Origin of the sequence: Paraburkholderia sp. RL17-381-BIF-C (genome assembly GCF_046026435.1) — a bacterium.
GTDB lineage: Bacteria > Pseudomonadota > Gammaproteobacteria > Burkholderiales > Burkholderiaceae > Paraburkholderia.
Genome location: NZ_JARESX010000029.1, coordinates 1 through 93,743 on the forward strand (window position 1 = coordinate 1; position 93,743 = coordinate 93,743).

Annotated in this window: 95 protein-coding genes, 1 tRNA gene and 1 riboswitch; of the genes, 63 read left to right on the plus strand and 33 right to left on the minus strand. The window is 63.3% G+C overall.

Annotation, left to right across the window (positions count from 1 at the left end):
* Positions 1–481 (minus strand): transglycosylase domain-containing protein (locus tag P0D70_RS18890; protein ID WP_408185627.1); only part of this gene is annotated, 481 nt, incomplete at its 3' end.
* A gap of 253 nt (positions 482–734) precedes the next feature.
* On the opposite strand from P0D70_RS18890, the gene pilM reads away from it, so the two are divergent.
* The 7 genes from pilM to P0D70_RS18925 all read left to right on the plus strand — a co-directional run bounded on the left by pilM (position 735) and on the right by P0D70_RS18925 (position 8,298).
* Positions 735–1,727, plus strand: coding sequence for a type IV pilus biogenesis protein PilM (gene pilM / locus P0D70_RS18895; protein ID WP_408185628.1), 993 nt, complete (start codon positions 735–737; stop codon positions 1,725–1,727).
* Positions 1,724–2,443: a fimbrial assembly protein gene (locus P0D70_RS18900; RefSeq protein WP_408185629.1), complete on the plus strand. Its 720-nt coding sequence runs from the start codon at positions 1,724–1,726 to the stop codon at positions 2,441–2,443. The genes pilM and P0D70_RS18900 overlap by 4 nt, the downstream gene beginning before the upstream one ends.
* A complete protein-coding gene (locus tag P0D70_RS18905; protein ID WP_408185630.1) occupies positions 2,440–3,396 on the plus strand; it encodes a hypothetical protein in 957 nt (318 codons plus the stop codon). The genes P0D70_RS18900 and P0D70_RS18905 overlap by 4 nt, the downstream gene beginning before the upstream one ends.
* Positions 3,396–5,177: a type IV pilus secretin PilQ gene (locus P0D70_RS18910; RefSeq protein ID WP_408185631.1), complete on the plus strand. Its 1,782-nt coding sequence runs from the start codon at positions 3,396–3,398 to the stop codon at positions 5,175–5,177. The genes P0D70_RS18905 and P0D70_RS18910 overlap by 1 nt, the downstream gene beginning before the upstream one ends.
* A gap of 207 nt (positions 5,178–5,384) precedes the next feature.
* Positions 5,385–5,936, plus strand: coding sequence for a shikimate kinase (locus P0D70_RS18915; RefSeq protein ID WP_091798410.1), 552 nt, complete (start codon positions 5,385–5,387; stop codon positions 5,934–5,936).
* Positions 5,936–7,021 (plus strand): 3-dehydroquinate synthase, encoded by a 1,086-nt coding sequence (gene aroB / locus P0D70_RS18920; RefSeq protein ID WP_408185632.1) that lies wholly within the window; start codon positions 5,936–5,938, stop codon positions 7,019–7,021. Before P0D70_RS18915 ends, aroB begins: the two co-directional genes overlap by 1 nt.
* Positions 7,022–7,092: 71 nt before the next feature.
* Positions 7,093–8,298, plus strand: coding sequence for a deoxyguanosinetriphosphate triphosphohydrolase (locus tag P0D70_RS18925; protein WP_408185633.1), 1,206 nt, complete (start codon positions 7,093–7,095; stop codon positions 8,296–8,298).
* A 403-nt stretch (positions 8,299–8,701) separates the two neighbouring features.
* Here P0D70_RS18925 and P0D70_RS18930 read toward each other — a convergent pair whose 3' ends face one another.
* Positions 8,702–9,082, minus strand: a complete 381-nt coding sequence (locus P0D70_RS18930; RefSeq protein WP_007180171.1) for an ElaB/YgaM/YqjD family protein — start codon at positions 9,080–9,082, stop codon at positions 8,702–8,704.
* A gap of 350 nt (positions 9,083–9,432) precedes the next feature.
* Positions 9,433–10,158 (minus strand): OmpW/AlkL family protein, encoded by a 726-nt coding sequence (locus P0D70_RS18935; protein WP_408185634.1) that lies wholly within the window; start codon positions 10,156–10,158, stop codon positions 9,433–9,435.
* A 187-nt stretch (positions 10,159–10,345) separates the two neighbouring features.
* On the opposite strand from P0D70_RS18935, the gene P0D70_RS18940 reads away from it, so the two are divergent.
* From P0D70_RS18940 to P0D70_RS18950, 3 genes are all read left to right on the plus strand, one after another.
* The gene (locus P0D70_RS18940; protein WP_007180173.1) at positions 10,346–11,053 is read left to right on the plus strand and encodes a transposase; all 708 of its coding nucleotides are present in this window, start codon (positions 10,346–10,348) and stop codon (positions 11,051–11,053) included.
* A gap of 306 nt (positions 11,054–11,359) precedes the next feature.
* On the plus strand, positions 11,360–16,063 hold the full coding sequence (locus tag P0D70_RS18945) for a glutamate synthase-related protein (protein WP_091798420.1): 4,704 nt from the start codon (positions 11,360–11,362) through the stop codon (positions 16,061–16,063).
* A gap of 121 nt (positions 16,064–16,184) precedes the next feature.
* Entirely contained in the window at positions 16,185–17,654 is a 1,470-nt protein-coding gene (locus P0D70_RS18950; RefSeq protein ID WP_091798423.1) for a glutamate synthase subunit beta, read from the plus strand.
* Between the two features lie 164 nt (positions 17,655–17,818).
* Here the strand turns inward: P0D70_RS18950 and P0D70_RS18955 are convergent, their stop codons facing one another.
* On the minus strand, positions 17,819–19,093 hold the full coding sequence (locus P0D70_RS18955) for a D-amino acid dehydrogenase (RefSeq protein WP_408185635.1): 1,275 nt from the start codon (positions 19,091–19,093) through the stop codon (positions 17,819–17,821).
* Between the two features lie 17 nt (positions 19,094–19,110).
* Positions 19,111–20,370, minus strand: coding sequence for an MFS transporter (locus P0D70_RS18960; RefSeq protein ID WP_408185636.1), 1,260 nt, complete (start codon positions 20,368–20,370; stop codon positions 19,111–19,113).
* Between the two features lie 229 nt (positions 20,371–20,599).
* Between P0D70_RS18960 and P0D70_RS18965 the strand changes: the two genes are divergently transcribed.
* Positions 20,600–21,547, plus strand: coding sequence for a tyrosine-protein phosphatase (locus tag P0D70_RS18965; protein WP_408185637.1), 948 nt, complete (start codon positions 20,600–20,602; stop codon positions 21,545–21,547).
* 157 nt (positions 21,548–21,704) lie between these two features.
* Here the strand turns inward: P0D70_RS18965 and P0D70_RS18970 are convergent, their stop codons facing one another.
* Together P0D70_RS18970 and P0D70_RS18975 are read right to left on the minus strand one after the other, a co-directional pair.
* The gene (locus P0D70_RS18970; RefSeq protein ID WP_408185638.1) at positions 21,705–22,976 is read right to left on the minus strand and encodes an ATP-binding protein; all 1,272 of its coding nucleotides are present in this window, start codon (positions 22,974–22,976) and stop codon (positions 21,705–21,707) included.
* A complete protein-coding gene (locus P0D70_RS18975) occupies positions 22,973–23,713 on the minus strand; it encodes a response regulator (protein WP_012434533.1) in 741 nt (246 codons plus the stop codon). Before P0D70_RS18975 ends, P0D70_RS18970 begins: the two co-directional genes overlap by 4 nt.
* Positions 23,714–24,351: 638 nt before the next feature.
* Between P0D70_RS18975 and P0D70_RS18980 the strand changes: the two genes are divergently transcribed.
* The 3 genes from P0D70_RS18980 (at position 24,352) to P0D70_RS18990 (ending at position 25,988) form a co-directional block, all read left to right on the plus strand.
* Positions 24,352–24,519 carry a DUF6726 family protein gene (locus tag P0D70_RS18980; protein ID WP_216668815.1) on the plus strand — a complete coding sequence of 56 codons (168 nt, stop codon included), beginning with the start codon at positions 24,352–24,354 and terminating at the stop codon, positions 24,517–24,519.
* A 3-nt stretch (positions 24,520–24,522) separates the two neighbouring features.
* A complete protein-coding gene (locus P0D70_RS18985; protein WP_408185639.1) occupies positions 24,523–25,239 on the plus strand; it encodes a hypothetical protein in 717 nt (238 codons plus the stop codon).
* A gap of 77 nt (positions 25,240–25,316) precedes the next feature.
* Positions 25,317–25,988, plus strand: a complete 672-nt coding sequence (locus P0D70_RS18990) for a flagellar basal body L-ring protein FlgH (protein WP_091800977.1) — start codon at positions 25,317–25,319, stop codon at positions 25,986–25,988.
* A gap of 76 nt (positions 25,989–26,064) precedes the next feature.
* On the opposite strand, the gene P0D70_RS18995 is transcribed toward P0D70_RS18990, so the two are convergent.
* Together P0D70_RS18995 and P0D70_RS19000 are read right to left on the minus strand one after the other, a co-directional pair.
* Positions 26,065–26,802, minus strand: a complete 738-nt coding sequence (locus P0D70_RS18995; RefSeq protein ID WP_408185640.1) for a response regulator — start codon at positions 26,800–26,802, stop codon at positions 26,065–26,067.
* Positions 26,803–26,903: 101 nt separating this feature from the next.
* On the minus strand, positions 26,904–27,482 hold the full coding sequence (locus tag P0D70_RS19000; protein ID WP_408185641.1) for a hypothetical protein: 579 nt from the start codon (positions 27,480–27,482) through the stop codon (positions 26,904–26,906).
* On the opposite strand from P0D70_RS19000, the gene P0D70_RS19005 reads away from it, so the two are divergent.
* Positions 27,481–27,624 carry a hypothetical protein gene (locus P0D70_RS19005; RefSeq protein WP_408185642.1) on the plus strand — a complete coding sequence of 48 codons (144 nt, stop codon included), beginning with the start codon at positions 27,481–27,483 and terminating at the stop codon, positions 27,622–27,624. The two genes, P0D70_RS19000 and P0D70_RS19005, sit on opposite strands and share 2 nt — an antisense overlap.
* Here P0D70_RS19005 and P0D70_RS19010 read toward each other — a convergent pair.
* The 3 genes from P0D70_RS19010 to P0D70_RS19020 all read right to left on the minus strand — a co-directional run bounded on the left by P0D70_RS19010 (position 27,614) and on the right by P0D70_RS19020 (position 30,835).
* Positions 27,614–28,081 (minus strand): hypothetical protein, encoded by a 468-nt coding sequence (locus tag P0D70_RS19010; RefSeq protein ID WP_408185643.1) that lies wholly within the window; start codon positions 28,079–28,081, stop codon positions 27,614–27,616. The genes P0D70_RS19005 and P0D70_RS19010 overlap by 11 nt on opposite strands.
* Before the next feature lie 196 nt (positions 28,082–28,277).
* Positions 28,278–29,087 (minus strand): SDR family NAD(P)-dependent oxidoreductase, encoded by an 810-nt coding sequence (locus P0D70_RS19015; RefSeq protein WP_408185644.1) that lies wholly within the window; start codon positions 29,085–29,087, stop codon positions 28,278–28,280.
* Entirely contained in the window at positions 29,084–30,835 is a 1,752-nt protein-coding gene (locus tag P0D70_RS19020; RefSeq protein WP_091798456.1) for an ABC transporter ATP-binding protein/permease, read from the minus strand. The genes P0D70_RS19015 and P0D70_RS19020 overlap by 4 nt, the downstream gene beginning before the upstream one ends.
* Positions 30,836–31,261: 426 nt before the next feature.
* Positions 31,262–31,386, plus strand: a riboswitch (TPP riboswitch).
* 217 nt (positions 31,387–31,603) lie between these two features.
* On the opposite strand from P0D70_RS19020, the gene P0D70_RS19025 reads away from it, so the two are divergent.
* The 30 genes from P0D70_RS19025 (at position 31,604) to P0D70_RS19170 (ending at position 54,298) form a co-directional block, all read left to right on the plus strand.
* Entirely contained in the window at positions 31,604–32,734 is a 1,131-nt protein-coding gene (locus P0D70_RS19025; RefSeq protein WP_408185645.1) for an FAD-dependent oxidoreductase, read from the plus strand.
* An 81-nt stretch (positions 32,735–32,815) separates the two neighbouring features.
* Positions 32,816–33,013 carry a sulfur carrier protein ThiS gene (thiS, locus tag P0D70_RS19030; RefSeq protein ID WP_408185681.1) on the plus strand — a complete coding sequence of 66 codons (198 nt, stop codon included), beginning with the start codon at positions 32,816–32,818 and terminating at the stop codon, positions 33,011–33,013.
* Positions 33,014–33,059: 46 nt separating this feature from the next.
* Entirely contained in the window at positions 33,060–33,875 is an 816-nt protein-coding gene (locus P0D70_RS19035; RefSeq protein ID WP_091798460.1) for a thiazole synthase, read from the plus strand.
* Positions 33,872–34,975, plus strand: coding sequence for a thiamine phosphate synthase (gene thiE, locus P0D70_RS19040; protein ID WP_408185646.1), 1,104 nt, complete (start codon positions 33,872–33,874; stop codon positions 34,973–34,975). Before P0D70_RS19035 ends, thiE begins: the two co-directional genes overlap by 4 nt.
* Before the next feature lie 94 nt (positions 34,976–35,069).
* On the plus strand, positions 35,070–35,891 hold the full coding sequence (locus P0D70_RS19045; RefSeq protein ID WP_091798466.1) for an ABC transporter ATP-binding protein: 822 nt from the start codon (positions 35,070–35,072) through the stop codon (positions 35,889–35,891).
* Positions 35,888–36,655, plus strand: coding sequence for a lipid asymmetry maintenance ABC transporter permease subunit MlaE (mlaE, locus tag P0D70_RS19050; RefSeq protein WP_408185647.1), 768 nt, complete (start codon positions 35,888–35,890; stop codon positions 36,653–36,655). The genes P0D70_RS19045 and mlaE overlap by 4 nt, the downstream gene beginning before the upstream one ends.
* A gap of 91 nt (positions 36,656–36,746) precedes the next feature.
* Complete coding sequence (mlaD, locus tag P0D70_RS19055; protein WP_408185648.1) at positions 36,747–37,286, plus strand: outer membrane lipid asymmetry maintenance protein MlaD; 540 nt, start codon at positions 36,747–36,749, stop codon at positions 37,284–37,286.
* 11 nt (positions 37,287–37,297) lie between these two features.
* Positions 37,298–38,341, plus strand: coding sequence for an MlaA family lipoprotein (locus P0D70_RS19060; protein WP_408185649.1), 1,044 nt, complete (start codon positions 37,298–37,300; stop codon positions 38,339–38,341).
* Between the two features lie 114 nt (positions 38,342–38,455).
* On the plus strand, positions 38,456–39,088 hold the full coding sequence (locus P0D70_RS19065) for an MlaC/ttg2D family ABC transporter substrate-binding protein (protein ID WP_408185650.1): 633 nt from the start codon (positions 38,456–38,458) through the stop codon (positions 39,086–39,088).
* On the plus strand, positions 39,085–39,378 hold the full coding sequence (locus P0D70_RS19070) for an STAS domain-containing protein (protein ID WP_408185651.1): 294 nt from the start codon (positions 39,085–39,087) through the stop codon (positions 39,376–39,378). Before P0D70_RS19065 ends, P0D70_RS19070 begins: the two co-directional genes overlap by 4 nt.
* Positions 39,379–39,549: 171 nt before the next feature.
* The gene (locus tag P0D70_RS19075; RefSeq protein WP_091798486.1) at positions 39,550–40,482 is read left to right on the plus strand and encodes an ABC transporter ATP-binding protein; all 933 of its coding nucleotides are present in this window, start codon (positions 39,550–39,552) and stop codon (positions 40,480–40,482) included.
* Entirely contained in the window at positions 40,479–41,234 is a 756-nt protein-coding gene (locus tag P0D70_RS19080) for an ABC transporter permease (protein WP_091798489.1), read from the plus strand. Before P0D70_RS19075 ends, P0D70_RS19080 begins: the two co-directional genes overlap by 4 nt.
* Positions 41,235–41,249: 15 nt before the next feature.
* Entirely contained in the window at positions 41,250–41,489 is a 240-nt protein-coding gene (locus tag P0D70_RS19085) for a BolA family protein (RefSeq protein WP_006052280.1), read from the plus strand.
* Between the two features lie 111 nt (positions 41,490–41,600).
* Complete coding sequence (murA, locus tag P0D70_RS19090) at positions 41,601–42,863, plus strand: UDP-N-acetylglucosamine 1-carboxyvinyltransferase (RefSeq protein WP_408185652.1); 1,263 nt, start codon at positions 41,601–41,603, stop codon at positions 42,861–42,863.
* On the plus strand, positions 42,860–43,558 hold the full coding sequence (gene hisG, locus P0D70_RS19095; protein WP_091798495.1) for an ATP phosphoribosyltransferase: 699 nt from the start codon (positions 42,860–42,862) through the stop codon (positions 43,556–43,558). Before murA ends, hisG begins: the two co-directional genes overlap by 4 nt.
* 59 nt (positions 43,559–43,617) lie before the next feature.
* Positions 43,618–44,940, plus strand: a complete 1,323-nt coding sequence (hisD, locus tag P0D70_RS19100; RefSeq protein ID WP_091798498.1) for a histidinol dehydrogenase — start codon at positions 43,618–43,620, stop codon at positions 44,938–44,940.
* A gap of 170 nt (positions 44,941–45,110) precedes the next feature.
* Positions 45,111–46,181 (plus strand): histidinol-phosphate transaminase, encoded by a 1,071-nt coding sequence (hisC, locus tag P0D70_RS19105; RefSeq protein ID WP_408185653.1) that lies wholly within the window; start codon positions 45,111–45,113, stop codon positions 46,179–46,181.
* A 113-nt stretch (positions 46,182–46,294) separates the two neighbouring features.
* Positions 46,295–46,882, plus strand: a complete 588-nt coding sequence (gene hisB / locus P0D70_RS19110; RefSeq protein WP_007180208.1) for an imidazoleglycerol-phosphate dehydratase HisB — start codon at positions 46,295–46,297, stop codon at positions 46,880–46,882.
* A gap of 67 nt (positions 46,883–46,949) precedes the next feature.
* The gene (locus tag P0D70_RS19115) at positions 46,950–47,570 is read left to right on the plus strand and encodes a YchE family NAAT transporter (RefSeq protein ID WP_007180209.1); all 621 of its coding nucleotides are present in this window, start codon (positions 46,950–46,952) and stop codon (positions 47,568–47,570) included.
* Positions 47,567–48,208: an imidazole glycerol phosphate synthase subunit HisH gene (gene hisH, locus P0D70_RS19120; protein ID WP_408185654.1), complete on the plus strand. Its 642-nt coding sequence runs from the start codon at positions 47,567–47,569 to the stop codon at positions 48,206–48,208. Before P0D70_RS19115 ends, hisH begins: the two co-directional genes overlap by 4 nt.
* A 214-nt stretch (positions 48,209–48,422) precedes the next feature.
* Positions 48,423–49,175 (plus strand): 1-(5-phosphoribosyl)-5-[(5-phosphoribosylamino)methylideneamino]imidazole-4-carboxamide isomerase, encoded by a 753-nt coding sequence (gene hisA, locus P0D70_RS19125; protein ID WP_042329166.1) that lies wholly within the window; start codon positions 48,423–48,425, stop codon positions 49,173–49,175.
* A gap of 225 nt (positions 49,176–49,400) precedes the next feature.
* On the plus strand, positions 49,401–50,174 hold the full coding sequence (gene hisF, locus P0D70_RS19130; RefSeq protein WP_408185655.1) for an imidazole glycerol phosphate synthase subunit HisF: 774 nt from the start codon (positions 49,401–49,403) through the stop codon (positions 50,172–50,174).
* A gap of 1 nt (position 50,175) precedes the next feature.
* Positions 50,176–50,586, plus strand: coding sequence for a phosphoribosyl-AMP cyclohydrolase (hisI, locus tag P0D70_RS19135; protein ID WP_408185656.1), 411 nt, complete (start codon positions 50,176–50,178; stop codon positions 50,584–50,586).
* Positions 50,583–50,978 (plus strand): phosphoribosyl-ATP diphosphatase, encoded by a 396-nt coding sequence (locus P0D70_RS19140; protein ID WP_091798513.1) that lies wholly within the window; start codon positions 50,583–50,585, stop codon positions 50,976–50,978. Before hisI ends, P0D70_RS19140 begins: the two co-directional genes overlap by 4 nt.
* 93 nt (positions 50,979–51,071) lie before the next feature.
* Positions 51,072–51,467, plus strand: coding sequence for a DUF4870 family protein (locus tag P0D70_RS19145; RefSeq protein WP_091798516.1), 396 nt, complete (start codon positions 51,072–51,074; stop codon positions 51,465–51,467).
* 81 nt (positions 51,468–51,548) lie between these two features.
* Positions 51,549–51,914 (plus strand): histidine triad nucleotide-binding protein, encoded by a 366-nt coding sequence (locus P0D70_RS19150; RefSeq protein WP_091798519.1) that lies wholly within the window; start codon positions 51,549–51,551, stop codon positions 51,912–51,914.
* 250 nt (positions 51,915–52,164) lie between these two features.
* Complete coding sequence (tatA, locus tag P0D70_RS19155; protein WP_007180217.1) at positions 52,165–52,404, plus strand: Sec-independent protein translocase subunit TatA; 240 nt, start codon at positions 52,165–52,167, stop codon at positions 52,402–52,404.
* A 39-nt stretch (positions 52,405–52,443) separates the two neighbouring features.
* Positions 52,444–52,971: a Sec-independent protein translocase protein TatB gene (gene tatB / locus P0D70_RS19160; protein WP_091798523.1), complete on the plus strand. Its 528-nt coding sequence runs from the start codon at positions 52,444–52,446 to the stop codon at positions 52,969–52,971.
* A gap of 34 nt (positions 52,972–53,005) precedes the next feature.
* Positions 53,006–53,785 carry a twin-arginine translocase subunit TatC gene (gene tatC / locus P0D70_RS19165; protein ID WP_091798526.1) on the plus strand — a complete coding sequence of 260 codons (780 nt, stop codon included), beginning with the start codon at positions 53,006–53,008 and terminating at the stop codon, positions 53,783–53,785.
* A 162-nt stretch (positions 53,786–53,947) separates the two neighbouring features.
* A complete protein-coding gene (locus tag P0D70_RS19170; protein WP_408185657.1) occupies positions 53,948–54,298 on the plus strand; it encodes a DUF1493 family protein in 351 nt (116 codons plus the stop codon).
* Positions 54,299–54,325: 27 nt separating this feature from the next.
* Here P0D70_RS19170 and P0D70_RS19175 read toward each other — a convergent pair whose 3' ends face one another.
* Positions 54,326–55,552, minus strand: a complete 1,227-nt coding sequence (locus P0D70_RS19175; RefSeq protein WP_091798532.1) for a Do family serine endopeptidase — start codon at positions 55,550–55,552, stop codon at positions 54,326–54,328.
* 19 nt (positions 55,553–55,571) lie between these two features.
* On the opposite strand from P0D70_RS19175, the gene P0D70_RS19180 reads away from it, so the two are divergent.
* The 8 genes from P0D70_RS19180 (at position 55,572) to P0D70_RS19215 (ending at position 62,534) form a co-directional block, all read left to right on the plus strand.
* Positions 55,572–56,318, plus strand: a complete 747-nt coding sequence (locus P0D70_RS19180; protein WP_091798535.1) for a Nif3-like dinuclear metal center hexameric protein — start codon at positions 55,572–55,574, stop codon at positions 56,316–56,318.
* A gap of 231 nt (positions 56,319–56,549) precedes the next feature.
* Complete coding sequence (gene petA / locus P0D70_RS19185) at positions 56,550–57,170, plus strand: ubiquinol-cytochrome c reductase iron-sulfur subunit (protein WP_091798537.1); 621 nt, start codon at positions 56,550–56,552, stop codon at positions 57,168–57,170.
* On the plus strand, positions 57,170–58,549 hold the full coding sequence (locus P0D70_RS19190; RefSeq protein ID WP_091798540.1) for a cytochrome b: 1,380 nt from the start codon (positions 57,170–57,172) through the stop codon (positions 58,547–58,549). The genes petA and P0D70_RS19190 overlap by 1 nt, the downstream gene beginning before the upstream one ends.
* Positions 58,550–58,571: 22 nt before the next feature.
* On the plus strand, positions 58,572–59,327 hold the full coding sequence (locus P0D70_RS19195; RefSeq protein WP_408185658.1) for a cytochrome c1: 756 nt from the start codon (positions 58,572–58,574) through the stop codon (positions 59,325–59,327).
* 95 nt (positions 59,328–59,422) lie between these two features.
* Positions 59,423–60,034 (plus strand): glutathione S-transferase N-terminal domain-containing protein, encoded by a 612-nt coding sequence (locus P0D70_RS19200; RefSeq protein WP_006052302.1) that lies wholly within the window; start codon positions 59,423–59,425, stop codon positions 60,032–60,034.
* Between the two features lie 70 nt (positions 60,035–60,104).
* The gene (locus P0D70_RS19205; RefSeq protein ID WP_408185659.1) at positions 60,105–60,617 is read left to right on the plus strand and encodes a ClpXP protease specificity-enhancing factor; all 513 of its coding nucleotides are present in this window, start codon (positions 60,105–60,107) and stop codon (positions 60,615–60,617) included.
* Positions 60,618–60,636: 19 nt separating this feature from the next.
* A tRNA-Thr gene (locus P0D70_RS19210) sits at positions 60,637–60,712 on the plus strand.
* Between the two features lie 697 nt (positions 60,713–61,409).
* The gene (locus P0D70_RS19215) at positions 61,410–62,534 is read left to right on the plus strand and encodes a methyltransferase (protein ID WP_408185660.1); all 1,125 of its coding nucleotides are present in this window, start codon (positions 61,410–61,412) and stop codon (positions 62,532–62,534) included.
* Between the two features lie 36 nt (positions 62,535–62,570).
* Here the strand turns inward: P0D70_RS19215 and P0D70_RS19220 are convergent, their stop codons facing one another.
* Positions 62,571–63,854 carry a TIGR03862 family flavoprotein gene (locus P0D70_RS19220; protein ID WP_408185661.1) on the minus strand — a complete coding sequence of 428 codons (1,284 nt, stop codon included), beginning with the start codon at positions 63,852–63,854 and terminating at the stop codon, positions 62,571–62,573.
* 377 nt (positions 63,855–64,231) lie between these two features.
* Here P0D70_RS19220 and P0D70_RS19225 point away from each other — a divergent pair, with 377 nt between their 5' ends.
* Positions 64,232–64,441 carry a DUF1059 domain-containing protein gene (locus P0D70_RS19225; RefSeq protein ID WP_091798627.1) on the plus strand — a complete coding sequence of 70 codons (210 nt, stop codon included), beginning with the start codon at positions 64,232–64,234 and terminating at the stop codon, positions 64,439–64,441.
* A 90-nt stretch (positions 64,442–64,531) separates the two neighbouring features.
* Here the strand turns inward: P0D70_RS19225 and P0D70_RS19230 are convergent, their stop codons facing one another.
* On the minus strand, positions 64,532–64,852 hold the full coding sequence (locus P0D70_RS19230; protein WP_091798629.1) for a type II toxin-antitoxin system HicA family toxin: 321 nt from the start codon (positions 64,850–64,852) through the stop codon (positions 64,532–64,534).
* A gap of 384 nt (positions 64,853–65,236) precedes the next feature.
* Between P0D70_RS19230 and P0D70_RS19235 the strand changes: the two genes are divergently transcribed.
* On the plus strand, positions 65,237–66,079 hold the full coding sequence (locus P0D70_RS19235) for a class I SAM-dependent methyltransferase (protein ID WP_408185662.1): 843 nt from the start codon (positions 65,237–65,239) through the stop codon (positions 66,077–66,079).
* Between the two features lie 37 nt (positions 66,080–66,116).
* On the opposite strand, the gene P0D70_RS19240 is transcribed toward P0D70_RS19235, so the two are convergent.
* Both P0D70_RS19240 and P0D70_RS19245 read right to left on the minus strand, forming a co-directional pair.
* Positions 66,117–66,671: a DUF1415 domain-containing protein gene (locus P0D70_RS19240; protein ID WP_408185663.1), complete on the minus strand. Its 555-nt coding sequence runs from the start codon at positions 66,669–66,671 to the stop codon at positions 66,117–66,119.
* A 106-nt stretch (positions 66,672–66,777) separates the two neighbouring features.
* A complete protein-coding gene (locus P0D70_RS19245; protein ID WP_408185664.1) occupies positions 66,778–67,428 on the minus strand; it encodes a TetR/AcrR family transcriptional regulator in 651 nt (216 codons plus the stop codon).
* Between the two features lie 155 nt (positions 67,429–67,583).
* Here P0D70_RS19245 and P0D70_RS19250 point away from each other — a divergent pair, with 155 nt between their 5' ends.
* Both P0D70_RS19250 and P0D70_RS19255 read left to right on the plus strand, forming a co-directional pair.
* On the plus strand, positions 67,584–68,867 hold the full coding sequence (locus P0D70_RS19250) for an MFS transporter (protein WP_408185665.1): 1,284 nt from the start codon (positions 67,584–67,586) through the stop codon (positions 68,865–68,867).
* Positions 68,868–69,055: 188 nt separating this feature from the next.
* Complete coding sequence (locus P0D70_RS19255; RefSeq protein ID WP_408185666.1) at positions 69,056–69,649, plus strand: nitroreductase family protein; 594 nt, start codon at positions 69,056–69,058, stop codon at positions 69,647–69,649.
* A 55-nt stretch (positions 69,650–69,704) separates the two neighbouring features.
* Here the strand turns inward: P0D70_RS19255 and P0D70_RS19260 are convergent, their stop codons facing one another.
* On the minus strand, positions 69,705–71,180 hold the full coding sequence (locus tag P0D70_RS19260; RefSeq protein WP_408185667.1) for an MFS transporter: 1,476 nt from the start codon (positions 71,178–71,180) through the stop codon (positions 69,705–69,707).
* A 188-nt stretch (positions 71,181–71,368) separates the two neighbouring features.
* On the opposite strand from P0D70_RS19260, the gene P0D70_RS19265 reads away from it, so the two are divergent.
* Positions 71,369–72,619, plus strand: coding sequence for an Hsp70 family protein (locus tag P0D70_RS19265; protein ID WP_408185668.1), 1,251 nt, complete (start codon positions 71,369–71,371; stop codon positions 72,617–72,619).
* A gap of 112 nt (positions 72,620–72,731) precedes the next feature.
* On the opposite strand, the gene P0D70_RS19270 is transcribed toward P0D70_RS19265, so the two are convergent.
* Entirely contained in the window at positions 72,732–72,935 is a 204-nt protein-coding gene (locus P0D70_RS19270) for a cold-shock protein (protein WP_007180251.1), read from the minus strand.
* Positions 72,936–73,416: 481 nt separating this feature from the next.
* Here P0D70_RS19270 and P0D70_RS19275 point away from each other — a divergent pair, with 481 nt between their 5' ends.
* Entirely contained in the window at positions 73,417–75,012 is a 1,596-nt protein-coding gene (locus tag P0D70_RS19275; RefSeq protein ID WP_091798648.1) for an APC family permease, read from the plus strand.
* Positions 75,013–75,141: 129 nt separating this feature from the next.
* On the opposite strand, the gene P0D70_RS19280 is transcribed toward P0D70_RS19275, so the two are convergent.
* The 7 genes from P0D70_RS19280 to P0D70_RS19310 all read right to left on the minus strand — a co-directional run bounded on the left by P0D70_RS19280 (position 75,142) and on the right by P0D70_RS19310 (position 81,298).
* On the minus strand, positions 75,142–75,927 hold the full coding sequence (locus tag P0D70_RS19280; RefSeq protein ID WP_408185669.1) for a DODA-type extradiol aromatic ring-opening family dioxygenase: 786 nt from the start codon (positions 75,925–75,927) through the stop codon (positions 75,142–75,144).
* 152 nt (positions 75,928–76,079) lie between these two features.
* A complete protein-coding gene (locus P0D70_RS19285) occupies positions 76,080–76,679 on the minus strand; it encodes a UbiX family flavin prenyltransferase (RefSeq protein WP_408185670.1) in 600 nt (199 codons plus the stop codon).
* Between the two features lie 44 nt (positions 76,680–76,723).
* Positions 76,724–77,035, minus strand: a complete 312-nt coding sequence (gene grxD / locus P0D70_RS19290; protein ID WP_007180255.1) for a Grx4 family monothiol glutaredoxin — start codon at positions 77,033–77,035, stop codon at positions 76,724–76,726.
* A 118-nt stretch (positions 77,036–77,153) separates the two neighbouring features.
* Entirely contained in the window at positions 77,154–78,023 is an 870-nt protein-coding gene (prmC, locus tag P0D70_RS19295; protein WP_408185671.1) for a peptide chain release factor N(5)-glutamine methyltransferase, read from the minus strand.
* A 7-nt stretch (positions 78,024–78,030) separates the two neighbouring features.
* Positions 78,031–79,113, minus strand: a complete 1,083-nt coding sequence (gene prfA, locus P0D70_RS19300) for a peptide chain release factor 1 (protein WP_091798661.1) — start codon at positions 79,111–79,113, stop codon at positions 78,031–78,033.
* A 124-nt stretch (positions 79,114–79,237) separates the two neighbouring features.
* Positions 79,238–80,524, minus strand: a complete 1,287-nt coding sequence (gene hemA / locus P0D70_RS19305) for a glutamyl-tRNA reductase (protein ID WP_091798664.1) — start codon at positions 80,522–80,524, stop codon at positions 79,238–79,240.
* A gap of 63 nt (positions 80,525–80,587) precedes the next feature.
* Positions 80,588–81,298, minus strand: coding sequence for a response regulator transcription factor (locus P0D70_RS19310; protein WP_408185672.1), 711 nt, complete (start codon positions 81,296–81,298; stop codon positions 80,588–80,590).
* Between the two features lie 204 nt (positions 81,299–81,502).
* On the opposite strand from P0D70_RS19310, the gene P0D70_RS19315 reads away from it, so the two are divergent.
* From P0D70_RS19315 to P0D70_RS19325, 3 genes are read left to right on the plus strand one after another with little or no spacing between them, the layout of a single operon-like run.
* Positions 81,503–81,757: a hypothetical protein gene (locus P0D70_RS19315; protein ID WP_408185673.1), complete on the plus strand. Its 255-nt coding sequence runs from the start codon at positions 81,503–81,505 to the stop codon at positions 81,755–81,757.
* A gap of 19 nt (positions 81,758–81,776) precedes the next feature.
* On the plus strand, positions 81,777–83,591 hold the full coding sequence (locus P0D70_RS19320) for an aminopeptidase P family protein (protein ID WP_091798674.1): 1,815 nt from the start codon (positions 81,777–81,779) through the stop codon (positions 83,589–83,591).
* Between the two features lie 30 nt (positions 83,592–83,621).
* Positions 83,622–84,245 carry an HAD family hydrolase gene (locus tag P0D70_RS19325; RefSeq protein WP_408185674.1) on the plus strand — a complete coding sequence of 208 codons (624 nt, stop codon included), beginning with the start codon at positions 83,622–83,624 and terminating at the stop codon, positions 84,243–84,245.
* Positions 84,246–84,342: 97 nt separating this feature from the next.
* Here the strand turns inward: P0D70_RS19325 and P0D70_RS19330 are convergent, their stop codons facing one another.
* The 7 genes from P0D70_RS19330 to ugpB all read right to left on the minus strand — a co-directional run bounded on the left by P0D70_RS19330 (position 84,343) and on the right by ugpB (position 92,340).
* On the minus strand, positions 84,343–85,464 hold the full coding sequence (locus tag P0D70_RS19330) for a DUF748 domain-containing protein (protein WP_408185675.1): 1,122 nt from the start codon (positions 85,462–85,464) through the stop codon (positions 84,343–84,345).
* A gap of 316 nt (positions 85,465–85,780) precedes the next feature.
* Complete coding sequence (gene ettA, locus P0D70_RS19335) at positions 85,781–87,445, minus strand: energy-dependent translational throttle protein EttA (protein WP_091798685.1); 1,665 nt, start codon at positions 87,443–87,445, stop codon at positions 85,781–85,783.
* Positions 87,446–87,678: 233 nt separating this feature from the next.
* Positions 87,679–87,975, minus strand: a complete 297-nt coding sequence (locus P0D70_RS19340) for a DUF3761 domain-containing protein (protein WP_408185676.1) — start codon at positions 87,973–87,975, stop codon at positions 87,679–87,681.
* A gap of 49 nt (positions 87,976–88,024) precedes the next feature.
* Positions 88,025–89,113, minus strand: coding sequence for a sn-glycerol-3-phosphate import ATP-binding protein UgpC (locus tag P0D70_RS19345; RefSeq protein WP_408185677.1), 1,089 nt, complete (start codon positions 89,111–89,113; stop codon positions 88,025–88,027).
* A gap of 85 nt (positions 89,114–89,198) precedes the next feature.
* Positions 89,199–90,044 (minus strand): sn-glycerol-3-phosphate ABC transporter permease UgpE, encoded by an 846-nt coding sequence (ugpE, locus tag P0D70_RS19350; protein ID WP_408185678.1) that lies wholly within the window; start codon positions 90,042–90,044, stop codon positions 89,199–89,201.
* The gene (gene ugpA / locus P0D70_RS19355) at positions 90,041–90,925 is read right to left on the minus strand and encodes a sn-glycerol-3-phosphate ABC transporter permease UgpA (protein ID WP_091798697.1); all 885 of its coding nucleotides are present in this window, start codon (positions 90,923–90,925) and stop codon (positions 90,041–90,043) included. The genes ugpE and ugpA overlap by 4 nt, the downstream gene beginning before the upstream one ends.
* A gap of 89 nt (positions 90,926–91,014) precedes the next feature.
* Positions 91,015–92,340: a sn-glycerol-3-phosphate ABC transporter substrate-binding protein UgpB gene (ugpB, locus tag P0D70_RS19360; RefSeq protein WP_408185679.1), complete on the minus strand. Its 1,326-nt coding sequence runs from the start codon at positions 92,338–92,340 to the stop codon at positions 91,015–91,017.
* A gap of 327 nt (positions 92,341–92,667) precedes the next feature.
* Here ugpB and P0D70_RS19365 point away from each other — a divergent pair, with 327 nt between their 5' ends.
* Complete coding sequence (locus P0D70_RS19365; RefSeq protein WP_408185680.1) at positions 92,668–93,645, plus strand: glycerophosphodiester phosphodiesterase family protein; 978 nt, start codon at positions 92,668–92,670, stop codon at positions 93,643–93,645.
* The last annotated feature ends 98 nt before the right edge of the window (positions 93,646–93,743 follow it).

The following is a 93,743-nucleotide window of genomic DNA, read 5'->3' on the forward strand; positions in this document are numbered from 1 at the left end:
TGCGCGTGTAGGTCTTCTCGCTGGAGAGGAAAAAGTTGCGCGCCACCTGCATGGTGATCGTGCTCGCGCCCTGGGTGGCGTGGCCATTGGTCAGCGCGACGATGCCCGCGCGCGCAATGCCGGTGAGGTCGACGCCGCCGTGATCGTAGAAGCGCGCGTCTTCAATGGCGAGGATTGCCTTCTTCAGACTATCGGGCACGTCCTGAATATGGACGATGTCGCGCCGTTCCTCGCCGAACTCGCCGATCAGCACGTGGTCGGCTGTGTAGATACGCAACGGCACCTTGGGACGGTAGTCGGTCAACGCATCGAGCGACGGCAGATTGGGCGTGGCGACGACGAGCGCATAGCCGAGCACCAGCAGCACGCACAGAATGCCTGCGACGATCAGACCCACAAAGCCGATGATGAGCTTCAGCCACAGCGGGCGTTTGCGCTTCTGCGGCGCGGGCGGCGGGGACGTAGGAGACGTGGATTGCATATGGGCACCAAAAAACAGTCCCGCGATTATAGCCGCCAGGCTTTTCAGCTTTCGGCATGCTTACTGACACGTCTTCACAAGTCTGCGCGCCGCGCGGGAATGACTTCACTGTAGTCCCTTTGATCGCCTGCGGGACGCGCATTCCTCAACGTTAGCCATTTGGCTGAGTGTCGCGCGGCGCCGCGTCTACGCACAATTCCTCCTCATCACTCGCGTTCGAATGGTTCGTCGCGTGAGTCAGAGGGAGGGCTTCATGGCATTAAAAAGATCCTGGCTTCAGGCAGTGCAACCCGGTGCGCATCGTTATGCCGCGGGGATCGATGTGGGTTCGCAGGCCGTGCGCCTTGTGGTGCTCAGTCATCGGGCGCGCCCGCCTGCAGCACTGCATATCGAATACGTGAGCACCGTGCCGCTTCCCGCCGGTGCCATGGCCGGCGCTGAAATCGCCGACCGGCATGCGGTGGCGCGTGCCTTGCGCGACGCGTTTGCCGGACTGCCGCACGCGTGTGCGACGCGCGCCTTGCGATGCGCGATGGCGCTGCCCGCGTCGGCTACCGTGACCGCCACGGTGCCGCTCGCGCGACTTGCCGCGCAGAGCGGTTGCGCGGAAGACGGCGGGCATCAGCTGGCTGAACTCGAGCCGGCGGTGATGAGTGAAGTCGAGCGCATTGCCGGCCTCGAACGGCATGCCCTTGCAGTCGACTGGTATGTCGACGAAACGCCTTCGCCAGTGCGCTGCGTGACTATCGCCGCGACCGCGCGGCAACATCTCGAAGCGCGAATCGAATGCGCGGCGATCGCCGGCATCTCGCTCACCGCCATCGACGGTGAGCCGCATGCCGCGTTGCGTGCCATGCGCTATGCGGCGAGTTATGAACTCGATCCGCACGAGCCCTATGTCGCGTTGTGGATCGGCACGGACGGCGTGTATGGCTGGCGGATCGTCGACGACGGCATCGCCGGCGAAATGCGCTACCCGGCACCGGAACACGCCGATCTCGCCGATGCGTTACGCGACCTGGCGCACGGTCCCGAACTCGACTGCGCGTTGTTGGGCGGTGAGGTCGATCTGCTCGACGGCGTGGGTTTCTCGACCGCGGATATCGCGGACGTGCTGGGCTGCTCGGTGCTGCCGTTCGAATGCGCGGTGCTGGGCGGCCACGAGCGGCCGTTGAGCGACCCGCTGTTGCACGAGCCGTCCGGTGCGGTCGCGTTCGGGCTTGCGTTGCGCGGGGTGCTCGAATGACGGGCGGCGTGTTGCACGCGGCAGTCTCGAACTCGGGGACTCCGTTACGTGGCGAGCGCTTCGCACGAGGGTGGCTCGGCGGTTTCAACTTGCTGCCTTACCGGCAACGCAACGCACGGCTCGCGCGCCGGCGGTGTCTGCTCGAATGGATTGCCGCCGCTTTCGCCGGTTGTGCCGCTGTCTTCGCATTGGCCGGCTGGCAGGCGGTCGAGCGAGCGCGCCTCGATGCACGGCGTGAGTCGATCGAGCAATCGCTCGCGCAATTATCAGCGCCGCTCGCGGAGCACGCGGCATTGCTCCGCACGCGTGACGAACAACGCCAGAACGTGGCACGCGCAAAGAGTTTGTCCGATCCACTCACGCATTTACGCGATCTGTTCGATGCGCTGAGTTTCGAGCCGGGTGACGGCGTGCTGTTGCAGCAGTTGCGCCACCGTGAAGATGAGACCGAGTTGCTGGCGAGCTCGCGTGGCCATATCGCTTCGGCCGAGTGGCTCAAACGCCTGAGTGCGATTCACGGCGTGAAAGGGGTGGAGGTGAGCGACCTGCATAGCTCGGCTTCGCGCGGTGGGGCAGCTGCGCAGACAAGCATGACCGGACCGGTCGAATTCGGCGCGCGTCTGCGGTGGAGCGAGATAGCGCAAAAAACGACCCGCACGGGCGGGTCTGCCGCACAGCGTTCTGTGAAGTCTGAACAATCAGGAGGTGCGAAATGAGTACGGCCTTTGTCGAATTTGGCGGCGTGGCGCGCGCGCGCTTTTCACTTTCTCATTGGATGGCGCGCGCGCGTTTGCCGCTCGATGCATGGAGCGGGCGCCGCCGCTGGGCGGTCGCTTTGCTGATTGCCGTGCTGGTGTTCGGCCTTGGTACACACGGCTGGATTGTCGCGGACCTCGGCGGTGTCGAAGCGAGCCGGGCGGCGTTGGAAGCGGGCAGCCTGCGTCTCGCGAACGCAAGGCGCGCGCTTGCGCAATTGCCAGCGCTGCGCCGCGAAGCCGCCGCGGGTCCGATTGGCGCTTCGCTTGTCTCTTCGCTCGGCACTTCGATCGCGCGGTCATTGGGGCCGTGGAGTTCCGCCGACGACGTAAGCATCGTCTCCGAACTGGCTGCGCAGAACAGCGTCGCGTTGCTCTCGGTGGAGCCTGGCGCCGCGAGCGGAGCGGGCGCTGAGCGCATGCGGCCGCTGCAACTGACTGCGCGCACAGACTTCGTCCATCTCATGGCGTTTATGCGCGGGCTGTCGGACCTGCCCGTGCTGATCGTGCCTGTCGATGTGACCGTCAAGCGCGAGGCTGCCGCACTGTCGGTCAGCGCCACGCTGCGCGTGTTCAATGCGCTGCGGCCCGCGCCATCGGCAGCCTCCGCGGATGCGTTCGTCGAAGACAGCCTCGATTCGGATGACGAAGAAAACGTCGTCTTCTTCGATCCGTTTTCGCAACCACAGATGCAGGCGGCGGGCGAACTGCCCGACGTTTCGCAACTGCGTCTGGTCGGATTGCTGCGCGATCGCGCGCGAGGGCTGGCATTGCTCGATACACCGGACGGCGTCACGGTCGTCGAATCCGGAGAGCAGATCGGCGCCGAACGTGTCACGAGGCTGGACGCGTTCGGCATTACCCTCGTGAAGGGCGGCGCGACTCGCACGCTGGCACTGACGGAGACTTCGTGATGAGACTGGCGAAGCCGTTTCCCTTTGCGTCTTCAGGCGTCGATACGTGTGCGTCGGCAGGCCGGCAAGTGTGCGTCGGTCTATGGGTCAGCGCGGCGCTGGCTGTCGGCGTTGCACGGGCGTCGACTCAACCGCTGCCGCCGTTGCCTCCCGAGATGTCGCTCGATGCGGTGGTGACGCCGCTCGATGTCTCGTACGACGTACCGCCGCTGCCAGGCGACGCTTCCGCCGCGGTGCCCAATCCGTTCCGACAGGACGCCGCCGGCGATGCTGACGCATCGCGTGCGAGCGCGGCGGCCGGCGATGCTCACGCGGATGCGCCGTCCTCCGACGCGCGCGCTGCCGACGCCACCAACGCCGACGCCACCGACGCCAGCAATGCCTCCGCCTCCGCCAGCGACACCATCGCCAGCGACGCCACCACCGCCATCAACGGCCCGGTGCCGCAGCGACGGCAATCCAATGCCGCGGCTCGCGACAATGCCACCGGCTCCGCCGCGCTCGAAGGGCCTCCGGTGCCGCTGCCGCCGCTCGCGCGTCTGAGCGGCGAGCTGCGCAGTGCCGCCGACGCAGGCCTCGCCCCCGACGACAAACCGATCTCGATGAATTTTCAGCGTGCAGAACTCGGCGCCGTGCTCAATGCGTTTGCCCGGTTCACAGGATTGAACATCGTCGCGAGCGAAAGAGTGCGCGGCGCTGTCTCGCTGCGGCTCGACAAGGTGCCGTGGCGCACCGCGTTCGATACCTTGCTCGACGTCAACGGCCTCGCGATGGAGCGCCATGGCAACGTGATCTGGGTCGCGCCGATTGCCGATCTGGCCGCGCGCGAGCGGCAGCGCTTCGAAGCGCACGCCCGGGCCGCCGATCTCGAGCCGCTCGCGAGCCGCACGTTCGAGCTGCACTATGCGCACGCCGAGGACGTCAGGCGGCTGCTGACCGGTTCCGGCGCCCAGCGGGTCCTGTCCAAACGCGGTGCCGCGACCGCCGATCCGCGCACCAATCTACTGTTCGTGACCGATCTCGAAGCGCGCCTCGCGCAGATTGCGGCACTGCTCGCCTCGATTGACCGGCCGACGCGCCAGGTGTTGATCGAAGCGCGCATTGTCGAGGGCGAACATGGTTTTTCGCGCAACCTCGGCGTGAAACTCTCGATGGCGGCCAGCAATACCGACGGCACCGCGAGAGGTTTCACCGACGCCGTCTACGATCTGTCGGCCCGGCCGATTGCAGGCTTCGACGCGGCGACCGCTGGTCTGACGTTATTCGCCGCGGGCGCGACGCGGCTGCTGAACATCGAGCTGAGCGCGCTTGAAGCGCAGGGGCGCGGCGAAATCGTCTCGAGCCCGCGCGTGGTCACGGCGGACCGGATGAAGGCAGTCGTCGAGCAGGGCACCGAATTGCCGTATCAGGCGAAAGTGGGGCAAGGCGTGTCGGGCGTGCAGTTTCGCCGCGCTACCCTCAAACTGGAGGTCGAGCCGCAAATCATGCCGGACGGCCGGGTGGTGCTGGACCTCGACGTCGCCAAAGACAGCGTTGGCGAACAGACCGACGCCGGGCCCGCGATCAACACCAAACACGTGCAAACGCGCGTCGAAGTGGAGGATGGTGGTACGGTGTCGATCGGCGGTATTTACGCGACCGATGACCGGGACGATGTGACTCGGGTGCCGGTTCTGGGCAAAATACCGGTTTTAGGTGCGCTTTTCCGCCATCGGGCTCACCGCGACCACCGCAGCGAACTGGCTGTTTTCATCACGCCGCGCGTCGTTCAGACAAATTAGGGCACGCTCCCGCCGCTACCGGGAAAATGCTGGGCCGCCCTGGGTTTTTTGCTCCGCAGGACGTCCGCTTTGGGGGTTCCCCGTTGCGGCGGCCGCCGCGAAGCGGCAGGGCGGGCAGGCTTCGCAGGCGGCGCGCAGGCTCGACAAGGCAGCCGCTTTGCCAGTAAGCTGCGGCACGAACCATACCGGATTAGCCAGAGGACACCGTTGCAAGCGCGGGACGCACACGCCAATGTATTTTTCGTAGGGCTCATGGGGGCAGGGAAAACCACCGTGGGCCGGGCCATTGCGCGCCGTCTCGATCGCCCCTTCTTCGATTCCGACCATGAAATCGAGGCACGCACGGGCGCGCGCATCCCGGTGATCTTCGAGATGGAGGGCGAAGCGGGCTTCCGCGAGCGCGAAGCGAGCGTGATTTCCGACCTCACCGCGCGCGACAATATCGTGCTCGCGACCGGCGGCGGCGCCGTGCTGCGGCCGGAAAACCGCGAGGCGCTGCGAAATCGCGGTCTGGTGATCTATCTGCGCGCCAATCCGCACGACCTGTGGCTGCGCACCCGGCGCGACAAAAATCGCCCGCTTTTGCAGACCGAAGACCCCAAAGCGCGTCTCGAAGCACTCTACGAAGTGCGCGACCCGTTATATCGGGAATGCGCGCATTTCGTGATCGAAACTGGCCGGCCTTCGGTCAACGGACTCGTCAACATGGTTCTGATGCAGCTCGAGATGGCCGGCGTCGCCAAACTTCCTGCGTCATAATGGACCGTATGATTACCGTCAATGTCGAACTGGGCGAGCGCGCCTACCCCATCCATATCGGTGCCGATCTGATCGGCCAGACCGCGTTGTTCGCGCCGCATATCGCCGGCAGTTCGGTCACCATCGTCACCAATACCACCGTCGACCCGCTTTATGGCGACACGCTGCGCGCCGCGCTGGCTCCGCTTGGCAAGCAGGTCTCCACGGTAGTTTTGCCGGACGGCGAGGCATACAAGAACCTCGAAACCCTGAACCTGATTTTCGACGCTCTGCTTGGCGCCCGGGCTGATCGCAAGACCACGCTGATCGCGTTGGGCGGCGGCGTGATCGGCGACATGACGGGTTTTGCGGCGGCCTGCTACATGCGCGGCGTGCCCTTCATCCAGGTGCCGACCACGTTGCTTTCGCAGGTGGACTCGTCGGTGGGCGGCAAAACCGGCATCAATCACCCGCTCGGCAAGAACATGATCGGCGCGTTCTATCAGCCGCAGGCCGTGATCGCCGACATCGGCGCGTTGCGTACGCTACCGGCGCGTGAACTGGCGGCGGGCGTCGCTGAAGTGATCAAGACCGGCGCCATCGCCGACGCGGGTTTCTTCAGCTGGATCGAAGCCAATATCGAAGCATTGAATCGCTGTGAACCTGCAGCGCTCGCCGAGGCGGTCAAGCGCTCGTGCGAGATCAAGGCGTCGGTGGTCGCGCAGGACGAACGCGAAGGCGGACTGCGCGCCATCCTCAATTTCGGCCATACCTTCGGCCATGCGATCGAAGCCGGTCTTGGTTACGGCGAGTGGCTGCATGGCGAGGCGGTCGGCTGCGGAATGGTGATGGCGGCAGATCTGTCCGTGCGGATGGGCTATCTCGACGAAGCGGCGCGCAAGCGTCTGGTCGACGTGATCGTCGCCGCGCATTTGCCGATCCGGGCGCCGGCGCTCGGCGACGCGCGCTATGTCGAACTCATGCGGGTCGACAAGAAGGCGGAAGCCGGCGCGATCAAATTCATTCTGTTGAAGCGTTTCGGTGAGACGCTGATCACCCAGGCGCCCGATGCCGAGGTGCATGCCACGTTGGCCGCCGCCGTCTGAATCGCGCGAGGCATCCAGCAACGCATCACGCACCAGCGTCACGAGGCGCCGCCCATGTTTCGGAGAACCCGGTGACTGACAGGCGCAGCGACGTTGTAAAGCATGACCCGGCGGCACGCGCGGCGACAAGCGGCGCGCCGACGCAGGAAGCACTCGAAGCCCATCTTGCGCCGTACGCGGCGCATTCCGCGCAATCGCGCGGCCGTCGCTATCCGGAAGCCGCGCCCAGCGCGCGCACCGAATTCCAGCGGGACCGCGATCGTATCGTCCATTCGACGGCATTTCGCCGGCTCGAGTACAAAACGCAGGTCTTCGTCAATCACGAGGGCGACCTGTTTCGCACGCGTCTGACTCATAGCCTGGAAGTGGCGCAGATCGCGCGTTCGGTTGCACGCAATCTGCGTGTGAACGAGGACCTCGTCGAAGCCATTTCGCTCGCCCATGATCTTGGCCACACACCGTTTGGCCACGCGGGTCAGGACGCGCTCAACGAATGCATGCGCGAACATGGCGGCTTTGAGCACAATTTGCAGAGCCTGGCGGTGGTCGACGATCTTGAGGAGCACTACGGCGCGTTCAACGGCCTGAACCTGTGCTTCGAAACGCGTGAGGGTATTCTCAAGCATTGCTCGCGCGAGAATGCGCGGCGGCTGGGTGCATTGGGCGAGCGCTTTCTCGAGGGGCGGCAGCCGTCCGTCGAGGCGCAGATCGCGAACGTTGCCGACGAGATCGCGTACAACAACCACGATGTCGACGACGGCCTGCGTTCGGGCCTGCTCACCGTGGAGCAGCTCGCTGAAGTGGAGTTATGGCAGGTGCACTACGAGGCGGCGCGCAACGACTTTCCTCAGATCGAGGGTCGGCGGCTCATTCACGAGACGGTTCGCCGCATCATCAATACGCTGATCGTCGATCTGATCGATACGACCAAGCTGAATCTCGAACGGCATGCGCCGGCGTCGCTGGATGCCGTGCGTTCATCGCCCGCGCTCGTCGCGCATAGCAAAGCGATTGCCGCGCAGGCGGCCGCGCTCAAGCGTTTTCTGTTCAAAAATCTGTACCGCCATTATCGCGTGATGCGCATGGCCAACAAGGCGCGCCGCGTCGTCGCGGGTCTGTTCGACGCATTCACCGACGATCCGCGGCTGTTACCGCCGAGCTATCAGTCAACGGACGCATCGCAGCAACCGCGGCTGATCGCCCATTACATCGCGGGTATGACGGACCGCTATGCGGTCAAGGAGTACCAGCGCCTGTTCGTGATTGACGATAACTGATCAGGCGTCGTTTGAGGTTTGCGTGCGGCTGGGCTGTCTTCTTTGATGTTCGCGTCCGCCGCATGTTTTTACGCGCGCTGCACGTTGCCTTCACGTCGACCGCACACACGGAGACGCTCTCCGTGCCGATGGAGCGGCTGAGCGCACGTACACGAGCTGATGACGTACACGAGCTGATGACCGCGCAGGCAAGCTGATGACCGAGGGACGCGAGCCGCTGACCGTACGCACGGGGGCCGCTGATCGCACCTACGCGAACTGCTACCCGCACGCATGCGACTTGCTGACCGCACGCCCCCAAGCTACCGACCTACGCACCCGAGGCAGCACCGCCGTCCGGCGACAGCCCGCCGCAGCAGGAATCGCCCGTTCGAGGCGACCCCGCTCGTCGTCTGCTCGCGCTTTAGCGCAACCGCGAAGCGAACAGCGCGCCGGCAATCAACGCCACGCCGCCGACGATCGCAATCGTCTGCCACGGATTTTCATGCACGTAGTCGTCGGCATCCGAGATGGCGACTTCGGCGCGTTCGCGCACGGCTTCGCGCGTGTCGTTCAAGCGGGCGCGCGCTACCTCGAGTTGCTTGCGAAGTTTGCTGCGCAGCGCCACTGCATCGGCCTGGGTGCCGTCCGCCAGCGTCGATTCGAGTTCCGACATTAGCGTGCGCAGTTCGCCTGCGATATCTTCGGCCGCATGGCGGCTATGGCGAGCGATACGCCGCGCACGGCGGCTGGTGCTGGTCCAGGATTCGCCGAGGGCGTCTCGCGTATTCGGAAGTGCAGTCATGGTCGCTCCGTCGATGAGGTGAAAGGGTCCCGCGCGCTGTCACGAAGACGTACTTTCACGTCCGAACGCGGGAAACACCCGGTGAACGCAACTTTGGTGCCAAACCCGGAGGCCCCATCCACCGTGACGCGGGCGCATATTCGTCAGCACATATTGCACTGGCTGGCGCGATTGCGGGTCAAATTTACAAACGCTTGCGCCTCGCCACGGCTTTGCCTGCAAAGCTGGCAAAGGAGACGCGTTCGGCGCGCGCCAAAAAGAAAAACGCCGCCATGGGATGCATGACGGCGTTGTCCAAGCCACGAAAATTCGACTACCCTAACTCAACGGCCCCTAATTTTTCCGAAGCGTTAGAAACGGTAACCGATATTGACGTAGGAAACGATCGGGTTCAGTTTGATCTTGGTTTGCGATTGCACATTCAGCGTGCCGACGGGCGTGTTCGCAGCGGTGTTGAGCTTCGCGGTCGTGCTGAGCGGCAGGTAGGAAATCGATACGCCCGCGAACCAGTGCTGGTTGAAGGCGTAGGTGAAGCCGGCATTAAACACCGGCTCCCACGAACTATCCGTAGTGACGCTGGTCGGACCATGCAGAACGTTTGCCTCGAATGCGCTGTTGGTGATCTTTTCGTCGGTGAACCAGATGCGGCTCACGCCAACGCCGAGATACGGCCGGAACGTGGCGGTCGGGGCATTGAAGTAGTACTTGAACAGCAGAGTCGGGCTCCACTGTTTTGCCTGACCCAGCTTGCCGAATTGTGCGAGGCTGCCCGAACCTTCCAGGTCGAACGAGGGCGGGATGCCGATCACGAACTCTGCTGCGATGTGGTCGGTGACGAAGTAGCCGGCAGTGAAACCAAGGGTGTCGGCTGAACTGAGTGTTGCACCGGTATTGGCTTCAGTGATGTTGGTCGGGCTACCACCAATGCTTGTTACTTTGAGCGGCTCGCTGCTCGATTGAGGCGCAAGATGGAACCAGCCCGTCGTGACGAAAAAGCTTCCGGCCGATTGCGCGTGAGCTGCCGTTGTCATGCAGGCTAGCGCCGCGATCCCCGTTACGGCCTGTTTTAATTTCATAAGTGCTCCTCCAAAAAAGGCCCGCTCATTATGACGAGAACGTTTGAAACAAACCATACGCGGCGGTTAGAGCTTTCTCCCTAAGCTCCGCGCGGTTTCTGGCTCTGCCGCGCCGCGTCTAACCTTGCGCGGATGCGGTTCTTCGGACCTTCGGGTATGTACCAACGCGACTATTGGATACTCCAGCATGGCACGGCTTGCACGTCTCTATGTCCCTGACCAGCCGCAGCACGTCATCCTCCGCGGGCTCGATCAGCAGCCCGCATTCGTCGACGACCAGGACTACGAGCTTTTCATCGATTGTTTGAAAGCGGCTTCACGCGACCACCATCTGTCCATCCACGCGTATGCGTTGATGCCAGGCGCGGTGCAACTGCTCGTCACGCCGACCGAGGAGTCGAGTCTGCCGAAGGCGATGCAGGCGGTCGGGCGCCGATACGTGGCGCACTTTAACAGGCGCTACGCGCGCCGGGGCACGTTGTGGGAAGGGCGCTACAGAGCGACGGTGATCGAAGGCGAGCGCTACTTTCTGCTGGCGAGCCGTGTCGTAGAGATGTGCCCGGTGCGCGCCGGGCTCGTGAGCGCGCCGGAAGATTACCGCTGGTCGAGTTACCGCCATCACATCGGCCTGACACTCGACAGCCTGATTACGGATCATCCGCTGTACTGGTCGCTCGGCAATACGCCATTCGAACGGCAGCGCGCGTACCGGGAACTGTGCGAGCAGCCGCTCGATGAACGCGAAGCCAGCCAGCTTCAGCAGGCCACCCTGAAAGGCTGGGTTCTGGGGAGCGACACCTACCGCGAGTGGGCGGCGCGGGCCGCCAACCGGCGCGTATCGCCGCTGCCGCGCGGGCGGCCGCGGAAGGTGCGCGAGACGCCGCAACAGCAATAAAACGTTTCGCATCAAAGGGCTGCATTGAAACGGCATCTCCGCATGCCGTTTTCTTTTGCACGATTTTGATATGGCACCAATAAAAAATAGCCGCAATGCACCAACTTGATAATTGGGGTTCAATCATCATGTTTTATTTGCTATTCCATTGATTCGTCGCGTATATTCCGAATTCCGGCGCTTTTTGACACGCGTAGCATCGAGCGTTGAGCGCGCCGTCGCGGTTGCGAACTCGGTTGTGAATCGCACTGCGGCAATAGAAAAACGGTTTAACGGCCTGTCCGGCCCCTTACAGACGGTGTCCCCATGAACGACCACCAGCAACCGATTCACCCGGTTCCCGCCGCGCAAGGTCTGTACGACCCGCAAAACGAGCATGACGCCTGCGGCGTCGGCTTTGTCGCTCACATCAAGGGCAAGAAAAGCCACGAGATCATCGAGCAGGGCCTGAAGATTCTCGAGAACCTCGACCACCGGGGCGCTGTCGGCGCCGATCCGCTAATGGGCGACGGCGCGGGCATCCTGATCCAGATCCCGGACGGCTTCTATCGCGAGGAAATGGCCAAGCAGGGCGTGGTGCTGCCGCCGCACGGCGAATACGGTGTCGGCATGGTCTTTCTGCCGAAAGAACACGCTTCGCGTCTCGCCTGTGAGCAGGAGCTGGAACGCACGGTGAAGGCCGAAGGCCAGGTCGTGCTGGGCTGGCGCGATGTGCCGGTCGACCACACCATGCCGATTTCGCCTACCGTCAAGGCGAGCGAGCCGTTGATCCGCCAGATCTTCATCGGCCGCGGCAAGGACATCATGGTGACCGACGCGCTCGAGCGGAAGCTGTACATCATCCGCAAGACCGCGAGCCACCGCATCCAGGCGCTCAAGCTCAAGCACGGCAAGGAGTATTTCGTGCCGTCGTGCTCGGCGCGCACGGTCGTCTACAAGGGCCTGCTGCTGGCCGGCCAGGTCGGCGTGTACTACCGCGACCTGCAGGACGAGCGCACGGTGTCGGCGCTGGCGCTCGTGCACCAGCGCTTCTCGACCAACACGTTCCCTGCGTGGGAACTGGCTCACCCGTACCGCATGATCGCCCACAACGGCGAAATCAACACGGTCAAGGGCAACGTGAACTGGCTCAACGCCCGTACCGGCGCGATCGCATCGCACGTGCTCGGCGACGACCTCCCGAAGCTCTGGCCGCTGATCTATCCGGGCCAATCGGACACCGCCTCGTTCGACAACTGTCTCGAACTGCTGGTGATGGCCGGCTACCCGCTCGTCCACGCAATGATGATGATGATCCCGGAAGCCTGGGAACAACACACGCTGATGGACGACAACCGCCGCGCGTTCTACGAATACCACGCCGCGATGATGGAGCCGTGGGACGGCCCCGCTGCAATCGCCTTCACCGACGGCCGCCAGATCGGCGCGACGCTCGACCGTAACGGTCTGCGTCCGGCGCGCTACATCATTACGGACGACGACCTCGTCATCATGGCGTCGGAAGCCGGCACGCTGCCCATTCCCGAGTCGAAGATCGTCAAGAAGTGGCGTCTGCAGCCGGGCAAGATGTTCCTGATCGACATGGAGCACGGCCGCATCATCGACGACAAGGAGCTCAAGGACAATCTCGCGAACGCCAAGCCGTACAAGAGCTGGATCGACGCCGTGCGCATCAAGCTCGACGAGATCGAGGCAAAGGCCGAAGACGTCGCGACGGAACGCCGCGAGCCCGCCGCGTTGCTGGATCGCCAGCAGGCGTTCGGCTACACGCAGGAAGACCTCAAGTTCCTGATGGCGCCAATGGCGCAAGCCGGCGAAGAAGCAGTCGGTTCGATGGGCAACGACTCGCCGCTGGCGGTCATGTCCAACAAGAACAAGACGCTGTATCACTACTTCAAGCAGCTGTTCGCGCAAGTGACAAACCCGCCGATCGACCCGATCCGTGAAAACATGGTGATGTCGCTGGTGTCGTTCGTCGGTCCGAAGCCGAACCTGCTGGACACGAACAACATCAACCCGCCGATGCGTCTCGAAGTGTCGCAGCCGGTGCTCGACTTCAAGGACATCGCGAAGATCCGCGAGATCGATCAGTACACGGGCGGCAAGTTCAGCTCGTACGAACTGAACATCTGCTATCCAGTGGCGTGGGGCAAGGAAGGCATCGAAGCACGCCTCGCCTCGCTGTGCGCGGAAGCCGTGGATGCGGTCAAGTCCGGCTACAACATGCTGATCGTGTCGGACCGCAAGACCGACCGCGACAACGTGGCGATTCCGGCGCTGCTGGCCACCGCCGCGATCCACACGCACCTCGTGCAGCAAGGTCTGCGCACGAGCACGGGTCTGGTCGTCGAAACCGGCTCGGCGCGTGAAACGCACCACTTCGCGCTGCTTGCGGGCTACGGCGCGGAAGCGGTTCACCCGTACCTCGCAATGGAAACGCTCGGCCAGCTCGCAGCCGGCCTGAAGGGCGACCTGTCGCCGGAAAAGGCGGTCTACAACTTCACCAAGGCGGTCGGCAAGGGCTTGATGAAGGTCATGTCGAAGATGGGCATTTCGACCTACATGTCGTACACCGGCGCGCAGATTTTCGAAGCGGTCGGCCTGGCTGAAGACCTGGTGGTGAAGTACTTCAAGGGCACCTCGTCGAAGGTGGGCGGCATCGGCCTGTTCGACGTGGCGGAAGAAGCGATCCGTCTGCACCGCGAAGCGTTCGGCGACAACCCGATTCTCGCCAACATGCTCGACGCAGGCGGCGAATACGCATACCGCGTGCGCGGCGAAGAACACATGTGGACGCCGGACGCGATCGCCAAGCTGCAACACTCGGCGCGCAGCAACTCGTACCAGACGTACAAGGAATACGCGCATCTGATCAACGATCAGACGAAGCGCCACATGACGTTCCGCGGCCTGTTCGAATTCAAGTTCGATCCGACCAAGGCCATCCCGCTCGACGAAGTCGAACCGGCGAAGGAAATCGTCAAGCGTTTCGCTACCGGTGCAATGTCGCTGGGCTCGATCAGCACGGAGGCTCACGCCACGCTGGCAATCGCCATGAACCGTATCGGCGGCAAGTCGAACACGGGTGAAGGCGGCGAGGACGTGAACCGTTACCGCAACGAGTTGCGCGGCATTCCGATCAAGAACGGCGACACGATGAAGTCCGTGATCGGCGACGAAGTGATCGTGGACATTCCGCTGAAGGCGGGCGATTCGCTGCGCTCGAAGATCAAGCAGGTGGCGTCGGGCCGTTTCGGCGTGACGGCGGAATACCTCGCGTCCGCTGATCAGATCCAGATCAAGATGGCGCAGGGCGCAAAGCCGGGTGAAGGCGGTCAGCTGCCGGGCCACAAGGTGTCGGAATACATCGGCAAGCTGCGTTACTCGGTGCCGGGCGTCGGCCTGATTTCGCCGCCGCCGCACCATGACATCTACTCGATCGAAGATCTGGCGCAGCTGATTCACGATCTGAAGAACGCCAACTCGGCGGCCAGCGTCTCGGTGAAGCTGGTGTCCGAATCGGGCGTCGGCACGGTTGCCGCAGGTGTGGCCAAGGCCAAGGCCGATCACGTCGTGATCGCCGGTCATGATGGCGGCACGGGAGCGTCGCCGCTGTCGTCGGTGAAGCATGCCGGCACGCCGTGGGAACTGGGTCTGGCAGAAACGCAGCAAACGCTGGTGCTGAACCAGTTGCGCGGCCGTATCCGCGTGCAGGCCGACGGTCAGATGAAGACCGGCCGCGACGTCGTGATCGGCGCGCTGCTCGGCGCGGACGAGTTCGGTTTCGCGACGGCGCCGCTCGTCGTCGAAGGCTGCATCATGATGCGCAAGTGCCATCTGAACACCTGCCCGGTCGGCGTCGCGACGCAAGATCCGGTGCTGCGTGCGAAGTTCCAGGGCCAGCCGGAACACGTCGTGAACTTCTTCTTCTTCGTTGCAGAAGAAGCGCGCGAAATCATGGCGCAACTGGGCATTCGCAAGTTCGAAGACCTGGTCGGCCACGCCGAACTGCTCGATACGAAGAAGGGCATCGAACACTGGAAGGCGAAGGGTCTCGACTTTTCGCGCGTGTTCTATCAGCCGCAAGTCTCGGCGGAAGTGGCGCGCAAGCATGTCGACGTGCAGGACCATGGTCTGGACAAGGCACTCGACCACACGCTGATCGAAAAGGCGAAGGCGGCGATCGAGAAGGGCGAGCACGTCTCGTTCATCCAGCCGGTGCGTAACGTGAACCGTACGGTCGGCGCGATGCTGTCCGGCACGATCGCGAAGAAGTACGGCCACGACGGCCTGCCCGACGACACGATTCACATCCAGTTGAAGGGCACCGCGGGTCAGAGCTTCGGCGCGTTCCTCGCGAAGGGCATCACGCTGGATCTGGTCGGCGACGGCAACGACTACGTCGGCAAGGGCCTGTCGGGCGGCCGCATCATCATCCGTCCGACCAACGATTTCCGCGGCAAGTCGGAAGAGAACATCATCTGCGGCAACACAGTGATGTACGGCGCAATCGAAGGCGAGTCGTTCTTCCGCGGCGTGGCAGGCGAGCGTTTCTGCGTGCGTAACTCGGGCGCGACGGCGGTTGTCGAAGGCACGGGCGACCACGGTTGCGAATACATGACGGGCGGCACGGTGGTCGTGCTCGGCGAAACGGGCCGTAACTTCGCGGCCGGCATGTCGGGCGGCATCGCCTACGTGTACGACCCGGACAACTCGTTCGCGGGCAAATGCAACAAGTCGATGGTTGCGCTCGATCCGGTCTTGCAAACGGCCGAACAGGAACGCACGGTCGACAAGGGCCTGTGGCACACCGGCACGACCGACGAAGCGCTGCTCAAGGGGCTCATCGAGCGTCACTTCCAGTTCACGGGCTCGCCGCGTGCAAAAGCGCTGCTCGAAAACTGGGACGCGTCGCGCCGTCAATTCGTGAAGGTATTCCCGACCGAATACAAGCGCGCGCTGGGCGAAATGGCCGCGAAGAAGGCGAACAAGGAAGTGCTGGCCGCCTGATTCGCAACGCTGTTCATCAGCAAGACGTCACCTTTAGCCGTACCCGCCGCGTGCGACCGATCCACGGTGCCGCGCGGCGGGTGTAGATCACCCCACCTGATTAGATAGAGAAGAGAACCACATGGGCAAGGCAACCGGTTTTCTCGAGTTCGAACGCCGCCACGAGGCGTACGAAGCTCCGCTCACGCGTGTGAAGCACTACAAGGAATTCGTCGCCGCACTGACCGACGACGAAGCCAAGATTCAAGGCGCACGTTGCATGGACTGCGGCATTCCGTTTTGCAACAACGGCTGCCCGGTGAACAACATCATTCCGGACTTCAACGACCTGGTGTTCCATCAGGATTGGAAGAACGCGATTGAAGTGCTGCATTCCACCAACAACTTCCCCGAGTTCACGGGCCGCATCTGCCCGGCACCGTGCGAAGCGGCGTGCACGCTCGGCATTAACAACGACCCGGTCGGCATCAAGTCGATCGAACACGCGATCATCGACAAGGCATGGACCGAAGGCTGGGTCGCGCCGTTGCCGCCGAAGCACAAGACCGGCAAGAAGGTCGCCGTGGTCGGATCCGGCCCCGCTGGGTTGGCCGTCGCGCAGCAACTCGCGCGCGCGGGGCACGATGTCACCGTGTTCGAAAAGAACGACCGCATCGGCGGGTTGCTGCGTTACGGCATTCCCGACTTCAAGCTGGAGAAGTGGCTGATCGATCGCCGCATGCGCCAGATGGAAGCCGAAGGCGTGACGTTCCGCGCCAACGTGTTCATCGGTAAAGCGGATTCGCTGCCGGCCTATATCGGCAACACGGCGAAGGAAACCATCACGCCGGATCAGTTGAAGGAAGAGTTCGACGCGGTCGTGATCGCGGGCGGTTCGGAAACGCCGCGCGATCTGCCGGTGCCGGGCCGTGAGCTGGAAGGCATCCACTACGCGATGGAATTCCTGCCGCAACAGAACAAGGTCAATGCCGGCGACAAGGTCGCGAACCAGTTGCTCGCGAAAGGCAAGCATGTGGTCGTGATTGGCGGCGGCGATACGGGTTCGGACTGCGTGGGCACGTCGAATCGTCATGGCGCGAAGAGCGTCACGCAATTCGAACTGCTGCCGCAGCCGCCGGAAGAAGAGAACAAGCCGCTCGTGTGGCCTTACTGGCCGATCAAGCTGCGCACGTCGTCGTCGCATGACGAAGGCTGCTCGCGGGATTGGGCGGTCGCGACCAAGCGTCTCGAAGGCAAGAACGGCAAGGTCGAGAAGCTGATCGCGGCGCGCGTCGAATGGAAGGACGGCAAGATGCAGGAAGTGCCGAACTCGGAATTCGAAATGAAGGCCGATCTGGTGCTGCTCGCCATGGGCTTTACGCAGCCGGTCTCGCCGGTGCTGGAAGCGTTCGGCGTCGACAAGGATGCGCGTGGCAACGTGCGTTCGTCGACCGAAGGCGACAAGGCGTATTACACGTCGGTGGACAAGGTGTTCACCGCGGGCGACATGCGTCGCGGCCAGTCGCTGGTGGTGTGGGCGATTCGCGAAGGCCGCCAGTGCGCGCGTTCCGTCGACGCGTTCCTGATGGGTCATTCGGAACTGCCGCGCTAAACGTCTCCGGCCGGTTTTCGCGCCTTGGCGCCAGAACCGGCCACTGCTTGCAGGAAGAGGTGGAGACGACACTGTGCCGCGTCAGCGGCGCATCGAGCGGTGAAAAAACAAAGCCGGGCACCTGAGAGGGTGACCCGGCTTTTCTATTTCGGCGCGCAACGACGCTACGTGCCTGACTTGCGATAGCGCGCCAACGTCAGTCCGTCCAGATCGATCTCCGGCTTGCGGTGCGTGATCAGATCCGCGACCACGCGCCCCGAACCCATCGACATCGCCCAGCCCGTCGAGCCGTGCCCGAGGTTCAACCACAGTTTCTCGATGCCGGACGGGCCGAGTAGCGGCGCGCCATCGGGTGTCATTGGACGGCGGCCCACCCAGAAATGTGCGGACGTGGGATTGGCCGCGTGCGGGAACCAGTCGCTGAGCACTTTCATCAGCGTTTGCAGGGCCTGTTCGCGCAAGGTGGTTTCACGATTGCCGAGTTCGGCGGTGCCGGCCACCCGCAGGTTGTCGCCGAAGCGAGTAATCGCCGTTTTCAGCGATTCGTCCATCAGCGCGGCGCGCGGGGCTTTCTCGTCATCGGTGACGGGCAGCGTCGCCGAATAGCCTTTCACGGGATAAAGCGGCACCTTCACGCCGAGCCGCGCGAGCAGCGTGGCACTGTCGACGCCCAGCGCCACCACTACGGCATCCGCGTGCAACATCTCGGCGCCGCGCTCGCTCTCGATACGCACCGCGCGCACCGCACCGCCTTGTACATCGAGCGACGTGACGCGCGTGTCAAAACGAAAGCGCACGTCGTTGCGCTCGCAGATTGCGCGCAGTTCACGGGTGAAGCGGGCGCAATCGCCGGCTTCGTCGTCGGGCAGATAGAGGCCCGCGAGCGGCGCCTGACGCGCCCAGCGCAAGCCCGGCTCGATCTCGACACACTGCGCCGCGCTGACTTCCCGATGCGCAATGCCGGCGTCACGCAGCACGGCGAGCGCCGGCTGCGCGAGTTCGACGTCGTACTCGCTGCGGAACAACTGCAGATAGCCCTGGCTGCGGCCATAGTCGAACGGATGGCGGCTGCGGAATTCGTGCAGAGACTCGCGGCTGTAGTAGGCAATACGCTGCATGCGCTGCTTGTTGACGCGAAACCGTTCGAGATCGCATTCACGCAGCCAGCGCGCAATCCAGCGCCACTGGGCCGGGTCGAAGGTCGGGCGGAAGATCAGCGGCGAGGCTGGCTTGAACAGGTATTTGAGAATCTTCGCCGGCATGCCGGGCGCGGCCCAAGGCGTCACATAGCCCGGCGCGATCACGCCCGCATTGCCGAAACTGGTGGAGAGCGCGACGTCCGGCTCGCGCTCGATCACGGTGACTTCGCAGCCCTGCTGGCGCAGGTAAAAAGCGGTGGCGACGCCGATCACGCCGCCGCCGAGAACAATCGTTTTCATGTGTGTGTAGGGCGGATTCAGGCGGCAGGGCGGGTAGCCCCGAGCACCTTGCCCTTGGTCTCAGGCAGACACACCGCGGCGACGATCACGAGCAGATAACCGGAGCCCGCCACGATGCCCATTGCCTTCACCAGTGTCATGGTTTGGGACAGTGTACCGACCAGAATCGGAAAGAATGAGCCGAGTCCGCGCCCGAGGTTGTAGCAGAAGCCTTGTCCCGAGCCGCGTATCGCATTCGGATAGAGCTCCGACAGATACGCGCCCACGCCCGCGAAAATCCCTTGCACCACGATGCCGAGCGGAAAGCCGAGCGCGAGCATCATGCCGTCGGTAATGGGCAGCATGGTGTAGACCATGCCGAGCACGAACGAGCCGATGGCGAACAGCACGAACGACGCGCGCCGGCCGATCTTGTCGCACAGAATGGCGCCGACGATATACCCCGTGAACGAGCCGACGATCAGCACGATCAGATAGCCACTCGTGTTGAACACCGACAGGTGGCGCACGGTCTTCAGATACGTTGGCAGCCAGGTGGTAATCGCGTAATAGCCGCCGAGCATGCCGGTGCACAGCGCGCTGCCGAGCAGGGTGGTTCTGAGGTGAGCGGCCGAGAAGATTTGCAGGAAGTGCGAGGTGTCGAAACCACTTTCGCGGGCCCGGCGCGTTTCGAGAAAGATATCCGGATCGCTCACGTTGCGGCGAATGTAGATGATCCACGCCGCGGGCAGCAGGCCGATCCAGAAGCATGCGCGCCATGCGTACTGTTCCGGCAGCAGGGCGAAGAAGGCCCAGTAAATGATCGCCGCAGCCGCCCAGCCGAACGACCAGCTGCTTTGCACGGTGCCCACGGCTTTCGCGCGATGCTGAGGCGAGCGAATGGTTTCGGCCATCATGATCGTCACGACCGACCATTCACCGCCGAAGCCGATGCCCTGCAACGTGCGCGTGGTGAGCAGTTGCCAGAACGAATGAGTGAAGCCGGACAGAAAGGTAAATAGCGCGAAAGTGGCGATGGTCCACTGCAGCACGCGGATGCGGCCATAGCGGTCGGCGAGAATGCCGGCGAGCCAGCCGCCCACCGCCGACGAGATCAGCGAACTGGTGGCGATCATGCCGGCTTCGCTCTTGGTCATGCCCCATGTCGCGATCAGCGTCGGAATGAGGAAGGAGTAAATCATGAAGTCGAAGGCATCGACTGCGTAACCGCCGAAGCCGGCGTACAGGGTGCGGCGCTCGCGCTGGGTCAGTTCGGTGAACCATTGGAGAGAAGGCATTTTTGTTGTGGTCTCCAGGACTTGTCGGCCGGCCGTGGGCACGAAGGTGGGGTGTTTGTATTCTACGGGGCGGAGGATAGTGGGGCCAGTCGTGCTCAAAAATGGCCCGCGTTCCTTACCAACTACTACCGTGTAACCCAAAATATATCGAGCGTGGTTACACTGCGTGCGCAGCGCCGATGCTGCGACTCGCCTTCTCCGCCTCTCATCTCCGCGCCAGCCACGCCTAATGCCCGCCACCGCAAAAACCTGCTCGCCGTCCCGTCTCTCCGCGAGCACGTTTGTGCGGACACCGCAGATATCGGCCCACGAGACCATGGCATCGCGCCGGTGCTTCCTGAAGCGCTCAGCCGGCGTCCTGCTGATTTCCGGCGTGAGCGGCTCGCTGCTGTCCGCGTGCGGCGGCGGCAACCTCAGCGATGATTCGCCGGCAACGCCGCGCCTCGCGTCGGTCAGCAACTTCCGCGACGTCGCCGGAGCGGCACCGTATCCGACCGTCGACGGCAGGCAGATGCGCCGCGGCGTGTTCTATCGCGCGAACGTATTGACGCTGGACGCCGCCGACCAGGCCACGATCGACCGGCTCGGCATTGCCTCGGTCTACGATCTGCGCACGCCGGCGGAAATCGCGCGAACCGCCGATATTCTGCCGGGCGGTGCGACAGCCCAGACGCTCAACGTGCTGGGCACCGCCGACTTCGTCGCGCCGGCGCTCGACACGGCGGCGGCCGCGGTCGCGTTCATGGAAGCTCAGGCGCGCGGCTACGTCACCGGCGCCGCCCAGCGCGCCGCTTACGGTGGGCTCCTAACAAGTCTGGCCGACGGTCCCGGCGCGCAACTGCTTCACTCCAGCGCGGGTAAGGATCGCGCGGGTTGGGTCGCCGCGCTCCTGCTCAGCATCGCGAACGTGCCGCTCGACGTGATCATGCGGGACTATCTGCTGAGCAACGTCTATCTGGCGCCGTGGATCAAGGCGCAAACCGACGCGTTGCGCGCGCAGGCCGGCGACGCTGTCGCTTCGGCCCGGGCGCCGTTGTTGAGTGTTCAGGAAAATTATCTGCAGGCCGGGTTCGACCAGGTGCAGGCGAGCTACGGGACGATGTCGAGCTATCTGACACGAGGCCTCGGCCTCTCGCAGAGGACGATCGATACCTTGCAGCGCCGCCTCGTGATCTGAACCACAAGAGCCTTGCGTTCACCGAAGGCAAAAAAAACCGCCCCAAACGACAGGGCGGATAGAGAAGGGCGGCATCGAGGTTGCCGGGGGCGACTATAAAGCCGCCGCGCCTGTGAAAGACCCTCCAGTAAGGGCGCGTAAGCGCGTCCGGCCGCGCTCACGGCAGCGCCTGCACCACGGGCAATTCGATCCGCACTTCCAGACCGCCCTGCGCGTGATTGCGCACATGACAGCGTCCGCCGCGATCGTGCGCGAGCCGCGCGACGATCGCGAGGCCTAGGCCGCAATGGCCTTCGCCGCCACGCGCGGCGTCGAGCCGCACGAACGGCTTCATGGCGGCCGCGATGCGGTCGTCGGGAATGCCGGGGCCGTGGTCGCGCACGCTGATCACCCAATGGCCATCGTGGCGCGCGGTGCCGATATCGACGGGCGGAGTGCCATGTTCGAGCGCGTTATCGACCAGATTCGTGACCAGCCGGTCGAGCAATGTGCGCGGCAGCGTAAACGACGAACCGGCGCGCAGATCGAGCGTGAACAGCGGCGTTTCGGTGCTGTCGCTGGCGGAGAACTGTTCCTGCAGAAAGTCGTCGACTTCGACCGGCGGCCCGGCTTCGGCGGACTGGCCTGCGAATTCGAGAAACTGCTGGACGATGTTGGTCAGCGAGTCGACATCGCGGATCAGACCGGCGCGTTCGTTTTCCGCCACCAATACGCTCGCGCGCAACTTCAGGCGCGTGAGCGGCGCTTTCAGATCGTGCGCGACGCCGGCTAGCATCACGGCCTGGTCGTCGCCGGCTTCGTTCAGGCGCCGCATCATGTCGTTGAACGAACCGATCAGGTCGCGCAATTCGCGTGGGCCTTGCACTGTTACAGGTTCCGGGCGGCCGCCCGAGCCGAACGCCCGCGCGGCGTCGGCGACGCGCGACAGCGGCCGCTGCATCTGCCACGCGACGAACACGGAAAGGATCAACGCGGCGAGCAGCATCGAAATCGATTCGATCAGAAAGCGCGGGCGCGGCGGTACGTCGACCGGCACGACGACCCAGTTCGATTTGCCTGGAAACAACACCCACAACTGCGGCGGGCGCAGGTCGTCGACGGCGATGCGCGTGCCGGGCGGCAGATTTTCGCGCAGATGCCGGCTCAGTTCGACCAGCGGGTGATGCGTCGGCTCTTGCAGATGCACGCTAGCCGGCATGTTCCAGGTGGGCACGAGGTGCACGCGCATGGCGGGCGCGAGCGCGGCGCCTTTCATCGGTTCGCCGTTGACGGCTTGCAGCACGAGCAGAATGCCGCGCGCGAAGCCGTCGATTTCATGACGCGGCGGCTGCAGCACCACCAGCACGAACCAGCCGGCCTGAATCGCGAACAACACCGCTGCCGAGAGTAACGCCATTCTGCCGAACAGCGTGTTCAGCGGGTTTTTCATGCGCTTGAGGCGGCCTCGTCGGCGAACGGCGTGCCGTCGGCGTCGGGCACGAACACATAGCCTTTGCCGCGCACCGTCTGCACGTAGCAGGGATTGGACGGATCGTCTTCGATCACGCGGCGCAGGCGCCAGATCGGCACGTCGAGGCTGCGGTCGCGAAAAGCGAGGTTGTCGCGATGCACGAGATCGTGAATCAGCACGCGCGAGAGCACCTTGTACGGATTGTTGACGAAGATCTTCAGGAGCGCGAACTCACTGTCGCGCAGCGGCAGCTTCGAATTGTCCCGGCACAGCGAACGGGTTGCGAAATCGAGTTCGAACGGGCCGAAGCGATACGGCTTGCGGGCTTCCGGCGCGCTCGTGGTGGACGGCCCACGCCGGCGCAACACGGTGTGGATGCGCGCGAGCAATTCGCGTGGATCGAACGGCTTGGTCAGGTAGTCGTCCGCGCCGAGCGAGAGCCCGACAATGCGGTCGGCCACCGTGCCGCGCGCCGTCACGAAGATCACCGGAATGTCGTCGCCGGCGGCGCGTAGCGCGGTGAGCGCGCGCAGGCCGTCGGTGTTCGGCATCATGATGTCGAGCACGACGACCGACGGCCGTTCACGCTCGAGCCGGCGCTGGAGATGGGTGCCGTCGTGCAGCACGGACGCGTCGAAGCCGTTCGATTGCAGAAACTTGCAAAGCAGATCGCGTACGACCGGATCGTCGTCGACGATGAGGACCTGTGGATTCATGGCGAAATTTTAGACTGGCGCGTGCAACGCGCGTCCGACTCTTTTCTTACCAATGCTTACGTCACGCCGCGCCGCGGCGGGTGATGCCCTTGTCAGGCCCGCCACACAAGGCTCGCGGCATATTTCAGCGCGGCCATGTTCGGCAATGCGCGCGGCCATGCTGCCACTCCCTTCGCATAGCCAACATTCCTCCGAAGAAAGAATCTGTGCCAATTTGAAAGCGGCCGCAACGGCGCGCAACGGCTCGTAAGAACCGCCGGAAAGCGCGCTTTCCTTCATGCATCGGCGCTGCACGCCCGGCGGGATGATTCGTCGTGCAGTACGTTGCGCCGCATGCTGAAAACAGCCTAACGCCTTGGGCCCACGGCAGGCGGCGTGAAATCGAAACCTAGCGCCACGCGAGGCTCACCATGACCGTTCCCAGCAATCTCTCATCCACCCGCTTTTCGTCCCTGGCGGCGACGCCGCCAGCAGGCAGGCCCGCAGCCGCCAGCAACCCAGGCTCCGCTGCGCAGCCGCGGGAGTCCGCCGGCCAGGCGCAGCCGTCGCTGCCCGCCGGGCTCGTCGGCCACCATGTCAATACGACAGCCTGACGTCCTGAGGCCCATGTGTCGACCCCGAGAATCCTTCATCGCTTCATGCGTGTCGCCGCGTGGTTGACGCTCGGCGCGGCGCTGCTACCCCTGGGTGGCTGCGCCGTCGCCGCGCTGCCGTGCCGGCTGACTTCGGCCACGCTGAAAATCATCCCGGTGGTTGGCCATGCCGCGGCCTCGCCGTTCGACATGTGTTCATCCGCCATCGACTGAATCATGACACTCAAACGGATTGCCTGCGCGCTGGCGGTACTGGGCGGCGTGTTCTCGCTGACTGCGCAAGCGCAACCGCTCGTGCGGGAGGCGAGTGCGGCGAGTGCCGCAACGAAAGAGCCTTCCGCCGACGCGCGGCGGCGCTCGCCAGACGCGCCGTTCGCGTTTCGAGGCGTGGCGCTCGGCATCACGCTCGACGAATTCCGCGCCGGCTCGACCGTGCGGGCCACGCCGCTCGGCAGCGTGCCGGTTTGCGAGACGGACGTGCAGGCAGGCGCGCTCGGCATGCGGCTCAAGTCGCACGACAGCCTGACGGTGGCGTGCCGCTGGGCGCATCGCGCGGACAACGGCTGGGAGGTGTCGCAAGCGGTGGTCGACGGCGCGCCCGCGCTGGAGCATGTGCTGCGTTTCGCGCGTGTGGACGGACAAAGCGCGCTGCGTCTGTACGAGATTTCTTTCGTGATCGACGAGATCACCGCCGACGACTTGCGCGAAGCGCTCGCGGACCGATACGGGCCGCCGCGTCTCGCGACGCGGACCGTGTCGGCGTCGTCGGGCGCGATGCCCACGTATGTCTGGGAAAACGCCGTGAGTTCGATCACGTTGTGCTTTCTGCCGGGCACACGCAACGGCACGCTCACCTATTTGCTGAAGGGCTCGGATGCGTGGGTGAAGTCTGTCGTGCGGCAGTGGCAGGCGAGCGGCGCGGAGGCTGGTTGATGAGCGGCATTGAGTGGGGCCGCAAGGCCCGTTTCGAACCCGGCCGACCCGGCCAAGGAGTAGGTATGACTGCGGGCATGACTGCGCTACGTCTCACTGTCGCGCTAGGCGCGGCGATCTGCGTTGCGGCTTGCGGGAGCACGCAGCAAAGCTCGATCGTCGATACGCCGATGGCGCCGCCGCTTGCCTCGGCGCCACTGAACGTCAACACGCAAGGCGCGATCTATCAGGCCGGCAGTCCGCTGCTCCTGTACGAGACGCCGCGTGCCCAACATATCGGCGATGTATTGACGATCCGTCTCTCGGAATCGTATAGCGGCAATAACAGCGCGACCGCGGCGGCGAGTCGCTCGAGCAGCATTACCGCCGACGCCGCCGACCATTCCACCAACGCTGCCGCGCGCCTTGCGCGACTGTTCAACATCGGCTCGGCGAGCACCGAATACAAAGGGCAGGGCAGTCTCACCGATGCGAGCGGCATGAGCGGCACGCTCGCTGTCACCGTGATCGGTACGATGTCGACCGGCAACCTCGTGGTGTCGGGCGAGAAGGTCATTGCGATGAGCGGCAACCGCGACAGGCTGCGCCTGTCGGGCATCGTCAATCCTAAGGATATCGAAGCGGGCAACTACGTGGCGTCGAGCAAGGTCGCGAACGCGCGTATCGAACAGGCCGGTGTGGGGATGGTGTCCGACGCCACGACCATGGGCTGGCTGCAAAGAATGTTCATGAGCGTGCTGACGTTCTGATCACGTTCTGAGTCGTCGACGCATTGCGAACCTGCCAGCCAGGAGGTGCGATAGCCATCGCACCTCGCGTCACATGCTAGACCGGCGGCGCACCGCGTTCGGCCGCACCGATTTCACCGTCCGGCACGAACACGTAGCCGCGTCCCCACACGGTTTGCACATAGCGTGGCTCGGACGGATCGACTTCGATCAGCCGGCGCAGACGCCAGATCGACACATCAAGGCTGCGATTGCGATGTATCTCGCTGTTGCCGTGCAGTTTCTCCAGCAACTGCGCGCGCGTGAGCACGGTCATCGCGTGGGTGACGAATATCTTGAGCATGGCGAATTCGCTCGAACGCAATGGAATGCGCTCGCCTTCGTGACGCAATTCGCGCGCCGGGAAATTCACTTCGAAACGGCCGAAGCGATACGGCGCGCGCTGCTCCGGCGCGCTCGGGGCAATCACGCTGCGACGGCGCAGCACGGTGCGGATCCGCGCAACCAGTTCGCTCGGTTCGAAGGGCTTGCCGAGGTAGTCGTCCGCGCCGAGTTCGAGACCAATCACGCGATCGATCGGATCGGCACGCGCGGTCAGCAGAATCACGGGAATGTCGTCGCCGGCCACGCGCAACGCGCGCAACGCGCTGATGCCGTCGAGTTGCGGCATCATGATGTCGAGGACGATCAGGTCGGGCCGCTCGTCCTGCAATTTGCGCTGCAGGCCGAGGCCATGTTCGAGCGTGTCGACCTTGAAGCCGCGCCCTTGCAGATATCCGCTGACGAGTTCACGTATCACGGGATCGTCGTCGACGACCAGAATGGATGGGTTCATTCAGGTCATCTTAGAGAACCGCGCGTGCGCAGCAAAGCGCGTCACGCTTTCGAATCCTTTCCCCTGTAAGGGAAAGCAAGCGATCTGTGCGCCTAGTTCGCCTAGTTCGCCTGGGAAGTCTGAATGGTCTGTGGCGGCCGGCGAGAGAAGTCGGTTCGATCGACGACCATTCGCTCGATCAGGCCATTGAGTTTGGTCGATGCCGAAGAGAAGCGGTCGGTGTTCAGGCCGCCGGTCTGATAGCGGGCGGTGACGAGAATACGGCCGTTCTGAATCAGCGTCAGGTCGATGATCGACAGATACTGGATCGTTTCGTCGCTGAACGAACGGCGGCCGTAATCGATCGCGGCGTTGTAGACGAGCCGCGCCTCGCAACCGGCGGGCGACGTGCCCGGATTGTAGACTTCCGAACGAATGCCGCGCCGGTCGAGCGCGAGTTGCAGCGCCGGCACGAAATCGCCGACCGACACGTTCTGATTCACTTCGATGCAGACGTTGCGCAAGTCAGCCGGCCGGCCGTTGACGAAGGTCGGCGATGAATAGTTTGCCGCGATCGCGTAGCCCGCCTGAATCACCGAACCGGTGGCGTCGGCGGCCTGAATCAGCGTCCACGCGCAGCCGTTCAGGCCGACCGCCAGCGTGGCGGAGACGGCGAGCCACGCGCAGGGACGCTTCAACATGCGCCACGCAGCCCGCGGGGCTCGCGTGAATGCGTGGGCGGGCATGCTCGGCATGAAGGTCATGAGGCGGCGCCAGGTGACGGTCGGTGAATTCCGTAAATCACAGTGGACAACGGCGATCAGGCTCACGTTCAGCGCGTGACGCGCAGGCGCAATTCGTTTTGCCCTTGCACGCTTGCCGTGACGCTGACGCGCCGCGCGGGGGTGGTCACGATGAAATGCTGGCGCGTCGGCGTATTGATGTCGTGCACGACGTTCGGGAAGCAGGCAGCGATGTCGGCGCCGAATTCTTCCAGCGGATCGGAGACGACGCCGTCCGCTTGCCAGTGCGCGCGCCAGTGGCAGTCGTAGGCATGCGAGTTGGCGCGGCAGTCGTCGGCGCTTTCGGTGCCCGGCAGTTGTGCGGCGGCTTGGGTCTGCAACTGCCGGAAATCAGCGGCGTCGACGATGTGTTTGAGCGCGGGGCAAACGTCGGCGGGCTCGTTAGCCGGGTTAGCCTGGTTCGCTTGTGCCGCATAAGCGGCGCTCGTGACGAGCAGCGCGCCAAGAGCAAGCGCGAGACGCGGGGTCAAAGGATGGGAGCGGCGATCGAATGACATGTCGGGAATCCAGTAGCGGTGAATGACGTGGGGCAGGACGTGGTACGGCCCGCACGACTATCGTCGCCGCCGGAGGGCATTTTCAAAGCGCGGAACAGCTTGCCCGCTTCGCAAATGCTTTCGAACTCTTCTCGCGTGTTTCGGAATGTTGCGCCGCGTTGCGTTGCGTTGGGCGGCGTGGCGTGCGGTGCGTCGCTCAGCCGAGCGTCAGGCCGCCGTCGACGTGGATTACCTGGCCGGTGATGTGGCGCGCTTCGTCGGAGAGCAGGAATGCGATCAGCGCGGCGATATCCGTGGGCTCGGCGACATGGCCGAGCGGCGTCGCTTCGGCGGCGCGAGTCCACACCGATGCATTATCGGCACTCGGTCCGCGATCTTTACGGGTATAGCCGGGCGCCACGCAATTGACTGTCACGCCATGCGGCGCCAGTTCCGCGGCTGCGGTTTTCGCCAGCGATTCGAGCGCCGCTTTCGCGGCGGCCGTCGCGGCAAACGGCGTGTCCACGCGGTAGCGGTGCGCGACGAACGAGCTGAGCGCGACCACGCGGCCACGCTTCGATGTTTCCAGCGCGGGTGTCGCACGTTTGACGAGCGCCGCGAACGCGGCCGGCATGGCCGCGAAGGCTGCGCTCAACGCGTCGGCATCGAGCGCATTCAGCGTTTGGCGCTGCGCGTGTCCGGCGTTGGCGACCAGTTGATCGAGCGCGCCGAAGTTCGCCAGCGTTTGATGGATCACGTGTTCCGCGGCGCCGCGTTCGGCTAGATCGCCGAACACCGTCGCGCAGCGTGCGCCGTTCGCGCTGCAATCGGCGGCGACTTGCGCGAGTCGTTGGCGCGCTTCGTGATCGGCGCCGCGTGCGTGCAGCATCAGGGCCGAGCGCGGCGCGGCGATGCGCCGGGCCAGTGCGGCGCCAATGCCGGAGCCGGCGCCGGTGATCAGCACGACACGCTCGAATCCGGCGCTGCCCGCGTCGTTCAGGTCGGCGATGGCGCTTATGTCGCTCATGCGGCGATCGCTTCGTCCGAGCGCTCGACCTCGAGCGTCTCGTCATGGAACGCAGCGAGCGACTCGCGATGCGCGACACTGACAATCGCCGCCTTCGGCAGCCGTTCCGTGAACAGGCGATACAGGCGCGCCTCGTTGTCCGCGTCGAGCGCGCTGGTCGCTTCGTCGAGGAACAGATAGTCCGGCTTGTGCAGCAACACGCGCGCGGCGGCGAGGCGCTGTTGCTCGCCCGGCGAGAGAATGCGGGTCCAGTGTCCCGATTCCTGCAGACGGTCCGCGTATTCCGACAGATGGCAGACGACGAGCGCTTCGCGGCATTCGTCGTCGGTGTAGGTGTCCACGGAGGAGGGGTAGGCGAGCGCCGCCTTGAGGGTGCCGATCGGCATGTAGCTGACCTGCGGGATGAACATGATGCGCGCGTTGACCGGTGCGTCGATCGAGCCGTCGCCGAACGGCCACAGGCCGGCGAGGGCGCGCATCAGCGTGCTCTTGCCCGAACCCGACGGGCCGCGCACCAGCCAGCGCGAGCCCGGCCGGATCGCCACATCGCGAATGCGCGACAGCGGGTTGCCGTTAGGCAGGGCGAGTTTGAGGCCCTCGGTGGAGAGCTGGTCTTCGTCGACGAAATGCAGATTGATGCCGCCGTGCGCGGTTGCCGGCGAGACCGATTCCTTCAGCCGCGGTGCGTGCACGACGCGCTTGAATTCACGCAACCGGTTCACGGTGGCGCGCCATTCGACCAGGGTGCCGTAACTGTTGATGAACCACGAGAACGAGTCGCTGACGGTGCCGAATGCGCTGGAAATCTGCATCAGCACACCGAACGTGAAGGCGCCGGCGAAGTAGCGGGGCGCGGCGACCACCAGCGGAAAGATGATCGCGATCTGGCCGTAGAAGCTCAGCACGAACGTGAGGCGCTTGGTGTACTTCATCACCTGCCACCAGTTGTCGCGGATGCGGCCGAACAGCGAGTGTGCGTTCTTCTTCTCGGTTTCCATACCGTTGTAGAAGGCGATCTGCTCGGCGTTTTCACGCAGACGGATCAGGCCGAAACGGAAATCCGCCTCGACTTTCTGCGCCTGGTAGTTGATCGGTACGAGCGGATGGCCGACCTTCTGGATGATCAGCGAACCGACCACGGCGTAGAGTGCCGCGGCCCACACCATATAGCCGGGGATCTCGATCGGCATGCCGCCGAGCGAAATGGTCAGCGCGCCGGCAAGCGACCACAGGATCGTGATGAACGACACCAGCGTGACGACCGTGGAGAGCAGGTCGAGCGTGAGTGAAAGGGTGCTGGTGGCGAACGATTGCAGGTCGTCGCTGATCCGCTGGTCGGGGTTGTCGGCGAGGCGGTCGCGCTCGATCCGGTAGAACGCGCTGTCATTCAACCACTCGTTCAGGTAGCGCGTGGTCAGCCACTGGCGCCAGCGAAAGCCGAGCATCTGGCGCAGGTAACGGCCGTACACCGCGAGGATGATGAAGCCGAACGCAAGCCCCGAGAACACCATCAGCAGGTGCGGGAAGTCATGCACGTTCTTGGTTTGCAGCGCGTTGTAGAAGTCGGCGCTCCAGCGATTCAGGCGCACGTTGATCCACACCACGAGCAGATTCATCACGATGATCGCGATGAGCAGGCCCCATGCCGTTTTTCGTTCTTCGGAAACCCAGTAGGGTTTGATCAGGCTCCAGGCGGAGACTTTTTCGTCGGGCGGCAGCGCGGGGCTGGCAGTGGTATTCGGTGTCATGAGCATCCTGAAGTAGTGCTGGCCCATTCGGGCTGGCCCATTCGGGGCTGGCCCATTGGGGCTGGCCCATGTGGGGCTGACCCATCGGGGCAGGTCCGTCTGCGGGCTGCCCTGCGGCGGGTTTGCGGTACAGGCCCGGGCGTCGTGCTCGACGAACGCACGCGCGGGTGAGCGTCCGATTCTGGCGCGAAGCCCTTAAGCGAAAATTAAGTTGCGCCGCGAGGCCTCGCCTCGATACCGCGCGAACGCGGCGTGGCCGTCTGGTGCGCCGGCCGCGCCGCGTTCGTGCGGCATCTGTGCTGGCATTGTGCCAGAGCACCGCCCCAGGCCGTATTGATTAAGCGAAAGATGGTGCCGGATCAAACCGCGTGCGGCGCGGCGGGGCGCTGGTTTGCGGGGGGCGCGTCTTTTATGGTCTAATGGACTTCGACGAAACAGGGGTGCTTCGCGCCACAGGCGGCATGGTTTTCATGCTGCGGCGGCGAGGCTGAGAGAGACCCTTTGCACCCGATCCGGGTAATACCGGCGCGGGAAGTTTCCGGAAGCAGCCAGTCTTCCATTCCCCGCCGGGCGGCGTTAGTCATTGGAACGCGCATTGCCCGGCCGGCCTCACCCGCCGGTTTCGTCCTGGGTACGTGCGTTTTGTTGGCCGTACGGAAAGGACTCGATGACCGCCTATTCTTCAGATATGTGTTTTGCTCTTCGTCACGCCGCTGGTGCGCCGTGCCGCTTTGCCTTTGCTTGCCATCCTGAATGGGAGTGCGCACGATGACGCGTTCTGCGCAACCCGATTTCGCCGTTCTCGGCGGTGGCCTGTGCGGGCGGCTGGTCGCGTGGCGTCTCGCCGGTGAGGGGCATCGCGTGGCGCTGTATGAGCGAGGCGATGCCGCCGGTTCGCAAGCCGCGGCGTGGGTCGCCGCGGCCATGCTTGCGCCGCTCGCGGAAGCCGCCAGTGCCGAGCTGCTCATCACGCGCCTTGGCGCGAGTTCGCTCGATACATGGCCGCAAATGCTTGCCGAGTTGCCAGAGCCGGTGTTCTTTCAGCGCAATGGCACGCTGGTCGTCTGGCATCACGCCGACCGCACCGAAGCACCGCTGTTCGAGCGCCGCGTGCGCTCCAATGCGCCGGCTGAATTGCTGGACGGCGGTTTCGTCACGCTGTCGGGCGCGCAACTCGGCGCCGCCGAGCCCGCGTTGGCGGGCCGTTTCAATCAGGGCTGGCTGTTGCCGCATGAAGGCCAGCTGGATAACCGTCAGGTGCTGAGCGCGCTGGCTGCGGGCCTCGCGCAACGTGGCGTCGAAACGCACTGGAATACGGCGGTCGACGATCACGCTCTGCCGCCCGCCCGCGTCACGATCGACTGCCGCGGCCTCGGCGCGAAGCCCGTGCTGCCCACGCTGCGCGGCATTCGCGGCGAAGTCGCGCGCGTGCATGCGCCCGGTATCAAGCTGACGCGGCCGGTGCGGCTGCTGCATCCGCGCTATCCGCTCTATATCGCGCCGAAGCAGGACGATCTCTACGTGATCGGCGCCACCGAAGTGGAAGGCGAGGACATGTCGCCCGTCAGCGTGCGCTCGGCGCTCGAACTGCTGAGCGCGGCGTTTTCCGTGCATCCCGGCTTCGGCGAGGCACGCATCCTCGAACTGAATTCGCAGTGCCGCCCAACTTTGCCAGACCACCGTCCGGCCTTGCTGTGGGATGGCGCGCAGACGCTGCGCGTGAACGGCCTGTACCGGCACGGCTACATGATCGTGCCCGAAGTCGCCGACGAAGCCGTGCGCTTCGCCGCGGCGCTGCTCGACGGCCGCATCGGCGACGCCGATGCTTTCGCCGACTGGCAGCGCGATGCGCGCTGGAGCGAGCTCTTTCAACTGGACGCCGCGCGGGAGCCGGCATGAGCGTTGCGCAAGTGGTCCACACCCAAACGAGCGCCGCATACCATGCCGCTTTCGCCATCGATTGAACCGTATTCGAACACCATGGACATTCATATCAATCAGAAGCCGTTATCGCTACCCGAAGGCGCGACTGTCGCCGACGCGCTCGCCGCGTACGGCGCACGTCCGCCGTTCGCGGTCGCGCTGAACGGCGATTTCGTGGCGCGCACCCAGCATGCGGCGCGCGCGCTGCAGTCGGGCGACAAGCTCGATGTCGTGCAACCCGTGGCCGGCGGCTGAGCGCCTCGCCGGGATGCCCGATTGCAGGAAACCAAGGATTATGCAAATGACCTCCCCCCAGACTGCCGACGCGCTCACGCTCTACGGCCAGACCTTCGCGAGCCGTGTGCTGCTCGGCACCTCGCGCTATCCGTCGCTGCAATCGCTGTCCGATTCCATCGACGCGGCGCGCCCCGGCATGGTGACCGTCGCGCTGCGCCGGCAAATGAACGAAGGCGGCGCGGAAGCGGGCTTCTTCGACCTCCTCAAGCGCCACGGCGTACCGCTACTGCCGAACACGGCCGGTTGCCTGACCGTCGGCGAGGCGGTGACGACCGCGCATATGGCGCGCGAAATCTTCGAAACCGAGTGGATCAAGCTCGAACTGATCGGCGACGACTACACGTTGCAGCCCGACCCGGTCGGCCTGATCGAAGCGGCCGCGCAACTGGTCAAGGACGGCTTCAAGGTGCTGCCGTACTGCACGGAAGATCTCGTGATCGGCCGCCGTCTGCTGGACGCCGGTTGTGAAGCGCTGATGCCGTGGGGCGCGCCGATCGGCACCGGCAAGGGCGTGATCAATCCGTACGGCCTGCGCGTGTTGCGCGAGCGGCTGCCGGACGTGCCGCTGATCGTCGACGCCGGACTCGGCGTGCCGTCGCATGCGGCGCAGGTCATGGAATGGGGCTTCGACGGCGTGCTGCTGAACACCGCCGTCTCACAGGCCACGCACCCCGACGCAATGGCGCGCGCCTTCGCGCTCGGCGTCGAAGCGGGCCGCCAGGCTTTTCTGGCGGGGCCGATGGCCGCGCGCGAAAGCGCGCACGCGAGCACGCCGGTGGTCGGCATGCCGTTCTGGCATCAAGACGGGAGCGCCGCATGACGCAGACTTTGACATTGAAGGATCGCGACCTCTTCTGGCCGCCCGCCGACGAACTCACCGAAGCCGCCGAGCGCATCCGCGCCCGGCTGGGCGACTGGCCGCCGACACATGCGCAGTGGCGCATCTGTCTGACCGCGCCGGAGGAACTGAACGGCGGCGACCTGATTTTGATTGCCGACGCGCAGCAGCACGGCGAACAGATGGCGCGCTGGCTGGTGCACGGCGCTGGCGTGATCGAAGCCGCCGAGGAAAAGGCCACGCTGCATCTGGGCGGTGAAAAATACCGCCTGGAAGGCCATCTGGCGGAAGACTGGATTCCCGCGCTGGCGGCTTTCCTCGACTGCGGTTTCGATCCGCATGACGCGCTGGTCCTGGCGCTGGCCTGGCGCGACGGCGACGAAACTCGTGCCGACGACGCTTTTCCCGCCGATATCAACCACTTCCCGCGTCTTGCCGGCTTGCCCGAGGCGCCGCCGCAGGCTTTTGCACGCTGTCCCGAGCGGCTCGGCCTGTATCCGGTGCTGCCGACCGCTGAATGGGTCGAACGGGTGGTGGGCTTTGGCGTGAAGACAGTGCAACTGCGCCGCAAATCCGCCGAACCCGCCGACGAACTGAAGCGCGAAATTGCTCGCTGCGTGGCCGTTGGCCGCCAGTACGACGCTCAGGTCTTCATCAACGACCACTGGCAGGCCGCGCTCGAAGCCGGCGCGTACGGCGTCCACCTCGGTCAGGAAGACGTGCATACGGCTGACCTCGCCGCGCTCGCGGCGGGAGGCGTGCGTCTCGGCCTGTCGACCCACGGTTTCTACGAAATTCTGAAAGCGCTGCATTTCCGGCCGAGCTACATAGCACTGGGCGCGGTGTTTCCGACCACCACCAAGGTCATGCCGACCGAGCCGCAGGGCCTGCGGCGTTTGGCCCGCTACGTGCGACTGCTCGACGGCGTCGTGCCGCTGGTGGCGATCGGCGGCATCGACCTGCAGGTGCTGCCCGACGTGCTGGCGACAGGCGTCGGCTGCGCGGCCGTGGTGCGCGCGGTAACGGAAGCGGCCGATCCGGCGGCGGCCGTTTCTGCACTGCAACAAGCGTTTACGCAATAATCGTGAGAATTGGTTAAGGGTCGGGGCAGCGTCACGGCAACTTTTGCACGGTGGCCCTATAATTCGCCTTCCGTGTAAAAGGACTGTCAGTTTCGTGTCTTCCTCCCCCGAGACCTTACTCGAGTTGCGCGACGTCGACTTCGGTTACGGCGACCGGCTCGTCCTGTCGAACCTGAATCTGCGCTTCAAGCGCGGCCAGGTGGTCGCGGTCATGGGCGGTTCGGGCTGCGGCAAGACCACGGTGCTGCGCCTGATCGGCGGCCTCGTGCGCGCGCAGCGCGGCGAGATCCTGTTCCACGGCCAGGACGTCGGCCGGCAAACGCGCGACGGCCTCTACGCGCTGCGGCGCAAGATGGGCATGCTGTTCCAGTTCGGCGCCCTCTTCACCGACATGTCCGTGTTCGACAACGTCGCCTTCGCGCTGCGTGAGCACACCGACCTTCCCGAAGAACTGATCCGCGATCTGGTGCTGATGAAGCTCAACGCGGTCGGCTTGCGGGGTGCGCGCGACCTGCTGCCGTCGGAGATCTCGGGCGGCATGGCGCGGCGTGTGGCACTGGCGCGCGCCATCGCGCTCGATCCCGAACTGATGATGTACGACGAGCCGTTCGCCGGTCTCGATCCGATCTCGCTCGGCATCACCGCGAACCTGATCCGCGCGCTGAATCAGGCGCTCGGCGCCACGTCGATCCTCGTCACGCACGACGTGCCGGAATCGTTCGCGATCGCCGATTACGTCTACTTTCTCGCCAATGGCGGGGTTCACGCCGAAGGCACGCCCGCTGAGCTGCGGGAGTCGACCGATCCCACCGTGCGCCAGTTCATCGACGGCGCGCCGGACGGTCCCTTCAAGTTTCACTATCCCAGCAAGACGCCGCTCGCGGCGGACTTCGGTATCGGCGGAGGTCAGCCATGATCAGTATGATCGGCCGCTCGGTGCTCGACGGGCTGGGCACGGCCGGCTATGCCACGCGTTTCTTTTTCCGGCTGCTGCTCGAATTCTTCCCGTTGTTGCGCCGTCCACGTCTTGTCACGAAGCAGATCCACTTCGTGGGTAATTATTCGCTGGTGATCATTGCCGTGTCGGGCCTGTTCGTCGGCTTCGTGCTCGGTCTTCAGGGCTATTACACGTTGAACCGGTACGGCTCCGAAGAGGCGCTCGGGTTACTGGTCGCGCTGTCGCTCGTGCGTGAACTTGGCCCGGTGGTCACGGCGCTGCTGTTCGCGGGGCGCGCCGGCACGTCGCTCACGGCTGAAATCGGCTTGATGAAAGCAGGCGAGCAGCTGACCGCGATGGAAATGATGGCCGTGGATCCGGTCAAGGTCGTGATCGCGCCGCGCCTGTGGGCGGGCATCATTTCAATGCCGATCCTCGCCGCGATCTTCAGCGCGGTCGGCGTGCTCGGTGGCTATGTGGTGGGCGTTCTGCTGATCGGCGTCGATGCCGGCGCGTTCTGGTCGCAGATGCAAGGTGGCGTCGATGTCTGGCGCGACGTCGGCGCCGGCGTTGTCAAAAGCGTGGTGTTCGGCCTCGCGGTGACGTTCGTTGCGCTGTTTCAAGGCTATGAAGCCAAGCCGACGCCGGAAGGCGTGTCGCGCGCCACGACCAAGACCGTCGTGTACGCGTCGCTTGCGGTGCTCGGCCTCGATTTTCTGCTGACCGCATTGATGTTCAGCTAAGGCTGCGCCGCACTTTTTTTAGCTGGCGGCGCGTGATTCGACGCGCGCGGCGGAAGTGCCAACGGCGTGGCGGATTCACTTTGGGATAACGATGAAAAAGACTGCTCTCGACTTCTGGGTCGGCCTGTTCGTGGTGTTGGGTTTCGTGGCGTTGCTGTTTCTGGCGCTGAAGGCCGGCAATATGAGCTCGTTGTCGTTCCAGGCAACCTATCCGGTGAAGCTCAAGTTCGACAACATCGGCGGATTGAAGGCGCGCGCGCCCGTGAAGAGCGCGGGCGTGACGGTTGGCCGGGTTGGTTCGATCGGCTTCGACAGCAACGCGTACCAGGCCGTCGTCACGATCGATCTGGACAAGCAGTACCAGTTTCCGAAAGACACGTCGGCGAAGATCCTGACCTCGGGTCTGCTCGGTGAACAATACATCGGGCTCGAACCCGGCGGCGACAGCGAGATGCTCAAGGCGGGCGACACCATCTCCATGACGCAATCGGCGATCGTGCTGGAAAACCTCATCGGACAGTTCCTGTACAGCAAGGCTGCGGATTCAGGTGCATCCAAGCCTGGCGCCGCCGCGAGCACACCCGCGCCCGTGGCGCCGAGCCTGCCCGCGTCCGGCGCGGGCGCTCAATAAGGAGAACAAGAATGCAGACCACACGCATCAGGGCCGCGCGCGCTTTCCCGGTCGCAAGGCTGGCGGTAGTCGCAACGCTGCTCGCCGGCTGTACGACCGTGCAGACGCCGACCAAGGGCGACCCGCTCGAAGGCCTGAACCGCACCATGTTCACCGTCAACGACAAGATCGACCAGTACGCGCTCAAGCCGGTCGCGAAGGGCTACGTGTGGGCGACCCCGCAGCCGGTGCGCGACAGCGTGACGAACTTCTTCTCGAACATCGGCGACGTCTACATTGCGGCGAACAACCTGCTGCAATTGAAGATCACCGACGGTGTCGAAGACATCATGCGGATCGTGATCAACACGGTCTTCGGTGTGGGCGGTCTGTTCGACGTGGCGACGCTTGCCAAGCTGCCCAAGCACGACAACGACCTCGGCTTGACGCTCGGTCACTACGGCGTGCCGGCGGGCCCGTACCTCGTGCTGCCGCTGTTCGGGCCGAGCACCGTGCGTGACGCGGTCGGATCGATCGGCAATTACTATGTGAACCCGCTCAGCTACATTCATCCGGATGGTCTGAGCTGGGCGCTGTACGGCCTGAACGTGGTCAATACGCGCGCCAATCTGCTGAGCGCGAGCGATGTGCTGGAAGGCGCCGCGCTCGACAAATATTCGTTCGTGCGCAACGCGTATTTGCAGCGCCGTCAGTACCTGCTGTCCGACAGCAAACAGGCGCAAGGACTGCCGAATTACGGCGACGAAGCGCCGCTGCCGAACTACGGCGACGTCGACGGCAGCGCGGCTGCTGCGCCGGCTGGCGCCGCGACCGGTACGGCCGGCGCGGCAGGCACGCCGGGTGCTGCTGCCGCGAAGGCGGCGCCGGCTTCCGGTGCGACCGCGGCAACGCCGCCGCAAGCGGCATCGGGCACAGCGGCAGCGCCGGAAGCCGCGTCGGGCAGCGTCGAATCGCCGCCGCTCGACCTCAACGGCGGCCCTGAAACGACGCAGATCCCGGCTGGCCAGCTGGTTCCGCCCTCGCGTTTCAACTTTCCGTCATTCAAATTGCGTTGATCGTGCAGCCGTAACAGATCGATACGACTCTCGCAGTTTGCGCATGGATTGCGGCTGAACTCGCGTGTTAATGTCGGCTCAAACGATTGCACTATTTTTAAGGCAGGGCTCCATATGAAAAAATTGTTCTTGATTCCGTTGTTTGCCGCGCTGTTCTCATTTGCCAGCGCCGGCGTCTCGGCACAAACCGTCGACTCCAATTCCCCCGACGGCATGATCAAAACGGTCACCCAGCAGGTGATCGATGCAGTGCGTGCCGACAAGTCGATCCAGCAAGGTGACATCTCGCACATCACCGCGCTGGTCAACGAAAAGATCCTGCCGTACACGGATTTCCGCCGCACCACGCAGCTGGCCATGGGCCGCAACTGGCGCACCGCATCGCCGGAGCAGCAAAACGCAGTGGTCGAGCAGTTCAAGATGCTGCTGATCCGTACATACTCAGGCGCGCTGGCCCAAGTGCGCGATCAGCAGATCCAGTACAAGCCGTTCCGCATGAACCCGGACGACACCGACACGGTGGTGCGCTCGGTCGTGATGAACAACGGCTCGCCGATCGAACTCGACTACCGTCTGTACAAGACGCCACAAGGCTGGCGCGTGTATGACATCAACGTGCTCGGCGCATGGCTGATCCAGGCGTATCAGCAGCAGTTCAACGAGCAGATTCAGCAGAAGGGCGTTGACGGGCTGATCCAGTTCCTCACGCAGCGCAACCAGCAACTCGCCGCGGGCAAGCAGTCGTGAGCGAAGTGCTGAGCCCCGTCGCCAACCGCTTCGAGAGCGGCGCGACGCTGACCCACGCGAGCGCGAACGCCGCGCTCGCGGCGGGTTTGCAACGTATCGCGGCGGGCGCGAACGGCGTGGACTGCGCACCGCTCGCGCAATTCGATTCGTCCGCGCTGGCCGTCCTCCTCGCGTGGCAGCGTGCCGCCCAGGCGCGCGGCGGCGCGTTCGAGATCGTCAATCTGCCGGCTGGTCTCGCCAGCCTCGCGCAAGCCTACGGCGTCGATACTCTCTTATCGGCGCGACATTGACGCTCTGAGCGCGTCACTTCCAAACCTCCCGCCTGAGATAGGGCCACCGATTTTTGCCCTATAATCAAACGTTTTTTGGGGCTCATAACCGGCCCCAATTCCGTTTCTTCCAGCATTTGTGCGCCCCCTCCGGGCTCCTTTAGGCGCCGCGACGCACGCGGCCCACAGTCAATGTCAGCCATAGAAATTCGTAACGTCAAGAAGCGCTACAAGGACTTGCAGGCGCTCAAGGGCGTCAGCCTCACAGTTGAAGAAGGCGAGTTCTTCGGGCTGCTCGGTCCGAACGGCGCGGGCAAGACAACGCTCATCAGCATCCTCGCCGGGCTCGCGCGCGCCGATGAAGGCAGCATTGCCGTGCGTGGCCACGACGTGGTCAGCGATTTCCGCGCTGCGCGCCGCGCACTCGGCGTGGTGCCGCAGGAGCTCGTGTTCGATCCGTTCTTCACGGTGCGCGAAACCTTGCGCATCCAGTCCGGCTACTACGGTCTGCGCAACAACGACGCGTGGATCGACGAGATCATGGCCAATCTCGACCTCACCGACAAAGCCGACGCCAACATGCGCGCACTGTCGGGCGGTATGAAGCGCCGCGTGCTGGTCGCGCAGGCGCTCGTGCACCGGCCGCCGGTGATCGTGCTCGACGAGCCGACCGCGGGCGTCGACGTCGAATTGCGGCAAACGCTGTGGAAATTCATTTCGCGCCTGAACCGCGAAGGCCACACTATCGTGCTGACCACGCACTATCTGGAAGAAGCCGAATCGCTGTGCGACCGCATCGCCATGCTGCGTCGCGGCGAGGTCGTGGCGCTCGAGCGCACCAGCACGCTGCTGCAACGTTTTGCCGGTATGCAACTATTCCTGCGGTTCGCGCAAGGCGTATTGCCGGCCGATCTGCGTCCGCTCGAAGTGGAGAGCGGCACGGGCAACGGCAACGGCCGCCAGCATCTGCTGCGTCTTGCAAGCTACGACGACGTCGAAAAAATTCTCGCGCAGTGCCGCACGGCGGGCTGCACATTCGAAGAAATCGAGGTCCGCAAAGCCGACCTCGAAGATGTGTTCGTTCAGGTAATGAACGGTCCGGAAGTGATCGAGGGGCTTGCATGAGCGGTTTCCGTACGCTGTTTTACAAAGAGCTCCTGCGGTTCTGGAAGGTGGCGTTCCAGACGGTGCTGGCGCCGGTCATTACCGCGCTGCTCTATCTGACGATTTTCGGCCACGCCTTACGCGGTCACGTGCAGGTCTATCCGGGCGTCGAATACACGAGTTTCCTGATTCCGGGTCTCGTGATGATGAGCGTGCTGCAGAATGCATTCGCCAATAGCTCGTCCTCGCTGATCCAGTCGAAGATCACCGGCAACCTGGTGTTCGTGTTGCTGCCGCCTCTGTCGCACTACGAGATGTTCGGCGCCTATGTGCTCGCGGCCGTGGTGCGCGGTCTCGCCGTGGGTTTCGGCGTGTTCATCGTGACGATCTGGTTCGTGCCCGTCAGCTTCACCGCGCCGCTATTCATCATTCTGTTTGCCATTTTCGGCGCGGCGATTCTCGGCACGCTGGGTTTGATCGCGGGTATCTGGGCCGACAAATTCGACCAGCTCGCCGCGTTTCAAAACTTTCTGATCATGCCGCTCACGTTCCTCTCGGGCGTGTTCTACTCCACTCACACGCTGCCACCGGTGTGGCGTGAAGTGTCGCGGCTCAATCCCTTTTTCTACATGATCGACGGCTTTCGCTACGGGTTCTTCGGGATGTCGGATATCAATCCGCTCGTGAGCCTCGCGATCGTCGCCGGTTTCTTTGTGGTGCTGGCCGTGGTGGCGATGCGCATGCTCGCTTCCGGCTACAAACTGCGCCACTGATCAGGAGCTTCTCTCATGTTGCCGACTCCCGAACAGGTCAAGCAATACATCGCGGCTGGGCTCGCCTGCCAGCATCTCGAAGTCGAAGGCGACGGCCAGCATTTCTTTGCGACCATCGTTTCGCCGAGCTTCGAAGGCAAGCGTCTGATTCAACGCCATCAACTCGTGTACGCGGCGCTCGGCGACCGCATGCGCGAAGAAATCCACGCGCTCAGCATGAAGACGCTGACGCCCGCCGAATGGCAGAACGCGTAATCTGGAAATTTAGTGCGAATTACTCAAGAAGGGCGCGACGCCGGTAGCGGCGCGCCGAACACAGTCAAAGCAGCCCCGGCCGAAGTCCGGGTCAATCAGGAACTGACAGGCATGGATAAACTCGTCATTGAAGGTGGCTACCCGCTGTCGGGTGAAGTCGTCGTCTCGGGTGCGAAGAATGCGGCGTTGCCGATTCTGTGCGCGGGTCTGCTGAGCGCGGAACCGGTGCATCTGGAGAACGTGCCCGACCTGCAGGACGTGCGCACGATGCTCAAGCTGCTCGGCCAGATGGGCGTGCAGATCGAGAGCGGCGAAGGCCGCGTGTCGCTGAACGCGTCGAAGGTGGATAACCTCGTCGCGCCGTATGAGATGGTGAAGACCATGCGCGCGTCGATCCTCGTGCTCGGCCCGCTGGTCGCGCGCTTTGGTCACGCGCGCGTTTCGCTGCCGGGCGGCTGCGCAATCGGCGCGCGTCCGGTGGATCAGCACATCAAGGGCCTGCAGGCCATGGGTGCCGAGATCACGATCGAGCACGGCTTTATCGAAGCCCGCGCGAAGCGTCTGAAGGGCACGCGCATCGTCACCGACATGATTACCGTGACGGGCACCGAAAATCTGCTGATGGCAGCCGTGTTGGCTGAAGGCGAAACCGTCATCGAGAACGCGGCGCGTGAGCCGGAAGTCGGCGACCTCGCGCATCTGCTGGTCGCGATGGGCGCAAAGATCGAAGGCATCGGCACCGATCGCCTCGTGATTCAGGGCGTCGACAAGCTGCATGGCGCGAAGCACACGGTGATTCCCGATCGTATCGAAGCCGGCACGTTCCTGTGCGCGGTGGCGGCAGCCGGTGGCGACGTCACGCTGCGTAAAGTGCGTCCGCTGATTCTCGAAGCGGTGACCGAAAAGCTGCGCGAAGCCGGCGTCACGGTCGAGGAAGGCGATGACTGGATGCGCGTGCGCATGGACAAGCGTCCCAACGCGGTTACGTTCCGCACCTCCGAATACCCGGCGTTCCCGACCGACATGCAGGCGCAGTTCATGGCGCTGAATACGATCGCGAACGGCACCTCGCAAGTCGTCGAGACGATCTTCGAGAATCGCTTCATGCACGTGCAGGAATTGAACCGGCTCGGCGCGAACATCACGATCGACGGCAACACCGCGCTCGTGAGCGGCGTCGAGCAGCTCTCCGGCGCGAAGGTCATGGCGACCGATCTGCGCGCGTCCGCGAGTCTCGTGATCGCCGCCTTGCGTGCCGACGGTGAAACGCTGATCGACCGGATCTATCACCTCGACCGCGGTTACGACCGGATGGAAACCAAGCTCACCGCTATCGGCGCGAAGGTGCGCCGTATCTCGGGGAGCCAGGCATGAGCGCGATGCCGCAAACTTCGTCGTCGCCGGCGGTGAGCGCGCCGCTCACGCTAGCGTTGTCGAAAGGGCGTATCTTCGAGGAGACGTTGCCGCTGCTCGCCGCAGCCGGCATCGAAGTGGCCGAAGATCCGGAAACCTCGCGCAAGCTGATCCTGCCGACCACGGACGCCAATGTGCGCGTGATCATCGTGCGCGCCACCGACGTGCCGACCTATGTCGAATACGGCGCGGCCGACTTCGGCGTGGCGGGCAAAGACGTGCTGCTCGAACATGGCGGCAGCGGCCTGTATCAGCCGGTCGACCTGGATATCGCGCGCTGCCGCATGTCGGTCGCGGTCGCGGCCGGTTTCGATTATGCGAACGCGGTGCGCCAGGGCGCGCGCTTGCGCGTGGCGACCAAGTACGTTGAAACCGCGCGCGAGCATTTCGCCGCCAAGGGCGTGCACGTCGATCTGATCAAGCTGTATGGCTCGATGGAACTGGCGCCGCTGGTCGGCCTGGCCGACGCGATCGTCGACCTGGTGAGCTCGGGCAACACCTTGCGCGCCAACAATCTTGTCGAGGTGGAGGAGATCATGCAGATTTCGTCGCGCCTCGTTGTGAACCAGGCGGCGCTCAAGCTCAAGCGCGCCGCGTTGCGGCCGATCCTCGACGCGTTCGAACGCGCGTCGAAAGCCGGCTCGACGACGGCCTGATACTGATCGTGTTGGTGTGACCACGTTCTAGAGCGCGCCTTACCGAAACGGATACCCGTATGTCTATCAAGATTCGCAAACTCGATTCCACTGCTCCCGACTTCCAGAAGTCGCTGCACGCGGTGCTCGCGTTCGAGGCGAGCGAAGACGAAGCAATCGAGCGCTCGGTCGCGCAGATTCTGAACGACGTGAAGGCGCGCGGCGACGCCGCGGTGCTCGAATACACGAGCCGCTTCGACCGTGTCGAAGCCAGGAGCGTGAGCGCGCTCGAACTGCCGATGGCGGAGCTGGAAGCGGCGCTGGAAGGTCTGGAGCCCAAGCGCCGCGCGGCGCTCGAAGCGGCGGCGGCGCGGGTGCGCGGCTATCACGAGAAGCAGAAGATCGAATGCGGCAGCCATAGCTGGCAATACACGGAAGCCGACGGCACCGTGCTCGGCCAGAAGGTCACGCCGCTCGATCGCGCGGGCATCTACGTGCCGGGCGGCAAGGCGGCGTATCCGTCGTCGGTGCTGATGAACGCGATTCCGGCGCGGGTGGCCGGCGTGCGCGAAATCGTCATGGTCGTGCCGACGCCGGACGGCGTGAAGAATCCGCTGGTGCTCGCTGCCGCGCTGCTGGGCGGCGTGGATCGCGTGTTCACGATCGGTGGTGCGCAGGCGGTCGGCGCGCTCGCGTACGGTACGGAAACGGTGCCCGCGGTCGACAAGATCTGCGGTCCCGGCAACGCTTATGTCGCGTCGGCCAAGCGCCGGGTATTCGGCACAGTCGGTATCGACATGATCGCCGGGCCGTCGGAAATCCTCGTGTTGTGCGACGGCACCACCGACCCGCGCTGGGTGGCGATGGACCTGTTCTCGCAGGCCGAGCACGACGAACTCGCGCAGTCCATCCTGCTGTGCCCGGACGACGCGTTTATCGGCCGCGTGAAAGACGCGATCGACGAACTTCTGCCCACCATGCCGCGCCGCGACGTGATCCAGGCATCGCTGGAAGGCCGCGGCGCGCTGATCAAGGTGCGCGACATGGAGCAAGCCTGCGCGATCGCCAACGACATCGCGCCGGAACACCTCGAAATTTCCGCGCTGGAGCCGCAGCAGTGGGGCCAACTGATCCGCCATGCCGGCGCGATCTTCCTCGGCCGCTACACCAGCGAAAGCCTCGGCGACTACTGCGCGGGGCCCAATCACGTTTTGCCTACGTCTCGTACCGCACGGTTCTCGTCTCCTTTGGGCGTCTATGATTTCTTCAAGCGTTCGAGCGTGATCGAGGTCAGCGCGGAAGGCGCGCAGACGCTCGGCGAGATCGCCGCCGAACTCGCTTACGGCGAAGGCCTGCAGGCGCATGCCCGCAGCGCCGAATACCGGATGCGGCAAAACGGCTGAGGGCGTCGAATCCGGCGTTCGAACCGCGGGCATCGAGCCGATGCCCGCGAACGCCAGCGACGGATTGCGCGCGGTTCCACGTTCAATAACGACAACAGAGACCAACCTGGGGCGGCCAGCATGCCGCCGACGCCGGGCCGGCGTTTCCTCGCGGCCCGCTCCACCGACCTATGACGACACCTCAAGACATCATCCGCCGCGACGTGCTCGCGATGACGAGCTATCCGGTTCCGGACGCGACGGGCTATATCAAGCTCGACGCGATGGAAAACCCGTTCCCGCTGCCGCCGGTGCTGGCCGCGCATCTGGGCGAGCATCTGGCCGGGGTCGCGCTGAACCGCTATCCGGCGCCGCGTCCGGATGCGCTGATCGAGAAGATCAAGCGTGTGATGAAAGTGCCCGCCGGCTGCGACGTGCTGCTCGGCAACGGCTCGGACGAAATCATCAGCATGGTGTCGGTCGCGTGCGCGCAGCCGGGCGCCAAGGTGCTCGCGCCGGTGCCGGGCTTCGTGATGTATCAGATGTCGGCGAAACTGGCGAATCTCGAGTTCGTCGGTGTGCCGCTGAAGGCGGATTTCACGCTCGACACCGAAGCGATGCTGGCCGCGATCGCCGAGCACCAGCCGGCGATCGTTTATCTCGCGTATCCGAACAACCCGACCGGCACGTTGTTCGACGACGCCGACATGGAGCGCATCATCGCCGCGGCCAATAAGAGCCTCGTGGTGATCGACGAGGCCTACCAGCCGTTCGCGCAGCAAAGCTGGCTGCCGCGCGCCGACGCGTTCGACAACGTCGTGGTTATGCGCACGGTGTCCAAGCTCGGTCTGGCCGGCATCCGTCTCGGGTATCTGGTCGGCAAGCCGGCCTGGCTGACCGAATTCGACAAAGTGCGGCCTCCGTACAACACCAACGTGCTCACGCAAGCCGCCGCCGATTTCTTGCTCGATCACATCGACGTGCTCGATTCGCAAGCCGCGCAATTGCGTGACGAACGGACGAAACTCGCGCACGCGGTGGCCGAGTTGCCGGGCGCCGAAGTGTTCCCGAGCGCCGGCAACTTCCTGCTGGTGCGCGTGCCGGATGCGTCAGTCCTGTTCGAAACGCTACTGGCGGCGCGGGTTTTGATCAAAAACGTGAGTAAAATGCATCCATTGCTGGCCAATTGCGTGCGTTTGACCGTCGGTTCGCCGGAAGAAAACGCGCAGTTGCTCGCCGGACTGAAGCTCGTATTGCATTGAAAGCGTGCCGAATGGCCGCGCAAACGCTTGTCCCGATTGCGGAAAGCACGCGCGGCCCGACGTTTTCCCATCCCACCTACCTATCGCTTTCTAGCTAGATTCGAGGAATTACCATGCGCCTTGCGGAAGTCGTTCGCAACACCAGCGAAACGCAGATCCGTGTGAAGATCAATCTGGACGGCACCGGTCAGCAGAAGCTGGCCACCGGTGTGCCGTTTCTGGACCACATGCTCGACCAGATCGCGCGGCATGGATTGTTCGACCTCGAGATCGAAGCGCATGGCGATTTGCATATCGACGACCATCACACGGTCGAAGACACCGGCATCACGCTCGGCCAGGCCGTTGCGAAAGCGATCGGCGACAAGAAGGGCATCCGCCGTTACGGCCATTCTTACGTGCCGCTCGACGAAGCGCTGTCGCGTGTCGTGATCGACTTTTCCGGCCGTCCGGGGCTCGAATTCCATGTGCCGTTCACGCGCGCGCGTATCGGAACGTTCGACGTCGATCTATCCATCGAATTTTTCCGCGGCTTCGTGAATCACGCCGGCGTGACGCTGCATATCGACAACCTGCGCGGCCTGAACGCTCATCACCAGATGGAAACGGTGTTCAAGGCGTTCGGGCGTGCGTTGCGGATGGCTACCGAACTGGACGAACGCGCGGCGGGGCAGATTCCGTCGACCAAGGGCAGCCTTTAAGCGCTCATTAGCTGGCTCATTTACCTGGACCGGGAGCGGCGCCGATTGCGCTCGCGCCCGGTGTGCGATGGACATTCTGAAGTCGTTTATTTCGCTGCTGGCGCTGATCAACCCGGTCGGCGCCATTCCGTTTTTCATGAGCCTCACGGCGCATCAGAGCGACGCCGAGCGGCGCAGGACCATCCGGATCGCGGCGATTTCGGTGTTCTGCGTGATTGCGGTGACCACGCTGCTCGGGCAGCAGATCATCAGCTTCTTCGGCATTTCGGTCGGCTCGCTCGAAGTGGGCGGCGGGATCATCATGCTGCTGATGGCGATCAACATGCTGAACGCGCAGATCGGCAACAGCCGTTCCACGCCGGAAGAGCGCCACGAAGCTGAGCAGAAGGACAACATCGCGGTCGTGCCGCTGGCGATTCCGCTGTTGACCGGTCCGGGCGCGATCAGCACCACGATCATTTATGCGGCCGGTTCGGCGCACTGGTACGACCGCATCAGCCTCGTCGCGATCGGCGCGGTGTTGGCGGCGATCTGTTTTTTTTCGCTGCGCCTCGCCGAACCGATTGCCCGCTGGGTCGGTCGCACGGGTATCAACATCGGTACGCGGCTCATGGGTTTGATGTTATCGGCGCTGGCGGTGGAATTCATCGTCGATGGATTGAAGGCATTGCTGCCTAACTTGAAATGAAAACTTCGATAGCGATTGTGGATTACGGAATGGGCAACCTGCGTTCGGTTGCCCAGGCGCTGCGCAAAGCCGCGCCGGAAGCGGATGTGGCGATTGTCGACCGGCCGGAAGCGATTCGTGCCGCCGACCGCGTGGTGCTGCCAGGCCAGGGGGCGATGCCCGACTGCATGCGCAGTCTCGGCGACTCCGGCCTGCAGGACGCGGTGATCGAAGCGTCGCGCAGCAAGCCGCTAATGGGCGTGTGCATCGGCGAGCAGATGCTGTTCGACTGGAGCGCGGAGGGCGACACGCCCGGCCTCGGCCTGCTGCCCGGCAAGGTGCTGCGCTTTGACCTGGAAGGCCAACTGCAGGACGACGGCTCGCGCTTCAAGGTCCCGCAAATGGGCTGGAACCGCGTGCGTCAGACGCAGCCGCATCCGCTGTGGGACGGTGTCGCCGACAACGCGTTTTTCTACTTCGTGCACAGCTACTACGTGGTGCCGGACAATGCCGTCCATACCGCGGGCGAAACGGTCTACGGCGTGCCCTTTACCTCGGCGGTGGCGCGGGATAACATCTTCGCAACCCAATTCCACCCGGAAAAGAGCGCCGAAGCGGGGCTGCGCGTGTATCGCAACTTCGTGCACTGGAACCCGTGAGCGCCTTTCTTCATCCCGTTGCCGTGCGTCGCTCCGCCACAAGCGGAACGGGCGCCGCGCGCCACAATTGCGACACCACGATTTCGCTTGTCCACGACGCCACGCAAGGGCGTCGAAAGAGTTGTACTAAACTAGCGAAACGGCGTCCCGGCGGGCTGGACCTTCAGCCGCTCGCGCCGACCCTCAACCCATTCCCAGACAACACCCGATTGCTATGCTGCTGATTCCCGCCATCGACCTGAAAGATGGTCAGTGTGTACGCCTCAAACAGGGCGATATGGACCAGGCGACGATATTTTCCGAGGAACCGGCGGCGATGGCCCGACATTGGGTCGATCGCGGTGCCCGGCGTCTGCACCTCGTCGACCTGAATGGCGCGTTCGCCGGCAAGCCGAAGAACGAAGACGCGATTCGCGCGATCATCGAAGAGGTGGGCGGAGAGATTCCCGTTCAGCTGGGCGGCGGCATTCGCGACCTGAATACGATCGAGCGCTATCTGGACGACGGTTTGTCGTACGTGATCATCGGCACGGCGGCGGTGAAGAATCCTGGCTTTCTGCAGGACGCCTGCACGGCGTTCGGCGGCCATATCATCGTCGGGCTGGATGCGAAAGACGGCAAGGTCGCAACCGACGGCTGGAGCAAGCTGACCGGTCACGAAGTCGCCGATCTTGCGCGCAAGTTCGAGGACTACGGCTGCGAGTCGATCATCTACACCGACATCGGCCGTGACGGCATGCTGCAGGGCATCAACATCGAAGCAACGGTGCGTCTCGCGCGCGCGGTGAAGATTCCGGTGATCGCGAGCGGCGGTTTGTCGAACCTCGCGGACATCGAATCGCTGTGCGAAGTCGAAGACGAAGGCATCGAAGGCGTGATCTGCGGCCGGGCCATCTACTCGGGCGATCTCGACTTCGCGGCGGCGCAAACCCTCGCGGACCGGCTGCGCGAATCGGACGACGCTTAAGGCGGGGAGGCGGGGCCGGCAGGCTCGCCGCTCGCGCCTCGTGCGTTCGTCCGCTCGGCATCGCGGTGAGCAAATCACCGGCGTCCGAGCAGCGCGGCCTGACACCGGCATACCGTCTCGAGCCGGTTGCGTGGAACTCACCGGCGGCGTGGCTCGCCGCGCCGGCACTGTGCCGCTCGTCCAGGCGAGCGGCCTCATCAGCGGTATTGGCAGAATTGCAAGATCATGGCTCTAGCTAAACGCATCATCCCCTGTCTCGACGTCACGGCTGGCCGCGTGGTCAAGGGCGTCAACTTCGTCGAACTGCGCGACGCGGGCGACCCCGTCGAAATCGCCCGCCGTTACGACGATCAGGGCGCGGACGAACTCACCTTCCTCGACATCACCGCGACCTCGGATCAGCGCGATCTGATCCTGCCGATCATCGAAGCGGTCGCCTCGCAAGTGTTCATTCCGCTGACGGTCGGCGGCGGCGTGCGCGCCGTCGAAGACGTACGGCGCCTGCTGAACGCGGGCGCGGACAAGATCAGCATGAATTCGTCGGCGGTGGCGAATCCGCAGCTCGTGAAAGACGCAACGGACAAATACGGTTCGCAATGCATCGTCGTCGCGATCGACGCCAAGCGCGTCTCCGTGCAAGGCGAAACGCCGCGCTGGGAAGTCTTCACACATGGCGGGCGCAAGGCAACCGGTCTGGATGCGGTCGAATGGGCGCGCAAGATGGCCGAACTCGGCGCTGGCGAAATCCTGCTGACCAGCATGGATCGCGACGGCACCAAGAGCGGCTTCGACCTCGCGCTCACGCGCGCGGTGTCCGACGCGGTGCCGATCCCGGTGATCGCCTCGGGCGGCGTGGGCAATCTGCAGCATCTGGCCGACGGTATCAAGGAGGGCCACGCGGACGCGGTACTCGCCGCGAGCATTTTCCACTACGGCGAACACACCGTGGGCGAGGCCAAGCGCTTCATGGCCGATCAAGGCATTTCGGTGAGGTTGTGACGTGGTGAATCCCTCGGCAATCAATTGGCTCGACAAGGTCAGGTGGGACGCGAACGGCCTCGTGCCCGTGATCGCGCAGGAAGCGTCGACAAACGACGTGCTGATGTTCGCGTGGATGAACCGCGAAGCGTTGGCGAAAACCGTCGAAACGGGCCGTGCGGTGTATTTCTCGCGATCGCGTCAGCGGCTGTGGTTCAAGGGCGAAGAGTCCGGCCACGTGCAGCATGTGCTTGAACTGCGGCTCGATTGCGACGAAGACGTCGTGCTGCTGAAAGTGGAGCAGGTGTCGGGCATTGCCTGCCACACCGGCCGCCACTCGTGCTTTTTCCAGAAATTCGAAGGCTCGGTGGAGGATGGCGACTGGGTCGCCGTCGATCCGGTGCTGAAAGACCCCGAACACATCTACAAATGACGCAATCCACGCAAACCACGTCGGCTAACCCCGCTTCCACGACCGACACGCTGCTGCGCCTCGCGGCGATCATCGACAGCCGCAAAGGCGGCGATCCGGACGTCTCGTACGTGTCGCGCCTGTTCCACAAGGGCGACGACGCGGTGCTGAAGAAGATCGGCGAAGAAGCCACGGAAGTCGTGCTGGCCGCCAAAGATGCGCGCCACGGCGGCGCGCCGAAGGCGCTGGTGGGCGAAGTCGCGGACCTGTGGTTTCACTGTCTCGTGATGCTGTCGCACTTCGATCTGAGCCCGGCGGACGTGCTCGCCGAACTCGAGCGCCGTGAAGGCATGTCGGGCATCGAGGAAAAGGCGCTGCGCAAGAGCCGCGACCGCGAGCAGAACGGCGACTGAGCGGCGGCGATCCGCCGCCGTCTTGAAGTGGCGAGCATCGGCGCCCATATTGCACTGAACACATCTGACGCGCATCCTCGGGAGGACGCAAGCATGGAACAGTCGCACGAAAGCTATCCGCCGCCGGCTTACCGCAATGCCCTCGAACCGGAACGCGAGCGCAGCCTGCGCACGCTCACCCACGTGCTGTATGCGCTGTACGCGGTCCACTGGCTGACAGGCGGCCTGACGATCCTGATCGCGATCATCATCAACTACGTGAAACGGCCCGACGTGGTGGGCACGCCCTACGAAGCCCATTTCGAATGGCAGATCCGCTCTTTCTGGATGGCGCTGCTGGGTTATGCGATTGGCGGCGTGCTGCTGTTTGTCGTGATCGGCATTCCGGTACTGTGGGCCGTGAGCATCTGGATGTTGTACCGTATTATCAAAGGCTGGCTGTATCTGTACGATAACAAGCCGCTCGCGAATCCGCGTGGCTGGTTCTGAGTTTCGTCCGACTGTTGCCGGGCCTGACATGAACTGCGCCGCGCACGCTTCGCGCTCCAGCCATACTGCGTCAGGAATACGATGAGCCACGACCCGAACTGCCTTTTCTGCAAGATCGCCGCCGGCGAGATCCCGTCGACCAAAGTCCACGAAGACGAAGAGTTCGTCGCCTTTCGCGACATTCGTCCAGCCGCCGAAACGCATGTGCTGGTGATCCCGCGCAAGCACATCGCCACGCTGTCGAATTGCACCGAAAGCGATGCACCGCTGCTTGGTAGAATGCTTGTCTTGACCGCGCGTCTGGCCGATCAGTTGGGCGTGGCGTACACCGGTGGCGAAACGGGCTTTCGCACGGTAATCAATACCGGTCCTGGCGGCGGGCAAGAGGTGTATCACATTCACGCACATATTCTCGCGGGACCTCGCCCCTGGCAGCGCATGGGCTGACAGGGCAACGCTGACAGGGCATCGCGGCGGCGCGGCGAGTTTTGTTCGTGGACAATAGCGCGAGCGTTGTTTTTGCCGCATTGTAACGACGCCGACGCGATCGTCTGGCCACAATGACATTCCGTGTCGCGGGTTGAATCGGAAGAACTCGCGGTAACGTATAGATGAAGCGCACGCGCTTCGATTCACGCCGCAAGGCGCACGAGTTTCGCCGCATCATGGTGCGGTATCGGGGTTAAGGAGAGTAGTCATGGGTTCGTTGAGCATTTGGCATTGGCTGATCGTGTTGTTGATCGTGGCGCTCGTCTTCGGCACGAAGAAGCTGCGCAATATCGGCACCGATCTGGGTGGCGCGGTGAAGGGCTTCAAGGAAGGCATGAAGGAAGCCGAAACGCCGGCAGGCGAAGCGCAACAGCGCGAACTGCCGCGTAACGGCGCCGTGGATGTGGATGCGAAGGAAAAGGCGCCGCGTTCCGGCGATTACCGCTAAGCCGCGGCTTAACCGCGTTACTGACGGACATTCCACTTCATGCTGGACCTCGGTCTAACCAAGATGGCGCTGATCGGCGTCGTCGCGCTGGTCGTACTCGGGCCTGAGCGCCTGCCACGCGTCGCCCGTACGGCCGGCGCGTTGTTCGGCCGCGCGCAGCGATATATCAACGACGTGAAGGCCGAAGTCACGCGCGAAATCGAACTCGACGAACTGCGTCGTATGAAAAGCGAGTTCGAGGCCGCCGCGACCAACGTCGAAACCTCTGTTCAGGACAATCTGCGCAAGCATGAGGGCGAGCTGAACGACGCGTGGAACAGCGGCACGTCGGTATCGCCGAGCATTGCGGGCGGCGCGCTCGAAGACGTTGGCAACGCAGGCAATACGTCGTGGCCGAGCAGCACGCCGGCTGCGGCGCCCAAACGCAAGAACTGGCGCGTCAAGCAGACGGCCATGCCCACCTGGTACAAGCGCGCGACCACGCGCCGCACGCGCGTGCAGTCGGGTGCGGCGCGCGTGGCGCGGCATACGCCGGCCACCATGCGTCGTCCGACGCGCTTCTTCTGATGATCAGAACGACAATCTCTAACCGAGGGCCGGTGTGAGCGACCCCCAGCAAACCCAGGACGAAGGCACTGAAGAGACCTTCATTTCCCACCTCGTAGAATTGCGCGACCGTATCATTCGCGCCGGCCTTGCCGTCATCGTGGTGTTCGTGGGACTCGTGTATTGGGCGCCGGATATTTTCCGGTTGCTGGCGCGGCCTCTGATGCAGAACTTGCCGAAGGACGGCAAGATGATCGTCACCGACGTAACCGGCTCGTTCTTCGTACCGATGAAGGTGACCATGCTGGTGGCCTTCGTGATCGCGCTGCCGATCGTGCTGTACCAGATCTGGGCGTTCGTCGCGCCGGGTCTTTATCAGCATGAGAAGAAACTGGTTGGGCCGCTGGTCGGCAGCAGCTACACGCTATTCCTGTGCGGCATGGCGTTCGCGTACTTCGTGGTGTTCCCGACCATTTTCCGCGTCATGGCGCACTACAACGCGCCGCTCGGCGCGGAGATGACCACGGACATCGACAATTACCTGAGTTTCGTGCTGACCATGTTCATCGCGTTCGGCGTCACGTTCGAAGTGCCGATCGTCGTGGTGCTGCTGGTTCGGATGAACGTGGTCACGCTCAAGAAGCTCAAGGAGATCCGTCCGTATGTGATCGTCGGCGCGTTCGTGATTTCGGCCGTGGTCACACCGCCGGACGTGTTCTCGCAACTGATTCTGGCGATCCCGCTGATCGTGCTGTACGAAGCGGGGATTATTGCGGCGCGGTTGATTGTAGGTAAGCAGCCGGCGGTGATTGAGGACGCGGGCGCGTCGGATTAATGCTTAGGCGTGAATAAAACGAAAAGGGCGGTCTATTGCAGACCGCCCTTTTTATTGCGCGCTCGTTTCTCGCGGTTAGTTCATCCGAAGCTTTCGTGCGTCCACAATCATTTATCGATCGGCCATTGGATACAACGGCCCTGTAAAAGCAGAGGTTCACTTGTGAAGACAGAGACTTGGAGCAGTCTGAAAGCGTTTGTTGCGGAAGATGCCGGAAAACCGATTGTCGGTCGGCTCCAACTGGCGAGGGACACGGACCTGCATCACGATCTGGATATCGATCCAGCGCGTATCGCGGAATTGATGAGGAGATGGGCCGCACGCTTCGGCGTGGATGTGGGCGGTTTCGATCTGCACTACCATTACCCGGCTGCGAAGCTGAACATTGGCCCTTTCTTCGCCACCGTGGCCAAGTCGCCGTTCAGCGCCAGTGCGCGCGAAACCCTCGGCGGTAGATCGCTCACGCTCGGGATGCTCGAAGAGGCAATGAAAGCGGGGCGGTGGCAAGCGTAGCTCAACACGACCTGGCCCCCGCGCACCTCAACCCCCATCATCATCCTGCTGATCACCACCACCGCCATTGTCCTCAACCGGTTGTTTCGGTGGAGGCGGCCGCTTGCCGATGGTGACGTCGAGATCCATCTCGCGGCTCTTGCGCACGAGGTGCACCTTCGCCGCCGTGCCCGGTTTGATCTGCGCGATCACATTCAGCAGGCGAGTGGTGTCAGTGATCTCCTGCCCGTTCACGCTCACGAGAATATCGCCCGGCTTGATGCCGGCACGGTCCGCAGGGCCGTTCTTCAGCACACCCGCGACAATCGCCCCAGACTTCTGTTCCAGCCCGAACGATTCGGCGATTTCCGGCGTGACGTCCTGCGGCTCGACGCCGATCCAGCCGCGCGTGACCGAACCCGTGGTAATGATGCTCTCCAGCACGCTGCGCGCCGTCGACACAGGAATCGCGAAGCCAATGCCGAGCGAGCCGCCCGAGCGCGAATAGATGGCGGTGTTGATGCCGAGAAGGTTCCCTTTCACGTCGACCAGTGCGCCACCCGAGTTACCCGGGTTGATGGCCGCGTCGGTCTGAATGAAGTTTTCGAACGTGTTGATGCCAAGGTGATTGCGCCCGAGCGCGCTGACAATACCCATGGTCACCGTCTGGCCGACGCCGAACGGATTGCCGATGGCGAGCACTACGTCGCCCACGCGCGTCTGGTCCATGCGGCCGAGCGTGATGGTGGGCAGGTTGGTCATGTTGACCTTGAGCACGGCCAGATCTGTTTCCGGATCGACGCCGATCACTTTCGCATTCGTGGTGCGGCCGTCGGCCAGCGCAATTTCGATCTGGTCGGCGCCGTCCACGACGTGCTGGTTCGTTAGAATGTAACCTTCCGAACTCACTATCACGCCGGAACCCAGATTCGACGCGGGCTGTTCCTGCTGCTTGCGCTTATTCTTGTCGCCGAAGAAGTAGCGGAACAGCGGGTCTTTCGCACGCGGGTCGGGTGGCAGTGAGCCATCCTTGCTGGAGAACACATTGACGACCGCGGGCATGGCCTTTTGCGCGGCGTCCGCATAGGACGCCTGGGCTGGGCCGCTGCCGATGCCTGGCGCCACTTCCCGCAGGGCGACGATCGGTTCGGCGAGTTGCTTGCCGAATTGCCCCTGGCGCTGCAGCCACTGCGGTTTGAGCGTCGCAATGATGAACATGAGCGCCAACAGCACGGTCACCGCTTGGGCAAAGAACAGCCAAAAGCGTCTAAGCATCTGAAGACTAGAGGTTTATATGGATCGGATCGAACTTGAATTGTACTTGAACAATCTCCTTGAAACCGCGCGCTTCAAGGACTATTGCCCCAATGGACTGCAGGTCGAAGGGCGTCGCAAGATCAATAAGCTCGCGACCGGCGTGACCGCTTCGGCGGCCTTCCTGGAGGCCGCGCTCGACTGGGGCGCGGATGCCGTGCTGGTCCATCATGGCTACTTCTGGCGCAACGAGGCGCCGCAGATCACCGGCCGCAAATATGCGCGTCTGAAACTGCTGATCGCCAACGAACTGAATCTGTTCGCTTATCACCTGCCGCTCGACGACCACCCCGAGTTCGGCAACAACGCGCAGATCGGCGCGAAGATGGGCTGGATCAGCGACGCGCGCTTCGGCGAGAACGACCTCGGCTGGCTCGCCACGTTTCCGATGCCGATCACGCTCGCTCACTTCACCGCGCAAGTCGAGCAGACTCTCGGCCGCACGCCGCTCGTGTTCGGCGACGCGGATCGCGAACTACGCCGCGTGGCCTGGTGCACGGGCGCCGCGCAAGGCATGTTCGACGCGGCCATCAACGCGGGTGCCGACGTCTACCTGACCGGCGAAGTGTCGGAGTCGGTCATGCACACCTCGGCGGAAAGCGGCGTCGCATTTCTCGCGGCCGGCCACCATGCAACGGAGCGCTTCGGCGTGCAGGCGGTGGGCAAGCATCTGTCCGAGCAGTTCGATATCGAACACCTCTTTATCGATATCCCTAATCCCGTTTGAATCACCGGATTTACGTAAAACGCATTAGCTAAGCAAAAGGCACGAATAACGCAGAGGGCACTTAAAAGGAGGTGCGAAAAAGTTTGCGATTCGTACGGAGTAACCCTGATTTATCAAGGGCTTCGCACGGTTTTTGGCAATCGGCCCTTGTAAATGGCGACTCCATTCGCGCAAACTAGCGGCGGTAGAAGCGACGTGAAGGAAAAATCCAACTCAGAAGTGGGGCGTGTGATGCGAGACAAGGAAGATGAACGCGTCGACGGCAGCCGCCGTACCTGGCTGATAGCGACGACCGTAGCAGGTGGCATTGGAGGCGTTGCCACTGTCGTACCCTTTGTTAGTTCGTTTGCACCATCTGAAAAGGCCAAGGCAGCAGGTGCCCCGGTCGAAGTCGATATTAGCGATCTCAAGCCCGGCGACATGAAGACCGTTGCCTGGCGCGGTAAGCCGGTGTGGATCATCAACCGCACCGACAGGATGCTCGCCGATGTCCAGAAAGCCGATAACGAAGTAGCGGATCCCCACACCAAGAATCCTTTTTCGATGCCGTTGCCGGAGTACTGCAACAACGAGTTCCGTTCACGCGCCGACCACAAGAACCTTTTCGTCGCCGTTGCCGTGTGCACCCATCTGGGTTGTACGCCGACGCCGCGCTTCCAGGAGGGCGCGCAGCCCAATCTTCCGGACGACTGGCCGGGCGGCTTTCTGTGCCCGTGCCACGGCTCGACCTATGACATGGCCGGCCGCGTCTTCAAGAACAAACCTGCGCCGCAGAACCTCGACATCCCGCCTTACATGTTCACGTCGGCTACCGGCCTCGTGATCGGCAAGGACGAGAAAGGAGAAGCGTAATGGCGATCGAACACGAAGTAGAGACGACCGGGCTGGTCGGCTGGATCGACCGGCGCTTTCCGCTGACCTCCACCTGGAAGAAGCACGTTTCCGAGTACTACGCGCCGAAGAATTTCAACTTCTGGTACTTCTTCGGTTCGCTCGCGCTCCTGGTGCTGGTCAATCAGGTCGTCACCGGCATCTTCCTCACCATGAACTACAAGCCCGACGCGACGCTCGCGTTCTCGTCGGTCGAGTACATCATGCGCGAGGTGCCGTGGGGTTGGCTCATCCGCTATATGCACTCCACGGGCGCGTCGATGTTTTTCGTCGTCGTGTATCTGCATATGTTCCGCGGGCTGATGTACGGCTCGTACCGCAAGCCGCGCGAGCTGGTGTGGATCTTCGGCTGCGCGATTTTCCTGTGCCTGATGGCCGAGGCGTTTTTCGGCTATCTGCTGCCGTGGGGCCAGATGTCGTTCTGGGGCGCGCAGGTGATCGTGAACCTGTTCTCGGCGATTCCGTTCATCGGGCCGGATCTGTCGCTGTGGATTCGTGGCGACTACGTGGTCTCGGACGTCACGCTGAACCGCTTCTTCGCGTTTCACGTGATTGCGATTCCGCTCGTGCTGATCGGTCTGGTGGTCGCCCACCTGGTCGCGCTGCATGAAGTCGGCTCGAACAATCCGGACGGCATCGAGATCAAGGCGAAGAAGGACCCGGACGGCATTCCGCTCGACGGCATCCCGTTCCACCCGTACTACTCGGTGCACGATTTCATGGGCGTGACGGTGTTCCTGCTGATCTTCGCCGCGATCATTTTCTTCGCGCCGGAGATGGGCGGCTACTTCCTCGAAGCCAACAACTTCGTGCCGGCCAACCCGCTGCAGACGCCGCCGGAAATCGCGCCGGTGTGGTACTTCACGGCCTTCTACGCGATGCTGCGCGCCACCACCGATCCGTTCAAGATCGTGCTGATGGTCGTGATCGCGCTGCTCGGCCTGCTCGCGCTGGTGCGCGCGCGCGGCAAGTGGAAGCTCGGTCTGCCGGTGCTCGCGGTGCTGGTGATTCTGGCCATGGCGTTCACCGAATCGAAGTTCTGGGGCGTGGTGGTGATGGGCAGCGCGGTGGTATCGCTGTTCTTCCTGCCCTGGCTCGACCGCTCGCCGGTCAAGTCGATCCGTTACCGGCCGTTCTTTCATAAGGTGTTCTACGGCATTTTCGTGCTCGCGTTCCTGACCCTGGCCTTCCTCGGCACGAAACCGCCGTCGCCGGTCGCCACGTTGATCGCCCAGATCTGCGCGCTGATCTATTTCGCGTTTTTCCTCGGTATGCCGTTCTGGACGCGGCTTGGCACGTTCAAGCAGCCGCCCGAGCGGGTGCGGTTCAAGCCTCACTAATCGCGAGCCAGGAGAACACGAAATGAAAAAACTGCTTACGAAGTGCGCGCTGATCGGCGTGACACTGCTCGCGGTGCTGGCCGCCCCGGCTCACGCGGACGAGAATTTCCCGCTCGACCGCGCGCCGGATAACGCGGAGAATTTCGCTTCTTTGCAGCACGGCGCGCAATTGTTTGTAAACTACTGCCTGAATTGCCACAGCGCGAATCTGATGCGCTACAACCGGCTGACCGACATCGGCATCATGCCGAACGAAATTCAGGCGAACCTGCTGTTCACCACGGATAAAATCGGCAACACCATGACCGTGGCGATGCGGCCCGAAGACGCGAAAGCGTGGTTCGGCGCGAGTCCGCCGGATTTGTCGGTGGAAGCGCGAGCGCGCGGCAAAGACTGGCTCTACACGTATTTGCGCAGCTTTTACCGCGACAATACGCGGCCGACGGGCTGGAACAATCTGGTGTATGAAAACGTGAGCATGCCTCACGTGCTGTGGCAGCTTCAGGGGCAACGTACCGCGAAGTTCGGTGACGAAACCGACGAAAAAACTGGCGAGACGGTACACAAATTTGTCGGCTTCCAGCAGGTCACTCCGGGGACGATGTCGCCGGTAGATTATGATTCTGCTGTGGCCGACCTCGTGTCGTACCTGTCATGGATGTCCGAACCGACCCAGAAAACCCGCAAACAGCTTGGCGTGTGGGTGCTGATGTTCCTCGGTATCCTGAGCTTTTTCGCCTGGCGACTGAACGCCGCGTACTGGAAACATATCAAATAATCACGCCGTCACCCGGCGTGGGGCCGGCGCCAGGAAAAACCTGCTGAACGGTTTTTCCGCGCGCTGGCCTTTCAGCTTTTTGAGGAAACGTAAACATGATGGTTCTGTATTCCGGCACAACTTGCCCGTTCTCCCAGCGCTGCCGGCTGGTGTTGTTCGAAAAGGGCATGGACTTCGAGATCCGCGACGTCGACCTGTTTAACAAGCCGGAAGACATCGCCGTGATGAATCCGTACGGTCAGGTGCCGATTCTCGTCGAACGGGACCTGATTCTGTACGAATCGAACATCATCAACGAGTATATCGACGAGCGCTTCCCGCACCCGCAGCTGATGCCGGCCGATCCGGTTCAGCGTGCCCGCGCCCGCCTGTTCCTGCTCAACTTCGAAAAAGAGCTGTTCGTGCACGTCGGCACGCTCGAAAACGAAAAGGGCAAGGCCGCCGAGAAGAATCACGAGAAGGCCCGTCTCGCGATCCGCGATCGTCTGACGCAGCTCGCGCCGATCTTCCTGAAGAACAAGTACATGCTTGGCGAAGAGTTCTCGATGCTCGACGTCGCGATTGCTCCGCTGCTGTGGCGTCTGGATCACTACGGCATCGAACTGTCGAAGAACGCCGCCCCGCTGATGAAGTACGCCGAGCGCATTTTCAGCCGCCCGGCTTACATCGAAGCGCTGACGCCTTCGGAAAAGGTGATGCGTCGTTGAGTTTGGCTTTGGGGTGAGGGCGCCGCGCGGCTGGGTGAGCGCGGGCCCGCGCCCGGTAAGAGGACTGTTGATGCAAGAGATTTCCACCAAGCCTTACCTGCTGCGCGCGCTTTACGAGTGGTGCACGGATAACGGCTATACCCCGCACATTGCGGTCCGGGTCGACAACCAGACGCGCGTGCCGCGTCAGTTCGTGCGCGACAACGAAATCGTGTTGAACATCAGCTTCGAGGCGACCAGCCAGCTGCAGATGGGCAACGAGTGGATCGAGTTCAGCGCGCGTTTCTCCGGCAAGTCGCACAAGATCGAAGTGCCGATCGCCAATATTCTCGCGATCTACGCGCGCGAAAACGGCCAGGGCATGGCATTCCCGGTCGAGTCGACGGGCGGTGAAGCGCAGGATTCGGGCACCGACGCCGAAGTGGCGGACGAGACCGAGGCGCCCGCGCCGCGTGCAGTCGAAACGGCGCCGGCCGCGGATGCCGCCACCGCCGCCAAAGCGGAAAGCGCGACAGACGGCCCGCAGCCTGACGACGATGGATCGAAAGGTGGCGGAAGGGCTCGCCTCAAGATCGTAAAATGAAGTAGAATCACGGCCTCATGCCGGCTTAGCTCATCAGGTAGAGCGCTTGACTTGTAATCATGAGGTGGCGGGTTCGAGTCCTGCAGCCGGCACCAGTTGTACTAAACGGGGTTTCTGTTCATTCAGAAACCCCGTTTTTCATTTATGCGCGCGCACGCTGCGTGATTAAAAAATCACCGCGCTTAAATGCGTGTTGTCTGGAATAAGCAGATTAATGAGAAACGAGTTGCGGACGCGAATTAGCGTCCGCAATCGTAGGTTTATTTTGATGAGCTGGCGCCGTGGAGGGTATTGCCCGGCGCCGCCGTGGGTCTCTCAGGTCCTTCTTGGAATAGTTGCGTTCCACTAATTGGGAAAACTATACCGGTCACATTCCTTTCTGTCCATTAACCGGCTGTAAACCCCTACAAAGAATTGCGTCTCGGGATAGACGAGTTGTCCACTTGTATAAGATTTTGCCTATTCAATCGAATAAATCGCGGAGTCGCGTAGGACTGAGCCGCTCCTCGTTGATAAAGTGCGCAGAGAGAGGCGATTCCGTGAAGCAACGGTGAGGCTCGATATCGGTCCAAAAATGCCATATCTCTTTCACCTTGTCGATGGTGGACTTTTTAGTCCACGTCGGCGCGTTTCTCCAGGGGTTTGCCGGCGAATACCGCACCGCGAACCCGAACCACCGAGGTACTATTCGGGCGTCAGTCGGCCACGCTATCAAGTTACTCCGGCGGGCAACGCCCCCGATGACGTGGTTTCTCAGCGCGTCGCTCCCGCAACACCGATCCCACCTTCACCATGACCAGCCCAGCAACCATCACCTGGCCCGAAGCCGACGGCCCCCGCGCCGCGCGTTGGCGCTCCGAAGCGGCCGTGCCGCCGCCCAAGCGCGTCATTGTCGCGGACGACCGCACCACCGCCGATTCCGCTTACCGTCTCGCTTGCGAAGGAACGGCACTGCTGTGGAACGGCGACTTCCAGAACGCTCGCCAACTGCTGCAAGCGGTCACGCGCCGGCTCGAGCGCAAGCCTCGCAAACAGGGCGAAACGCCGCTCGACGCGTTCAACCTGCACAGGCAGGCGCAGTCGCAACGCGCGCGCACGCTCGGCATGATCCTGATTCCGCTCGACGCCGCGTACGGTATTCCGCTGCGTCGCGCGCCCGATGTTCAGCAAGCCTGCATCGAAACGTATGGACCGGTCACCGGCGAGGCATCTGTCGTATCGCTGCGCGAGTTGCTCGGCATGATCGGTGCGCACGAATGGCGCAAGAAGGGCGTCGAGATTGCCGCACTGGGCGAGCGGATCCATCCGCACTACGGGGTGTTTTCACCGGTGCGCGGCGAGTATGTGGATCTCGTCGCGCGCACGCCGCTGCCTTCGCTGAACAAGGCGTTCGATGTCGGCACGGGCACGGGCGTATTGTCCGCGCTGCTCGCCAAACGCGGCGTGAAGAAAATCATCGCCACCGATCAGGATCCCCGAGCGCTCGCTTGCGCGCGTGAGAACCTGACGCGTCTCGGCTACGACCAGCAGGTCGAGGTCGTGCAAGCGGATCTGTTTCCGGAAGGCCGTGCCCCACTCGTGGTGTGCAACCCGCCGTGGCTGCCGGCAAGGCCCGCTTCTCCGATCGAATATGCGATCTACGATCCGGAAAGCCGTATGCTGCTCGGTTTCCTGAATGGGCTCGCGGAGCATGTGTCGCCGGGCGGGGAAGGCTGGCTGATCATGTCGGACTTCGCGGAGCATCTCGGCTTGCGCACGCGCGACTGGCTGCTCGCCGCCATCGACAAGGCCGGATTGACGGTGATCGGGCGCGAGGACGTTCGTCCGCGGCACCCCAAGTCGACCGATGAAACCGACGCGCTGCACACCGCGCGCATCGCTGAAGTCACTTCGCTGTGGCGTCTCAAGCCGCGATAAGCGGCGCAATGCGCTGCCACGCAGCAAGGCGGCGCGTCACGTCGATGCGCCGCTCGCCTTGAGTTTGCCGAGGTATGCCGCCGCGCCACGCCCTGCCGCGAGGCCGCTGGCAAAGCAGGCAGTGAGGAGATAGCCGCCCGTGGGCGCTTCCCAGTCGAGCATTTCGCCTGCGCAGAATGCGCCCGGCAGTCGCTCGATCATCAGGTGCTCGTCGAGCGCCTCGAAGGGAATTCCGCCGGCGGTGCTGATTGCCTCCGCGATCGGCCTTGCACGGGTGAGGCGCACCGGCAGCGCCTTGATGGCGTGCGCAAGGCCGTGCGCGTCGGCGAAGGCCTCTTTCGACAAAATCTCATGCAACAGAGCCAGTTTGACTCCGCCGATTCCGATCCGGCCATGCAGGTGACTCGACATCGAGCGTGAGCCGCGCGGCCGCGTGACTTCGGCGACGACTCGCTCCAAAGGCAGGCCCGGCGCCAGGTCCAGCGCGATTATCGCGGAACCGTCGGCGAGAATTCGGTCGCGGATCACCGCCGACAAGGCATAAATCAGACTCCCTTCGAGGCCGGTTTCGGTCAGAAGTATTTCACCTTGTCGATTGTGGACTTTATTGTCTACGCTCGTCAGTGCGATGGCTACCGGCTTCACCGGTTGGCCTGCAAAACGCTCGCGCAGGTAGGGGCTCCAGTCGGCGTCGAAGCCGCAATTCGCCGGCAGCAAGGGCGTCACCGGTACCTCGCGCGAGGCCATCAACGGCACCCAGGCGGCGTCCGAACCCAGACGCGGCCAGCTTGCGCCGCCAAGCGCGAACACTACGGCGTCGACGGTTACAGTTTGCTCACCGTTGGGCGTGGCAAATCGAAGTGTATGCGTGGCAGCGTCCCCGCCCGCTTCGGTGTCCCAGCCGGTCCACTTGTGGCGCATGTGAAAGCCCACGCCCGCTTCGCGCAATCGATGCAGCCACGCACGCAGCATGGGCGCGGCTTTCATGTCGGTCGGAAAAACGCGGCCCGAACTGCCGACGAAGGTTTCCACGCCCAGCCCGTGCAACCACACACGCAAGGCGTCGGGATCGAAGGCGTTCACGAGCGATGCGAGTTGCTCGCGGCGGGCCCCGTAGCGCCCGAGGAACGGCTCGAGCGGTTCCGAATGGGTGATATTCATGCCGCCTTTGCCCGCCATCAGGAATTTGCGGCCGACCGACGGCATGGCGTCGTAGACGTCGACCCGCACGCCTGGCCGGGCGAGCGCCTCGGCGACCATCAAGCCGGCGGGGCCGCCGCCAATCACGGCGACGCGGGCGGAATCGAATGAGGATGACATGCGGACCTGCGGATGAGCGGAAGAGGCGGCGCGCCGGCCGGACCAGATGAGCGGGCGGTGCGAAGGGCGCTATTTTTACACCGCGGCCAGCGCAGGGCAAACGCGAGGGCGGGCACGTGGGCTGAAAAAGGCTCGGTTCAGGCGGTCCCGCGTTCGGCTGGATTGCGTCCGCGGCTTCGTTGTCGGCTGGCGCGACCTATAATTTTCAGACACCTTCCATCGGACGCCGTGCGCGTCTTTCCCGCGTCAAACCCAGCTCCCGTCTTCTTGCCATTCGACGCGCCTCCGCTGTCTGTGACGCCGCGTCACGGAAGGCTCTGTGCTTCGCGCGTCTGCTGCCTGCGTGGATATTTGAACGTCTGACCAAGGAGACTGCCATGTCCCGCAAATACATTGATTGTCGCGAATTCCCGAGCGAAATGAACTGCACGGTTGCCCTATCTGCCGACACCGAGAGCGAATTGCTCGACGCCGCAGTCCAGCATGCGGTCTCTGTGCACAAACACACGGATTCGCCGGAGTTGCGGTCGCAACTCAAGACCCTCTTTCACGACGGCACGCCACCGGTCGAAGCTCCGCGCGCGTGAGTTGCTGTCTTTCGGGAATGAGATAGGCCGTGCGACCTGCACGAGCGGCGTCTGGCCGCCCGTGCGGGTAGCGACGTATTGGGAACTGTCCTAGCCAGGGTAAGCCTCGTCTACCTTCAAGCCCGCAAGCTTGAAGATGACCCGCAGCGTTTGCGGCTTGATATCGCGCCGCGAAGCGAGCGTCGTCATGACAAAGTCGAGGACCTTGGCGTACTTGAGCATGGTCAGGCAGGTTTCCATGTCAACGCTGCCGTCGCGCATGATTTCGGCGAGACGGAGCATTTCCGTGGAGATGTCACGGGCCATTTCCAGCTCGAGTTGCTGCTTCTCCGACCAGGCCGGGGTGGCGATGAGCTTCGCCAGCATTTCCTGAAACTTCTGTTCGACGTTTCCGTTGGGTACCGTATCCATTGCTGCCTCTTCTATTTTCCGAGCGCGCGTCCGGTGGAAGTCTCGGCGCGCTGCTGGTTACGTAACGTTCGGCCCGTGTTCCGGGACCGTCCTCCCCACATGCATTCGGTTCGCGTGATCAAAGTCACGGCCGCAGCCACTTGTTATAGGCGAGACGGCCGACGCCGACGGGCTCAGCCGGTACGCACGCTGCTTTTTGCGCCTATCTGGCCCCCCTGAGTAGAGCTTTTAGAGCAGGAAGTGTTCCAGATTGACACCATTTCTTGCATGATCCGCGCGGCTCTTTCGGTAAGCGGGCCGCACTTTGGGTAAACTGGCAGCAACTTTTCCCTTTTTCCGTCGCCTGTCGCACGTTCGCGCTGCAATTGATGACGGTTTCCCCCGATGTCCAGCAAAACTCACGAAATCCGTCCCAACCAATCCGTCGAATTGCTGAAGGAGCTCCATATCCTCACGCGCGACGGCAAGATGAACCAGGACAGCCGTCGCAAGCTGAAACAGGTCTATCACCTGTTCCAGTTCATCGAGCCGCTGCTCAAGGACCTCAAGGACAAACAGGGCGCCGTGTCCCTCGTCGATCACGGCGCGGGCAAGTCCTACCTAGGTTTTATCCTGTACGACCTTTTCTTCAAGGAGTTTCAGGCTCAGGCTGGTGGGGCGTCGCACATATACGGCATCGAAACGCGCGAGGAGCTGGTCGCGAAGTCGGAGGAACTGGCGAACCGGCTGGGCTTTACGGGCATGTCGTTCCTGAATCTTTCGGTGGCGGAGTCGATCACGTCGGATCGCTTGCCGGCCCAGATCGACATCGTGACGGCGCTGCACGCCTGCAATACGGCGACCGACGACGCGCTGCGCTTCGCTCTGGAGAAGAAAGCCAAATACATCGTGGTCGTGCCGTGCTGTCAGGCCGAGGTGGCGGGTGTGCTGCGGCAGAACAAGGGCAAATCGCTGGGGAACGCCTTGACGGAAATCTGGCGGCATCCATTGCATACGCGGGAGTTTGGAAGCCAGATTACGAATGTGCTGCGGTGTTTGCAGCTCGAAGCGCATGGCTATCAGGTCAGCGTGACCGAGCTGGTGGGATGGGAGCATTCGATGAAAAACGAACTCATCATCGCCCAGTACAAGGACTTGCCGAGGCGGCGGCCGGCCGAGCGCCTCAATGAGGTAATGGCGACGCTCGGAATCGAGGAGCTGAAAGAGCGGTTCTTTGTATCGGCCTGACGAGGCGGCCTTTCCTCGCAGCGAGGCGCTGGGTGAATTACGGCTTCATCAACGCGTTCCAGCCGGCAAGGCCGATTCGCCGAAGCGTTTCCTGATTTCGCTCGTAAATCTCTTCCGCATCGGGAAACGCCTGAACCGCGCGCTCGATGCTGTCCTCGCGCAGCAAGTGCAGAATCGGGTAGGGCGCCCGGTTCGTGTAGTTTTCGATATCGTCAGGCTGGCTGTCTTCAAACTGATATTGCGGATGAAAGCTGGCGATCTGAACAATGCCTTCGAGCCGAAGCTGCTTGAGCATGCGGTCGGCGAAAAACAGGCAGTCGTTGTAGTCGAGAAAGTCGCCGAGTGCGTGGGGCACGATCAACAGTGTCGTATCCACCGCGTCCGGATCGGCCGCCATCAGCGTCTGAAGCTCGGTTTCGAGATCGGTCAGCACGCCTTCCATGTCCGCGGCATGGCTGACTACGTAGCGAATCTGGCCCTTCACATGCACGGCCTTGGCAAACGGACACAGGTTGAGGCCGATCACCGCCTCGGTCAGCCAGTGACGAGTGGCGGCAGCGACAGCATCATCGGATTCGGCGGACAAAGACATGGCAGGTGGCGGCGGGGGAAATAAACGCCATTCTAACGGCGCGCCTCGAAACCGATTCGAGGCTCACGCAACCCCCTCGCGCAAACAGCACCGCCAAGCAGGAATCTCAAGCGCCCGAGGGCACCGCCGTCGTGCCGCATGCGGCGGCGATCAACTGCGCAGCGACTTTAGGCGCGGCCAGAATGGGCCCGCATCCCGGGCCGTAGGTCTGGCTCGCCGCGTACACGCCTTCGATCATTAAACCGAGCGCATTGGCCAGCGCTTCGGGATCGTCGGCGCCCGCCGCCGTGGTTAGTTCCGTGAGGCGCGCCATCAACCGCGCCTTGTTGCGGAACACGAACTGTCGCGCCGGATGTGCCGCGTCCGGAAACTCGACCGACACGTTCACGAAGGGACAGCCGCGATAGCCGTCGATCGACGCGCGCCCCGCGAGATCGTCGAAATATTGCTGAAGCTGTTTGGCCGGCTCGCCCGGATGCTTCGCGAAGCTCCTCTCCACATAACCGAAGAACTGCTCGTCCTTGCGCTCCAGATAAGCCATGATCAGTTCGTCCTTCGACGAAAACTGGCGGTACAAGCTCATCTTGTTCACGCCGGCGCGTTCGACAACCGCGTCGACGCCGACGGCTCGCACGCCCTCGCGATAGAACAACTCGTCCGCGGCACGAAGCAGATGCTGCTGCGCCTGCGGCCCGGCCGTCTGTGCGCCGCGCGCACGCCGTGCACCGGCAGGCTTGTGAGTTTCGTTGTCGGACATGGATGGCCACCTGAATGAACTTGACGCCTTGACATGTTACCGACCAGTAACTAATATCGCAACACTCATTGTGACTGATCTGTCACAAGTCCTTTACCGAAGTCGTAAGAATATGAGCGGCGTGGCCTGCGAGGTCGGCGTCGATTGGAGAACCGATGAATTGGGCAGCGAAACTGATTGGCGGACGTTTCCACTACGGCTGGTTGACCGTCGCAGTGGTGTTTCTGGTGCTGCTGGCGGCAGCGGGCACGCGTGCCACGCCGAGCGTGATGATGGTGCCGCTCGAGCATCAATTTGGCTGGAGCCGCGCAACGATCTCGTTGGCAATTTCGGTGAATATCGCGCTGTACGGTCTCATGGGGCCATTCGCGGCCGCGGCGATGCAGCGTTTCGGGGTGCGTCCCACGCTGCTGGCCGCGCTCGGCACGATGGCGGCGGGCGTGGCGCTCTCGTCGCTGATGACGCACCCATGGCAAATGGTGCTGATCTGGGGCGTGATGGTCGGCGGCTCGACGGGCGTCGCGGCGCTGTCGTTGTCGGCGACGGTAGTGACGCGCTGGTTCACGACGCGGCGTGGCCTCGTCATGGGCATTCTCACGGCCAGTTCAGCGACCGGGCAACTGGTGTTCCTGCCTATGCTCGCGGCCATTGCGGAGCATCAAGGCTGGCGGCAAGTGGTGTGGGTCGTCGCCATCGCTGCCGCGATCGTGATTCCGCTGGTGGCGTTTCTCTTGCCCGAACGTCCGGCCGACATGAAGTTGCGCCCGTACGGCGAGCCGCACGATACGCCGATCAACAGCACCGTCACGAAGCAGAATCCGCTGGCGATCGCCTTCGGCACACTCGCGATGGCGAGCAAAACCCGCGACTTCTGGCTGCTGTTTTTCAGCTTCTTTATCTGCGGCGCAAGCACCAATGGCTACGTCGGCACCCATCTGATCGCGATGTGCGGCGATTACGGCATGACGGAAGTGCAGGGCGCCGCGCTGCTCGCCGCGATGGGCATTTTCGATCTGTTCGGCACGACACTCTCTGGCTGGTTGTCGGACCGCTTCAATAGCCGCGTGCTGCTGTTCTGGTACTACGGTTTGCGGGGTTTGTCGCTGATGTATCTGCCGCACGCGTTCGGCATCGACTTCTTCGGTTTGCCGCTGTTCGCCGTGTTCTACGGCCTCGACTGGATTGCAACCGTGCCGCCGACCGTGCGTCTGGCTACCGACGTCTACGGCAAGGAGTCGGCGCCGGTGGTGTTCGGCTGGGTCGTCGCCGGCCACCAGCTCGGTGCGGCGTTCGCAGCGCTCGGCGCGGGCATGCTGCGCGCGAGCCTCGGCACCTACACGGTGGCGTCGATGATTTCGGGCGGTTTGTGTCTCGTGGCGGCGGTGATCGTGTTGCGAATCAACCGGCCCGCCAAAGTACCGGAGCCGCAGGCGGCGTGAAGCCGATCGCCCCGAACGGAGCACGGCACAGTTGTTGGAACGACGGCCCCGCGCGGGGCCGTTTTGCTAGTGCTTCACTGCGCGTAAACAAACTGCCGGCTTGATGGAGCACGCGCGCCGAAGCCCGGTTATGCTATGTGACCCCGGGCAGTCGCCCGTCGATCATGAATTTCGACCGAGAGAAGCGCATGACCAACAAACCCGCCCCTACCGCAGTTGCCATTCACGAGCTGATTGCAGGCCGCTGGAGCCCGCGCGCCTATTCGAGCGAGCCGGTGAGCCGCGAACATCTGCAATCCGTGCTCGAAGCGGCACGCTGGGCGCCATCTTCGTACAACGGGCAGCCGTGGCGTTTCCTCGTATTCGACCGCAGCGTCGATGAAGTCTCGTTCAAGCAGGCCTTTGCCACGCTGGTGCCGTTCAACCAGGGCTGGAATGCGCCGGCGCCGGTGCTGATCGCGGTGACTACGCACACGCTCACCAACAAGGGCGAAGTGAATCGCTGCGCGCCGTACGATGCGGGCGCCGCGGCGATGGCGCTGGTCTTGCAGGCCCATGCACTCGGACTCGCCGCGCACCAGATGAGCGGCTTCGACCCGAACGCATTCCGCACGGCATTCAAGTTGCCGACCGACGTCGACGTGATCGCCATCATCTCGCTCGGTCATTACGGCGACGTGGACAAGCTGGATCCGGTGTTGCGCGAGCGCGAGAAGTCAGTGCGTCAGCGTTTGCCGCTGGCGGAAATTGCCTACGGCGGTGGCTGGAAGAAAGCGTTCTAAGCGGTTTGAAGGTTTCGTTCGAAGCAAAAAACGCGCGGCGACGACCGCACGTTTTTTATTCCGCGCCGTCCGCGACGCTGGAGAGCGGCGTGGCCACGCTCTCCAGCGACTTGCGTTCCGCATCCACGCCCCAGATCGCCGCGATCACCGCCGCCGCGAGCATCAGCCCCGAGCCGACCAGATAGCCGGAAAACACCGCGCTGCGCTGATGCGTGTCGATGAGCCGGCCGAAGAACGCAGGCCCGGCGATGCCACCTAGCGCCGTCCCGAACGCATAGAAGACCGCGATGGCCAGCGCGCGAATTTCCAGCGGAAACGATTCGCTGACGGTCAGATAGGCCGAACTCGCGGCCGCCGACGCGAAGAAGAAAATCACCATCCATGCGATCGTCTGCGTGACGACGGTGAGCAACTGCTGCTCGAACAGGTAGCCGCTCAGCGTCAGCAGGATCGCGGACATCGTGTAAGTCGCAAAGATCATCTTGCGCCGGCCGATCACGTCGAACAGCCGGCCGAGCAGCAGCGGTCCGAGGAAATTGCCCAGCGCGAAGGGCAGCAGATACCAACCAATGTGGTCGCCCGGCACCTGGTAAAAATCGGTGAGCACCAGCGCGTAAGTGAAGAAGATCGCGTTGTAGAAGAACGCCTGTGCGGTCATTAGCGACAGGCCGACCAGTGCGCGCCGTCGATGCACGTTGAAGAGCGTGTGGAACACCTCACGCAACGGCGTATGCCCGCGAGCGCGCAAGCGCAGACGCATCAGGCTGTCGTCGCAGAGCGTGTGGCCTTCGTGGCGAAAACGCGTTTCGATCCCTTCGACAATCGCGCGTGCGTCGCGCTCGTCGCCATGCGTGAGCAGCCAGCGCGGACTCTCCGGCACCCAGATGCGCATCGGCAAAATACCCAGCGCGAGCACCGCGCCGATGAAGAAGCAGGCCCGCCAGCCCCAGTCGGCCGGTAGCAGATGCGGATCGAGCAGCACCAGCGAGCCGGCCGCGCCGAGCCCCGCGCCGATCCAGAACGTGCCGTTAATGCCCAGATCGGTCCAGCCTCGCACCCGAGCCGGCGTGAATTCCTGGATCGTCGAATTGATCGCCGTGTATTCGCCGCCAATGCCCGCGCCGGTCAGGAAACGAAACAGCAGAAAGCTGGCCAGATTCCACGACAACGCGGTCGCCGCAGTCGCCGCCAGATACAGCGCGAGCGTGATGAAAAACAGTTTGCGACGGCCGAGCCGGTCGGTCAGCCAGCCGAACCCCAACGCGCCCAGCACCGCCCCGGCGATGTAGGCGCTGCCGGCCAGGCCGACGTCGGCGTTGGTAAAGTGCAACGATGGACTAGACTTCAACGCACTCGCCACTGCGCCCGCCAGCGTCACTTCCAGCCCGTCGAGCAGCCATGTGACACCGAGCGCCACCACGATCAGCGAGTGAAAGCGGCCCCATGGCAAGCGGTCGAGCCGCGAGGGCAGGTCGGTATCCACGACCGTGGCGCTTTTTTCGTGAACAGCGGCGGTGGGCGGCGCGCTCATTGCTTGAAGTCTCCTGAATTCCGAAAATTGGCGGCGTATCCTGTCCAAATGAGCAATATTCGTTCCGTCGAGCCGGGCCTCTCAGTTATCGCGGCCGTGCCGGAAACGCCAGTTGATGCTGGCTGGCCTTTCGTGATACAAAGCCGCTCCCCTTCTGTCCGCGCCAGCCGTGAGCGGCGATTCCTGCCATGAACTATTGCGCGATTGACTTCGGTACTTCCAACTCGGCCGTGGCCGTTCCTGACGGCGGCGCGCTCAGGCTCGCGCCGGTCGAGGGCGCCTACACGACGCTGCCCACCTCGGTCTTTTTCAATACCGACGAGAACACCCGCGAATTCGGGCGAGCGGCGCTCGCCGCATACATTGACGGCTTCGACGGCCGCCTGATGCGCTCGATGAAGAGCATTCTCGGCTCGCCGCTCGCTGAGAACTCCACCGATCTGGGCGACGGTTCCGCGATCAAGTACACCGACGTGATCGCGATTTTCGTCGATCACCTCAAGCGTTCGGCCGAAAAAAGCGCCGGCGGGCCGATTAGCCGCGCCGTGCTGGGCCGCCCGGTATTTTTCGTCGACGACGATCCGCGCGCCGATCAGATGGCGCAGCGGCAGCTCGAAGCCGCCGCACGCTCGGTTGGTTTGCAGGAGATTCACTTCCAGTATGAGCCGATCGCCGCGGCGTTCGACTACGAATCGCATCTGACGGAAGAAGGGCTCGTGCTGGTGGCCGACATCGGCGGCGGTACTTCGGACTTTTCGCTGGTGCGGGTCGGGCCGGAGCGCATGAAGCGCGTCGAGCGCAAGGACGACGTGCTGGCCCACCACGGCGTACACGTCGCGGGCACGGATTTCGACCGTCGCGTGGAACTGGCGACGATCCTGCGCGAACTGGGTTATCTGACGCTGGACCCGGAAGGCCGCGAGATCCCGAACCGAGTCTACTTCGACCTCGCGACCTGGCACCTGATCAACACTGTCTATGCGCCGAAGCGCGTCAGCGAACTCGCGCTGATGCGGCATCTGTTCACCGAGGTCAAGCATCACGACCGCCTGATGCGCGTCGTGGACCGCCGTTTGGGCCATGCGCTAGCGGCGCATGCCGAAGAGGCGAAGATCGGTGTGGCGGCGGGCGGGGAGACCGTGATCGATCTCGACGAAGTGGAAGACGACCTGCGACTCGCGTTCGATGAAACACAGCTCATCAAGGCCGGGCAGGAGGAAACGCGCCGCATCGTGCAAGCGGCGCGCGACACGGTGCAGGCAGCCGGCGTCACGACGCGCGAGCTCAGTGCGATTTATTTCACCGGCGGCTCGACCGGTTTGGGGTTTTTATCAGCTGCATTGGCGGCAGCGTTTCCCGATGCCAAAGCGGTATTCGGTGACCGTCTCGCAAGTGTCGCGACCGGACTCGGTATTCACGCACGGCGTCTGTTTGGATAACCAGAAATTATCAATCGCATTCAGCGAAGATAATCGCGGTTTGTAGTTGCAGCAGATATAAAAAAACCCCGCCGAGGCGGGGTTTTTTTGCGTCCAGAAGGAAGCGTGTTGCTTACACCGGCTTGATGTTAGCAGCTTGCTTGCCCTTCGGGCCCGTCTTCACTTCAAACGTAACCTTTTGGTTTTCTTGCAGCGTCTTGAAGCCTTCCGTGCGGATTTCCGAGAAATGCGCGAACAGATCTTCGCCACCGCCGTCCGGCGTGATGAAGCCAAAGCCCTTTGCGTCATTGAACCACTTGACGGTACCGGTTTCCATATTACTTGTTCCTAAAGATGGTAAATAAGGCCGAAGCCCAGAGGGTGCATGAAAATCAAGGAAGGGGGTAATGGGACCAACCGGAGTACCGTTGATGGGCGAACTACGAAAGACCAATTCACTCGCCGCTTGAAATCCTGCCCGAACGTTATACGGCGATTTTGAGAGAAGGTCAACAGTCTCCACATAACTTTACATACTTTCGCACAACGGGCGCAAAAGTTGCTTACAAAGCTTGCCATTCATCCGAATTTTTTGTTAGGGAGAACCCCTAATTTCGGTGCACACGTTGGGTGCAACCGTTAAACTACGCGCCGCGCGCCGGTTGCACCTGTTTGGAATGAACCGTCGCGCAGGCATGCGTGTCACCCGTCTCCAGCGCCATAAGCGATGTCAGCGGTGCGGGCATGGATCTGCTGCAAACTTGCATGGGGCCGGGGCAGGTGCGGAAGCGCCAGCGCCGGCCGTCACAGGAGAAGACGTGAAAAGTTCTATACAACGGAACATCGGGCCGTTCGCGCTGATGCTGACCGGCTTGGGTTCGATCATTGGATCGGGCTGGCTGTTCGGCGCGTGGAAGGCTGCAAAAATTGCCGGGCCCGCAGCCATTTGTGCATGGGTGATCGGCGCGGTCGTGATTCTCGCGATCGCATTGACCTACGCTGAACTCGGCGCGATGTTCCCTGAATCAGGCGGCATGGTGCGTTATGCGCGCTATTCGCATGGAGCACTGGTCGGTTTCATCAGCGCATGGGCCAACTGGATCGCTATTGTTTCGGTTATTCCCATCGAAGCTGAAGCATCCATTCAATATATGAGTACGTGGCCCTATCCATGGGCGCATGCGCTATTCGTGGATGGGTCATTAACCACCAACGGGTTATTGCTGTCCGCGGCGCTCGTGATCATTTACTTCCTGCTGAATTACTGGGGCGTCAAGCTGTTCGCGCGCGCCAATTCGGCCATCACGATCTTCAAGTTTCTGATTCCCGGCGCGACGATTCTCGGTCTGATGCTGACGGGCTTCCACAAGGAAAACTTCGGCGAAGTGAGCACCTTCGCGCCGTACGGCTGGTCGGCGGTGCTGACCGCCGTGGCGACGAGCGGCATCGTGTTCGCGTTCAACGGTTTCCAGAGCCCGATCAACCTTGCCGGTGAAGCGCGCAATCCGGCCAGGAGCGTGCCGTTCGCGGTGATCGGCTCGATCCTGCTCGCACTGGTGATCTATGTGCTGCTGCAGATCGCGTATATCGGCGCGGTGAACCCGAGCGACGTGGTGAAGGGCTGGAGTCACTTCAACTTCGCTTCGCCGTTCGCCGAGCTCGCAATCGCGCTGAATCTGAACTGGCTGGCAATCCTGCTGTACGTCGACGCATTCGTCAGCCCGAGCGGCACCGGCACGACCTACATGGCGACCACCAGCCGCATGATCTACGCCATGGAGCGCAACAACACGATGCCGAAGATGTTCGGCAACGTACACCCGTTCTACGGCGTGCCGCGTCAGGCAATGTGGTTCAACCTGCTGGTGTCGTTCATTTTCCTGTTCTTCTTCCGCGGTTGGAGTTCGCTGGCGGCGGTGATTTCGGTCGCCACGGTAATCTCGTACCTGACCGGCCCGATCAGCCTGATGTCCCTGCGCCGCGCGGCGACGGACCTCGAGCGTCCTCTGCATATTCCGGGCATGAAGATCATTGCGCCGTTCGCGTTCGTCTGCGCGTCGCTGATCCTGTACTGGGCGAAGTGGCCGCTGACCGGCGAGATCATTTTGCTGATGGTCGTCGCTCTGCCGGTGTACTTTTACTTTCAGGCGAAGTCGGGCTTTGCCGGCTGGGGGCGTGATCTGAAGGCGGCATGGTGGCTAGTCGCCTATCTGCCGGTGATGGCGATTCTGTCGCTGATCGGCAGCAAGCAGTTCGGCGGTCATGACCTGATCCCTTACGGCTGGGACATGCTCGTAGTCATCGCGTTTTCGCTGGTGTTTTACTACTGGGGCGTGAATAGCGGCTATCGCTCGGAATATCTGGACGAGCGCGAGGAGCACGACGAAGTGCTCGAAGGCATGGGTGCGCACTGAGGTGCCGCTCTGAGTCTGCTCGCTGGATCGAAGTCGGATCCGCTGTAAAAAACCCCCGCCTCGAGCAATTCAGGCGGGGGTTTTTGTTTGCGGCGTTCAGGTCGTGCTTAACGCAAGGCGGCCAATGGATCAGACGGTGCCGAACACGTAATTCGTCATGGCCAGCGAGCGCTGATACGTTCCGAGCGACTGGATCGCCAGCGAATAATCGTCGTCCGCTGCGCCCAATGCGGCGAAGACAGGCAGCAGATGTTCGTCGGTCGGGTGCATCAGCACCGCATGCGGCGCCTGGCGGCGGTAGTCGAGCAGCGCGTCGATATCGTGCGCGGCGAGCTTTTCCTCGAACCAGCCGGTGAATTCGGCGACGCGCGGATCGGCATCCTCGGGGCGCGCGGAGAAATCGGCGGCGCGCAGATTGTGCGTGATCTGGCCGGAGCCGATCACCATCACGCCGTCGTCTCTCAGCGAACGCAGCGCACGGCCGACGCGGAAGTGGTGCGCCGGGTCCATGTGCGGCTGGATCGACAATTGGGCGACGGGCACGTCGGCGTGCGGGAACATGAGCAGCATCGGCACCCATGCGCCGTGGTCGAGTCCGTGCGGCTGGGCGTCCGCGAGGATGCCGTTGTCGTTGAGCAGCACCGCGGCACGGCGCGCGACATCGGGCGCGCCCGGCGCCGGATACTGGATCTCGTACAACTGACGCGGAAAGCCATAGAAATCGTGAATGGTTTCCGGCGCCGTCGACGTGCTCACCACTGGCTGCGCCGTGCCCCAATGGGCCGACAGCATCAGCACCGATTCCGGACGCGGCAGTTGTGCGCCGAGTACGCCGAATTCGGCGGACGGCAACGACGGGTCGATCGGCAGCGTGGGCGCGCCGTGCGACAGGAAAAGCGAAGGCAAGCGGTTCATGGCAGCAGCGCCGCCGCTAATGTGCGGCGCAGAGATTGGGTTGCTACCAATATAGGGGTGAACCGTCGTTTGATAAACGGGTAAAAACGGAATTGATTGTGTCGCGAATGTTGTTAATCAGCGCGTGTGCGCGGACTTATTTCGCTGGCGCGTTATTCCTGAGCGCCGCGCAGCCCAGCCCACGCGGGCGACAAGGCCGGCCCGAGCGCGAACAGATCCAGCACGCGCGCCACGGTGTGATCGACCATTTCGTCGATGGAAGCGGGTTGGTTGTAAAAGGCAGGCAAGGGCGGGAAAATTACGCCGCCCATTTCAGTGACGGCCGTCATATTGCGCAGGTGCGCCAGATTGAACGGCGTCTCGCGCACGAGCAGCACGAGGCGGCGGCGCTCTTTGAGCGTGACATCGGCGGCGCGCGTGATCAGGTTGTCCGAGAAACCGTGGGCAACGCTGGCGAGCGTCTTCATCGAGCAAGGGGCGACGACCATGCCGTCGGTGGCAAAGGAACCCGACGCGATGCTCGCGCCGACGTCGCGCACCGAATGGACGATATCCGCGAGCGGATGCACCTCTTCTTTGCTCAACTGGAGTTCGTGCTGGATGTTAAGCCAGCCCGCGCTCGAAATCAGCAGGTGGCTTTCGACGCCGCCCAGCCGGCGCAGCGTCTCGAGCAGACGGATGCCGTAGATGGCACCGGTCGCGCCAGTGATCGCGACGATCAGCCGGCGTGGCGCCGCAGCGCGTGTTTCCATGGCTCGCGGCGCCTTAGGGATAAAAGCGGGTTGACCGGGACCGCTCAGGCCGCGGCGAACAGTTGTTGCAGTTCGCCCGATTCGTACATTTCCATCATGATGTCCGAACCGCCGATGAATTCGCCCTTCACATAGAGCTGCGGAATGGTCGGCCAGTTCGAGAACTGCTTGATGCCCTGGCGGACTTCGTCGTCCTCCAGGACGTTGACGGTCTTGATTTCACCGACGCCGCACGCCTTCAGGATCTGGATGGCGCGGCCCGAAAAGCCGCACATCGGGAACTGAGCGGTGCCCTTCATGAAGAGAACGACAGCGTTGTCGTCGACGATTTGCTTGATGCGTTGTTGCGTATCCATGACTGACCTTGCGGTTCCGGTATGTGTAGGGAATAGGCTGAAATGATAGCGGATTTCGATACAGCCGGCCGAGCGCCGCGATGCCCGTTCCGCGCTTGTGGATATTAGGCGATGCGGGTCAACCGGCCAAACGCCCGCCGCTGATCCGCTCGATGCCGGCAAGATCGCGTTCCGAGCGGACTTGCGCAAAGCCCTGCGCCGTTAGCAACGCGCGAACGGCTTCGGCCTGATCGTAGCCGTGCTCCATCCACAATACGCCGTTGGCCGCGAGCCGTGCGGGCGCGCCGGCGACGATCGCGCGGATTGCGCTGAGCCCGTCGGCTTCGTCGGTGAGCGCGCCGCGCGGTTCGAAGCGCAGATCGCCTTCATCCAGATGCGGATCGCCGCTTGCGATATACGGCGGATTGCTGACGATCACGTCAAAGCGCAAGGTGGCGTCGAGCGAGTCGTACCAGTCGCTTTGCGTCAACACGACAGCGCCGCCGGGACGCTTCGCGTCGAGTAGGCGCGCGGCGTTGCGCGTGGCCACCGCGAGCGCCTCGGCGGAACGGTCGAGCGCCCAAACCTGCGCGTCCGGCCGCATCGAGGCGATCGCGACGGCAATCGCGCCGGTGCCGGTGCCAAGATCGAGCACGCGAGGCCGCGGGCTGTTTTCGAGCGACGCCAGCGCGGCCTCGACCAGCAATTCGGTTTCGGGGCGCGGAATCAGCACGTGCGGCGTCACTTCGAAATCCAGCCCGAAAAATTCCCGTGCGCCGACGAGTTGCGCCACCGGCTCGCCGGCTGCGCGCCGCGCCTGCAGCGCCAGATAACGTTCGACAAGTTCGGCGCCCAGCACTTCGTCGCTGCGCGTAATCAGCTGTGTGGGCCGCCAGCCGAGCACGTGCGTGAGCAGAATCCGCGCTTCGAGCGACGGCAGCGGCGAGGCGCGCAACAGCGCGGCGGGCGTGGCCGGTGCGGCGGGCGTAGCAGGCGTGGCCGAAGTCATGCGCGCGTCAGTCCGCGTCGCCCAGCGAGGCCAGCAATTCGGCCTGATGCTCGCTGACGAGCGCCGCGATCAGCTCGTCGAGATCGCCGTCCATGATCGCGTCGAGGCGGTAGAGCGTCAGATTGATGCGGTGATCCGTCAGACGTCCTTGCGGGAAGTTGTACGTGCGGATCCGCTCCGAGCGGTCGCCCGAGCCGATCAGGCTCTTGCGCGTGGCGGCTTCCTTCGCCTGCTGTTCGTGCGACTGCTTGTCCTTGATACGCGCGGCCAGCACCTTCAGCGCGCGGTCCTTGTTCTTGTGCTGCGAACGATCGTCCTGACACTCCACGACGATGCCGGTCGGCAAGTGCGTGACGCGCACCGCGGAATCGGTCTTGTTGATGTGCTGCCCGCCCGCGCCGGACGCGCGAAACGTGTCGATGCGCAGGTCGGCCGGATTGATCTCGACCTCGCCGATTTCGTCCGCTTCCGGCATCACCGCGACCGTGCATGCGGAGGTGTGAATGCGGCCCTGGGTTTCGGTCGCCGGCACGCGTTGCACGCGATGGCCGCCGGACTCGAACTTCAGCTTCGAATAGGCGGCCTCGCCGGCGATCCGCACGATCACTTCCTTGTAGCCGCCCAGATCGGATTCGCTCGCCGACATCATCTCCACTTGCCAGCGGTTGCGCTCGGCAAAGCGCAGGTACATGCGCAGCAGGTCGCCCGCGAACAGCGCGGATTCATCGCCGCCCGTGCCGGCGCGGATTTCGAGAAAGATGTTGCGATCGTCGTTCGGGTCTTTCGGCAGCAGCATTTTCTGCAACTCGGCGCCGAGCTTGTCCATGCGCTCGCGGGCCGCGCGAATTTCTTCTTCCGCGAAGTCGCGCATGGACGCATCCGCCAGCAATTCCTGCGCGGTGGCCGCGTCGTTCATGGCCTGGCGCCACAGCGCGTAGTGCTCGACCACCGGCCCAAGCTCGGCGTGTTCCCGCGTGAGCTTGCGGTATTGGTCGAGATTCGAGGTGATGTCCTCTCGGCTCAACAGATCGTTCAGTTCGGCCAGCCGGGTAGTGAGCTGGTCGAGCTTGCGTTGCATGCTCGTTTTCATCGGACGGGTATCGGAGCGGGCTCCGGTAAGGACGACGACTAGGGGAATGGGCGGATGCCCTTGGGTCGGAAGCACGTCGCGGGCCACTGCGGATGGCCCGGACAGCGCGGTGCTGGCTGCGCCGCTAACGCTCCGTGGAACCGGAGTGTTTGTAGAAACCGCTCATGAGTTCGATGAGCGTGTCACGGTTTTCGCTGCTCGCGCGATTGAGCGCGTGCGTGGGCCCGTGGATCAATTTATTGGTGAGCGCTTGCGACAGCGCTTCGAGTACGGCAGCCGGATCGTCGCCGCGAGCGAGCATTTTCTGCGCGCGTTCCACTTCAGCGCGACGCAGCACGTCGGCCTGCGTGTGCATATGACGGATCACCGGCACGATGCTGCGTGCGTCCAGCCATTGCATGAAATTCTGCACGCGCGTTTCGATGATCGCTTCGGCCTGTGCGACCGCGGCTTGCCGTGATGCATTGCCTTCGCGCACGATCGCGCCGAGGTCGTCGACGGTGTACAGAAATACGTCTTCCAGCTGGCCGACTTCGGGTTCGATATCGCGCGGAACGGCCAGATCGACCATAAAAATTGGCCGATGGCGGCGCGCTTTCACCGCCCGCTCGACCGCCCCCAAACCGATGATCGGCAAGGTGGACGCGGTGCACGACACGATGATGTCGAACTCATGCATGCGCGAGGGCAGTTCCGCTAGCGGAATGGCGCGGCCGTTGAAGCGCTCGGCGAGACGCGTGCCGCGCTCGGCCGTGCGATTCGCGACCACGAGTTCGCGCGGCTGCTGCGCGGCGAAGTGCGTGGCGCACAGCTCGATCATTTCGCCCGCGCCGATGAACAGCACGCGCTGGTTCGAGACCTTGTCGAAAATTCGCTGGGCGAGGCGCACGGCGGCGGCGGCCATGGAAACCGACTGCGCGCCGATTTCGGTGGTGCTGCGCACTTCCTTGGCCACGGCGAAGGTGCGCTGAAACAACTGGTTCAGATAGGTGCCGAGCGCGCCGGCTTCGGACGCGGTGCGCACCGCATCCTTCATTTGTCCGACGATTTGCGTTTCACCCAACACCATTGAATCCAGCCCGGACGCGACGCGGAACGCGTGGCGCACGGCTTCCGACTGCGGCAGCGCGTAGACGTGCGGCGCGAGTTGGTCGATGGGCAGGTTGTGGTATTTGGACAGCCACTGGATCGCGGCTTCGCGCGCGGCCTGGTCGTTGGTCGCGCAGTAGAGCTCGGTGCGATTGCAGGTGGACAGAATTGCCGCTTCCGGCGCGGTACTGGCCGACGGGCCGAGCCAGATGCTCTTGAAGGTGTCCAACGCAGGTTTGATCTGTTCGAGCGGAAACGCCACGCGTTCGCGCAAGGCGACAGGCGCAGTGTGGTGATTGATTCCGATCGTTAGAAGCTGCATTTGGGGGAGCTATGGTTTAGCTGAATATTATAGCGTTTCCACGATTCTTACATTGTGAGGGTGTCATTCGGCCTCGATGACGGCTTCCGGCGGGATCGCGTCGAGTTGGTAGCCGAAGCCGTACAGCGGCGTCAGGCAATAACCGTGTTCGGGGTGAAGTTGCAGTTTGCTGCGCACCCGCGACGCGTGGGTGTCGACGGTGCGCGACCTTACGTCGCGGCGGCGTGCCCAGACGTTTTCAAGAATATGCGCGCGCGACACCGGCCGGGACAGATTGCTGAAGAGCAGCAGCGCAAGGCGGAATTCCTTTGGCGTGAGCGTGACCGTCTGGTTACGGAATGTGACGGCGAACTGCGCCGCGTCGAACGCATATTCGCCGATGATGTCGCGCCGCCGGTTGGGCGGCCGCCGCAAGCCCGCGCGCCGCAGGAGTGCGTCCACTCGCGCCAGCATCTCCGGGCCGCGGACCGGTTTGGACAGGCAGTCGTCGGCGCCCGCGTGCAGCGCGGCAACAATCTGGCTTTCGCGCGGGGCCGACATCAGCACGATCACCGGCAAGCCCGGCAGGATGACGCGGGCGCGCGGGATGACGTCTTCGGCGGAATGGTCGCCGGCCCAGCTTTCGGTGATGAGAAGGTCGAAGAATTCTTCGTTGGCGCGAGTCAGAAACGGGACGCTCGCGGTGAAGTGCTGACACAGATGGCCGCCGGCGAAAACCAGCCGGCCAACCAGTTCAGCGTGCCGCGGGTCCGGCTCGATAAGGGCGATTCGCATGACGCGCTTTCAGCGTGGCAATGACCGGGGACCAGGCTTTTCCGTAAGGCTTACAGCTTGCCTAACATCACCCCGACCCCTAAACTCAACCGCTATGCGGAAAGCGCCGTGCTGAACTTCTATAGTTAATGAGACAAAAATGCTAGCTGTATTGGCCCCTTGCGCCCATGAGACGAATCCGAAACTGCGCGAGGCCTGCTGCTAATGGGGTGGCCTGGGCTCGTGGTATTGGGGGCGGTGATTGGCCTCGCGGGCTGGTGGTTGCATCCGCTGCGGCGCGCGAGCCGAGCCCGGTGGTGGCTGGCGGTGCTGGCGGGCGTGCTGGGTGCGGCTGTCGCGCACATGGCCGGCAATGTGATTGGTCTCTTTCATGACGGTGATACGCTCGAATGGCCGGTATGCACCGCCATTGCGTTGGTCGCCGTTGCCGTGACGGTCGGCTTGCTTTCCCGTCGATGAATATTTGCAGGTGACTCCGATGAATGCCCGACTTCCCGAAACTTCCTCCATTCCCGAACGGCTCGCGACTTTGCGCAACGCAATGGCGCGCGAAGGCGTCGCTGCCTACCTGGTGCCGTCCGCCGATCCGCATTTATCCGAATATCTGCCCGGGCGCTGGCAAGGCCGGCAGTGGCTGTCCGGCTTCACCGGTTCGGCCGGCACGCTGATCGTCACCGCCGACTTCGCCGGCGTCTGGACGGACAGCCGCTATTGGGAGCAGGCCAATACCCAACTGGCCGGTACCGGCGTTCAGTTGATGAAGATGACCGGCGGCCAGCAGACCGCGCCGCATTTCGAATGGCTCGCGCAGAACGTGCCGGCAGGCGGCACCGTGGGCGTGGACGGCGCCGTGCTCGGCGTGGCGGCGGCGCGTGCCTTGAACCAGGCGCTGAGCGCGCGCGGTGTGAAACTGCGCACAGACGTCGATCTGTTCGACGCGATCTGGCCGCAGCGTCCGTCGCTCCCGGCCGCCGCCGTGTTCGAGCATGCCGCGCCGCACGCGAGCGTCGCCCGTTCGGAAAAACTCGCGCAGATTCGCCGCGCAATGGCGGACAAAGGCGCGCAATGGCATTTCATCTCCACGCTCGACGACCTCGCGTGGCTGCTGAATCTGCGTGGCGCCGACGTCAGCTACAACCCGGTGTTCGTGGCGCACGCGCTGATCGGCGCGGACCACGCATCGCTCTTCGTCGCGGACGGCAAGGTGCCGCAGGCGCTGGCCGATGCGCTGGCGAAAGACAACATCAGCGTCGAGCCCTATGCCAAGGCTGCGGACGCGCTGGCCGCGCTGCCCGCCGGCAGCACGCTGCTGATCGACCCGCGCCGCATCACGTTCGGCTCGCTGCAATCGGTGCCGTCCACGGTCACGGTGGTGGAGGCCGTCAATCCGTCAACCTTCTTCAAGTCGCGCAAGACCGAGGCGGAAGCCGAGCATGTGCGCGAGACGATGGAACAGGACGGCGCGGCGCTGGCGGAATTTTTCGCCTGGTTCGAAGGCGCGCTGGGCCGCGAAACGATCACCGAGCTCACCATCGACGAACAGTTGACGGCGGCCCGGGCGCGCCGTCCGGGCTTCGTGTCGCTGAGCTTCGCGACGATCGCCGGCTTCAACGCGAACGGCGCGATGCCGCACTACCGCGCCACCGAGGAATCGCATTCGGTGATCGAGGGCAACGGCCTGCTGCTGATCGATTCCGGCGCGCAGTATCTGAGCGGCACGACCGACATCACGCGCGTGGTGCCGATCGGCACCATCAGCGAAGCGCAGCGGCGCGATTTCACGATCGTGCTCAAGGGCACCATGGCGCTTTCGCGCGCGCAGTTCCCGCGCGGCATCCGTTCGCCGATGCTCGATGCGATCGCCCGCGCGCCGATCTGGGAAGCGGGCGCCGATTACGGCCACGGCACCGGTCACGGCGTGGGCTACTTCCTGAACGTGCACGAAGGCCCGCAGGTCATTTCGCACTATGCGCCGGCCGAACCGTGGACCGCGATGGAAGAAGGCATGATCACCTCGGTCGAGCCCGGCATCTATCGTCCGGGCAAGTGGGGCGTGCGGATCGAGAACCTCGTGCTGAACGTGCCTGCCGGCCAGACCGAGTTCGGTGACTTCCTCAAGTTCGAGACCTTGACGCTGTGCCCGATCGACACACGTTGTCTCGACCTGTCGCTGCTGCGCGAGGACGAACGCGCGTGGCTGAACGCGTATCACGAGACGGTCCGCACGCGCCTGTCGCCGCATGTGTCGGGCGAGGCCAAAGCGTGGCTGGAGTTGCGCACGCAACCCATCTGATCGCCCAGGAAACCTGCTCACGGAGCGTGCATGGCCATCAAGGCAGTGGTGTTCGATTTCGGCGGCGTGCTGATCGACTGGAGCCCCGAGTACCTGTATCGGGAACTGATCCCTGACGAAACCGAACGCCGCTGGTTTCTGACGCACGTCTGTTCGATGGACTGGGTAATCCGTCAGGACGGCGGCCAGCCGACCGTCGAGGCCACCGAGGAACTCGTCGCGAAATTTCCCGATCACGAGACGCTGATTCGCGCGTTCTACGAACGCTGGCACGAAATGGTGGCCGGCGTGCTGGACGAGGGCGTGGCGATCATGGAGAAGCTCGAAGCGGCCGGAGTTCCGCTCTTCGGGCTGACCAACTGGTCGGCGGAGACCTTTCCGTATGCGTGGGAGCATTACCCGGTGTTGCGGCGGTTTCGCGACATCGTCGTGTCGGGGCGGGTGCAGTTGGTGAAGCCCGATCCGGCCATCTTCGCGGCCATGCGTGAGCGGATCGAGGCGCAATTGCCGGGCATCGAACCGGCCGAACTCGTATTTATCGACGACAATCAGAAGAACGCCGAAGCCGCGACGGCGCTCGGTTGGCACGGCGTGCATCACACCAGCGCCGGGCAAACCGAAGCGAAACTACGCGAGCTGGGGCTGCCGGTTTGAGGCGGGCGCTGTTCTAGTGGCAAGGCGGCGCGTCAGTTTTCCAGAAGCGCCGCTTCACCCCTGCCTGTGTCCGCGCGTTGCGCCCCGGCTGACTGACTTACTGGCCAAGTAGACTCTTCAACGCGTTACCCAGACCTTTCACGGTTTGTCCCGCGCCTTTCGCCACATCCTCGACGCTCACGCCTAGCGCCTTCGCAAAGCCGGTGGCGATGCGCTGCATCAGGCCTTCCTGCACCGAGAATCTCGGGTCGCGCAAATTCCCATCCAGAACGAAATGTAGCGTGATGTCGCCGTTGTGCGTCTTGAGCGCGGCAACGGCGGCTTTGGTCGGAATCGACATGAAGGTGTCGAGCGGATTGCCGCTGTCGGCGAGTTGCAGATTGTGGACCGTCAACGTTCCGGGTGCGTGCAACTGATAGTTGCGCACCGTCGATTCGACGGTCAGGTCGACCGTGCCGCTAGCCACTTGCGCCTTGGCGCCGGCCTTCTTGATCAGGTACGGATCGAGCATCACGACGTCGACGCCTCGCAGTTTGCTGGTGGTCTGCGAATCCTTGCTGGCGATCTTGATCCAGCCGCCGAACGACACGCTGCCCGTGTGTGTGGGACCTTTAATCGAACCCGTGACATTGACGCTGGTCGGCTCGGTGAGGGCGGGCAGGCGCAGATTGTCGACGGTTGCGTTGGCATTGCTGACCGTCACCTTAAACGCCGGTGGACCGACCGTCATGTCGTAGAAGTGGAAGTTGCCCTGTTCGAAACGAATGTGATCGACCTGCTTTTCGCGAGGAATGGACACCGTCGCGTCGCTGGCGTCGGTTTCGGCCTGGTTCACCGTTTGCCGCAGATTTGGCATCAGGCGAATCGCGCCGTCCTTGGTACGCAACACGGCGATATCGAAGCCGCGCACCACCACGCTGCGGACATGCATGCGCCGCGCGATCAGATCGCGAACGTCGGGCGTGAGGGTGATTTCGTCCGCTCTGAGCGGATCGCCGGCCGGCCAGCCGGGAGGCGCTTTGAGAAGAACGTTGGTGAGACGGACGGACGTCAGGCCGACGTCGATGGTTTCGGCGCTGCCCAGTGGCCCGAGCGCCGCGATCACGCGCTCCTTGACCTCGCGTTGCGCGAACTGCAAGGCGCCGACCACGACGACGATTAGCACCAGCAGCACGCCGCCTACGGCGACGACCCAGCGCTTGCCCTTCGACATCGTCATGCTTGCCTCCTCGTCACCGCGTTCCGGGCGGTGTGGCAGTGATCGGCCGTTGCGCTCGTCGGGCGGGCGCGCGTCTGAATTGGACCATCGCGGCGGACCACACGCACTCTGCCGCGATGACACGTATCACGCCACGGTACGCAAGCTGTGTGCCCTGCTGCTCATCTCGGCGACGCCAGGTGTTCGCGGAACCTGCTACGCGGCGCCACAAAATTCGCCCGCGCGAGCACACGTGGGCAGGCGCGCACGCAAGAGCGCGGCCGTCGAGGCGGCCTGCGCGTCAGCCCAGCCGACGAACAGGCGGCCCGGTTCGAGCTTATCGCGCGATCGGCTTGTAACGCAGACGCTTCGGACGCGCACCTTCTTCACCCAGACGCGCGCGCTTGTCGGCTTCGTATTCCTGGTAATTGCCGTCGAAGAACGTGACTTGCGAATCGCCTTCGAACGCGAGAATGTGCGTGGCGATCCGGTCGAGGAACCAGCGATCGTGCGAGATCACCAGCACGGAGCCTGCGAACTCGAGCAACGCGTCTTCCAGCGCGCGCAGCGTTTCGACGTCGAGATCGTTCGACGGTTCGTCCAGCAGCAGCACGTTGCCGCCCGCGATCAGCGTCTTGGCCAGGTGCAGCCGGCCGCGCTCGCCACCCGACAGATTGCCGACGATCTTCTGCTGATCGCCGCCCTTGAAGTTGAAGCGCCCGATATACGCACGCGACGGCGTTTCATACTTGCCGACCGTCAGCACGTCCGCACCGCCGGAGATTTCCTCAAACACGGTTTTCGAGCCGTCCAGCGCGTCGCGGCTTTGATCCACGTATGCGAGCTTGACGGTCGGGCCTTGCACGATCTCGCCCGAATCCGGCTGTTCGCGGCCGGTCAGCATGCGGAACAGCGTGGACTTACCCGCGCCGTTCGGTCCGATGATGCCGACGATCGCGCCAGCGGGAATCTTGAAGCTGACGTTGTCGAGCAGCAGGCGGTCGCCATACGACTTGCTGACGTTCTTGAACTCGATCACTTCATTGCCGAGACGGTCGCCGACCGGAATGAAGATTTCCTGCGTTTCGTTGCGCTTCTGATAGTCCTGGCTGTTCAGTTCCTCGAAGCGGGCAATACGCGCCTTCGACTTCGCCTGACGGCCCTTCGGATTCTGGCGCACCCACTCCAGTTCCTTCTTGATGGCCTTCTGACGCGCCGATTCCGACGATTCTTCTTGCTTCAGCCGCTCTTCTTTCTGATCGAGCCAGCTGCTGTAGTTGCCCTTCCACGGAATGCCGTGGCCGCGGTCGAGTTCGAGAATCCACTCGGCGGCGTTATCGAGGAAGTAGCGATCGTGAGTCACGGCGACCACGGTGCCCGGGAAGCGCGTGAGGAACTGTTCCAGCCAGTCGACCGATTCCGCGTCCAGGTGGTTGGTCGGCTCATCCAGCAACAGCATGTCCGGCTTTTCGAGCAGGAGCTTGCACAGCGCGACGCGGCGCTTTTCGCCACCCGAAAGATGCTCGATCTTTGCGTCCCAGGCCGGCAGGCGCAGCGCGTCGGCAGCGATTTCGATTTGCTGCTCAGCGCTGCCGTCGGTGGTGGCGAGGATCGCTTCGTACTTCGCCTGTTCGGCGGCGAGCGCGTCGAAGTCGGCGTCAGGTTCGGCGTAGGCCGCGTAGATTTCGTCCAGTTTCTTTTGCGCGCCGAAGACATCGCCGAGACCTTCCTCGACGGCTTCACGCACCGTCTTGTTCGGATCGAGTTGCGGTTCCTGCGGCAGATAGCCGATGTTCAGGTTCGGCATCGGCGTGGCTTCGCCTTCGATGTCCTTGTCCACACCAGCCATGATGCGGATCAGCGTCGACTTGCCCGAGCCGTTCAGGCCAAGCAGGCCGATCTTCGCGCCGGGAAAGAACGACAGCGAGATGTCCTTGAGGATTTGACGCTTGGGCGGCACGATCTTGCCGACCCGGTTCATGGTGAAAACGTATTGGGCCATTTGCTTGCAATAGACGTTGACGACGCCGGCCGCGAGGGGGCGGGCAGTCGTGGGTGGATGGGTAATCGGTGTTATGGCCGGGCAGAGCGCCCGGCGCCGGCCGGCGCGGCTTGGAGCGTGGCGTCGAACTTCGCGACACCCCGCGCGCGGGCGGGTTCTTCAAATGGCATTGTACTTCGGCAGGGGCACGGCACGGCAGTGGGTGTCCGTTCGGCCAGGTCCCGCCCGGATGCTCAGAGCCAATCCGCCACGCCGCCGTGGCGCGAACACGTGCCGCTGCGGTGGCGGCTAAAGCTGTAGGTGCCGTCGCGGCAACGTGCCGTGGCGCCTTCCGGCGCCTTGCCGGATAACGAGCGGGCCGGCGCGTGCACGGTGTTGCCGTCGCGATTGGTGTAGGTGTTGTGATTGCTGAGGTTCGCTTCGTCCGGCGTCGTGCCCGGCGCAACATACGCGAACGCCGACGAGACGCTAAACAGCAGCGCTGCGACTACCGCGCAGGATCGCAAGGTCTTACGGGTCATGCCCATCATGGTCTTTCGAGTGCTTGTTATTCTGACTGCTCGGGCGATTTATCAGGCCTCAGTTCGCGCGCTTGCCGCTGGCCGGGTCGAAGAAATGCAGATGTTGCGCGGGCAGCGCCACGTGCAGCGCTTCGCCCGCCGCGGGCCGATGCGCATGCGGCAAGCGCACCGTCACGTCATGCTTGCCCCAGCGACCGTGCGCGAGATTGTCCGCGCCGAGCAGTTCGCAGGAATCGACGGTGAGCGTCGCGTGAGGCGCGTCCGCCTGACCCGGGCTCATGTGTTCCGGACGAATGCCGAGTGTCCACTCGCGCCCTTTGGCGACTTCGCGGCCGATCGACGCCACGCCCGTCAAAGGCAGCTTTGGACCGTTGTCCGCCACTTCGAAAACGGAGCCGTCGTCCGACACGCGGCCTTCCAGCAGATTCATCCCGGGCGAGCCGATAAAGCTCGCGACGAACACCGTGGCGGGCCGCTCATAGACTTCGGTCGGCGCGCCGATCTGCTCGGCGTGGCCTTTGTTCATCACGATCACGCGCTGGGCGAGCGTCATCGCTTCGATCTGATCGTGCGTCACATACAGGCTCGTGGTGGCGAGCCGCGCATGCAGACGCTGGATTTCGAGCCGCATCTGCACGCGCAGGCGCGCGTCGAGATTCGACAGCGGTTCGTCGAACAGAAACACCGCCGGCTCGCGCACGATAGCGCGGCCCATCGCGACACGTTGCCGTTGTCCGCCGGACAATTCGCGGGGCTTGCGTTGCAGTAGCGCTTCGAGTTCGAGAATCTGCGCGGCGGCGTCCACGCGCTGCCTGATCTGCGCCCGGTCCACGCCCGCGATCTTCAGCGCGTAACCCATGTTCTCGGCCACGCTCATATGCGGATAGAGCGCGTAGTTCTGGAACACCATCGCGATGTTGCGATCTTTCGGTTCGAGCTGGTTGACCACTTTGCCGGCGATCGAAATACTGCCTTCGGAGATGCGCTCCAGTCCCGCCACCATCCGCAGCAAGGTCGATTTGCCGCAGCCGGACGGGCCGACCATCACGACGAACTCGCCGTCGGCGACGTCCACGTCGATGCCGTGCAACACGAACTGTTTGCCGTCGTAGGTTTTTTTCACGCCTTGCAGAGTCAGTGCAGCCATGCCGTTTTAGCCTTTCGTTGCTTGCCGCGCGTCGTGCGGTGTTGTTATTTCAATGCCGGAATAAGCTCGCTCAAACGGGCGCCGCTTACTTCTCCGCGTCCACGAGTCCGCGCACGAACCAGCGCTGCATCGTCAGCACGACGGCGAGCGGTGGCAGCATCGCGAGCAGCGTCGCGGTCATCACGAGATGCCATTCGGTCGCGGTGTCGCCGGAGGCGATCATGCTTTTTATGCCGATCACGGCCGTGGTCAGCGATTGCTGGCTCGTGATCAGAATCGGCCACAGGTACTGATTCCAGCCGTAAATGAAGGTGATAACGAAGAGGGCCGCCATGTTCGTTTTCGACAGCGGCAGGACCACGTCCCAGAAAAACCGCATGGCGCCCGCGCCGTCGATGCGCGCCGCTTCCATCAATTCGTCCGGCAGCGTCATGAAGAACTGGCGGAACAGGAATGTCGCGGTGGCCGAGGCGATCAGCGGCAATGTCAAACCGCTGTACGTATTGCTCAGATGCATCGACGACACGACCTGCACGGTCGGAAAGATCCGCACTTCGACCGGCAGCATCAGCGTGATGAAGATCAGCCAGAACGCGAGATTGCGAAACGGGAAACGGAAGAACACGATCGCGTAAGCGGAGATCATGGAGACCGCGATCTTGCCGATCGAAATCACCAGCGCCATCACGAGGCTGTTGAACAGCATACGGCCGAACGGCGCCGCCGCATTGCCGCTGCCTTGCGACCAGACCGTCGCGATGTTCTCGAACAGATGCGTGCCCGGCACCAGCGAAAGCGGCACGCTGAACACCTGTTGCTCGCTCATGGTCGCCGCGCAAAACGCGACGTAGACCGGAAACACCACCAGCACGACGCCGAGAATCAGCACCGCGTGGCAGAAGAGGTCGAAACCGCGGCGGTTCTCGATCATGAGTATTGAACCCTGCGTTCGATAAAGCGGAATTGCACGACCGTCAACGCGACGACGATCCCCATCAGGATCACCGACTGCGCGCCGGAACTGCCAATGTCGAGCCCCTGAAAACCTTCGGCGAAGATCTTGTAGATCAGCGTGCGAGTGGATTGCGCGGGGCCGCCGCCGGTTGCTGCGTCGATCACCGGGAAGGTGTCGAAGAACGCGTAGGTGATGTTGATCACCAGCAGGAAGAAGCTGGTCGGCGACAGCAGGGGCAGTGCGATGCCGAAAAAGCGCCGTACCGGGCCGGCGCCGTCGATCGCCGCCGCTTCGATGAGCGAGCGCGGGATCGCCTGCAAGCCGGCGTAGAAGAACAGAAAGTTATAGCTGACCTGTTTCCAGACGGACGCGAGCACCACGAGGAACATCGCCTGACCTGCGTTCAGCGCGTGATTCCAAACAATGCCGTACTTGGCCAGCGCGTAGGTGACGAGGCCGATGCTCGGGTTGAACAGAAACGACCACAACACGGCGGCAATCGCGGGCGCGACGGCATACGGCCAGATCAGGAGCGTTTGATAGGTCTTGGCGCCGCGGGTCACGCGATCGGCGCAGACTGCGAGCAACAGCGAGATCACGAGGCCGGACACCGTGACGAGCGCGCAGAAGATCAGCGTCGTGTAGAACGACGACAGGTAGAGCGGATCGGCAAAGAGCTGCTTGAAGTTGGCGAGCCCGACGAACTCGCTCGACGTGCCGAACGCGTCCTGACTTTGCGTGGATTGCCACAGCGCCTCACCGGCCGGCCACAGGAAAAACAGCAGCGTGATCGCGAGTTGCGGCGCGACGAGCAGGTAGGGCAGCAGGCTGGTGCCGAAGCTGGAGCGCTTTTCCATCGATGATATCCAAGGTTCTGCGGCAACCACGGGTTCCGGCGCGGGCGCGCCGGAACCTCGTTCGCTCAGTTTTCCGCTCAGTTTTCGGCTTAGTTGCCGGCTTTCTCGAAGCGGCGCAGCAGTTCATCGCCACGCGACACGGACGCGTCGAGCGCCTGTTGCGGCGTCTTCTTCTGAGCCCAAACCTGTTCGAGTTCTTCGTCGATGATCGTGCGGATCTGCGGCATGTTGCCCAGACGCAATCCCTTCGTGTACGGCAGCGGCGGCTTGTTGAGCATCTGCTTGATGGCGGTGTCGCTGCCCGGATTTTTCTCGTAAAAGCCTTGTTGCTGCGTCAGTTGATAAGCGGCGGTGGTGACCGGTAGATAGCCGGTGTCCTGATGCCACTTGGCCGCAACCGGCGCCGACGACAGATACGAGAGGAATTTCGCCACGCCCTTGTAGACGGCCGGATCCTTGCCCGACAGCACCCACAGACTCGCCCCACCGATGATCGCGTTCTGCGGCGCGGCCTTCACGCTGGCGTCGTAGGGCATCATGCCGGTGCCGAAGCTGAACTTCGCGTACTTCTTGATCGTGGCGAGCGACCCCGACGAGTTGGTGATGATCCCGCAGTCGCCGCTATAGAACTTCGACACCGGTTCGTCCTTGCGGCCGACGTAGGTGAAAGTGCCGTCCTTCTGCATGTTCTGCAGGAACTGGATATGCGCGACCTGCAGCGGCTTGTTGAATTCCAGTTGCGCGTCCGGGCCGTCGAAGCCATTGTTCTTCGTCGCGAACGGCGCGCCATGCCAGGCGCTGTAGTTTTCGAGTTGAATCCAGCTCTGCCAGCCCGACGAATAACCGCACGCCATACCCGACGCCTTCAGCTTCTGCGCGTCGGCCTGCAGTTCCGCCCAGGTTTTCGGCGGCTGGTTCGGATCGAGGCCGGCTTTCTTGAAGGCGTCCTTGTTGTAGTACAGCACCGGCGTCGAACTGTTGAACGGCATCGAGATCAGCTCGCCCGTTTTCGCGTCGCTGTAATAGCTGGCGATGGTCGGCACGAAGGCCTTTTCATCCAGCGGCACGCCGGCCTGCTTGAACACTTCGGAGACGGGGATCACGGCCTTCTTCGCCTGCATCATCGTGGCGGTGCCGACTTCGTAGACTTGGAGGATGGCCGGCGCATTGCCGCTGCGATAGGCGGCGATGCCGGCGGCGAGGGTCTGGTCGTAAGTGCCTTTGAACACCGGCACGATCTTGTAGTCGCTTTGCGACGCGTTGAACGCGTTGGCAATGTCGTTCAGCCGTTCGCCCAGCGCGGCTTCCATGCCGTGCCAGAACTGGATTTCAGTTGCGGCGTAGGCCGCCTGAGTGAGGCCGGCGCTCAATACGGCGGCAACGGAAAGAGAACGGATTAGCGGCTTCAAACTCATCGATTTGTCTCCAGTGTCGGAACGGGCGCGGATGCGAATCGCGCGATTCTAGTTGTGTTCGATGACAGTCCGGCGTCGGCGGCCGGACGGCGCGCACCATTTTCGGTGGTCGCCGAATGCCGCAATTTAACATCGGTGTCACAAAACGGAAACAGCGGGTGTTGATATGCCCATTGAGTGGGCGATGAATGCGCGAGTTTGCGTGGGAGCGGGGACTGAGCTCGTTCGGTGGACGCGGCCGTTCCCGTGCGGGCATGATAGACGTCCGTTGCGCGTGTGCCCGCTTTGTGTACGTTACGCCACGGTGGGTATTAATCAGGATTCCAGATGCTGAGTTCAGTACGATTGACGGGAGGCAGCTTTATTGCAGGCCTTTTACTGGCGGGTTGTTCGCTCACGCCTCCCGTGACGCCGAACAATGCCGTCACGCAGGTGAGCGCGTTGCCGGCGATCATCGCGCATCGCGGTGGCACGGGCGATGCGCCGGAGAACACGCTCGAAGCGATTCGCCTGTCCATCACGAATCACGCCGACGCGATGTGGCTCACCGTGCAGTTGAGCAAGGATGGCGTGCCGGTTCTTTATCGGCCGGGCGATCTGTCGGCGTTGACCGACGCGAAAGGGCCAGTGTCCGCGTATACGGCGGCTCAACTCACGCGCGTGAATGCGGGGTGGACGTTCCGCCGCGCGGATGGCTATCCGTATCGCGATCACCCTTTGGGCATTCCGACGCTGCGCGAAGCACTGCGCATCATGCCGGCTGGCATGCCGGTGATCCTCGATATGAAGGCGCTGCCCGCCGAACCGCAGACGCTGGCCGTCGCGCGCGTACTCGATGAAGAAAACGCATGGCGGCGCGTGTCGATCTATTCGACTGAAGCGGACTATCAACGGAGCTTTGCCGCGTATCCGCAAGCGCGGCTATTCGAATCGCGCGATGCCACGCGTGGGCGGCTCGTGCGAGTCCTGCTGAATCAGGGTTGTGTGGACGCGCCGACCGAACACGCGATGAGCGCGTTCGAGTTGCGTCGCGCATTGACGGTGGTCGAGAAGTTCACGCTGGGCGAAGGGCGCTCGGACGTGCAGGCTACGTTATGGACGCCTGCCACGGTCGCGTGCTTCAGGCAGAAGCCGGACGTGCGAATCGTTGCGATTGCCGTGAACGACGCGGATGATTACCGCACGGCTGCGTGCCTCGGCATCGACGCGGTGCTCGCGGATTCGCCGTCGAAGATGACGGCCGTCAGGAACGGTATCGCGTTGCCGCTGCAGTGTGGGCGCGCCGGCACAAGTGGCGGGCAGTAAAGCAAAGAGCCCGCTCGAAGCGGGCTCTTTCAATGTCACCGGCTGCGCGGATGGCGGCGTTCAGGTTTCCACCCGTGGCCGCCTCGCGCCGAAGCCGA

Bases quoted from the DNA above. Each gene is read 5' to 3' on its own strand.
- pilM (WP_408185628.1), top strand. From the start codon at position 735: ATGGCATTAAAAAGATCCTGGCTTCAGGCAGTGCAACCCGGTGCGCAT.
- P0D70_RS18900 (WP_408185629.1), top strand. From the start codon at position 1,724: ATGACGGGCGGCGTGTTGCACGCGGCAGTCTCGAACTCGGGGACTCCG.
- P0D70_RS18905 (WP_408185630.1), top strand. From the start codon at position 2,440: ATGAGTACGGCCTTTGTCGAATTTGGCGGCGTGGCGCGCGCGCGCTTT.
- P0D70_RS18910 (WP_408185631.1), top strand. From the start codon at position 3,396: ATGAGACTGGCGAAGCCGTTTCCCTTTGCGTCTTCAGGCGTCGATACG.
- aroB (WP_408185632.1), top strand. From the start codon at position 5,936: ATGGACCGTATGATTACCGTCAATGTCGAACTGGGCGAGCGCGCCTAC.
- P0D70_RS18930 (WP_007180171.1), bottom strand. From the start codon at position 9,082: ATGACTGCACTTCCGAATACGCGAGACGCCCTCGGCGAATCCTGGACC.
- P0D70_RS18935 (WP_408185634.1), bottom strand. From the start codon at position 10,158: ATGAAATTAAAACAGGCCGTAACGGGGATCGCGGCGCTAGCCTGCATG.
- P0D70_RS18940 (WP_007180173.1), top strand. From the start codon at position 10,346: ATGGCACGGCTTGCACGTCTCTATGTCCCTGACCAGCCGCAGCACGTC.
- P0D70_RS18945 (WP_091798420.1), top strand. From the start codon at position 11,360: ATGAACGACCACCAGCAACCGATTCACCCGGTTCCCGCCGCGCAAGGT.
- P0D70_RS18950 (WP_091798423.1), top strand. From the start codon at position 16,185: ATGGGCAAGGCAACCGGTTTTCTCGAGTTCGAACGCCGCCACGAGGCG.
- P0D70_RS18955 (WP_408185635.1), bottom strand. From the start codon at position 19,093: ATGAAAACGATTGTTCTCGGCGGCGGCGTGATCGGCGTCGCCACCGCT.
- P0D70_RS18960 (WP_408185636.1), bottom strand. From the start codon at position 20,370: ATGCCTTCTCTCCAATGGTTCACCGAACTGACCCAGCGCGAGCGCCGC.
- P0D70_RS18965 (WP_408185637.1), top strand. From the start codon at position 20,600: ATGCCCGCCACCGCAAAAACCTGCTCGCCGTCCCGTCTCTCCGCGAGC.
- P0D70_RS18970 (WP_408185638.1), bottom strand. From the start codon at position 22,976: ATGAAAAACCCGCTGAACACGCTGTTCGGCAGAATGGCGTTACTCTCG.
- P0D70_RS18975 (WP_012434533.1), bottom strand. From the start codon at position 23,713: ATGAATCCACAGGTCCTCATCGTCGACGACGATCCGGTCGTACGCGAT.
- P0D70_RS18980 (WP_216668815.1), top strand. From the start codon at position 24,352: ATGCGTGTCGCCGCGTGGTTGACGCTCGGCGCGGCGCTGCTACCCCTG.
- P0D70_RS18985 (WP_408185639.1), top strand. From the start codon at position 24,523: ATGACACTCAAACGGATTGCCTGCGCGCTGGCGGTACTGGGCGGCGTG.
- P0D70_RS18990 (WP_091800977.1), top strand. From the start codon at position 25,317: ATGACTGCGCTACGTCTCACTGTCGCGCTAGGCGCGGCGATCTGCGTT.
- P0D70_RS18995 (WP_408185640.1), bottom strand. From the start codon at position 26,802: ATGAACCCATCCATTCTGGTCGTCGACGACGATCCCGTGATACGTGAA.
- P0D70_RS19005 (WP_408185642.1), top strand. From the start codon at position 27,481: ATGCGCCACGCAGCCCGCGGGGCTCGCGTGAATGCGTGGGCGGGCATG.
- P0D70_RS19000 (WP_408185641.1), bottom strand. From the start codon at position 27,482: ATGTTGAAGCGTCCCTGCGCGTGGCTCGCCGTCTCCGCCACGCTGGCG.
- P0D70_RS19010 (WP_408185643.1), bottom strand. From the start codon at position 28,081: ATGTCATTCGATCGCCGCTCCCATCCTTTGACCCCGCGTCTCGCGCTT.
- P0D70_RS19015 (WP_408185644.1), bottom strand. From the start codon at position 29,087: ATGAGCGACATAAGCGCCATCGCCGACCTGAACGACGCGGGCAGCGCC.
- P0D70_RS19020 (WP_091798456.1), bottom strand. From the start codon at position 30,835: ATGACACCGAATACCACTGCCAGCCCCGCGCTGCCGCCCGACGAAAAA.
- P0D70_RS19025 (WP_408185645.1), top strand. From the start codon at position 31,604: ATGACGCGTTCTGCGCAACCCGATTTCGCCGTTCTCGGCGGTGGCCTG.
- thiS (WP_408185681.1), top strand. From the start codon at position 32,816: ATGGACATTCATATCAATCAGAAGCCGTTATCGCTACCCGAAGGCGCG.
- P0D70_RS19035 (WP_091798460.1), top strand. From the start codon at position 33,060: ATGACCTCCCCCCAGACTGCCGACGCGCTCACGCTCTACGGCCAGACC.
- thiE (WP_408185646.1), top strand. From the start codon at position 33,872: ATGACGCAGACTTTGACATTGAAGGATCGCGACCTCTTCTGGCCGCCC.
- mlaE (WP_408185647.1), top strand. From the start codon at position 35,888: ATGATCAGTATGATCGGCCGCTCGGTGCTCGACGGGCTGGGCACGGCC.
- mlaD (WP_408185648.1), top strand. From the start codon at position 36,747: ATGAAAAAGACTGCTCTCGACTTCTGGGTCGGCCTGTTCGTGGTGTTG.
- P0D70_RS19060 (WP_408185649.1), top strand. From the start codon at position 37,298: ATGCAGACCACACGCATCAGGGCCGCGCGCGCTTTCCCGGTCGCAAGG.
- P0D70_RS19065 (WP_408185650.1), top strand. From the start codon at position 38,456: ATGAAAAAATTGTTCTTGATTCCGTTGTTTGCCGCGCTGTTCTCATTT.
- P0D70_RS19075 (WP_091798486.1), top strand. From the start codon at position 39,550: ATGTCAGCCATAGAAATTCGTAACGTCAAGAAGCGCTACAAGGACTTG.
- P0D70_RS19080 (WP_091798489.1), top strand. From the start codon at position 40,479: ATGAGCGGTTTCCGTACGCTGTTTTACAAAGAGCTCCTGCGGTTCTGG.
- P0D70_RS19085 (WP_006052280.1), top strand. From the start codon at position 41,250: ATGTTGCCGACTCCCGAACAGGTCAAGCAATACATCGCGGCTGGGCTC.
- murA (WP_408185652.1), top strand. From the start codon at position 41,601: ATGGATAAACTCGTCATTGAAGGTGGCTACCCGCTGTCGGGTGAAGTC.
- hisG (WP_091798495.1), top strand. From the start codon at position 42,860: ATGAGCGCGATGCCGCAAACTTCGTCGTCGCCGGCGGTGAGCGCGCCG.
- hisD (WP_091798498.1), top strand. From the start codon at position 43,618: ATGTCTATCAAGATTCGCAAACTCGATTCCACTGCTCCCGACTTCCAG.
- hisC (WP_408185653.1), top strand. From the start codon at position 45,111: ATGACGACACCTCAAGACATCATCCGCCGCGACGTGCTCGCGATGACG.
- hisB (WP_007180208.1), top strand. From the start codon at position 46,295: ATGCGCCTTGCGGAAGTCGTTCGCAACACCAGCGAAACGCAGATCCGT.
- P0D70_RS19115 (WP_007180209.1), top strand. From the start codon at position 46,950: ATGGACATTCTGAAGTCGTTTATTTCGCTGCTGGCGCTGATCAACCCG.
- hisH (WP_408185654.1), top strand. From the start codon at position 47,567: ATGAAAACTTCGATAGCGATTGTGGATTACGGAATGGGCAACCTGCGT.
- hisA (WP_042329166.1), top strand. From the start codon at position 48,423: ATGCTGCTGATTCCCGCCATCGACCTGAAAGATGGTCAGTGTGTACGC.
- hisF (WP_408185655.1), top strand. From the start codon at position 49,401: ATGGCTCTAGCTAAACGCATCATCCCCTGTCTCGACGTCACGGCTGGC.
- P0D70_RS19140 (WP_091798513.1), top strand. From the start codon at position 50,583: ATGACGCAATCCACGCAAACCACGTCGGCTAACCCCGCTTCCACGACC.
- P0D70_RS19145 (WP_091798516.1), top strand. From the start codon at position 51,072: ATGGAACAGTCGCACGAAAGCTATCCGCCGCCGGCTTACCGCAATGCC.
- P0D70_RS19150 (WP_091798519.1), top strand. From the start codon at position 51,549: ATGAGCCACGACCCGAACTGCCTTTTCTGCAAGATCGCCGCCGGCGAG.
- tatA (WP_007180217.1), top strand. From the start codon at position 52,165: ATGGGTTCGTTGAGCATTTGGCATTGGCTGATCGTGTTGTTGATCGTG.
- tatB (WP_091798523.1), top strand. From the start codon at position 52,444: ATGCTGGACCTCGGTCTAACCAAGATGGCGCTGATCGGCGTCGTCGCG.
- P0D70_RS19175 (WP_091798532.1), bottom strand. From the start codon at position 55,552: ATGCTTAGACGCTTTTGGCTGTTCTTTGCCCAAGCGGTGACCGTGCTG.
- P0D70_RS19180 (WP_091798535.1), top strand. From the start codon at position 55,572: ATGGATCGGATCGAACTTGAATTGTACTTGAACAATCTCCTTGAAACC.
- petA (WP_091798537.1), top strand. From the start codon at position 56,550: ATGCGAGACAAGGAAGATGAACGCGTCGACGGCAGCCGCCGTACCTGG.
- P0D70_RS19190 (WP_091798540.1), top strand. From the start codon at position 57,170: ATGGCGATCGAACACGAAGTAGAGACGACCGGGCTGGTCGGCTGGATC.
- P0D70_RS19195 (WP_408185658.1), top strand. From the start codon at position 58,572: ATGAAAAAACTGCTTACGAAGTGCGCGCTGATCGGCGTGACACTGCTC.
- P0D70_RS19200 (WP_006052302.1), top strand. From the start codon at position 59,423: ATGATGGTTCTGTATTCCGGCACAACTTGCCCGTTCTCCCAGCGCTGC.
- P0D70_RS19205 (WP_408185659.1), top strand. From the start codon at position 60,105: ATGCAAGAGATTTCCACCAAGCCTTACCTGCTGCGCGCGCTTTACGAG.
- P0D70_RS19215 (WP_408185660.1), top strand. From the start codon at position 61,410: ATGACCAGCCCAGCAACCATCACCTGGCCCGAAGCCGACGGCCCCCGC.
- P0D70_RS19220 (WP_408185661.1), bottom strand. From the start codon at position 63,854: ATGTCATCCTCATTCGATTCCGCCCGCGTCGCCGTGATTGGCGGCGGC.
- P0D70_RS19225 (WP_091798627.1), top strand. From the start codon at position 64,232: ATGTCCCGCAAATACATTGATTGTCGCGAATTCCCGAGCGAAATGAAC.
- P0D70_RS19230 (WP_091798629.1), bottom strand. From the start codon at position 64,852: ATGGATACGGTACCCAACGGAAACGTCGAACAGAAGTTTCAGGAAATG.
- P0D70_RS19235 (WP_408185662.1), top strand. From the start codon at position 65,237: ATGTCCAGCAAAACTCACGAAATCCGTCCCAACCAATCCGTCGAATTG.
- P0D70_RS19240 (WP_408185663.1), bottom strand. From the start codon at position 66,671: ATGTCTTTGTCCGCCGAATCCGATGATGCTGTCGCTGCCGCCACTCGT.
- P0D70_RS19245 (WP_408185664.1), bottom strand. From the start codon at position 67,428: ATGTCCGACAACGAAACTCACAAGCCTGCCGGTGCACGGCGTGCGCGC.
- P0D70_RS19250 (WP_408185665.1), top strand. From the start codon at position 67,584: ATGAATTGGGCAGCGAAACTGATTGGCGGACGTTTCCACTACGGCTGG.
- P0D70_RS19255 (WP_408185666.1), top strand. From the start codon at position 69,056: ATGACCAACAAACCCGCCCCTACCGCAGTTGCCATTCACGAGCTGATT.
- P0D70_RS19260 (WP_408185667.1), bottom strand. From the start codon at position 71,180: ATGAGCGCGCCGCCCACCGCCGCTGTTCACGAAAAAAGCGCCACGGTC.
- P0D70_RS19265 (WP_408185668.1), top strand. From the start codon at position 71,369: ATGAACTATTGCGCGATTGACTTCGGTACTTCCAACTCGGCCGTGGCC.
- P0D70_RS19270 (WP_007180251.1), bottom strand. From the start codon at position 72,935: ATGGAAACCGGTACCGTCAAGTGGTTCAATGACGCAAAGGGCTTTGGC.
- P0D70_RS19280 (WP_408185669.1), bottom strand. From the start codon at position 75,927: ATGAACCGCTTGCCTTCGCTTTTCCTGTCGCACGGCGCGCCCACGCTG.
- P0D70_RS19285 (WP_408185670.1), bottom strand. From the start codon at position 76,679: ATGGAAACACGCGCTGCGGCGCCACGCCGGCTGATCGTCGCGATCACT.
- grxD (WP_007180255.1), bottom strand. From the start codon at position 77,035: ATGGATACGCAACAACGCATCAAGCAAATCGTCGACGACAACGCTGTC.
- prmC (WP_408185671.1), bottom strand. From the start codon at position 78,023: ATGACTTCGGCCACGCCTGCTACGCCCGCCGCACCGGCCACGCCCGCC.
- prfA (WP_091798661.1), bottom strand. From the start codon at position 79,113: ATGAAAACGAGCATGCAACGCAAGCTCGACCAGCTCACTACCCGGCTG.
- hemA (WP_091798664.1), bottom strand. From the start codon at position 80,524: ATGCAGCTTCTAACGATCGGAATCAATCACCACACTGCGCCTGTCGCC.
- P0D70_RS19310 (WP_408185672.1), bottom strand. From the start codon at position 81,298: ATGCGAATCGCCCTTATCGAGCCGGACCCGCGGCACGCTGAACTGGTT.
- P0D70_RS19315 (WP_408185673.1), top strand. From the start codon at position 81,503: ATGGGGTGGCCTGGGCTCGTGGTATTGGGGGCGGTGATTGGCCTCGCG.
- P0D70_RS19320 (WP_091798674.1), top strand. From the start codon at position 81,777: ATGAATGCCCGACTTCCCGAAACTTCCTCCATTCCCGAACGGCTCGCG.
- P0D70_RS19325 (WP_408185674.1), top strand. From the start codon at position 83,622: ATGGCCATCAAGGCAGTGGTGTTCGATTTCGGCGGCGTGCTGATCGAC.
- P0D70_RS19330 (WP_408185675.1), bottom strand. From the start codon at position 85,464: ATGACGATGTCGAAGGGCAAGCGCTGGGTCGTCGCCGTAGGCGGCGTG.
- ettA (WP_091798685.1), bottom strand. From the start codon at position 87,445: ATGGCCCAATACGTTTTCACCATGAACCGGGTCGGCAAGATCGTGCCG.
- P0D70_RS19340 (WP_408185676.1), bottom strand. From the start codon at position 87,975: ATGATGGGCATGACCCGTAAGACCTTGCGATCCTGCGCGGTAGTCGCA.
- P0D70_RS19345 (WP_408185677.1), bottom strand. From the start codon at position 89,113: ATGGCTGCACTGACTCTGCAAGGCGTGAAAAAAACCTACGACGGCAAA.
- ugpE (WP_408185678.1), bottom strand. From the start codon at position 90,044: ATGATCGAGAACCGCCGCGGTTTCGACCTCTTCTGCCACGCGGTGCTG.
- ugpA (WP_091798697.1), bottom strand. From the start codon at position 90,925: ATGGAAAAGCGCTCCAGCTTCGGCACCAGCCTGCTGCCCTACCTGCTC.
- ugpB (WP_408185679.1), bottom strand. From the start codon at position 92,340: ATGAGTTTGAAGCCGCTAATCCGTTCTCTTTCCGTTGCCGCCGTATTG.
- P0D70_RS19365 (WP_408185680.1), top strand. From the start codon at position 92,668: ATGCTGAGTTCAGTACGATTGACGGGAGGCAGCTTTATTGCAGGCCTT.